Source organism: uncultured Psychroserpens sp., from assembly GCF_947492715.1.
Classification (GTDB): domain Bacteria; phylum Bacteroidota; class Bacteroidia; order Flavobacteriales; family Flavobacteriaceae; genus Psychroserpens.
Genome location: NZ_CANLNS010000003.1, coordinates 57672 through 173014, shown reverse-complemented (window position 1 = coordinate 173014; position 115343 = coordinate 57672). Strand labels below are relative to the sequence as shown.

General features: G+C 33.8%; 110 protein-coding genes and 2 tRNA genes (2 of these 112 cut by a window edge). 66 read left to right on the top strand and 46 right to left on the bottom strand.

Translation table 11 applies throughout. The annotated features are described in order from the left end of the window. On the bottom strand, positions 1-160 hold the 5' end (the start) of the coding sequence (locus Q0787_RS10135; RefSeq protein ID WP_298902465.1) for an efflux RND transporter periplasmic adaptor subunit. Its footprint begins 1091 nt before the window's first position; only the first 160 of its 1251 coding nucleotides appear in the window; its start codon is at positions 158-160; its stop codon lies off the left edge, out of view. 206 nt (positions 161-366) lie between these two features. Between Q0787_RS10135 and Q0787_RS10130 the strand changes: the two genes are divergently transcribed. Both Q0787_RS10130 and Q0787_RS10125 read left to right on the top strand, forming a co-directional pair. Then, on the top strand, positions 367-1713 hold the full coding sequence (locus Q0787_RS10130; RefSeq protein ID WP_298902464.1) for a sigma-54 dependent transcriptional regulator: 1347 nt from the start codon (positions 367-369) through the stop codon (positions 1711-1713). Next, positions 1703-3046, top strand: coding sequence for a PAS domain-containing sensor histidine kinase (locus tag Q0787_RS10125; protein WP_298902463.1), 1344 nt, complete (start codon positions 1703-1705; stop codon positions 3044-3046). Before Q0787_RS10130 ends, Q0787_RS10125 begins: the two co-directional genes overlap by 11 nt. A 584-nt stretch (positions 3047-3630) precedes the next feature. Here Q0787_RS10125 and Q0787_RS10120 read toward each other — a convergent pair. Both Q0787_RS10120 and Q0787_RS10115 read right to left on the bottom strand, forming a co-directional pair. After that, on the bottom strand, positions 3631-4020 hold the full coding sequence (locus tag Q0787_RS10120; protein ID WP_298902461.1) for a hypothetical protein: 390 nt from the start codon (positions 4018-4020) through the stop codon (positions 3631-3633). A gap of 178 nt (positions 4021-4198) precedes the next feature. Beyond that, positions 4199-5305: a hypothetical protein gene (locus Q0787_RS10115; protein ID WP_298902459.1), complete on the bottom strand. Its 1107-nt coding sequence runs from the start codon at positions 5303-5305 to the stop codon at positions 4199-4201. Between the two features lie 120 nt (positions 5306-5425). Between Q0787_RS10115 and Q0787_RS10110 the strand changes: the two genes are divergently transcribed. The 3 genes from Q0787_RS10110 to Q0787_RS10100 all read left to right on the top strand — a co-directional run bounded on the left by Q0787_RS10110 (position 5426) and on the right by Q0787_RS10100 (position 8930). After that, positions 5426-6688 (top strand): hypothetical protein, encoded by a 1263-nt coding sequence (locus Q0787_RS10110; protein WP_298902457.1) that lies wholly within the window; start codon positions 5426-5428, stop codon positions 6686-6688. Between the two features lie 364 nt (positions 6689-7052). After that, positions 7053-8369: a phage integrase SAM-like domain-containing protein gene (locus tag Q0787_RS10105; protein WP_298902455.1), complete on the top strand. Its 1317-nt coding sequence runs from the start codon at positions 7053-7055 to the stop codon at positions 8367-8369. 195 nt (positions 8370-8564) lie between these two features. Further along, positions 8565-8930 carry a hypothetical protein gene (locus tag Q0787_RS10100; protein ID WP_298902454.1) on the top strand — a complete coding sequence of 122 codons (366 nt, stop codon included), beginning with the start codon at positions 8565-8567 and terminating at the stop codon, positions 8928-8930. 527 nt (positions 8931-9457) lie between these two features. Here Q0787_RS10100 and Q0787_RS10095 read toward each other — a convergent pair. Next, entirely contained in the window at positions 9458-9850 is a 393-nt protein-coding gene (locus Q0787_RS10095) for a hypothetical protein (protein WP_298902452.1), read from the bottom strand. A gap of 75 nt (positions 9851-9925) precedes the next feature. On the opposite strand from Q0787_RS10095, the gene Q0787_RS10090 reads away from it, so the two are divergent. The 5 genes from Q0787_RS10090 (at position 9926) to Q0787_RS10070 (ending at position 16090) form a co-directional block, all read left to right on the top strand. After that, positions 9926-10195 carry a helix-turn-helix transcriptional regulator gene (locus Q0787_RS10090; protein ID WP_298902451.1) on the top strand — a complete coding sequence of 90 codons (270 nt, stop codon included), beginning with the start codon at positions 9926-9928 and terminating at the stop codon, positions 10193-10195. 185 nt (positions 10196-10380) lie between these two features. Further along, positions 10381-11685, top strand: a complete 1305-nt coding sequence (locus tag Q0787_RS10085) for a hypothetical protein (protein ID WP_298902450.1) — start codon at positions 10381-10383, stop codon at positions 11683-11685. 7 nt (positions 11686-11692) lie between these two features. Further along, a complete protein-coding gene (locus Q0787_RS10080) occupies positions 11693-14164 on the top strand; it encodes an ATP-binding protein (RefSeq protein ID WP_298902449.1) in 2472 nt (823 codons plus the stop codon). A 2-nt stretch (positions 14165-14166) separates the two neighbouring features. Continuing rightward, the gene (locus Q0787_RS10075) at positions 14167-15915 is read left to right on the top strand and encodes a hypothetical protein (RefSeq protein WP_298902448.1); all 1749 of its coding nucleotides are present in this window, start codon (positions 14167-14169) and stop codon (positions 15913-15915) included. Positions 15916-15925: 10 nt separating this feature from the next. After that, the gene (locus tag Q0787_RS10070; RefSeq protein WP_298902447.1) at positions 15926-16090 is read left to right on the top strand and encodes a hypothetical protein; all 165 of its coding nucleotides are present in this window, start codon (positions 15926-15928) and stop codon (positions 16088-16090) included. Positions 16091-16300: 210 nt separating this feature from the next. Here the strand turns inward: Q0787_RS10070 and Q0787_RS10065 are convergent. From Q0787_RS10065 to Q0787_RS10050, 4 genes are all read right to left on the bottom strand, one after another. Continuing rightward, a tRNA-Met gene (locus Q0787_RS10065) sits at positions 16301-16373 on the bottom strand. Positions 16374-16487: 114 nt separating this feature from the next. Beyond that, positions 16488-17402 (bottom strand): Two component regulator three Y domain protein, encoded by a 915-nt coding sequence (locus Q0787_RS10060; protein ID WP_298902446.1) that lies wholly within the window; start codon positions 17400-17402, stop codon positions 16488-16490. Between the two features lie 141 nt (positions 17403-17543). Further along, entirely contained in the window at positions 17544-17726 is a 183-nt protein-coding gene (locus tag Q0787_RS10055) for a CPXCG motif-containing cysteine-rich protein (protein WP_298902445.1), read from the bottom strand. Between the two features lie 9 nt (positions 17727-17735). Next, positions 17736-19643: an ABC-F family ATP-binding cassette domain-containing protein gene (locus Q0787_RS10050; protein ID WP_298902444.1), complete on the bottom strand. Its 1908-nt coding sequence runs from the start codon at positions 19641-19643 to the stop codon at positions 17736-17738. A gap of 112 nt (positions 19644-19755) precedes the next feature. On the opposite strand from Q0787_RS10050, the gene Q0787_RS10045 reads away from it, so the two are divergent. Beyond that, entirely contained in the window at positions 19756-20136 is a 381-nt protein-coding gene (locus tag Q0787_RS10045) for a DUF983 domain-containing protein (RefSeq protein ID WP_298902443.1), read from the top strand. Here Q0787_RS10045 and Q0787_RS10040 read toward each other — a convergent pair whose 3' ends face one another. From Q0787_RS10040 to Q0787_RS09995, 10 genes are all read right to left on the bottom strand, one after another. Continuing rightward, positions 20137-21183 (bottom strand): FAD-binding oxidoreductase, encoded by a 1047-nt coding sequence (locus Q0787_RS10040; RefSeq protein ID WP_298902442.1) that lies wholly within the window; start codon positions 21181-21183, stop codon positions 20137-20139. It abuts the gene before it with no gap. A 74-nt stretch (positions 21184-21257) separates the two neighbouring features. Then, positions 21258-22157, bottom strand: a complete 900-nt coding sequence (gldN, locus tag Q0787_RS10035; protein ID WP_298902441.1) for a gliding motility protein GldN — start codon at positions 22155-22157, stop codon at positions 21258-21260. Between the two features lie 40 nt (positions 22158-22197). After that, positions 22198-23763: a gliding motility protein GldM gene (gene gldM, locus Q0787_RS10030; RefSeq protein WP_298902439.1), complete on the bottom strand. Its 1566-nt coding sequence runs from the start codon at positions 23761-23763 to the stop codon at positions 22198-22200. A gap of 53 nt (positions 23764-23816) precedes the next feature. Next, on the bottom strand, positions 23817-24452 hold the full coding sequence (gene gldL / locus Q0787_RS10025; protein ID WP_298902437.1) for a gliding motility protein GldL: 636 nt from the start codon (positions 24450-24452) through the stop codon (positions 23817-23819). A gap of 82 nt (positions 24453-24534) precedes the next feature. Beyond that, positions 24535-25908 (bottom strand): gliding motility lipoprotein GldK, encoded by a 1374-nt coding sequence (gldK, locus tag Q0787_RS10020; protein ID WP_298902436.1) that lies wholly within the window; start codon positions 25906-25908, stop codon positions 24535-24537. Positions 25909-26094: 186 nt separating this feature from the next. Continuing rightward, complete coding sequence (locus tag Q0787_RS10015; protein WP_298902434.1) at positions 26095-27261, bottom strand: formimidoylglutamase; 1167 nt, start codon at positions 27259-27261, stop codon at positions 26095-26097. A gap of 5 nt (positions 27262-27266) precedes the next feature. Beyond that, positions 27267-29768, bottom strand: coding sequence for a type I DNA topoisomerase (topA, locus tag Q0787_RS10010; protein ID WP_298902432.1), 2502 nt, complete (start codon positions 29766-29768; stop codon positions 27267-27269). Between the two features lie 163 nt (positions 29769-29931). Further along, on the bottom strand, positions 29932-31152 hold the full coding sequence (locus Q0787_RS10005) for a hypothetical protein (RefSeq protein WP_298902431.1): 1221 nt from the start codon (positions 31150-31152) through the stop codon (positions 29932-29934). 22 nt (positions 31153-31174) lie between these two features. Continuing rightward, positions 31175-31561 (bottom strand): hypothetical protein, encoded by a 387-nt coding sequence (locus tag Q0787_RS10000; RefSeq protein ID WP_298902429.1) that lies wholly within the window; start codon positions 31559-31561, stop codon positions 31175-31177. A gap of 96 nt (positions 31562-31657) precedes the next feature. Beyond that, complete coding sequence (locus Q0787_RS09995) at positions 31658-32431, bottom strand: hypothetical protein (RefSeq protein WP_298902427.1); 774 nt, start codon at positions 32429-32431, stop codon at positions 31658-31660. A gap of 142 nt (positions 32432-32573) precedes the next feature. Between Q0787_RS09995 and miaB the strand changes: the two genes are divergently transcribed. The 8 genes from miaB (at position 32574) to groL (ending at position 39488) form a co-directional block, all read left to right on the top strand. After that, the gene (miaB, locus tag Q0787_RS09990) at positions 32574-34019 is read left to right on the top strand and encodes a tRNA (N6-isopentenyl adenosine(37)-C2)-methylthiotransferase MiaB (RefSeq protein WP_298902426.1); all 1446 of its coding nucleotides are present in this window, start codon (positions 32574-32576) and stop codon (positions 34017-34019) included. Between the two features lie 16 nt (positions 34020-34035). Further along, positions 34036-35292, top strand: coding sequence for a sigma-54-dependent Fis family transcriptional regulator (locus tag Q0787_RS09985; protein WP_298902424.1), 1257 nt, complete (start codon positions 34036-34038; stop codon positions 35290-35292). Between the two features lie 99 nt (positions 35293-35391). After that, on the top strand, positions 35392-35589 hold the full coding sequence (locus tag Q0787_RS09980; protein WP_298902422.1) for a hypothetical protein: 198 nt from the start codon (positions 35392-35394) through the stop codon (positions 35587-35589). Between the two features lie 3 nt (positions 35590-35592). Beyond that, the gene (locus tag Q0787_RS09975; RefSeq protein WP_298902420.1) at positions 35593-36093 is read left to right on the top strand and encodes an LptE family protein; all 501 of its coding nucleotides are present in this window, start codon (positions 35593-35595) and stop codon (positions 36091-36093) included. Next, complete coding sequence (locus Q0787_RS09970) at positions 36094-37044, top strand: hypothetical protein (RefSeq protein ID WP_298902419.1); 951 nt, start codon at positions 36094-36096, stop codon at positions 37042-37044. A 5-nt stretch (positions 37045-37049) separates the two neighbouring features. Next, a complete protein-coding gene (secG, locus tag Q0787_RS09965) occupies positions 37050-37403 on the top strand; it encodes a preprotein translocase subunit SecG (protein WP_298902417.1) in 354 nt (117 codons plus the stop codon). Between the two features lie 145 nt (positions 37404-37548). Next, positions 37549-37824, top strand: a complete 276-nt coding sequence (locus tag Q0787_RS09960) for a co-chaperone GroES (protein WP_298902416.1) — start codon at positions 37549-37551, stop codon at positions 37822-37824. 26 nt (positions 37825-37850) lie between these two features. After that, complete coding sequence (groL, locus tag Q0787_RS09955; RefSeq protein WP_298902415.1) at positions 37851-39488, top strand: chaperonin GroEL; 1638 nt, start codon at positions 37851-37853, stop codon at positions 39486-39488. Between the two features lie 92 nt (positions 39489-39580). On the opposite strand, the gene Q0787_RS09950 is transcribed toward groL, so the two are convergent. Further along, positions 39581-43183 carry a T9SS type A sorting domain-containing protein gene (locus Q0787_RS09950; RefSeq protein ID WP_298902414.1) on the bottom strand — a complete coding sequence of 1201 codons (3603 nt, stop codon included), beginning with the start codon at positions 43181-43183 and terminating at the stop codon, positions 39581-39583. Between the two features lie 144 nt (positions 43184-43327). On the opposite strand from Q0787_RS09950, the gene Q0787_RS09945 reads away from it, so the two are divergent. Further along, complete coding sequence (locus Q0787_RS09945) at positions 43328-43966, top strand: DUF6090 family protein (RefSeq protein ID WP_298902413.1); 639 nt, start codon at positions 43328-43330, stop codon at positions 43964-43966. Positions 43967-44002: 36 nt separating this feature from the next. Here Q0787_RS09945 and Q0787_RS09940 read toward each other — a convergent pair whose 3' ends face one another. The 6 genes from Q0787_RS09940 to xrtF all read right to left on the bottom strand — a co-directional run bounded on the left by Q0787_RS09940 (position 44003) and on the right by xrtF (position 48872). Continuing rightward, on the bottom strand, positions 44003-44356 hold the full coding sequence (locus tag Q0787_RS09940) for a heavy-metal-associated domain-containing protein (RefSeq protein ID WP_298902412.1): 354 nt from the start codon (positions 44354-44356) through the stop codon (positions 44003-44005). Positions 44357-44364: 8 nt separating this feature from the next. Further along, a complete protein-coding gene (locus Q0787_RS09935; RefSeq protein ID WP_298902411.1) occupies positions 44365-46608 on the bottom strand; it encodes a TonB-dependent receptor in 2244 nt (747 codons plus the stop codon). 1 nt (position 46609) lies between these two features. Next, positions 46610-47341 (bottom strand): MauE/DoxX family redox-associated membrane protein, encoded by a 732-nt coding sequence (locus tag Q0787_RS09930; RefSeq protein ID WP_298902410.1) that lies wholly within the window; start codon positions 47339-47341, stop codon positions 46610-46612. A gap of 80 nt (positions 47342-47421) precedes the next feature. Further along, positions 47422-47835: a hypothetical protein gene (locus Q0787_RS09925; RefSeq protein WP_298902409.1), complete on the bottom strand. Its 414-nt coding sequence runs from the start codon at positions 47833-47835 to the stop codon at positions 47422-47424. A 58-nt stretch (positions 47836-47893) separates the two neighbouring features. Continuing rightward, a complete protein-coding gene (locus Q0787_RS09920; protein WP_298902407.1) occupies positions 47894-48322 on the bottom strand; it encodes an exosortase F system-associated protein in 429 nt (142 codons plus the stop codon). Continuing rightward, positions 48315-48872, bottom strand: coding sequence for an exosortase family protein XrtF (gene xrtF, locus Q0787_RS09915; protein ID WP_298902406.1), 558 nt, complete (start codon positions 48870-48872; stop codon positions 48315-48317). Before xrtF ends, Q0787_RS09920 begins: the two co-directional genes overlap by 8 nt. A gap of 74 nt (positions 48873-48946) precedes the next feature. On the opposite strand from xrtF, the gene Q0787_RS09910 reads away from it, so the two are divergent. Next, positions 48947-49402 carry a GAF domain-containing protein gene (locus Q0787_RS09910; RefSeq protein ID WP_298902404.1) on the top strand — a complete coding sequence of 152 codons (456 nt, stop codon included), beginning with the start codon at positions 48947-48949 and terminating at the stop codon, positions 49400-49402. Here Q0787_RS09910 and Q0787_RS09905 read toward each other — a convergent pair whose 3' ends face one another. Then, positions 49403-49666: a hypothetical protein gene (locus Q0787_RS09905; RefSeq protein ID WP_298902402.1), complete on the bottom strand. Its 264-nt coding sequence runs from the start codon at positions 49664-49666 to the stop codon at positions 49403-49405. Between the two features lie 18 nt (positions 49667-49684). Next, positions 49685-50932 (bottom strand): ABC transporter permease, encoded by a 1248-nt coding sequence (locus tag Q0787_RS09900; protein ID WP_298902401.1) that lies wholly within the window; start codon positions 50930-50932, stop codon positions 49685-49687. A 178-nt stretch (positions 50933-51110) separates the two neighbouring features. Here Q0787_RS09900 and purH point away from each other — a divergent pair, with 178 nt between their 5' ends. From purH to mreC, 3 genes are all read left to right on the top strand, one after another. Then, the gene (gene purH / locus Q0787_RS09895) at positions 51111-52643 is read left to right on the top strand and encodes a bifunctional phosphoribosylaminoimidazolecarboxamide formyltransferase/IMP cyclohydrolase (protein ID WP_298902400.1); all 1533 of its coding nucleotides are present in this window, start codon (positions 51111-51113) and stop codon (positions 52641-52643) included. Positions 52644-52855: 212 nt separating this feature from the next. Beyond that, entirely contained in the window at positions 52856-53884 is a 1029-nt protein-coding gene (locus tag Q0787_RS09890; protein ID WP_091423306.1) for a rod shape-determining protein, read from the top strand. Positions 53885-53903: 19 nt separating this feature from the next. Then, positions 53904-54725 carry a rod shape-determining protein MreC gene (gene mreC / locus Q0787_RS09885; RefSeq protein ID WP_298902392.1) on the top strand — a complete coding sequence of 274 codons (822 nt, stop codon included), beginning with the start codon at positions 53904-53906 and terminating at the stop codon, positions 54723-54725. An 81-nt stretch (positions 54726-54806) separates the two neighbouring features. On the opposite strand, the gene Q0787_RS19355 is transcribed toward mreC, so the two are convergent. After that, positions 54807-55031 carry a hypothetical protein gene (locus Q0787_RS19355; RefSeq protein WP_366915885.1) on the bottom strand — a complete coding sequence of 75 codons (225 nt, stop codon included), beginning with the start codon at positions 55029-55031 and terminating at the stop codon, positions 54807-54809. A gap of 189 nt (positions 55032-55220) precedes the next feature. Between Q0787_RS19355 and mrdA the strand changes: the two genes are divergently transcribed. Further along, positions 55221-57176 carry a penicillin-binding protein 2 gene (mrdA, locus tag Q0787_RS09875; RefSeq protein ID WP_298902387.1) on the top strand — a complete coding sequence of 652 codons (1956 nt, stop codon included), beginning with the start codon at positions 55221-55223 and terminating at the stop codon, positions 57174-57176. After that, entirely contained in the window at positions 57176-58456 is a 1281-nt protein-coding gene (rodA, locus tag Q0787_RS09870) for a rod shape-determining protein RodA (protein WP_298902385.1), read from the top strand. The genes mrdA and rodA overlap by 1 nt, the downstream gene beginning before the upstream one ends. Before the next feature lie 56 nt (positions 58457-58512). Here rodA and Q0787_RS09865 read toward each other — a convergent pair whose 3' ends face one another. Further along, positions 58513-61146, bottom strand: coding sequence for a valine--tRNA ligase (locus Q0787_RS09865; protein ID WP_298902384.1), 2634 nt, complete (start codon positions 61144-61146; stop codon positions 58513-58515). A gap of 186 nt (positions 61147-61332) precedes the next feature. On the opposite strand from Q0787_RS09865, the gene Q0787_RS09860 reads away from it, so the two are divergent. After that, entirely contained in the window at positions 61333-61758 is a 426-nt protein-coding gene (locus Q0787_RS09860; protein WP_298902726.1) for a DUF1573 domain-containing protein, read from the top strand. A 33-nt stretch (positions 61759-61791) separates the two neighbouring features. On the opposite strand, the gene Q0787_RS09855 is transcribed toward Q0787_RS09860, so the two are convergent. Further along, on the bottom strand, positions 61792-63102 hold the full coding sequence (locus Q0787_RS09855) for an aspartyl protease family protein (RefSeq protein ID WP_298902382.1): 1311 nt from the start codon (positions 63100-63102) through the stop codon (positions 61792-61794). Positions 63103-63256: 154 nt separating this feature from the next. On the opposite strand from Q0787_RS09855, the gene Q0787_RS09850 reads away from it, so the two are divergent. The 4 genes from Q0787_RS09850 to Q0787_RS09835 all read left to right on the top strand — a co-directional run bounded on the left by Q0787_RS09850 (position 63257) and on the right by Q0787_RS09835 (position 67021). Then, on the top strand, positions 63257-64447 hold the full coding sequence (locus Q0787_RS09850) for a pyridoxal phosphate-dependent aminotransferase (RefSeq protein WP_298902381.1): 1191 nt from the start codon (positions 63257-63259) through the stop codon (positions 64445-64447). After that, positions 64447-65460: a UDP-N-acetylmuramate dehydrogenase gene (gene murB, locus Q0787_RS09845; RefSeq protein ID WP_298902380.1), complete on the top strand. Its 1014-nt coding sequence runs from the start codon at positions 64447-64449 to the stop codon at positions 65458-65460. Before Q0787_RS09850 ends, murB begins: the two co-directional genes overlap by 1 nt. Before the next feature lie 220 nt (positions 65461-65680). After that, complete coding sequence (locus Q0787_RS09840; protein WP_298902379.1) at positions 65681-66220, top strand: RNA polymerase sigma factor; 540 nt, start codon at positions 65681-65683, stop codon at positions 66218-66220. 3 nt (positions 66221-66223) lie between these two features. Then, positions 66224-67021 carry an anti-sigma factor gene (locus tag Q0787_RS09835; protein WP_298902378.1) on the top strand — a complete coding sequence of 266 codons (798 nt, stop codon included), beginning with the start codon at positions 66224-66226 and terminating at the stop codon, positions 67019-67021. 69 nt (positions 67022-67090) lie between these two features. On the opposite strand, the gene aqpZ is transcribed toward Q0787_RS09835, so the two are convergent. Continuing rightward, positions 67091-67789, bottom strand: coding sequence for an aquaporin Z (aqpZ, locus tag Q0787_RS09830; RefSeq protein WP_298902376.1), 699 nt, complete (start codon positions 67787-67789; stop codon positions 67091-67093). 169 nt (positions 67790-67958) lie between these two features. Between aqpZ and Q0787_RS09825 the strand changes: the two genes are divergently transcribed. The 7 genes from Q0787_RS09825 to Q0787_RS09795 are packed head-to-tail and all read left to right on the top strand — an operon-like array spanning position 67959 to position 75284. Beyond that, positions 67959-68162, top strand: coding sequence for a membrane or secreted protein (locus Q0787_RS09825; RefSeq protein ID WP_298902375.1), 204 nt, complete (start codon positions 67959-67961; stop codon positions 68160-68162). 6 nt (positions 68163-68168) lie between these two features. Beyond that, a complete protein-coding gene (locus Q0787_RS09820; protein ID WP_298902374.1) occupies positions 68169-69281 on the top strand; it encodes a glycosyltransferase in 1113 nt (370 codons plus the stop codon). Next, positions 69272-69820: a sigma-70 family RNA polymerase sigma factor gene (locus Q0787_RS09815; protein WP_298902372.1), complete on the top strand. Its 549-nt coding sequence runs from the start codon at positions 69272-69274 to the stop codon at positions 69818-69820. The genes Q0787_RS09820 and Q0787_RS09815 overlap by 10 nt, the downstream gene beginning before the upstream one ends. Next, positions 69820-71076 (top strand): Nramp family divalent metal transporter, encoded by a 1257-nt coding sequence (locus tag Q0787_RS09810; protein WP_298902371.1) that lies wholly within the window; start codon positions 69820-69822, stop codon positions 71074-71076. Before Q0787_RS09815 ends, Q0787_RS09810 begins: the two co-directional genes overlap by 1 nt. A 51-nt stretch (positions 71077-71127) precedes the next feature. Beyond that, positions 71128-72006, top strand: a complete 879-nt coding sequence (gene lipA, locus Q0787_RS09805) for a lipoyl synthase (RefSeq protein ID WP_298902370.1) — start codon at positions 71128-71130, stop codon at positions 72004-72006. Continuing rightward, on the top strand, positions 72006-73001 hold the full coding sequence (gene gap, locus Q0787_RS09800) for a type I glyceraldehyde-3-phosphate dehydrogenase (protein WP_298902368.1): 996 nt from the start codon (positions 72006-72008) through the stop codon (positions 72999-73001). The genes lipA and gap overlap by 1 nt, the downstream gene beginning before the upstream one ends. A 51-nt stretch (positions 73002-73052) precedes the next feature. Then, positions 73053-75284, top strand: a complete 2232-nt coding sequence (locus Q0787_RS09795; protein WP_298902367.1) for an ATP-binding protein — start codon at positions 73053-73055, stop codon at positions 75282-75284. Here Q0787_RS09795 and lpxK read toward each other — a convergent pair. Further along, a complete protein-coding gene (gene lpxK, locus Q0787_RS09790; RefSeq protein ID WP_298902366.1) occupies positions 75281-76291 on the bottom strand; it encodes a tetraacyldisaccharide 4'-kinase in 1011 nt (336 codons plus the stop codon). The two genes, Q0787_RS09795 and lpxK, sit on opposite strands and share 4 nt — an antisense overlap. A 53-nt stretch (positions 76292-76344) precedes the next feature. Between lpxK and Q0787_RS09785 the strand changes: the two genes are divergently transcribed. The 4 genes from Q0787_RS09785 to Q0787_RS09770 all read left to right on the top strand — a co-directional run bounded on the left by Q0787_RS09785 (position 76345) and on the right by Q0787_RS09770 (position 80756). After that, positions 76345-77439 carry a Nif3-like dinuclear metal center hexameric protein gene (locus Q0787_RS09785; RefSeq protein ID WP_298902365.1) on the top strand — a complete coding sequence of 365 codons (1095 nt, stop codon included), beginning with the start codon at positions 76345-76347 and terminating at the stop codon, positions 77437-77439. Positions 77440-77441: 2 nt separating this feature from the next. Further along, on the top strand, positions 77442-78221 hold the full coding sequence (locus tag Q0787_RS09780) for a C4-type zinc ribbon domain-containing protein (RefSeq protein WP_298902364.1): 780 nt from the start codon (positions 77442-77444) through the stop codon (positions 78219-78221). 196 nt (positions 78222-78417) lie between these two features. Beyond that, positions 78418-79074, top strand: coding sequence for a peptide-methionine (S)-S-oxide reductase MsrA (gene msrA, locus Q0787_RS09775; protein ID WP_298902362.1), 657 nt, complete (start codon positions 78418-78420; stop codon positions 79072-79074). A gap of 98 nt (positions 79075-79172) precedes the next feature. Continuing rightward, positions 79173-80756: a T9SS type A sorting domain-containing protein gene (locus tag Q0787_RS09770; protein ID WP_298902359.1), complete on the top strand. Its 1584-nt coding sequence runs from the start codon at positions 79173-79175 to the stop codon at positions 80754-80756. Here the strand turns inward: Q0787_RS09770 and Q0787_RS09765 are convergent. Then, a complete protein-coding gene (locus Q0787_RS09765; protein WP_298902358.1) occupies positions 80753-81547 on the bottom strand; it encodes a class I SAM-dependent methyltransferase in 795 nt (264 codons plus the stop codon). The two genes, Q0787_RS09770 and Q0787_RS09765, sit on opposite strands and share 4 nt — an antisense overlap. Before the next feature lie 75 nt (positions 81548-81622). Here Q0787_RS09765 and Q0787_RS09760 point away from each other — a divergent pair, with 75 nt between their 5' ends. Continuing rightward, a complete protein-coding gene (locus tag Q0787_RS09760) occupies positions 81623-82312 on the top strand; it encodes a hypothetical protein (protein WP_298902357.1) in 690 nt (229 codons plus the stop codon). Positions 82313-82467: 155 nt separating this feature from the next. On the opposite strand, the gene Q0787_RS09755 is transcribed toward Q0787_RS09760, so the two are convergent. Beyond that, the gene (locus Q0787_RS09755) at positions 82468-82887 is read right to left on the bottom strand and encodes a (4Fe-4S)-binding protein (RefSeq protein WP_298902356.1); all 420 of its coding nucleotides are present in this window, start codon (positions 82885-82887) and stop codon (positions 82468-82470) included. Positions 82888-83013: 126 nt separating this feature from the next. On the opposite strand from Q0787_RS09755, the gene kynU reads away from it, so the two are divergent. The 15 genes from kynU (at position 83014) to Q0787_RS09680 (ending at position 96560) form a co-directional block, all read left to right on the top strand. Beyond that, complete coding sequence (kynU, locus tag Q0787_RS09750) at positions 83014-84282, top strand: kynureninase (RefSeq protein WP_298902355.1); 1269 nt, start codon at positions 83014-83016, stop codon at positions 84280-84282. A gap of 1 nt (position 84283) precedes the next feature. Continuing rightward, complete coding sequence (locus Q0787_RS09745; protein WP_298902353.1) at positions 84284-85678, top strand: NAD(P)/FAD-dependent oxidoreductase; 1395 nt, start codon at positions 84284-84286, stop codon at positions 85676-85678. Positions 85679-85682: 4 nt separating this feature from the next. After that, the gene (locus Q0787_RS09740) at positions 85683-86087 is read left to right on the top strand and encodes a RidA family protein (RefSeq protein WP_298902352.1); all 405 of its coding nucleotides are present in this window, start codon (positions 85683-85685) and stop codon (positions 86085-86087) included. A gap of 8 nt (positions 86088-86095) precedes the next feature. Further along, positions 86096-86728 (top strand): hypothetical protein, encoded by a 633-nt coding sequence (locus tag Q0787_RS09735; RefSeq protein WP_298902350.1) that lies wholly within the window; start codon positions 86096-86098, stop codon positions 86726-86728. A 228-nt stretch (positions 86729-86956) separates the two neighbouring features. Beyond that, on the top strand, positions 86957-88396 hold the full coding sequence (locus Q0787_RS09730) for an aldehyde dehydrogenase (protein ID WP_298902347.1): 1440 nt from the start codon (positions 86957-86959) through the stop codon (positions 88394-88396). 33 nt (positions 88397-88429) lie between these two features. Further along, entirely contained in the window at positions 88430-89266 is an 837-nt protein-coding gene (locus Q0787_RS09725; RefSeq protein WP_298902346.1) for a hypothetical protein, read from the top strand. 51 nt (positions 89267-89317) lie between these two features. Beyond that, positions 89318-89815, top strand: a complete 498-nt coding sequence (locus Q0787_RS09720; protein ID WP_298902343.1) for a hypothetical protein — start codon at positions 89318-89320, stop codon at positions 89813-89815. Next, positions 89816-90598: an SDR family oxidoreductase gene (locus tag Q0787_RS09715; protein WP_298902340.1), complete on the top strand. Its 783-nt coding sequence runs from the start codon at positions 89816-89818 to the stop codon at positions 90596-90598. A gap of 140 nt (positions 90599-90738) precedes the next feature. Further along, a complete protein-coding gene (locus Q0787_RS09710) occupies positions 90739-91275 on the top strand; it encodes a 3-hydroxyanthranilate 3,4-dioxygenase (protein WP_298902339.1) in 537 nt (178 codons plus the stop codon). Positions 91276-91320: 45 nt separating this feature from the next. Further along, positions 91321-91686 carry a PaaI family thioesterase gene (locus Q0787_RS09705; protein ID WP_298902338.1) on the top strand — a complete coding sequence of 122 codons (366 nt, stop codon included), beginning with the start codon at positions 91321-91323 and terminating at the stop codon, positions 91684-91686. Then, on the top strand, positions 91687-92772 hold the full coding sequence (locus Q0787_RS09700; protein WP_298902337.1) for an amidohydrolase family protein: 1086 nt from the start codon (positions 91687-91689) through the stop codon (positions 92770-92772). It begins immediately after the preceding gene. Between the two features lie 2 nt (positions 92773-92774). Continuing rightward, entirely contained in the window at positions 92775-93911 is a 1137-nt protein-coding gene (locus Q0787_RS09695; RefSeq protein ID WP_298902335.1) for a hypothetical protein, read from the top strand. Positions 93912-94025: 114 nt separating this feature from the next. Further along, positions 94026-95570, top strand: a complete 1545-nt coding sequence (locus tag Q0787_RS09690) for a peptide MFS transporter (RefSeq protein ID WP_298902333.1) — start codon at positions 94026-94028, stop codon at positions 95568-95570. 65 nt (positions 95571-95635) lie between these two features. Then, entirely contained in the window at positions 95636-95851 is a 216-nt protein-coding gene (locus Q0787_RS09685) for a hypothetical protein (protein WP_298902331.1), read from the top strand. Between the two features lie 67 nt (positions 95852-95918). Next, positions 95919-96560, top strand: coding sequence for an O-methyltransferase (locus Q0787_RS09680; RefSeq protein ID WP_298902329.1), 642 nt, complete (start codon positions 95919-95921; stop codon positions 96558-96560). Between the two features lies 1 nt (position 96561). Here Q0787_RS09680 and Q0787_RS09675 read toward each other — a convergent pair whose 3' ends face one another. The 8 genes from Q0787_RS09675 to Q0787_RS09640 form a co-directional block, all read right to left on the bottom strand. Next, positions 96562-98850 carry an ATP-binding protein gene (locus Q0787_RS09675; protein WP_298902328.1) on the bottom strand — a complete coding sequence of 763 codons (2289 nt, stop codon included), beginning with the start codon at positions 98848-98850 and terminating at the stop codon, positions 96562-96564. Positions 98851-99075: 225 nt separating this feature from the next. After that, on the bottom strand, positions 99076-100584 hold the full coding sequence (locus Q0787_RS09670) for a S8 family serine peptidase (RefSeq protein ID WP_298902327.1): 1509 nt from the start codon (positions 100582-100584) through the stop codon (positions 99076-99078). 115 nt (positions 100585-100699) lie between these two features. Next, the gene (locus Q0787_RS09665) at positions 100700-100987 is read right to left on the bottom strand and encodes a twin-arginine translocase TatA/TatE family subunit (protein WP_298902326.1); all 288 of its coding nucleotides are present in this window, start codon (positions 100985-100987) and stop codon (positions 100700-100702) included. A 114-nt stretch (positions 100988-101101) separates the two neighbouring features. After that, entirely contained in the window at positions 101102-103399 is a 2298-nt protein-coding gene (locus Q0787_RS09660) for a M1 family metallopeptidase (protein WP_298902325.1), read from the bottom strand. Positions 103400-103421: 22 nt separating this feature from the next. Then, the gene (locus Q0787_RS09655; protein WP_298902324.1) at positions 103422-103922 is read right to left on the bottom strand and encodes a DUF6702 family protein; all 501 of its coding nucleotides are present in this window, start codon (positions 103920-103922) and stop codon (positions 103422-103424) included. A gap of 85 nt (positions 103923-104007) precedes the next feature. Then, the gene (locus tag Q0787_RS09650; protein ID WP_298902323.1) at positions 104008-104808 is read right to left on the bottom strand and encodes a carboxypeptidase-like regulatory domain-containing protein; all 801 of its coding nucleotides are present in this window, start codon (positions 104806-104808) and stop codon (positions 104008-104010) included. Next, a complete protein-coding gene (locus Q0787_RS09645) occupies positions 104795-105562 on the bottom strand; it encodes a carboxypeptidase-like regulatory domain-containing protein (RefSeq protein ID WP_298902322.1) in 768 nt (255 codons plus the stop codon). The genes Q0787_RS09650 and Q0787_RS09645 overlap by 14 nt, the downstream gene beginning before the upstream one ends. After that, the gene (locus tag Q0787_RS09640; protein ID WP_298902320.1) at positions 105549-106361 is read right to left on the bottom strand and encodes a carboxypeptidase-like regulatory domain-containing protein; all 813 of its coding nucleotides are present in this window, start codon (positions 106359-106361) and stop codon (positions 105549-105551) included. Before Q0787_RS09640 ends, Q0787_RS09645 begins: the two co-directional genes overlap by 14 nt. 115 nt (positions 106362-106476) lie before the next feature. Here Q0787_RS09640 and pepE point away from each other — a divergent pair, with 115 nt between their 5' ends. After that, on the top strand, positions 106477-107184 hold the full coding sequence (pepE, locus tag Q0787_RS09635) for a dipeptidase PepE (protein ID WP_298902319.1): 708 nt from the start codon (positions 106477-106479) through the stop codon (positions 107182-107184). Positions 107185-107215: 31 nt separating this feature from the next. Here the strand turns inward: pepE and Q0787_RS09630 are convergent. Next, a tRNA-Gly gene (locus Q0787_RS09630) sits at positions 107216-107288 on the bottom strand. A gap of 48 nt (positions 107289-107336) precedes the next feature. Beyond that, the gene (locus Q0787_RS09625) at positions 107337-107762 is read right to left on the bottom strand and encodes a GNAT family N-acetyltransferase (RefSeq protein WP_298902317.1); all 426 of its coding nucleotides are present in this window, start codon (positions 107760-107762) and stop codon (positions 107337-107339) included. Positions 107763-107903: 141 nt separating this feature from the next. Between Q0787_RS09625 and Q0787_RS09620 the strand changes: the two genes are divergently transcribed. Together Q0787_RS09620 and Q0787_RS09615 are read left to right on the top strand one after the other, a co-directional pair. Beyond that, positions 107904-108638, top strand: a complete 735-nt coding sequence (locus Q0787_RS09620; protein WP_298902315.1) for a M15 family metallopeptidase — start codon at positions 107904-107906, stop codon at positions 108636-108638. Positions 108639-108664: 26 nt separating this feature from the next. Next, entirely contained in the window at positions 108665-109435 is a 771-nt protein-coding gene (locus Q0787_RS09615; protein WP_298902313.1) for a M48 family metalloprotease, read from the top strand. Between the two features lie 64 nt (positions 109436-109499). Here Q0787_RS09615 and Q0787_RS09610 read toward each other — a convergent pair whose 3' ends face one another. Further along, a complete protein-coding gene (locus tag Q0787_RS09610) occupies positions 109500-109886 on the bottom strand; it encodes an ankyrin repeat domain-containing protein (RefSeq protein ID WP_298902311.1) in 387 nt (128 codons plus the stop codon). A 264-nt stretch (positions 109887-110150) separates the two neighbouring features. Here Q0787_RS09610 and gpmI point away from each other — a divergent pair, with 264 nt between their 5' ends. Both gpmI and Q0787_RS09600 read left to right on the top strand, forming a co-directional pair. Further along, positions 110151-111668 (top strand): 2,3-bisphosphoglycerate-independent phosphoglycerate mutase, encoded by a 1518-nt coding sequence (gpmI, locus tag Q0787_RS09605; protein ID WP_298902310.1) that lies wholly within the window; start codon positions 110151-110153, stop codon positions 111666-111668. A 46-nt stretch (positions 111669-111714) separates the two neighbouring features. Next, complete coding sequence (locus Q0787_RS09600) at positions 111715-112128, top strand: BT0820 family HAD-type phosphatase (protein ID WP_298902308.1); 414 nt, start codon at positions 111715-111717, stop codon at positions 112126-112128. On the opposite strand, the gene Q0787_RS09595 is transcribed toward Q0787_RS09600, so the two are convergent. Beyond that, positions 112117-113403, bottom strand: coding sequence for an acetyl-CoA hydrolase/transferase C-terminal domain-containing protein (locus Q0787_RS09595; RefSeq protein ID WP_298902306.1), 1287 nt, complete (start codon positions 113401-113403; stop codon positions 112117-112119). The genes Q0787_RS09600 and Q0787_RS09595 overlap by 12 nt on opposite strands. A 126-nt stretch (positions 113404-113529) precedes the next feature. On the opposite strand from Q0787_RS09595, the gene map reads away from it, so the two are divergent. The 3 genes in view from map to Q0787_RS09580 are tightly spaced (each overlapping or abutting the next) and all read left to right on the top strand, a layout consistent with a single transcriptional unit that may run on beyond the window. After that, positions 113530-114348 (top strand): type I methionyl aminopeptidase, encoded by an 819-nt coding sequence (map, locus tag Q0787_RS09590; protein WP_298902305.1) that lies wholly within the window; start codon positions 113530-113532, stop codon positions 114346-114348. Then, on the top strand, positions 114348-114665 hold the full coding sequence (locus Q0787_RS09585; RefSeq protein WP_298902304.1) for a cupin domain-containing protein: 318 nt from the start codon (positions 114348-114350) through the stop codon (positions 114663-114665). The genes map and Q0787_RS09585 overlap by 1 nt, the downstream gene beginning before the upstream one ends. Then, positions 114665-115343: the 5' portion of a class I SAM-dependent methyltransferase gene (locus tag Q0787_RS09580; protein ID WP_298902303.1), read on the top strand. The gene runs 86 nt beyond the window's last position; only the first 679 of its 765 coding nucleotides appear in the window; it begins with the start codon at positions 114665-114667; the stop codon falls past the right edge of the window. The genes Q0787_RS09585 and Q0787_RS09580 overlap by 1 nt, the downstream gene beginning before the upstream one ends.

Here is a 115343-nt window from a genome sequence, read left to right as displayed (position 1 = left end):
TAACTGTATTAATTGAAATACGTTCTTTTTCGACATTCAACTTAGAACCTCCTGAAGTTTGCATAATGACATAAGCGATTAACACCAATATGCCTATTACGCCTCCTATGAGTCCGAGTTTTTTTGTTGAGAATTTTTTCTTCTGAATTGGAACGTCCATGTTTTGTTTTTTTATATGATTAATATATAGTGAAGATAATGCCAAACATCTACAGCTTTGATTATCAATATTTTACTATTTTAAAGAATTATTAAAGTGTTCGGTTTTGATACACTTTATGTTCGGAAATGAACATATTTTTACTTCGGAATATTTTTGGTTTTTGAGCCTTTCGAAGCTGAATATAATATTGTAATATTGTATACATGGTATTAAAAGAAGCTACAATATTAGTTATTGATGACGATGCAGATGTCTTAACAGCATTGCGCCTTTTATTAAAACCGCTTGTAAAAAGTGTTGTCACCGAAAAAAACCCAAGCAATATTAATGCGCAAATAGAGCGTACAGGTTTTGATGTAATAATCTTAGACATGAACTTCAATGGCTTGGTAAACACAGGTAACGAGGGCATTTTTTGGTTGAATGAAATCCGAAATGAAAGACCAGAAACAGCTGTTATACTTATGACAGCCTACGCAGATATAGACTTAGCTATAAGAGGGCTTAAAGAAGGTGCTTCAGATTTTTTAATGAAGCCATGGAAGAATGAAAAAGTCATTGAAACCATAACAACCATTCTTGAAAAGAAAAAATCTAAAACTACACAAAAGAAACACCTTAACTCTAGCTTAGATATTATTGGAGAAAGTGATGTTATGGAGGATGTTTTTGTTAAGTTAAAAAAAGTAGCACCAACCGATGCGAATGTGTTAGTGTTAGGCGAAAACGGAACAGGTAAAGACTTGATTGCAAGGGCACTTCATGATAATTCTAAAAGGAAAAATAAACCCTTTGTAAAAGTAGATGTTGGAGCACTCACATCTACACTTTTTGAAAGTGAATTATTTGGCTATAAGAAAGGTGCTTTCACAGATGCTAGGGAAGATAGAAAAGGACGTTTTGAAGCTGCAAATGGTGGCACTTTATTCTTAGATGAAATTGGCAATATTAGCTTAGGGCAACAAGTTAGACTCTTAACTGTTCTACAAAACAGACAAGTTACACCATTAGGTTCTAATGAGTCGATTCCTGTTGATATTAGGTTAATTTGTGCTACAAACATAGATCCCTCAGTATTGGCAGATGAAAAAAAATTCAGGAAGGATTTAATCTATAGAATAAACACTGTTGATATTATTGTTCCTCCACTGAGAGAACGTGGTAAAGACATTACCGAATTGTCACGTCATTTTGTTTCATTATATGCCGAAAAGTATAATAAAACACCTTTTACTTTTGATCCTGGTTTTATTTCAAAACTAAAAAAGCATGACTTCCCAGGTAATGTGAGAGAACTTCAATATGTGCTTGAACGCGCTGTTATTATGACAGATGGCAGCGTACTAAAACCAGAAGATTTGGTATTTTCATCTATTGAACGCTCTGCAACCAAAAGTAAATCAGCAACTAGCTTAAACTTAGATGATATAGAAAAAAATGCCATTCTCACGGTGTTGGAGAAAAACAAAGGAAACGTTTCTAAATCTGCAAAAGAACTTGGTATTACAAGAGCCGCTTTATATAGACGACTAGACAAGTATGAACTTTAAAGGTTATATTCTCAGATTATTTTTTAGAATACTAATTCTTGTTAGTGGAATTCTTGCTTTGGGCTATGTTATCTATAAAGACAAAACAACCTATGCTGTAATTATAGGTATTGTACTGCTCTATTTTATCATTAACACTTATACATTCGTAAAACGACGATTTGTAGTGATGGATGATTTTTTTGAAGCCGTTAAGTATCGCGATTTTTCGAGATGGTTTCCAGAAGATAGAGGACCAAAAGACATTCGGTTTTTATATACAGGGTTTAACGAAATTAATAGAACCATAAAAGAAATCAACTCTAAAAATCAAGCGCAATACGTTTATCTGCAAAAGATTTTAGAAATGGTAGACATAGGTATTATAGCCTATAATTTGGAGACGGGCGATGTACTTTGGAGTAATGAGTCATTTGGAGAAATTCTTGATGTTCCTTCTTTTAAAAACATTCGTTTCGTAGAAAACAGAAAACCCAAATTATACAATACCATTTTTGAAACCTATCATAAGGAATCGAGCTCTATTTCTATTGCATTACAAAACGAGCATATTAAAATTTTGATTTCAGATACTGTTTTTCAGGTAGATGATGATGCTTTTAAGTTAGTTGTTATTCAAAATATAGATCGTACTTTAAACAAGAATGAATCAGAATCTTGGAAAAAATTATTGAGTGTAATGACGCATGAAATCATGAATTCTATTGCGCCTATTTCATCTCTTGCCGATACACTTCAAAGAAATTTACAACTGGCTATTGAGAATCCGCAAACATCTCATTTAGAATTAGAAGATCTTAATGCTGGTATAAAAACCATAAAAAACCGAAGTGAAGGCCTTTTGAAATTCGCTAAAACCTATAGAAGCTTAAGTAAAGTGACGAAGCTCAACTTACAAAAAGTTAAAATTAAAGAGTTATTTGACAATATTGAGTTACTAATGGCGCCTTCTATTCAAGCAAAGGATATTGACGTTGAATTTAAAATCTCAGGCCCAAAACTATCATTAGATATTGATACGCATCTCATCGAACAAGTATTAATTAATCTCATATTGAACGCTGTTGATGCATGTAAAAACAAGAAAGACGCTAAAATCAAAATCCTAGCCGAACAAAATCAAAACAGAGAGATTGTTATTAAAGTCTACGACAACGGTTCTGGAATACCATCGGATATTTTAGAAAATATATTTGTTCCCTTTTTTACTAGCAAAACTACAGGTAGTGGCATTGGACTAAGCCTTTGTAAGCAAATAATGCTACTACATAACGGAAGAATTGTGGTAAAGAGCGTAGAAGGCGAAGGTTCTGTATTTAGCTTAGTGTTTTAGTTATATATTATAAAATAAGAACTCCCAGTAGTTAAAAAACCATATGTGACTTAACATCAATAGCATAAAAAAGACAGCATAAATGTTCTTTATGCTTATTTGTTTTTCACTTTTAATGAACTTAAAAACATAATATGGAAATATTAGTGCTAAAAGGGCGGAAACATGCGGCAATAGCAGGGCAAAATTCAAAGATAGAGGAACCTTATAGTGGGTTGTAACGTCAATAATATCTAGTAGAATGAATAGTAATAAGAAAAAGACAACAATAGTTGAAGCTAGATAGAATGCTATTTTTCTCAATTTCGTTTCTTCCTTAGAAGCCTTCTCTTTTCTCTTTAAGACATAATATATTATGGTCACTAATGACATCAAACTAATTAAACAAAATAGACCTAAATGCAAGTATTCATGGTCTAAACCTTTCATTTTCAGAAAAGCTCTTTCACCTATTAACACATATTTTGGACTTTGTTTCTTATTGGTTTTGAAAGCAATGACATCACCAGATTCACTTCGAAATATCTCATCTTTATAATGGTAATAGGTAGCCCCATTTTCCAATACCAAAGCGTTCTTATTCGTTACTGAAATCCTAATGCCTTCTCCAGGAAATTATCTATTTTTTCAATATTTTTAAAAGCACTGCGCGTGTTTAAATACCGACCAGCATACTTCGATAAATCAATATCTGGTTGTTTATCGTTTTGCTTAACAGGTAGCACATTTTCATATTCTAGATGTAATATGTTTTTATTGACTACATCAATAACAGACTGCGTTGGTCCGTATCCATAATTACCATTAAACGTAAATAAAAAACCAAGGTTTAATTCTGGGTACAGGTAAAGAGCACTGTAAAATCCTTTGAAATGACCATTACTAAAAAGTACTTTGGGGTTAGTATCATATACCGAAAAGCCAAAACTTCTCCCCATCATAACTGGATGGTTTCTAACCTGTGTTGTTAGCATTTTTTGCAATAAGGATGGTGTTACAATAACATTTCCTTTATAGTTTCCGTGGTTCAACAGCATCAATAAAAAATGCACAGTATCTTGATAGTTCTTATCATTCTAGTCTAAAATGTAATATGACAACCTGCCTTGATATTAGCCATAACTGCATCATGAAATCTGTTTCATTTCGGTATTATTTAATGATTTTAATCCCCTTTTTATTCTTAAAACGACCCGTAATTAGCCATCCTCCAAAATCTTCGGATACAGCCATTAAAAGTTCATTTTCTCCTTTCTTAAGAGGCAAATAGATAGCATCAAACAAGCCAATAGTTCCTAAGTAGCGATAATCACGAGATCTATATTTATTTGTGCCCTTATAAATAGGGATTCCATTTAAAATAGCAACCACGCGATCACTATATCCGAACTCAAATAACTTTAATTGGTCGCTGTCGGAATGGATAATCACTCTTGCCAAGACTGTGTTCCCAGGTGTTCCATCATAAAGATGTACTTTTCTGGCAATATTCGCTGCAATACCTTCTTCAATTTGAATTGTTCCGATCCATGTTCTTGATGCCAGTGCCGATTTCAAAAGGGATAGATCATTAACACTTTTTTCTTCAAACATGTCTGATATTTCCCATTCTGGAATTAAATCCTCAACTGTTTTTTCTTTGATAGGCTTGAAATCTACAATTTCAATGGCATTCGGATCTATTTTAACATTAGCAATATGTTGAGCTCCTTCGCGTCCACCCGCTTGAATTCTAATTCCTCCGGTTTTAGGCTCATGATACAAGTACCATGAGTGATGCGGCGTTTCAGAATGATCTAGATACACTTGAGCTCTGTTATCATTTATTACCAATTTAACATGAGTCCAGTCATCAAATTTATAAGTATATGGAAACGAATACTTTGGTCCGAAATAAAGTTGAAAAGAGGTAATATTATTAGTTGTTGGAGCCGCTTGGTTAGCATCTTCCTTTCCTGATAAGTGTGGTCTTAATAAAAACTTCTCGGAGTCGCGTTCTTGTGTTCTAAAACTAATTCCGGGAAATGATTGAAAACGCTTAAGATGAACATCAAACTCTATCGTACCATTTAAAAATTTGATATCATTTAATGTCATACTACCTTGTAAATAAATGGCATCATCACCTAGATTTTTCTCAAAAAGATGTTTACCTCTTATGGTCCAAGTTGTCGTATCTAAGGGAATGTTATTCTGTGCTACACTAATGTTTACTGCAACAATTAGTATCATGCCTGTAATGATATGTTTGATTTTCATAGTTTAAAAATTTAAATTTCATTAAAGCTCTAACATTCTAATCTTAAGCCTAAAACAAGTTGGTTCAAAACCGTTCAATGTTGTACAACTCGTAATTTTTTGTGACTTTTGTCTTATATCATGAGTACTTATAAAAACCACGCGCTTGTTAAAAAATGCCTACTTCGAATAGAAGAAAAACTAGGTTGGGGAGATGCTACCGAATGGCACAGTGATGTATTTATAGAACTAAGTGAAGTTATTCAGGAAAAAACAAATGTATTGTTGAGTCCTACAACCCTTAAACGTGTTTGGGGAAAAGTAAACTACACGAATGCTCCCAGCATTAGTACCCTTAATACCTTATCTCAATTTGCAGGATATTTAAATTGGAGAGACTTTAAAAATAAGGTTGAAGATCAACAAACTTCGAAGACGTACAAATTTGAAAAAGACCAAAAAAAGATTTTCGCTTATGCGGCTATTATTGCATTGGTATTTATTTCTCTCTTTTCGGTTATAAACGGTGTTAGTGATAAACTGGAGGATTTTGATTTTTCTGCACTAGAATTTGAAAGCCGACCTATTGTTAAAGGTTTACCGAACTCGGTTGTTTTTGACTTCAATTTAAAAGGATTAGATTCTGATAGTATTTATATTCAGCAGTATTGGGATGTTACCAAAACCATAAAACTTGAGCCTAATCAGTCTCAGGCCACAGGGCAATATTACTATCCTGGATATTTTAGGGCAAAGTTGTTGGTTGAAGGCGACATTAAAAAAGAGCACGACCTGTTTATAAAAAGTGAAGGTTGGTTAGGTACTATTGATTACGAACCGATTCCAAAATATTTTAAAACATCTGAAATTATTGGTACACATTTGAAACTTCCAGATTTTGCCTTGCTTGATATACAAAACATGGAAAACCCTGTCCAATCTTCTTTTCATCTCGTTGATGATTTCGGAGAAATTTCTGGTGATAATTTCCTATTAGAAACTGCATTTAGAAATAGTTACAAAGACAAATGGGCTGTTTGTCAAACCACTAAAATTGTCATTTTAGGAACCAAAGGCGCTATGATAATTCCATTTTCGATTCCCGGTTGCGTCTCAGATATAAACGTTCTTTTAAATGATGTTTATCTTAATGGCAAACAGCATGATCTCTCTGCTTTTGGTACAGATTTATCGGATTTTAAAGACATCCAAATACAAACAGAAAACAAAACAGTAAAAGTGATCATTGATGGCGAAACCCGATTTATGAAGCGCTATAACGTTTCCATTGGTCATCTTGTTGGTATACGCTTTAGGTTTTTAGGTGCAGGTGAAGTGGATTATTTAAAGCTCACAGACAGTTCAAATAAGATTTTAGTTGATACTGATTTTAAGTCTAAATAACATCCAAGTCAGTTTACATTCTAAATATTATACACCTTTTTGATATTTCAATTTTATAAAGTAAACTTTATAAAATCTCATTTACAAAACAAGCCAAATACTTTCGTATTTGGCTTGTTGTAGCGGGAACTGGTCTACAAAAACTGAAACACTACAAAACTTAATAAAACTAACAATTGTTTTAAAACACCTTTAAAAATAACACTTAACATAACATTTATCCAATTTACGACACCAATTAAAACATAAAAGTTTCAATCTGTTTTCGTATTTTTGGGAAGATTTTGGGAAGATTTTGAAGAACTTCGGCACACTACTTGCTTCAAATTATCTAAAGAAATTACTAATTAAACCCTTTAAGATTATGGCAAGTATTGCAATTTTATCAAAAACAAAAAAAGACCCTGTTAACCTTTACATTAGATTCAATGTGAAAATCAACAACGAAAGGAAAGACCTTTTCACAAAGACTAATATCCTAATTAACAATAAATGGTGGTCAAACAAAAAACAACGATTCAATTCTGTTGCAGAAAAATTCCCAATGAAAGAATTGAGAACAAGGATTACCAATCTCAAAGACTTCGTAAGAGAAGAATTTAATCAATCATATTCAGAAGGAGAAACCATAGACAAAATATGGTTAGATGAGACCGTTAAAAAATTCAACAAACAACTCAATGAAGGAGAAGCCAAATATAAAGTCTACTTTGTAGAGTTTGTAAGAAAGTTTATTGAAGATTCCAAAAACAGAATTAATAACGACACTGGTAGAGTTATTAGCCACAAGACTATTCAAAAGTATGGCACAACTTTGACAAGATTAGAAGAGTTTGAAGAGAAACAAGGAAGAAGACTGCGACATAAAGATATAAATCTTGACTTTCATTCTGCATTTGTCAGCTTTTTAAAAATAGATGGTCTTTACGGCAATACTACCATCGAAAAATATATCGCCCAAATCAAAACATTTTGCAGAAGTGCCGAAGCCAAAGGATACCCAGTTAATCCAGAATACAAAAGCAAAAACTTTACGTTTAAGAGAAGAAAGCCACTAGACCCATATTTAAACGAAAAGGAAATTGATGCTATTTACAATTTAAAAATCCCAGATGAAGAACTAGATAAGATAAGAGACCTATTTATTATTGGTTTGCACACAGGATTACGAATTAGTGATTTAAGAGATTCTAAGCGTTTTAAAATAGTTGGTGATAACATTGTAATAACTAGTACTCAAAAAACAACTAAACCTGCTATAATACCTATTCATCCTTATGTAAAGAAAACATTAGAGAAAAGAGATGGACAACCTCCTTTATTTAGCATCACACCACAGTCATTAGAAATTAAATTCAATGAAAAAATAAAAGAGATTTGTTTTAAGGCAGGTATTACTCAAATAATCTTAGGCGACAAAAAAGACAAAGAAACTAAAAGAGATATTAGAGGATTATACCCCAAATATCAATTAGTAAGTTCACATATTTGCAGAAGGTCTTTTGTTACTAATCACTATGGAAGAATACCCAATCAAACTATAATTGCTATCACAACTCACGCCTCAGAAAAACAGCTACTTGATTACGTAAAGATTTCAAATGACAGTCACATAGAAGCTGTAAGAGAATTATGGAAACAGGAAGAACTTCAAAAGTCTTCAATGAAAATAGTTTCTTAACTATACTATGTGTTTTGGCACAAAAATTGTTACTTACTTAATTGAAATCTGCATACTTATTTATTGGTATATTATGGCTTTAAAGTCAATCTAAGATTTCATACAGCAACAAATTCAGATTTAATTAGACAGCTTATCAAAAAACTTGATAAGCTTAATTTATTAATGGTGTTTACACCCTAAATTTTATACTGTATGGAAGCATTACCTGCAAAACTATTTATTGAAGAGTCAAAAATAGACTTAAATCAAATTGCCAACCTAGTAATTAATCACATTACCGAGAGCGTATCAAAAAACATAATCTATAGTGTTAAAGAGTTATTAGAAAACCATTTCCCTAAACAAGAAGAAAAAATCGAGTATTACACTCAAAAAGAAGCGATGGATAGATTAAAAATTAGTCGAAGCACTTTTTTTCAAAGAGAAAGAAGAGGAATTATCGAGAGAGATGGATGGAATGGAAGAAGACCACTATACTCGATAAAACAGATAGAAAATCTTCTTAATGACCCAGAGTACATAGGGACATACAATTTTAATAAACCCTTAAATGAATAACTATAAAATTTAATAGTCATTATTATTGATTATTCCACGTACATCATAGATTTTGACCAATTCAACTAATGCTATTGAGTAGTTAATCTTTGTATTCAGTAAAATCTTGAAAAAAAAAGCCTATAGTAGTTCTTTATAACTGTCTCTTAGTTAATCTTCGTTTAATTCTTTATAACCTGAATTTGATTGACCACCTAATCATTGTCTATAGCTTAAAAGGGTTTAAGTAAAAATAAATATTTGATTTGACTTTTCCAAAAACATAAAATTCTATATTATTTGTTTTTTACAAACTACTGATTAACAGATGCTTATTTGATAATAAAATTTATTATAATTCTTTAAAATCTATAAACGAATAACTAATTACGTTTTTTTGAAAATCTTTTGTACATCATAAACAAAGGGTCAGAGTACTTAGTTCTTTTTGACAAGACTTGCGTTTTCGAAATAAACACTCCTGTCTTTTGATTTTCTTCTTTATTGTCTGATTTCATTTTAATGGATTTAGCTAAGAGATTTACTATTTAAGAGGTTAGTTTAATCTTATACTTTTTATTTAGAAAGAACAATACTATCAATATCAAGCTAAAGACTAAAGGATAAATAACATCTGAGGCAAGTCCTCTTAGATAATAAGGTAGTTTATTATTATAGGAATGAAACTTACCTCCTTTAAATACTGTATCAGTATAAGTATAACCACTACCATCTCTCCATATTGTATTCCCAAAAGGAGTGTGAAAATTAATTGTCAATATATCAATCTGATTTACAGGAAGGTTTTTCCCATTAGTATTAGCGTGATATTTAAAATCTCCGAAATGCTCAATTATGAAAGTTAGGAGAAATGGAATAAATATCAGGATTACCATTGACTTTACATCTAGCTTCTTAATTCTAATTTCTTTTTGTCCCATAATAAGTAAGAGTTTAAACAGGGTTGACATTTATGTTTACCCTTGATGCTAATATAACAAGTATCATTGACATAAATGTCAAGTTCACAAAAGAAAAATATTACACTAAGTCAAAAGGAATTAAAATATTTCCAAAAGCAATTCGGCTCTAAAGTAAAAGAAACTAGAGAAGGTTTGGAGTTATCTCAATTAGATATTGCCTCTCGCCTTAATGTAGAAAAAACAAGTATCTCCAGAATAGAGAATGGAAGAGTTAATTTCACCCTTTCTACTGCTGCAAAATTGGCTAAAGTTCTTGAAGTTGAATTAAGCTCACTTTTCGACTTTCCTTCTAAATATGAATAAAGAGACCCCTCTCTAAAACACGGCTTTTTTTAACTCTTCCTAGCTTGATTTAGAAACGAGCAAAACCACTCATATAAACATATAAGGAAAATGCAAAAAAACGAAACCTGCTTTATAAATATATTTTTGGTTCACATCATTGCATTTTGTACCTTTAGAGGTTAAATCATCATACTTTAAAATGAATGAATGAAACTATTCTAAATTCTCTATCTAATATACATAGCGATGTTCTTAACGGCACATATTACAACAATAGAGATTTTGCTAGAAAAATTTTAAACTATCCTGCAATGATGGTTCCCTCAGTTCAAGAATCCATCATTAAAACTTTGATAAATGATATGCCAGAAGGTGTATCAATGATTGACCCATTTATGGGTGCGTCCAACGCCTTAACAACGGGTATGAGATATGGCGCAAGTGTTTTTGGTCAAGATATTAATCCTCTATCAGTACTAATTAGTCAAGTCAAAACAAGTGTTTATGAATATTCCCTAAAAAATAGTTTTTTAGAATTAAAAGGAAGAATAAATAGAAGTCGCTCATCAAAAATAGATGTAAGCTTTAAGAACATTGATAAGTGGTTTAAAAAAGAAGTTCAAGTTCAGTTATCGCAGATTAGAAGAGCCATTTTAAGGGAAGAGAATTTGAAGTTTCGAAAATTCTTTTGGGTTGCACTAGCAGAAGCAATTAGATTAAATAGTAATGACCGAACTTCTACCTTTAAAATGCACATTCGAACTCAGGAGGAAATACAAAAACGAAAATTAAATCCTATTGAATCTTTTTTTAAAATTTGTGAAAGAAGTGTAGAAGATATTTTAAATGTTAGACAAGAGTTAGAAAATAAGGACTTGGTTATTAATAATAGCTATAAGCACACTGCTTCTGTGAAATGGGGAGATTCAAAAAAATCTATCAACTCTGATGACCAGTTTAGACTACTTATAACCTCACCTCCTTATGGTGATAATCAAACAACCGTTACCTATGGTCAGTTCTCATACCTTCCTCTACAATGGATTCCAATAAAAGAAATTAGTGACGAAATCTCAATTGATTATTTGTCAGTTATACAGCAAATAGACACTCAAAGTTTAGGGGGGAATCTTCCAAAAGATTTTAAGAAAATAGAGGAAAAGATGTTTAACAAATCTAATTCCTTAAAAAGATTTTTTGATGGTTTTTCAATTGATGAAAGGAAAAAGGCTAAAAAAGTTATTTCTTTTATCAATGATTTAGATATAACACTTGACAATATATTACCCAAAATGGGTGAAAATTCATATCAAGCTTGGACTATCGGAAATAGAAATGTCAATAATAAAGTAGTTCAAAATGATAAAATACTCATTGAATTACTTGAATCTAAGGGAATTGATTTATTTATTGACTTAGAGCGTGATATATTAAGTAAAAGAATGCCTGGTCGAAATAATTTCTCAAATACAATGGATAAAGAGAAAATATTAATCTTTAAGACGTAATTGAGGAATGAGTAATGAATATAAATTTGACATAACTCCGCATATTGTTAAACAACTTGGAGAAGAGTTAGTTCCAGATGAAGTGACAGCTCTTATGGAATTGATTAAAAATTCTTATGATGCTGACTCATCTTATGTTTCGATTGAAATAAACTCTACCGATGAATATTCATCTGACGAATTATTTTACTCAGGAAAAAAAGGTTACATAGTTGTAGAGGATGATGGGGATGGTATGGATGAATCAACCATAATTAATTCCTGGCTTGTGATTTCTGCATCCACTAAAAGAAGCTTTAAAAAATTAGGTAAAAAAACAAAAAAGAAACGCACTCCACTCGGAGATAAAGGATTAGGTAGATTAAGCACCCAAAGACTTGCAGATGTTTGTGAATTATACACAAAAAAAGAAAATAATAACGGAATACACGTAGGTTTTAATTGGAAGGATTTTGAAACAACGTCCACCCTAAGTAAAGTTACAGTTCAGAATGAGTCTTTCAAAATTAACAATAAAGGAACAAAAATTGTCCTTTCAGGTTTAAGAGATAATTCAGTATGGAAAGGTACAAATCTTGAAAGATTCAAAGCTCAAATAATACAATTGATTTCTCCATATAAGGAGAATAATAAGCACCCTTTCAATGTTTATTTAAAGTTGAATAATGAAAATATTGACCTAGAAAAAACTCAATTAGCTTTAAATGAATTAGCCATAGCGAGTTATTCGTTCGAATTTAAAGAAAGTAAACTAACTATAAAGGGAGATACCAAACTTGAAAAGTTTCTTGGTCAAAATTTAAAAAGGGAAGACTACTACGAATATCTCTTACCAGATAATGGAGCAAAATTTGCAGAGTATCTTTTATCGAAAAAGGGTAGAGAATACATTAAAAAATCTAAAAATGAAAAGTTTATTTTTTCATTTGAGAAATCTTTTCATCTGAATGAAATACCAGAACTACACTATTTAGATGGAGATATTGCCAACCCAGGCAACTTCAAAGGGAAATTGAATGACTATTTATTAGACAAATGGCTAGAAGGAGACGAAAGTATAAAAAATGTTTTTGATGGAATAAAGAATTACAAAGCATTTGCTCTCAACCAATTAGGAGTTAAAATATATAGGAATGGATTTGCTGTTTTACCTTATGGCTTTGAAAATAGTCGAGATTGGTTAAAATTGGGAGATGACAAAACTACTGGCAAGTCATTTTATTCGTTAAGACCAGGAAATGTGATTGGCTATTTCTTAATTGATGAAGGAGTAAATAAAAATTTAACTGACAAAACTGATAGACAGGGATTCATTACGAATCCTTATTCTGACAATTTTGTACTACTTGCTTATTTTATAAGAGATAGGATAAACTCTTACTTAAACGATGTTCGAAGAGACTATAATTCATTTATAAGAGAGTTTAAAACTGAAAAGAGTTCTATAAAGACACAATCACAGGCTGTTCAAACAGGAAAATCAATTGCTCAGGAAGCAAAAGAAAATATTGAAGAGAGCAAAAAAGCAGAAAAAGGTCTTAGCAATACAAAAAGTGAATTAACAAAAATACACAAGGAAAATTCTTCCTCTAGCCTTTTATCCACTCCAGAAACAGCTAAAATTGCTAAATCAATTGAGTTAATACTCGCTGATATAGATAAAGCAGAATCTGCATTAAAAAAGGCAAATTCGATAATTAGCAAAACAGAAAAAATAGAGGATGTGATAAACATTCTTGAACCGAAAATTGAAATCTTAGAAGAACAATTAGAAAATTTTGCTGAATTAGCAAGTTTAGGTTTAACAGCAGAGGCTGTTAGTCACGAGTTTGCAACTATTGCAGAACGACTTAATGAAAGGTCGATGTTTTACAGTAAAAAACTTAAAAACAACAACCTAACTGACTCTGATATTTTTGTATTAATTGAATACATTAATTCAACTGTAAATGGCTTAAAGGTTCAACTAAAACATTTAGACCCATCATTAAAATACAACAAAGAAAAAAGAGATTCATTTAAATTGAGTCAGTATTTTAAGGAAGAAGAAGAATATTACAATAATCGCTTCTCAACAAAAAACATAAAATTTAGTGTTGAAGTGATAGAAGATTTCTTAATAAGAATTAATAAAGGTAAACTAACACAAGTCATAGATAATTTATTAAACAATTCTGAATACTGGCTAAATGAAAAGCAATTAAAAGAATCTCAATTTAAGGCTGAAATCCGAATCAAGATAAGTAAGCCCTGGGTTTCAATAAGTGACAACGGATATGGAGTTTCAAATTCAATTGAAAACCAAGTATTTGAACCTTTCGCTACTATGAAACCAAAAGCTAAAGGAAGAGGGTTAGGTCTTTTTATTACTCAACAATTGTTAGACTCATCAGGTTGTTCGATTGTATTGGAACCGAAAAGAAATGAATTTAGTAATAAGTATATCTTTTCCCTTAACCTTAATAACGTTAGTGAATAAATATGGAGGAAACAGAAAAAGCTATTAACTCTATTAAAAGCCTGCTTAAAAAAGAAAATATAAAGAAAATACTTTATGTTGATGATAAATTTGACACCAATGAGCAAAAGCAGTTTTTCATAGGTCAAATGAAAGCTGTTAAGTTTAGTGGTAATCCTCCTAGTGCAACAGATTATCCTGAATTTTCTAATATAAAGTGGACTTCTCCTGACCCAGTATTCGAAACGCAAATAAATGAATATTGGAAAAATAATGACCAGACTATTTCATTGCAAAGAATATGCTCATATATAGATAATGATATTAGTTCCAATATAATACCTGCTTTGGAAATTAAACAAGTTTTAGGTGATATTGTAGAACTATTTACACCTGACGAATGGGTTGCTAAACATAAAGATGAATTAGAAAGTTTAGAGGATGGTGAAAAGCATTTATGTTTATTTGACTTTGAGTTTGAAAATTGGTCTGGTAAAAATGGTGAATCTAACGGAGTTCATTTGGCAAAACTAATAATAGAGAGCGATTTTAATGAGAAGGTTTGCTGTGGCATCTTCTCACATAAATATAGTATAGAAGATGAAGACGAAACTAGATTTACTTATTCTTCAACTTACGATGTTGATGCTAAATTATTTTATACTATTTCAAAGAAGAGATTTGCATTTGACCCACAACTTGCAGCTTTTGCCGAAGGGATAAAGAATATTATATCACTTAAATACATTGAAGACCTAAAAGACAAATCAATATCAATTTTAGAAAATAGCTTTACAGAAGCAATTGAAGAACTGAAATCACTATCGCCAAAGACTTTTAATCTAATAGTTCAGAAAGCATCAGTACACGAAGGTATTTGGGAAGCTAATTCATTGTTTAGATTGCATAAGATTCTTCAAAATTATTCCAATTACAAGCTTTTTACAGATGATGCAACTAAAAGTTCTTTTGAAACTTCAATGTCTAAAATTAGAGATTTAGACTTTGAGGAAACTGGTTATCAATTCCCTCACAAAGACCAGAATGCAATAGCTATACACAAAAGAGAGGTATATTATGAAAAAGACATCATAAACAAATTATATTTTCCAATTTCAAACGGAGATATATTTCAGATTGGTCAAAAAAAATATATTCTACTTTCTCAACCCTGTAATCTTGCTATTAGAAAAAGTGGAAAAAGAAATTATGATTACAATAAAGCCTTTATAGTTCCTCTAGTAGATAAATCAAGAGAAGATAAAGAATTATCTACTGTAAGATATTGCAAGCTAAGAAGTATATCTCCAGAAACAAGAACTTATGCCGATTTCCCTAATTTTAAAACAGTTTCCTTAGATATTATGGACTTATGTGTATTTAATGATGATGGGATAGCTAAAATGGATTTAAGCATTACTGAGATAAGTAATCCTTTAATACATTTTCCCTTAATTAAAAGATATACCAAAATTCATTCGGTTTTCAAAAAGCAGGGTAATGCTTATGTAGCTTTTAATGATATTAAAGCGCAATTACCAACGGAATTAAAAGGAAGTGTTGATAAATTGACCCCGTTTTTCAAAACACCTGAATGTATTAAGGAACTAAAATTAGGAGGGAGAAACATTTTTAACACTCAAAATAAGTCATTTGATTTCGGTATTCAGAGAATCAAAAACTACAAAGAACCTTATTCGACAGATTTACTTCAAAATTTTATGCAATACTTATCTAGGAATGACTTTGACGTAGATTTCTCACAATTTTAATTTTGCTACTATGGAATTAACAGGAAAAGACATAAGTGATATACTAGAAGCTCTCAGCTACAGAAAAAGAGCATTTGAGGAGTACGAGGACTATCCTTCTAAAGAATTTCAAAAAGAAAGAATTGCAGAAGTAGATGTTCTAATCCAAAAAGTGCGTAATCTTAGAAATAGATAAATCGAATAACCTCCCATTTGCAAAGCCCCTACCCAACTATCTTTTTATAGGTGCACCCCCATTAAAATTTAGGAATGAATTTTCTCTGACACCTAATAAAAAACTTTATTAGAAAACTCTAACATTCCTGTTTTGGGAAGATTTTGGGAAGATTTTAGAATCAAAAAACCCTAACTACTTTAATTATAAGTAATTAGGGTGTTTTAGTAGTAGCGGGAACTGGACTCGAACCAGTGACCTTCGGGTTATGAGCCCGACGAGCTACCTACTGCTCTATCCCGCGATATTGGACTGCAAATATACAACCCTTTTTTATTCCTACAATAATAATCTTAAAAAAATAACTCCCAACATATAAATGTTGAGAGCTACTTACTAATTTAAAACTCTATGTTAATTAATTATCGTCTTCATCTTCATCTAAGGTTACAATAACACCATCTGATTTCATACTTACAAAATCAAATTGTTGAAGATTTGGTAGTTGCTTTTTCAATTGCACTAGCTCTCCTTTAAAATCATTATTTCCTATTAATAATACTTTTAAATTCGTTAAACTAGCCATGTCTGTTGGCAAGTTGCCGTAAAATGCATTGTCTGATAAAACTAACTCTTCTAAACTAGCTAGGCTGCAAATTGATTTAGGCAACATTCCGAAGAAATTATTATCAAATACACTTAATATTTTTAAATCTTTAGCATTAGAAATGCTAGATGGTAATTTACCAGATAACTTATTACTACTTAGCATCATTTTCTTTAAGCTCACCAAACCACCAATTGTACTTGGTAATTCTCCACTCAATTGATTACTATACAACTCTAAGGTACTTAAGTTTGATAATTGTCCGATACTAGCAGGAATTTCCCCATCAATAGTATTCATAAACAATTTTAATTTTCTCAAAGATTCTAAATCACCAATTTCATTTGGTAATGGTGCATTAAGCATATTAAATGCAATATTTAAAGTCTCAAGAGATTTTAAGTTTTTAATAGATACTGGAATTGCTCCTGTAAGTTTATTTCTAAAAAAATTGATATGTTTTAGGTGAATTAGGTCACCAAGTGATTCTGGAAGTTTTCCTCTTAATCCATTAAATTCTAGATTTAGGGCGATCACTTTGTCGTCTTTAACAACAACACCATGCCAAGTTTTAACTGGGGCATCAAGGTTCCAAGTGGTTCTCCAAAGAGGTCCGTTTGTTGAGGCATATAAATCTTTTAAAGCCTCTTTTTCTTTTGTTGAAATGCTACCAAAGGACAATAAGGTAACAAGACACATTAACAATGTTATTCTAGCGGTTTTCATAATAGTAGATTTGTTTTGGGCAACAATTTCTACTACGAAAGTAACCGAATATCGGTTGAAATACAATTATTTTCGATGAAATACACTTTTCTTTAACAATGCATTTGTTAAGTCTTTGTATATCAGTGATTTACAAAACAGCTATTGCTCTATGTTTTGTGCTTCAAAACCCGTTATTTCCTGATTTTCAGTAGTTATTTGTACTTGAATTGGATTACAACATACTTCACAATCTTCTATATATCGCTGTTGAGATTGCGACACATCAATAAGCATTGAGATGGATTCCCAACAATATGGACATTGAAAAAACTGCTCTACCATATTTAGAGTTTATGATAATTTTTCTAGATCATATTGGAGCGCTTCCCAATCGGTCATCAATTGCGCCAGCTTCTCCTTTTTAGCTTGGTAACGATCAAAAAAGGTGTCATCTGCAACCGTAGCATCATAATTAGTAGCCAATTCTACATCATCTTCTTTTATGTCTTTTTCTAACTGACTAATTTTTGATTCTATATTACTTAGCTTATTATTTAGAGATTTCAATTTTTTTTGCTCTTCGTAAGATTGCTTATTGGATGTTTTGGGTGCTTCCTTAATAACCGTTCTCTTTTCTACTTCACGAAGATTTTCAACATTTCGTTGCTCTAAATAATAGTCTATATCTCCCAAATACTCTTTTATTTTTTGGTCTTTAAATTCATAAACTATATTCGCTAAGCCTTGAAGGAAATCTCTATCATGCGATACCAAAATTAGTGTGCCTTCAAATTTTTTGAGCGCTTCTTTAAGCACATTTTTCGATTTAATATCCAAATGATTTGTTGGCTCATCCATTACTAAAACATTTAATGGTTGCAACATTAATTTTGCTAAGGCGAGCCTATTTCGTTCACCTCCAGATAATACTCTCACATATTTCTCTACTTCATCTCCTCTAAATAAGAACGACCCTAAAATATCACGAACTTTAGTTCTGTTGGTTTCATTTGCCGCATCAATCATCGTATCTAAAACCGTTTTACTTCCATCGAGATACTCTGCTTGGTTCTGGGCAAAATAACCTATCTGAACATTATGCCCCAATTTGAGGTGTCCCTTATGTTTAATTTCTCCAACGATAATTTTAGCTAGGGTTGATTTCCCTTGGCCATTTTGCCCAACAAAAGCTGTTTTACTATCGCGTTCAACCATTAAATTGATATGAGATAGCACATGATTGTCATCATAACTTTTAGACACTTGCTCTGCTTCTATAACCACTTTTCCTGGTGTTACTGAAATAGGAAAATTCAAGGTCATTACACTATTATCATCTTCATCAACTTCAATGCGCTCCATTCGATCTAACTTCTTAATCAGCGATTGCGCCATTGTAGCCTTACTTGCTTTGGCTCTAAACTTCTCAATAAGTTTTTCTGTTTGTTCTATTTGCTTCTGCTGATTTTTTTGAGATGCCAATTGCTGCGCTTTAATCTCATTTCTTAAGATTAAAAATTTAGAATAGGGTTTAGGGTAGTCATATATTCTTCCTAAAGAAATCTCTATCGTTCGGTTAGTAACATTGTCTAGAAACATCTTATCATGGGATACAATTACTACAGCTCCCGAATAACTCTTTAAAAAACTTTCTAACCAAATAATCGATTCGATATCTAAATGATTGGTGGGCTCATCTAGTAATAAAATATCGTTATTTTGAAGTAATAACTTAGCCAACTCAATACGCATGCGCCAACCTCCAGAAAATGTATCGGTAAGTTTATTAAAGTCTTCACGTTTAAAACCAAGGCCTTGTAAAATCTTTTCTGTTTCGCCTTGATAGTTATAGCCACCTACTATTTCGTATTGATGCTGAATATCATTAAGATCTATCATTAATTGATTGTAGCCTTCACTTTCATAATCTGTACGTTCAGCAAGTTGCGCATTAACGTCTTCCATTTTGGCTTCTAATGCTTTTATCTCTTCAAATGCTTCATAGGACTCTTCTAAAACTGTCCTTCCAAATACGAAATCGATATCTTGTTTTAAGAAACCAAAGCTCAAATTTTTATCTGCTGCAATTTGCCCAGAGTCTGGTTCTAGTTCCTTCGATAAGATTTTTAACATTGTTGATTTCCCTGCACCATTTTTCCCAATAAGACCAATACGATCGCCTGGACTCAGTTTAAATGTAATGTCTTCAAACAAATATTCGCCTTGAAAAGAAATAGAAAGATTATGAATGTTAAGCATAGTTTTTTCAAATAATACAATTACAATAAACATTATAATTGTTGATCATTATACCAGCAAATAAACTAATTTTGTAGCCAGTAAAGACAACAAAAGTAAACAAATTTAAGTCATGTTAAAAGACACAAAAATATATAGCATTTTTACCGGAGCTTGCCCTAAATGTCATCAAGAATCTATGTATCAAAGAAAAAACCCTTATCTATTAAATGATGTCTTAAAAATTAATGATAATTGCTCACATTGTGGTTTTAAATACAGATTAGAGCCTTCATTTTTCTATGGTTCTATGTATGTGAGTTATGGTGTAGGTATTGCTTTTGCAGTAGCCGCTTTTTTGATTAGCTATCTCGTGTTAGAGACAAGTTTACTTACCGCTTTTCTAGCCATAGTAGGAACGCTTATAATATTGGGTCCCATTATTATGCGATTATCACGTAACATTTGGATTAACTTATTTGTTAGTTACGATAAAACGTTAACTAAAAAGTAATTATTTATCAAGTCGTTTGATATCAATTTCTTTATCTAAAGGTTCACCATTTTCAATATAATTATAGAGTTGATTCGCCACATAAGGCGACATCATAACACCACGTGATCCTAATCCGTTAAGCACGAACATGCGGTTATATTCCGAATGAGAGCCAACCAGAGGTCTGCGATCTTTCGTTGTAGGTCTAATTCCTGCTACTTGATTTACAACTTCGAACTCGCAGTTAATAATTTGTTTGAGTTTATCAACGAGTGCGACTTTGGCTTCGTTTGTAGTATCATGTGTTTTATCTTCCCATTCATAAGTAGATCCTACCCAATATAAACCTTCACCAAGAGGAACTATAAACACCGACGATTTCAAAATAAAATCCATCTTCAATTTAGGTGCGCTTATGGTGAGCATTTCTCCTTTAGTTCCGTTTAATGGTAGCGCATTAAAGAACGGGTTTTTGGATATCCCAAAGCCTTCAGCAAACACAATATACTTAGCCCTTAAATCTTTGTAATGAACATAATCGCTTTGGATATCTAGTAAATCATACTGAAATGCATCTTGTTCAATTTGACCATTATTTAGGAGGTAACTGCTATAAGAGGAGATTAATTGTGATGTATTTATTCTTCCAGAATGCAAGACTTCACCAAAGCCATATTTTGCATTAATTGAGACATTAGAATTATGTATTAAATCGACTGATAAAAACTGATTTAAAACAGGCTTATCTGAAGCTACAAACCATTCGTTTTGTTCTTCAATTGAAGCAAATTTCCTATATATAGGTAGTTTATGGTTTAGTTTAATCGCTAAGAGTTGCTCTAATGTTTTGTATTTTGGAAGCGCCAATTCTAATTGCTCTTTTGCCCGCCACACTTTCGTAAAGCGTTTTAAAATTACGGGATTATATAATCCTGCAGCTACTCGAGAAGACTGTTGCGATTTATTATCAAACACTACATAATCTTTTCCTGTCGCTCTCAACTGCTCACAAAACGCAATACCAGCCAAGCCACAACCCACAATGATATAATCTACAATTTTCATTAGTACAAAAGTAAGCCAAATAAAAAACGCTCACTAAAATTTAGTGAGCGTTTTCATATAATTTATTTTCTTACTTAGTAAGACCACATATCCTGTTCAAAGTTACGAATCTTGTCTTTTATACGATCGGATTCTAATAATTGCATCAAAGCATTATCTGCAATGTATTCTTTAACTTCTCTATCACCATATACATTTTCTTCTTTGTACATGTAACCATTAAAGCGTCTTGAATTCAGCAAATGATCAAAAGTGATTGGCATTGCGCTATTTTTGTTATTAAACGCTTTTCCTTCGTGTAATACTTCTCTAGCTTCTGGGAAGAACACCCAAAATAAGGCATTAGGTATCTTATTTGTTTCGTCTTCAGAATCGATAAAGTTAATATCTGGTGCAGCCGGAGCAATACCAAGAACTCTATACTTTAATTCTCCATGACGCTTATCAAAATACCAAAGTCCTTTAATTAAATAAGCACTAATATCGAATGCTTCAATATTTCTGGTTCTGATATATTCTGGATCTACGTAACCATCAGCATTTAATTGGTCATAACCAATATCTAAAGTATCAGTTTTAGTTGTGATGTCACCTAGTTCCTTCATTGATCTCTTTTCAGTAAAATAAGAATCATTATAAACATTCTTGATTTTTCCGTCTTTCACAGCAGCAATCAACGTATGATATAAAGACCTACGTTCTTTACCAATATTATTAGTATCTACTGGGAAATACAATGGAAAGTTCACACGTTCATCCAAAACAACTTTTTCCCAAGTCATTTTAGAAAACAGTATGTCTCTATCATCAACATAACCATATTCTAAAGGCTTGTCATTATCTAATGCCAACTGTGCTTCAGTCTTAACACCAATTTCTTGTGGTGTTTTAGCATTTAAAAGGTTTGCCTGAGCACACATACTTGATGTGAATCCTACTGCGGCAACAATTGATAATAAAAATTTATAATTCATCTTTTTAATTTTAATTTGGGTTAATCAATAAATAGGTTGATTAGTTTGATAATTCAATAACAGCTGGCGTTGCTGGTTTAATTACTGGTCCATTACTTCTTGATTTGATATCAAAAATCTGAACAGTAGCACCACGCTTCGCTTTACGTAAAGCTGATTTTGCAGCTCCATTAAGTCTATTACCAGAACATACAACAGATGGCTGTCCAGGTACTTTAAATTTAAAACTTGTTACTGTTAAAGGTAAATCGAAATCGAAATCTTCCAACTCAGCAGACACCTTACCAATTTCAACATTGTTTCTTGGTAATTTACCTTGACTCGTTCCAACAATTTTACCTGTTGGTTTTGGAATATCTTTAATTCTAAATGTTTTTCTATCACTTACTTTAGATCCATCATCTAGAGTTGCTGTTACGTTAATTGTAACCTCTCTTCCTGATGAAGGTACCATGTTGTATTTACCTTGTCCAGAACCTCTTGTAAGTCCAGAACCAGTTGCAACAACTTTGTTATCTGGTACTCCAGCAAAAGAAATTGTCATTGGGTTAGTTACACCACGATATACAACATTCATTTTGTCTGCAGAAATTGTAGCAGAGTTTGGTCTTGGTACAACCACATAGTTCCCAGCAAACTCGATAGGTAATTCTTCACCTTTTTCCATAAAAGTAAATGTACCTTTAACTTCATTTTCACCAACACTTCCTGTTGTGAAATTTAATCGAGCATTACCAAGAGAATCAATTGCTCCTTCTTCTGTCAAAGTAACTTCGCTACCGTTAACATTAAGTTTAACAGGTGTAACACTTGCGTACTTACCTAGAACAACTTTACCTTGAAATTTCTCTCCAGCAAAAAATGCATTTTTATCTGGAATTACAATGGCTTGATAGTTTTTAAGTGTAACTGCTTGATCTAAAGAGTTTCCTAAAAATAGGTTATACAAGTTAGCTTCTGTAGTACGAACATCACTTTGAATCGCCGTTAATTTAGCAAAAGATGCAATTGCTGGAAATCCTTTAAAGTTATAATCTAAGTAGCTAAGTGGAGCTCCCTCTTGAGGTTTAATATCTCCTAAATCAAATCGTTTATCAAAATTAGTGATTGCTTCACCATAAGATACTTCTTCTCCAAGCACACCTTTAATATCAGATTTATATTTTTCAAAAGTAGCCATGATTTCTTGACCTGTTTTAGTTAACTTGTCTCCAGTAAACCATTTTTCGTCAAGGTAATCACCTTTGTCCATTTCTTCGAATGGCAAAGTACCATCTTCTTCTAGCTCATATCCTCCACCTTTTACGATATCATTTTTCAATGTTTCGATATAGGCAGCAAACTTATCAGAAATTGCTCTAATTTGTGTTGCTTTATTTGCAGCTACTCTAAATTCTTTAGGCTTTTCTTCAGCTTTTAAAGCTAAACCTTTAAGTAAGTTCTCGTTTGATGCATTGGTTAATGCATTTGTAGATTCGAACTTGGCATCCATAGAACCGAATGCAGACAATACCTCTTTTGTCATTGTCATTGCGATCATCGCAATAAACACGAGGTACATCAAGTTAATCATTTTCTGTCTTGCAGATAATTTTCCTCCTGCCATGTTAAATTAGTTTTTTAGTTGTTAATTAAATTAATTATAGTTCAAAAAACTAATTAGTTTTTGTTCATCGCAGATAACATTCCACCGTAAACACCATTTAATGATGATAAGTTAGATGCCAAAGATTGCATTTGCTCTTTTAATTTCTCAGCGTTAGCAACAGATTCTTCATTAATTTGTGCCTGACGATTAGCGCTTTCCATTTGTACTTTGTAAAGGCTATTTAATGATTCCATTTGAGCAGCAGCTAAAGACATTTCTTCGCTGTATTTCTTTTGAGCAGCCATAGCATCAACCGTAGGGCTAATTCCTTTTGCTGCACCTTCGAAGTTTTTAATACTAGACCCTAAGCTCGCCATTAACTCTCCGTCAATTTTAGCTTCTTTTAATAAGCTGTCTAATTTTTTAGATAATAATCCTTCAGCATCTTTAGGCTCTTCTTTCTTTGCTTTTTTAGCAGAAGAAGCTCCTCCAGCCAATTCTGGATATACTAAAGACCAGTCTAAATCTGACTGTTGTCTTTCAAAAGCTGAATATGTAAATACCAAGGCTTCTACAACCATACCAATCGTTAAGATTAGTGAACCATAAGGCCAGTGCTGAATTTTAAATAAAGCTCCAACAATTACGATTGCTGCTCCTAGTCCGTAGACCATGTTTGTGATTGTGATGTTTCCTTTCTGTGCCATAATTTTGTTTTTTTTTTAGTTTTAAGTCGATAGTTAACTTAAGTAGATTAATAAATATTTAGTTGAGTTAATTATTTTAAATTTAGTTAGTTGCGGCATTTTTAGTAACCTCTGTTCCCATATAGTCCTGAACAGTTCTGAAACCAATATAGCTTCTTGCAGAATCTGCATATTCATAATCTCTAGAGCTTACTTGTAGGAAGTAGGCAACATCTTTCCAAGATCCTCCACGAACAACTTTACGTTCGTTATCTGGGTCATTTACGGTTGGATTAAAAGATGCCATGTATTCGTACGAAGCTGCGTCATAAGATCCTTGTACCCATTCGGCAATATTTCCAGCCATGTTATATAAACCAAAATCATTTGGCTCGTAGGCATCTGCTTCTACAGTGTATAATGCTTGATCAGCTGCGTAATCACCTCTTAAAGGTTTGAAATTCGCCATAAAACAACCTCTGTCATTTTTAGCATAAGGTCCTCCCCAAGGATAAGTTGCTCCTTGTAAACCACCTCTTGCGGCATATTCCCATTCTGCTTCAGAAGGTAATCTATATTTATTTACGAAATGTCTTCCTTTAGATTTTCTATAACTATTGTGATATAACGTTCTCCACTGACAAAAAGCATTTGCTTGTTTCCACGACACACCAACTACAGGATAATCTCCATATGCATCATGCCAGAAATAGTCATTGTGCATTGGCTCATTATATGAGTAAGAAAAATCTCTAATCCATGCAGTTGTATCTGGATATACTTCTACCTCATCAGTAACGATAACATCCTTACGTCTTAAATTTCTGTCTTTAGCCGCTTTTTCGATATCCATGTACTTGTATTGAAATTTGAATTTCTTCACATCCCAAGTGCGTTGACCATTGTATGATTCTTCAATTGGTAAATACATTGTATCCATTACCTCAGCATAGTATTCATCTGGATAATCGGCTGTATCAAATATTAAATCAACGTCGCTATTTAATTTTCTACCTTCGTAACCAGTTGGCCCTAAACCACTGTAATTGTTATACATATACTTTTCATAAACTGACATGTTATCTGGATCTGCATCTTTAAATGCAAACTCACCAATACCTCCATTTCCAGGAGTTTCGCCAATCTCATCGGCTAGAATTGCCAATTTTGTTCTAAGAGTTGAATCTCTTACCCATTCTACAAACTGACGATACTCACTATTAGTGATTTCTGTTTCGTCCATGTAAAAGGCTCTCACTGTGACTGTTCTTGTAGGAGCGTCCTCCACTCCAGCTAAATCGTCATCTGACTTACCCATTATAAATGCTCCTCCTGGAACAAGTACCATACCATAAGGTTTTTCTGGGTGCCATTTCTTTCCTTTAACGCCTACAAGTTGTCCTCTGTCACCAGAGTTACAACTACTAACCATTAGGGCTAAAACGGCAGTTAATAAAGCAAACTTCTTAATATTCATAGAAACTCGAGGTTAAATTATTTAGTTGTAATTATGTGTTAAATAGTGTCCTTAATTATTTTAAGGCAGTAAACATATTTATATATTTTGTAAAAACCAATTTTTTTTCAATATTTTTTGCACTTAATCCCGAAAAGTTAACATTTCGTCGATTAAAAAAATGTTAATTAACAAATGATAAATATACTAAAAACTGTTCTTTTTATACGCTTTATACCATCTTTCTGGTATTTTACCGTGACTTGCCTCCAAATAATCCTCATGTGTGCAAGGTAATAACGTATGCTTTTTTAATTTATTATTAACATTTGGTAAAAAAGGTATTTCTATCCACCAACGTCCAGTTTTAATACTTTTATAAAATATTAATTCTTCGTCTTCAATCAATACATTGTATTTCTGATAGTTATCTTCGTTACCAAAATCATCATCATTTATTCTGCAATTTATACCTTCGACGAAATACCAAATCATTTGAGCAATTAACATAGGTGTCGCATCGAGTTCATTCGTCGATTTAAATTCATAAATACCAAATGATGACACCTTATTACTTATACCTGCATATCTCGCAATTGCGCATATTTCTTTTCCATTAAATCCATTTGGAGAGTATTTTTGCTTTGCACCTACTTCAGCAGCTCTAACAGATTTCAAGTCCATTGTTACAATATGAGCGTCACGCATCACAGGTTCTACCATATTTATATTATGGGTAATATCGCCTAATCGATACGCTTCAAAATAAAGCTTTTCCATGAGGTCAATTTCCTCCTGAGAATTAAAATAAGTTTGATAACCTACCACAGAGTAATTGAACAAATTATATGGTTGTTCTAAAATAACTTTACCAAGAAAGCTATTATTCTTCATTTCAACAGATGCATCACCTAAGTCAAAGTTGCTGTCAACATTTACAATATTCACCATTGGTGACATGGTATCGTAAGCACGATAGTTTGCATAAGTAAGATCTTGACTACCACCTATAATAATAGGTATTACTTTTTTCTCAATTAAAACCGATATTATTGTACGTACGGCGTAATAAGTGTCTTCTATAGTATCACCTGCAGGAATATCTCCTAAATCGGCTATAGTTGTATGCCAATTACCCGGAAACAGTGAATATAACGATGTTCTTATGGTGTCAAAATTCAATGTTTCACCCATGAAATTGACATCATTACGATTTTCTTTTACGCCTATAATAGCCAAACGAACTCCTGTTAAATCAGGAATGCCCAGCTGCGTAGAATGTACCTTAATTTTTCTGCCAAGCGCTTGTTCAGATAATAACTCATTATGAGCTAATACTGTATCTGAAACAGGTGACAAAAAATTAAAATTCATTGGTGCTATTTTTTAGAGGTCGTTTTTTTCTTTGTGGTTTTCTTTTTAGCAGCCTTTTTCTTAGGTGCCTTTTTTTCAATATGCGCCTGCGCTTCTTCTAAAGTCATTTCAGAAACATCAACTGTCTTAGGTAATTCAACTTTTATTTTACCTTTAATAACATTATGTCTTCCCCATCTGGCTTTCTCTACTCGAATACCTTCATCTTCCCAATGGTGGATTAGCTTATCTTTCTCTTTCTGTATTTTATCTTCAATCAATTCTACAATATCACTGTCGGATAAATTGTCCCAGTCATATTTTTTATTGACATTAATAAACATATTGTTCCATTTAATAAATGGTCCAAAACGTCCTTTACCTTTTTGCACTGGTAAATCTTGATACGTATATATAGGTGCGTCTGCCTTTTGTTTTTCTTTTATAAGTTCGATGGCCTCCTCCATTTCAACATCTAAAGGATTTATACCTTTTGGAAGGGATACAAACTTTTTACCAAACTTCACATAAGGTCCAAAACGTCCATTATTAACTTCAATATTTTCACCTTCATAAGTTCCTAATTGTTTAGGTAACTTAAAAAGTTCCATAGCTTCTTCGTACGTGATTGTAGTTAATTGTTGGTCTGGAGATAAACTTGCAAACTGTGGTTTCTCTTCGTCATCTACAGTTCCAATTTGTACCATTGGTCCAAATTTACCTAAGCGAACACTAACTTGTTTTCCAGAGTTTGGATCTGTTCCTAAAATGCGTTCTCCAGATTCGCGATCGGCATTTGCTGCAACATCTTCAACTTTAGGATGGAAGCTCTTATAAAAATCTTTCATCATTTTAGTCCAATCTTCCTTACCCTCTGCAATCTCATCAAAATCGGCTTCCACTTTCGCAGTAAAATTATAATCTAAAATACTTCCAAAGTGATTTACTAAAAAGTCGGTAACAATCATACCTATATCGGTTGGCACTAATTTACCCTTATCGCTATTAACTTTTTCTGTTAAGCTTTTATCTTTAATAGATCCTTGTTGCAGTAATAGTTGAGAGTATTGACGTGAAACCCCTTCATTTGATCCTTTCTCTACATAGTTTCTATTTTGAATTGTAGAAATAGTAGGCGCATAAGTAGATGGTCTACCAATACCGAGTTCTTCCAACTGTTTTACTAAAGATGCTTCTGTATATCGATATGGCGCTCTCGAAAAACGCTCTGTTGCTGTAATAAAACTATTTAGCAAGGTATCGTTTACCCTCATTGCAGGTAACATTCCTTCCTGTTCTATATCTTCATCATCAGTACCTTCAAGATACACTTTAAGAAAACCTTCAAATGTAATAACCTCTCCGTTAGCTGAAAATAAATCGCTATGTGTAGAGGCTTCAATTTTCACGTTGGTACGTTCTAATTGTGCATCACTCATTTGGGATGCAATGGCACGTTTCCAAATTAAGTCATAAAGCCTTGCTTGATCTCTTTCAACATCTGCCGAATGTCTCTTAAAATCTGTTGGCCTAATCGCTTCGTGAGCTTCTTGAGCACCTTTAGATTTCCCTTTATAATTTCTTGGTTTACTAAATTGAGAGCCATAAGCATCTTCAATTTCTGCTTGCGCTCCTTTTCTGGCCTCATCAGAAAGATTAACACTATCGGTTCTCATATAAGTAATCAAACCTGCCTCATATAGGCGTTGCGCGTTGCTCATTGTCCTGCTTACAGAAAACCCTAGTTTTCTAGACGCTTCCTGTTGTAAGGTTGATGTTGTAAATGGCGCAGCAGGTGATTTTTTTGCTGGTTTCTTTTCTAAATTAGAAACCTTAAAATTAGCATTAGCATTAGATTCTAAAAATGCATAAGCATCTTCCTTTGAAGAAAAATTCTTAGGAAGTTTTGCTTTAAAAGTTTGCCCATCTTCATTTGAAAATTCGGCATCAATTCTATATGATGCTTCTGGCGTAAAATTGGTGATTTCGCGTTCTCTTTCAACAATTAATCTCACAGATACAGATTGTACTCTACCTGCAGATAAACCACCTTTTACTTTCCTCCATAACACTGGAGACAATTCATAACCAACAATTCTATCTAATACTCGACGTGCTTGTTGAGCATCTACCAAATCGTAATCAATACCTCTTGGATTCTCTATTGCTTTCTTAATTGCCGACTTTGTAATTTCATGAAAAACGATACGTTTCGTTTTCGCTTTGTCTAAACCTAACGTTTCTGCTAAATGCCATGCAATAGCTTCTCCTTCACGATCCTCATCACTCGCTAGCCATACCATATCGGCTTTTTTAGCTAAATCCTTAAGTTTTTTGACAACGTCTTTTTTATCTTTTGAAACTTGATATTTTGGTTTAAAATCCCCATCAACATCGACTCCTAATTCTTTTGAAGGTAAGTCTGCTATATGACCAAAACTAGATTCTACCTTGAAATCTTTTCCAAGAAATTTCTCTATGGTTTTGGCCTTTGCAGGTGACTCTACAATAACTAAATTCTTCGGCATATATGATTTTTTGAGGCTACAAATGTATATGAAAAATAAGTTATCTTCCTAATTTTCCTGAATTTCGATTGTATTTTATCCAAAAAAAGTGATTTTCATCTATTGAATTTCTACAAAAAAAGCCCGATAATTTCGGGCTTGTTTATGTTTATTCTATCTTTTTTTAATTCAAAATGAATGTACTAATTAGCTCAATAGAATCTTCAGAACTATACTCATATTGATATAGTGCATTTTCAGAAATCATAAGTAATCTGTCCTCCAATGGAATCACATCTGTAGCTTGCACGTTATTAAATAAATTAACCATTTGTAAATTTAAAGGATCTATTTTATCGAATACCTTTAAACCAGATGTCCCATCACACACAAATAAGTTAGTGTCTTTAAATCCTAAACCATAAGGGTTGTCCAAAAGATATTGACCAACAAGGGTTGGATTATATTTATCACTCACATCAATAACCTCTAATACACTCTCTTCCTGACCACAATCATTACCTCCTCTTAAAGTTAAGTAGGCATAATCACCATCAACAACAACAGGATCACACCCTATCCAATGTGTAAATTCAGAAATATATTCGGGTAGCGCTGGATTTTCAATACTATGGATAAACATACCATTTGTTCCTCCTAAATATAAATAGCCATCAGCATGAAACATTGTTTCTATATTCCAACCAGCGTAATAAGAATGCACCAAATTAGGCTGAGTAAGACTAGTAATATTAAACACATTCATTGTGAAACGCTCTACAGTATAAAGGTAATCATTAACAATTTGAAATCGTGCCAATGAACCACCAGTGCCTACATCGCTAAATGTTTCTGCACCATCAAACGTAATAATAGCTTCATCATTTACGCGCTCTCTTCGTTCTTGAATTAAATCCCAGCCAACGATGATTTCAGTTTCCGAATTAAAGTTACTATAATCGGCATATTCAACATCGTTCGGGATTTGATAATCGTAAGCATTAAAAACATCTTCCAAGCGTTCAATTTCAACAATTGAGTTTAAATTGGAAATATTAAAGACAACTAAATCTACAGCACTATCGGCATATAGATGGTCATTCTTAATTGAAATATCTTCATTTCCAGGAATATTAATAAAGGCCAACATCTGAGGAGATAGCGGATTGCTATTATCAATAACATGAACGCCTTTAAACTTTTCATTTATAAAAATATAATCTTGATAAGCATAAATTTTTCCAACGTCTAAAATGGGTTTTGGTGCTTCAACAACCACCGAAGATCTTAATTCCATTTTGCTTATCGTCTGCGGAATCGCAATCGTTATAACATCATATTGTGTGTCGTCGTCATGACATGACCAGCACAAAATAACGGCTAGTATAAGAGCTATCTTTTTCATCTGATAATTATTTTGTTAGTTATTAATACTGGTAGGTTATTGGCTCTGGAAAATCTTCAATATTTAAAATCACTTCATTACTTCCTTCAACTTGTAATGGTCTAAGGTCAAAAGAACGTTCTTGACTAAAAACAGCTAAACAAGTTTCAGTATTAGAGAATATAAATTTTAATGAGCGCTGTTCTGGTAACGATTCTGAAACCTCTCCAGAATCAACTAAAACCATGCTCCAAGAATTACCATCACACCCACTTGCCGATAAAGAAATTAATAAACAATCTCCGTTTAAATCAACACCATTTAATGTATATAAATTTGATTCTGCCGTTTGAAAAAAACCGTTGTCAATTACCGCAACTTGGTCACAAGGTTCAGGGATAAAATCGTCTTCATCACACGTGGTATTCATTAAAAGTAACGTAACGCAAATGCACAGCATTAGGAATTTTGGTAGTCTCATAAAAAGATGTTTCTTTTTAGATGCAAATACTTTAAAAAGGTTGCGTCAAAACTCTATATTTTCACCAATTCTTTTTAAACTACCTTCATCGTCTGCATCAAAACCGACAACTTTTTTATATATAAAGTACAACGGAATTGCAGCAAATGACGCCGTGAAAAACACACCTATCATACACATCATCATTCCAACTATTTGCGCTAAGAAACCTGCCACAAAGGTCAATCCAAATGCAATTAACCACTTTCTATTTCCTAAATCAAAACTCAACCTGATAAGATCTGAGTTTGACAAATCTGGATTAAACGCATAGATAACAATCAATAAATTTAAAGGTACCATGACATATATGACTGGAAAAAAACATAAAAGTGTAGCAAGTAAGCTAATACCGAAATAAGCCAAAGAGAGATTTATAGTTTTCCCAAGATATGGTCTTCTTAAAAAATAAAAATAATCATCATTCCCAATGATATCCTGATCTTTTTGACGCATAATCCTATAGAGACCTGCTTTAAGTCCGAAAGAAATAATAATCATTATAAACGTAAAAAGTAAATAAGCTACAAACACGAACAACATAGCAATTGGCGCCAACCCATCATAAGCTCCTGGGCTTGTTGCATCTGCAATTCCAAATACAAACAGAGGTATATAGACAATAAACATAAACGGAATCATTATTCCTATCATAATGAGCAGCATAAGAAAGCCTTGAAGCCACACTTTTTTAAATAGTTCGATACTCTCATTAAGAATTTGCCCAAAATCAAGCGTTTGTGCTCGCTGTATTTTTTGTTGGATTTCTGCTAAACGCATATGTAGTTGATTAAAATTAAATTTCAAATTACGTGAAATAAAACACATCTACAAATCAAATTGAACTATGACACTTTGTCATATTACTTAAAATTATACTATCTTTGCATGCTTATTGACTGTACAATACTTTCAAAGATTTATGGAGAAAACAATAGACGAAAGCAAACAAGGCGAACATCTAATTTTAGAACAAAAAGATGGCAATACACGCAAACTTTTTATTGAAAGTTATGGTTGTGCTATGAACTTTAGCGATAGTGAAATCGTTGCATCTATCCTTTCTGAACAAGGGTTTAATACCACTCAAAGTTTAGAGGATGCCGACCTTGTTTTAGTAAACACTTGCTCTATTAGAGACAAGGCAGAGCAAACCGTTAGAAAACGTCTTGAAAAATACAACGCTGTAAAGCGTATTAATCCCAAAATGAAAGTTGGTGTTCTAGGTTGTATGGCAGAACGCCTCAAAACAAAGTTCTTAGAAGAAGAAAAAATTGTCGATCTCGTTGTAGGTCCAGATGCATATAAAGATTTGCCAAACCTCTTAGCCGAAGTTGATGAAGGTAGAGATGCAATTAATGTGATTCTTTCCAAAGAAGAAACCTATGGAGACATTGCTCCTGTAAGACTCAATACCAATGGTGTAACAGCATTTGTATCTATTACAAGAGGTTGCGATAATATGTGCACCTTTTGTGTAGTTCCTTTTACACGTGGTCGTGAGCGTAGTCGCGACCCTCAAAGTATCATTGAAGAAGTGAATGATTTATGGAGCAAAGGCTACAAAGAAATGACACTTCTTGGACAAAATGTAGATAGTTATTTATGGTATGGTGGCGGACTTAAAAAAGACTTTGTAAAGGCCAGCGATATGCAAAAGGCTACTGCCGTAAATTTTGCTCAACTCTTAGAATTATGTGCTAAAGCGCAACCTAAAATGCGTATTCGTTTCTCTACTTCTAATCCCCAAGATTTAACGCTAGATGTTATCGAAACCATGGCAAAGTTTGATAATATTTGTAAGCATATCCATTTACCTGTTCAAAGTGGAAGTAATCGTATTCTTAAAGAAATGAATCGTTTACATACGCGTGAAGAATATTTCGAACTCATCGATAATATTAGACGCATCCTTCCTAATTGTGCTATAAGTCAAGATTTAATTGCTGGTTTTCCTACGGAAACGGAACAAGACCATCAAGATACGTTAAGTCTCATGGACTATGTAAAGTATAATTTTGGTTATATGTTCACCTATTCGGAACGACCAGGAACCATGGCCGAACGTAAAATGGAAGATGATATTCCAGAGGAAACAAAAAAGCGTCGATTAGCAGAAATTGTGCAACGCCAAAGAGAACATAGTGAGATTAGAACTAAAGAATATTTAAATACAGTTGTTGAAGTATTAGTAGAAAGAGAATCAAAAAAATCAGATCAACAATGGTCTGGAAGAACCTCTCAGAATATTGTTGCGGTGTTTCCAAAGGAACACTATAATATAGGTGATTTAGTAAAAATGCAGGTAACAGATTGTACCAGTGCGACACTTATTGGTGAAGCTATCGCGTATTCAATGGAGAATTAAAAAGCATTATAAATAAATGGAATCCATTCAAGCTATAAAACAACGTTTCGGCATCATAGGAAACGACCCAAAACTCAACCGGGCTATCGAAAAAGCGATACAGGTTGCACCAACAGATATTTCAGTATTGGTTACTGGAGAAAGTGGTGTTGGTAAAGAAAGTATTCCTAAAATCATACATCAATTATCGCATCGAAAGCATGGTAAATATATTGCCGTAAACTGTGGTGCAATTCCTGAAGGCACAATTGATAGTGAACTGTTTGGTCATGAAAAAGGCGCTTTTACAGGTGCTACCTCAACACGTTCTGGTTATTTTGAAGTTGCCGATGGTGGTACTATTTTTTTAGATGAAGTTGGTGAATTACCCTTGACCACTCAAGTGCGTTTATTGCGTGTTTTGGAAAACGGTGAATTTATTAAAGTGGGATCGAGTAAGGTTCAAAAAACAAATGTTAGAATCGTTGCTGCCACAAACGTTAATATGTTCGAGGCCATAAAAAAAGAGAAGTTTCGTGAAGATCTATATTACAGATTAAGCACTGTAGATATTAATATTCCGCCACTTCGAGAACGCAAAGAAGACATCCATTTATTGTTTAGAAAATTTGCGAGTGATTTTGCTCTAAAATATAAAATGCCTACGATCAAATTAACTGATGATGCCGTTATTGCCCTTCAAAAGCATAGATGGAACGGAAATATTCGTCAGTTACGAAATGTAGCCGAACAAATTTCAGTATTAGAACAAAATCGAACCATTAGCTTTGCCACGCTGCAAGGGTATTTACCTAGTGGAAGCAATAATCTTCCTGCTGTTATTAACACCTCTAAATCCGAAAGTGATTTTAGCAATGAGCGTGAAATTCTTTATAAAGTGCTTTTCGACATGAAAAGTGATTTAAATGACCTGAAGAAGCTCACTATGGAACTCATGAAAAATGGCAATGCTTCCGAGGTTCAAAAAGACAATGAAGGTTTAATTCAAAAAATATATGGTGAGCCTCAAAAAGAAACGCATACTGAAGACCTGGAGATTCTAGCTATTCCTGAGCAAACCGATGATCATTATGATCCTGATGATAAAAATCAGGACAAGTACCATTTTGCTGAAGAAATTGAAGAGGAAGAAACGCTATCTTTACAAGACAAAGAGTTGGAACTTATTAAAAAATCACTCGAACGTCATCAAGGCAAGCGTAAGTTAGCCGCTGCGGAATTGGGCATTAGTGAGCGTACCCTCTACAGGAAAATTAAACAGTATGATCTTTAGGATAAATTTATGACATCATATACACTAAAGTTGTAGCATAGATGTTCTTTTTAAATTAGAGATGATTACATTTGATATTAAATAAATAGACATACTTCAATGAAAGCCATAGAAATATTTATGATTCGAAAATCGTTTGCTAGAAATAGCTCTGAAGCGATTAGAAAAGAAGCCGAAGATCTTGTTAACGAAAAGCACTATCAAGGTTACAGACTCATTAATGTCGATTTTGATGTTGCCGATAATGCTGGTTACATCTATGCATTTATTACAATGAAACGTCCTAACACGTATTAGTAGATGAAAACATATAAATACATAATAGCATTAATATCTGTATTACTTTTTAGTTGCGGCCCTTACTCATTTACAGGAGTACAAAAGCTAAATGCCGAAACGTTTCAGGTTAATTACTTTGTAAATAATGCTAGCCAAATTGAACCAGGTTTTGACCGAGACTTTACCTTGGCATTGCAAGATTTAATCGCCAATCAAACCAATTTAAATCTCACCACTACAAATGGTGATTTGGTTTATGAGGGGGAAATTGTAGAATACCGTATTTCTCCAACAACTGCTCAAGCCAACAGTACTGCCGCTCAAAACAGATTAACTGTAGCCGTGCAAGTACGATTTTATGATAAAGATGAGCCCGACGAAGAGTTTGAACAACGTTTTTCCTTTTTTTATGACTATGATGGAAGCTCTTTGCTACAAGGCGCTTTAAGAGAAACGGCTCACGAAGAAATATTTGAACGCTTAACCCAAGACATTTTTAATGCAACCTTAGCCAAATGGTAAATGAATACTAAAGATTTTACATACATACTTCAAAATCCGCAGCACATTACTAATGAGCAAACCGATGCATTATTAACACTTAGCAATGCACACCCTTATTTTCAAGCCGCACGAGCATTATATCTTAAAGGTTTAAAAAACAAAGAGAGTTATAAGTACAATCAAGAATTAAAAACTACAGCTGCATATACAACAGACCGAAGTATTTTATTTGATTATATCACGTCTCAAGCATTTAATCAAAATGAAATATCTCAAATTATCAAGCAAAATTCTGAGCATCTTAAAGGAATTAAGGTTAATGAAATTGATGATATTTCAGTAGATAAAAGTGTTACTATTGACGACGCCTTAAAAGAGCATATCAAAAACACTGAAGGTGTGCTAGACCCTAACCTGTTCGAACAAAAAGTAAAACCAGAAGAGGTTGCTCATTTCTTATCACTTCAAGATAATACTCCAGAACGTGTCATTCTAGATATAGATGCCAAACACATTGAAGAAACGCCTGAAGAAAAATTGCAAATTGGTAAGCCTTTAGATTTTGATAAAACCGAAACACATTCATTTGCAGAATGGCTAAAAATTACAAGTTTCAAACCTATTGAACGCAATGAAACAGATGCCGTTCCAGAAGATAAAGAACAAGAGGTTGAAGCAACTAAAGACGCTTCAGTAAGCAAAAAATTTGAACTCATCGATAAATTTTTAGAAAGTAAGCCTAAAATCATCCCTTCTAAAGAGGCTCCAAAAGTGAATATAGACACCAGCGACAAAGTGACTCACGATGGTCTAATGACAGAGACTTTAGCCAGAATATACCTCGAACAACACAATTATGAAAAGGCGATTCAATCTTATAAAATTTTAAGTTTGAAATATCCAGAAAAAAGTGGTTTCTTTGCAGACCAAATTAAAGCAGTAAAAGAATTACAAGAAAATAATACATAGAACTAATGAATACGTTTACTATATTTTTAATCCTAATCGTTATCGTGTCATTTTTACTCGTAGTAGTAGTAATGGTACAAAACCCTAAAGGAGGAGGATTATCATCATCTTTTGGTGGAGGTGGTACTCAACAATTAGGCGGTGTTAAAAAAACAACCGACTTTTTAGACAAGAGTACTTGGGCTTTAGCCACTTTATTATTAGCGCTTATTTTAACCTCTAATTTTGCCATTCCTGGTGCAGGAGGTGCACAAGACTCTAAAGTAAATACCGATGGAACGCAAACAACAACGCCAGCAACTACTCCAGACACGTCTGCTGATGATATCGCAAATCCTTTAGATTCTATTGGAGGCTAATCATTAGACAAACCATATATCAATGCCAACTTCTCAGTTGGCATTTTTTATTTCTGCAACTTTGTCAGGAAACTTGCATTGGCACATTTTTAGCATAACGCTTTAGCGTTAATCATAAATTAATAATTAAAAAACTTACATAACAATGAGCTTAAACATTAAACCATTGGCAGATAGAGTTCTTATAGAACCTATGCAAGCTGAAACTAAAACAGCTTCAGGAATTATCATTCCAGATAATGCAAAAGAAAAACCACAAAAAGGAAAAGTTGTGGCTGTTGGTAAAGGCACAAAAGATGAGCCTATGACTGTAGCTTCTGGCGATACTGTTCTCTACGGAAAATATGCTGGAACAGAATTAAAGTTAGAAGGTAAAGATTATATCATCATGCGCGAAAGTGACATACTAGCAATTGTTTAATTAAGACTTAAAAACACAAAAATAAAATGGCAAAAGACATAAAATTTGATATTGAAGCACGTGACGGATTAAAACGTGGCGTAGACGCATTAGCTAATGCAGTAAAAGTAACCTTAGGCCCTAAAGGTCGTAATGTTATTATTAGTAGATCTTTTGGAGCACCTCAAGTAACCAAGGATGGTGTTTCTGTTGCTAAAGAAATTGAACTAGAAAACGAGCTTGAAAATATGGGAGCTCAAATGGTAAAAGAAGTAGCATCTAAAACCAACGATTTGGCAGGTGATGGAACAACAACAGCTACTGTTTTGGCTCAAGCTATTGTAAAAGAAGGTTTAAAAAACGTTGCTGCAGGTGCAAATCCAATGGATTTAAAACGCGGTATAGACAAAGCTGTTGAAGCCATAGTAAAAGATCTTGATAAGCAATCTAAGAAAGTTGGAAACTCTTCTGAAATGATAAAGCAAGTTGCTTCTATCTCTGCAAATAACGATAACACTATTGGTGATTTAATTGCTAAAGCATTTGACAAAGTAGGTAAAGAAGGTGTTATCACTGTTGAAGAAGCAAAAGGAACAGATACTTATGTAGATGTTGTTGAAGGAATGCAATTTGATAGAGGTTACCTCTCTCCTTACTTCGTGACAGATTCTGATAAAATGATTGCCGATTTAGAAAATCCATACATTTTATTATTCGATAAGAAAATTTCAAACCTACAGGAGATTCTTCCTATATTAGAACCTGTAGCGCAATCTGGTAGACCATTATTAATTATTGCAGAAGATGTAGAAGGTCAAGCCTTAGCTACATTAGTAGTGAATAAATTACGTGGCGGATTAAAAATTGCTGCGGTTAAAGCGCCTGGTTTTGGTGATCGTCGCAAAGCAATGCTCGAAGATATTGCCATCTTAACTGGTGGAACCGTGATTTCTGAAGAACGTGGATTTTCTTTAGAAAACGCCGATTTAAGTATGCTAGGTACTGCTGAATCTGTAATGATTGACAAAGACAATACTACCATTGTAAATGGATCAGGGAAATCTGGAGATATCAAAGCAAGAGTAAACCAAATTAAAGCTCAAATAGAAACAACGACTAGCGATTACGATAAAGAAAAACTACAAGAACGTTTGGCTAAGTTAGCTGGAGGTGTTGCTGTACTCTATGTTGGAGCTGCGTCTGAAGTAGAGATGAAAGAGAAAAAAGATAGAGTTGATGATGCATTACATGCTACAAGAGCTGCTGTTGAAGAAGGTATCGTTGCCGGTGGAGGTGTTGCATTGGTAAGAGCTATCAAAGTCTTAGAGAAAATCACTACTGAAAATCTAGATGAAACAACAGGTATTCAAATTGTTGCTAGAGCCATAGAATCACCATTAAGAACTATCGTTTCTAATGCTGGTGGAGAAGGTTCTGTAGTTATCAATAAAGTATTAGAAGGCAAGAAAGATTTTGGTTTTGATGCTAAAACTGAAACTTACGTTGACATGCTTAAAGCTGGGATTATAGATCCTAAAAAAGTAACGCGTATCGCCTTAGAAAATGCGGCATCTGTTTCTGGAATGATTTTAACTACCGAATGTGCTTTGGTAGATATTAAAGAAGATGCTCCTGCTGGTGGCGGAATGCCTCCAATGGGCGGCGGAATGCCAGGAATGATGTAATAATGAGCCGTTACAGGTGAGTTATTCACTCAAACACACCATATATTGATTTGAAAAGCCTTTGATAATTATCAAAGGCTTTTCTATTTCTATTAGTGCTTTAAAAGTTTCTTTACAACCGATTTGCTTCCCATATCAATTTTTATAAAATAAATACCTGTTGTTAAATCAAGAACTGAAAAGACATCTGTATTTTTATAATGTTTGATATTTCTTCCGTTTATATCAGTTACCGTTATGGTTTTAACTGGCACATTAGATCTTATGCTAACGATATCTACCGCTGGGTTTGGAAACATATCTACGTCCTGTATTTCAATGTCATCAACAGAAAGCGCATCAACGACTTCAGTTGACACGGTATTCGTCACTATTGCTGGGTTAAAATCAAAAAATATAGAGGCGTCATTGTAAAAAATATCACCTAAGCTGGCATCTTGCTTTGGTTTAATTTTATAGGCAATATAGCCGTTGGATTCGGCTTCATTCTGACTTGAACTAGGCAATAATATATTGTCAAAAGTAAAAACAGCTTGGATACCATCTTCTACTATCAAATGACCATTATGACTCATACTTTCAATCTGAAGCGTAAACCACTCTAACTTTGGATCAATAATATTCGTAATTCTCACGTTAATTGCTTCTGCGGTTCCCGTATTTTGGAATCGTATAACATAATGCAGATAATCATCTGTTTGTTCTAATAAAATTTGCTCACCCTCAAGTACTGTTATGTCATTTGGATCATAAGACCCAACAACTGTTTGAGACAAATTGTATGTGTTATCATTTTCAGTATTATCACCAGCAATAGGATTCACACTTACAACTGTATTTATAACATCATTAATATTAGTTGTTGGTGGCGTAAAAACATTGAACTCGACAATTATAGATCGATTTTCGAAAGGAGCGATATTAGAAAAGTCAAAACTAAGCAGATCACCAGATTGGGAACTGGGAGCCTGAGAAGCCGTTAAATATTGCATCTTAGTCACATCAAAAACCATTTCTACTGTCCCGCTTAACACAGTCGTTCCTATATTAGTATATACTATTTCATATGAAGTATCAAATCCAGGACGTGGTTCACTTATAGGATAAATGCTAATCGTTAAATCATTAGCAGTCCCAGTAGATGTTACACAGAAATTGGCCGCGTTATCTATTTCATTATCTCCTTCAAAATTGGTAGTGTGAATAGGTGGAGACACTGTGAAATAACTTGGTAAACTAGGAGTCAATAATGTTGTGAAATCACCTTGACCCACATCTATGGCAAAAGTACCGTCGTCATTTGTAAATGTTGAAAATGCAGCAAAACTACTACCAGAACCTATCCAAACATTTGATATTCCTGCATCACTCCCATCACAACCGTCGCCATCACTATCGTAGGTTACTGTTCCGCTAATGAGGTTACTCAAAACACCTAAATTTTTGAACCAAGACACTTTACCTGCATCAGAGTTACTGAGTGATTCTGCAGTTATGTATAAAACATCATTATTATTATCACCATTTAAGTCTGCAATATGAAAATCTGACAGCCCTTGGTTCGTATCTCCTAAAGTTATAGGGTTATTACCAAAAACACCATTGTAATTTTTAAAATATATAATTCTATCACTGTTTACTCCGGTAAATAAGCTCATAACAACATCAGGATCTCCGTCATTGTCGATATCGGTAAACTCTAAGAAATCATTAGGAAAGACATTGTCGCCACCATAAACCACCTGAAACGCGCCAAACGTTCCTTGTCCATCCTCGTTCTCATACCAACCAATAGGATCACTCGTAAAAATATCTAAATCGCCATCGCCATCAATATCAGATAGTTTTATAGCGTCTTCATTAGATGATGGGATAACCTGAGGTGCACTAAAATTTCCACTACCATCGTTGGCTAACCAAGAAAAAGGCTGATTAATAACTAAATCAAAATCGCCATCAGCATCAATATCCCCATAATCAAATGGTTTTATGTTATCTATGGTATCAATAATAACTTGTTCTGAGCCAAAATTTCCTAGCCCATCTGTATTCTCATACCAAACCACGCGATCTCCTAGATTATCCAAACAAACAACATCGTTGTCATCATCTCCATCAACATCGAAAACACTTACAAATTGGGGGTTTACAGTAATATCAGATATGACACTTCCAACAGAAAATTGTCCTGAACCGTCATTTTCATACCATAGTAATTTATCTCCATCTTGGGTAGCAACCACTAAATCTATATCGTCATCATCATCGAGGTCTTTGGCAACTACTGAATTAAATCTGAAAGCACTTGATGAAATCAACTGTTGAGGGCCAAAATTCCCCAATGCATCCAAGTTTTCATACCAACTGAGTTTACTGTCTGAAGACCCATAAATAATATCTTGGTCACCATCATTATCAAGATCTGCTGAAATCACATCTCTCAATTCTCTTAGGTCAATAATTATTTCCTGAGAATCTTCAAAAAAAGCAGATCCAGATTGATTTTTATTCCAACTCAGTTCATAGCCATCAACGTTATTCACCACTAAATCAATCAAATCATCACCATCCATATCGGCTACAGCTAATCTTGAACTAAACGTTCTAAAATTTATATTTCTAATAAATTGCTCGTCACTATAGGTACCTTGACCATCGGTATTTTCAAACCAAACCATACCTGCTTCATTTGTACTGATGTCAAAATCGTCGTTTCTACCAAAACCAAACATATCTAAATCGCCATCACCATCAACATCAAACCATTGCGCAAACCCAATAAAAAGATCATAACTTGAAGAAAAGGAATTCATAAATGAAAAATTCCCTGAGCCATCATTAGCGAAAGAAATTAAGCCATCAAAAACATTTTGTCCATAAGCATCAAGATCGCCATCATTATCTAAATCACCCAAACTTACAGTATACATGCCTCCAAATACATCAAAAGCCTGCTGAGGACTCCCAAAATTACCTTGACCATCTGTATTCTCAACCCAATATACAATTTGGTCTGGACTCCCCTTTGATGCAAACATGATATCATTATCATCGTCGTCGTCGAGATCTCCCGCTACAATTTCAATATATTGAGTCGTACTCGAAAAAGATGCGGTTGTAATTATCTGTTGCGGCCCAAAAGCAGCTTGTCCATCAGTGTTTTCATACCAAGCAATAATTCCGTCACCTCTTGATGAGGATAAAATATCTAAATCTGTATCACCATCAATATCAGAAATATAAATCATCGCTGGATTATCAACTTGAGTTGTGATAACCTGTTTTGCACTAAATGTTCCAGCACCATCGGTATTTTCATACCACGCAATGATATGCATAGGTGAAGCATTTTCTGCAATCATAATATCAATATCTCCATCAGAGTCAATATCGGCGGTTTTAATAGCATTAACTCCATTGACATTATCATCTACAATGTGCTGTATAGATAATGTACCTTGTCCATTGGTGTTTTCAATCCACATTAATGGGTTCGATTTAGGAATCAAGTCGGCATCACCATCACCATCCATATCTGCCAATTGTACGGCATCGCGCGAATAAGTTCCTGTAGGAGAACTAACACCTAATTGAAATGTATTTGTAGTATCTATGACTGTTTCCTGAAAAACAATCTGCCCAAAAACTATTGAAGATGTAAATAAAAGTGAAAGCGAAAGTAATTTTTTTATCATGGTCTGAAAGGTTTGTTTAAATGTAAGAATTTTATAGCATATATCCTGTCACAAAAAGCGTTCCAATATTATGTTACTATTTGAAGTGATTTGTTAGTCTCTTTTTTTGATTAATTTTCTTAGTTTTAAGAAAATCAATCTGTTATGAAAAAACAACTCACATATGCCTTTGGCGAAATACTTATTGTTATTATAGGCATTTCTCTGGCTTTTGCCATGAACAAATGGGGAGAGACCAGTGCCAATAATGCTCAAAAAGAGCAATACATAAACAATCTTAAAAAAGACATAGAAACCGACAAATTACAATTAGAAGCGAATCTTACTGAGATTGATGAAAAAATAAAAATTTCCAGCGGACTTATTTCCGTTCTTGGAACAAACCAAGCTCAAAAAAGGGAGGTATTGCAAGGCGTTTATAAAGTTGCTAACCTCAGCAATTTTTCTCCAAAAGATTATACGCATCAAACATTGATTAACTCTGGTGATTTAAAATTAATGAACGACTTCAAATTAAAATCTGATATTTTAAAACATTATGCCATATATAAAGATATTCTAAAGGCTTATCAACGACAAGAAGCTATCAATAAAGATTATTTGGGACGCTATTTCATATACAATACAGATTACGATTTGGTACGCGAAGGTAAATCACCATTTACTGATGAAAAACTTCTTAAAAACATCATGCAAAGTATTCGTGGTTCTTTTATGATAAAGAAAGCAGCGACACAACGTGGTATTTCAAGCTGTGATAGTATCTTGAAAATTTTAAACTAAAAAACAAAGCCCGAATCTTCATTCGGGCTTTTTTTTTTAATTATCGTGATCATCAACGATTTCTTTATCTCTATATTTACAACAAGGATGAACTGAAGCGTAAGCCTCATCTGTTGCTTTCAAATCTTTAGTATCATGTCCAACAGCAGCAATTTTTTTGCTTATTGTTTCTAAGTTGGTTTTTCGTTCATCAAAAATCAACTTAAGCTCATGAGTTTTTACATTCCAAATGGCAGATTTAACGCCCTTTGTTCTAATAGCTGCCTTTTCAATACGATCTTTACACATCATACATACACCATCTACTTCAAGAGAAGCCTTTGCATTTTTATTTTGTGCAAATGTTACTGTTGTTACAAGCACAGCACATATCATTAATATTTTTTTCATTTTAATTGTTATTTAATTTTAAATCGTAATCCTGCGTAATACATACTTCCAAAAATTGGACCATATACAAAAGTAGTATCAAAATTTGGTCCAAAAGGGTCGTCGGCACCTAAAATAGGATTACTCTGTCTTACATTCGTGATATTTTCACCCCCTAAATATACTTCAAATTTTGGAGAAAACACTTTGGTTACTTGTGCATTTAGCGTTCCTATTGTAGGTGATTCTTCTGGCAGTCTATATGCTTCGGGGTTTGATGCTGTAGACGCAAAGCGCTGTTCACTTAGCCAATTATAAGTTACATCAAATTTCCAACGTGCCGATTCACCTTCCTCTAGAGGTGTTTCGTAAGATGCATTTGCAAAAAAGCGATGCTTAGGAATTAACGGTTTTGATAATTTCCCTGATAAATAATCTGTTTTAACATCATAGTACTTATAAGCAGTTCTTAAATCGACATGCTCAAATATATTATAGTTCAATTCAATCTGAAGGCTATTGGCATAACTATCACCTTCAAGGTTATAGAAATTTACTTGTTGCGGATTTTCCCAATCAATTACTACTTGATTTTTAAAATCAGTTCTGTAGAAATCTAAGGTCACATCGGCTTTTCTTCCAAAGAGATTAAAGCCTTGTAGGTATGAAATTCCATAATTCCAAGCTATTTCAGGGTCTAACCCATAAATGCTTCCTCCAGTATCCAAAATACCAATGGTTCGAGACGTTGCAAAGATGTTTTGATTTTCAGCAAAGATATTAGCGCTACGTTTTCCTCTTCCAATTGATGCTCTTAAAGCCGATTTTTCCCAAGGTGTGTAACGTGCATGTAAACGCGGTGTGATAAATTCACCCAATAAATTATGCGTATCGAAACGTAATCCTACTGTTAAAGTTAGCTTATCTAGGTCATCATAAGCATATTCAAAAAAAGCACCTGCCGAACGCTCACTGCGTTCAAAATTAGTATTTAAAGCAAACTCATCATAATGGTCATAAGTAAATCCAAGTCCGGTTTTTATTTTATGGCGTGAATCACTAATAATAGAGTTATAGATGACATTAGAATAGATGCTATTATGATTAATGTCATATCTATTCAATCCGAAATACGAGCCTTGATTATGCGAACTAAATGCAAACTGGACACCTAAACTTTGCCAAGGAACTTCTGGATTAACATATCCTAACTTAGCAGACATTTCAATACGTTCAGTATCAATCTCACTTCCCCAAGCATTCGTGGTTAATTTATCAGTATCTGGATTGAAGTCTAGCTGACCGGCTTGATTATTATCATTTAAGTAACGTAAGTTAATAAAACTTACTAATCCTTTTTCAGGGTTAGTATATTGCCAACGGTTCATGACATTGATTTGTTTTTTTAACGGAACATCCAAAAAGCCGTCGTTATTTTTATCAAATCTTTTGTCTCTTAAATTGCCATGTACATATAAGCCTGTACTCCACTTATCATCTACTTTTGTATTAATATGGGTATTTAACTCTAATCTACCGTTTACAGAACCATAAAGATTAACAAAAAGTTTATCATCTGTAGATGGCTTTTGAAGCTCGGCATTAATTTGACCAGCAATACTCTCAAAACCATTAACAACACTTCCCGCTCCTTTGGTAATTTGAATACTTTCAACCCATGTACCTGGGATAAAACTTAATCCAAAGGCTTGCGAAGCTCCACGAATAGACGGAATATTCTCAGTAGTAATTAAAATGTATTTACTTGTTAATCCTAACATTTTAATTTGTCTTGTTCCTGTTACGGCATCAGAGAAGTTCACATCAATAGATGGGTTGGTTTCGAAACTTTCAGATAGATTACAACAGGCCGCTTTAAGCAGTTCATCACTACTCACTGTTGTTATATTTTGTGCACTCAAATACGATTTTGTGGTCGACTGTTTTCGTGCTATCAAGGTAATTTCATCCAAATCACTCGTAGCTTCTAGTAAATGCTCAATATACCTAGGCTTAGTAATGGTTAACGTATCTGTCTTAAAACCAACATAACTAATTACAAGTTTTTTATAACTTGGTTGATACGGGATACTAAATTTTCCTTCAATATCGGTTACTGCGCCAACAGATGTATTGAGCCAAAACACATTTGCTCCAGCTAAAGGAAACGTTTCATTTCCCGATGATGCTTCAGTTATAATACCTTCTATTTTTTCCTGAGAAAAGGAAACCAATGGAAGTATTAATAGTATAATTATTAATTTCTTTTTCATTTTAATTATAGATTTTTAAAAGCATAATGATTGCCATAACAATCATAATACTATTTTCAATAAATGTTGCTTTTGTCATAGGGAGTTTTAAAGCTGTTCCAAGACAAGCGCATTGAATTGACTTCTTATCTAATAGGGTTTTAGTAACGCCAATGGTTGTTATTCCTAAAACAACTAAAGTAAGCACTAGTGCCGCAGTAGTTTGAAATCGCATTAAAAGCATTAATCCCAAAGCCGTTTCAATAAATGGATAGATCCAGGCATAGACTGGAACAGCCTTTGCTAACGGGTCGTACATTCTAAAGCTATCAGGAAAACCTTTTAAATCCAGTAGTTTAAAAAAACTGAAAACGATATAGAATAACCCCATAAAATCAAACATAAATCCTTCCAAATCCCATGGTTTATTATTTAGAAGAAATGAGGCTACCATGATGTAACCAAAAATTAAAAATAATGGAAGTAACTGTCTTAACTCGCTCTTCTCTCCAATACTCTCTTGGGAAACTGAATGAAAAGCGTTTTTGATTTCTTTTTCTGAAATCGAATATTTTTTTGGTAAAGTTCGGCTTAAAGTATCTAAAGCAATGTGCTTTGACATTACAATGTTAACTTCAGACGTTTCTAAATCCACAGAAACATCAGTGACGTTTTCTATGCCTCTTAAAGTCTTTTCAACCGAAGTTTTACATCCGTTACAGGTCATACCTGTAACTATATATGTATGTGTCATCGTATTTTGTATTTGATATAATGAATAATCGACTAAACGAAAATTTTAGTCATTAAGAAGTTTAAAACTATGTGATTATATCAAATTAAGAATACCTGATCGAGAATCTGTACATCTACAATCAAGTTAGGAGGTCGATAATGATTATGAGGTATAATCTGTTTTGGCAATACTTCAAACAGACTATTAAAACTATAAGTATAAGCTGTTAAGAACTGTTGTTGGTTAACATCTAAATCATCAAATGTTTTAACGGTTAATTCGTCTTGACCTTCAACAATTTCAAGCGTGTCTTTGCAACAAGATTTCTTAACAACATTAGTTTGCTGCGAATCGTCAAGTTCTAAACCACATTTATGAACATCACTAAAAACAGCAACATCTATTAAAACATCTCCACAAAAATGCTTTTCCACCGTAAAAGATACTGTAGAAAACAATAACAGCATTGCCATTATTACTGAGCTTATTCTATGCAAAACTTGCTTTAACATATCGCAAAGTTATAAAAAAAGAACTAAGACCTAAACAGATTAAGTATTGATTAACAAATTATTGTTTGAGTTTATAGTAATAAAATGCAGGTACTAACAGCAATAAGAGTATAGGTTGAATTAAGAACCGTCTAAAATTAAAGAACAAGTAATAATCTTCTTGTCTAGGGTTAATTACAAAATAAAGAAAGAAAATCATTAAAATGAGATACGCCACTCCATAGACTAGAACCGAAAACTTTACAATAGATTTATCTCTAAAAAATAAAAATATAATTCCTAATGAAATCACCGTATTTAAAACAAACCTTAAGGTGGTAAAGAGTGATAATTTTAAAACTTCTCGTCGAGGATAGTCCATATGTAAATAATCACTTTTAAAAAACAACAAATAAGGATCATAAAACAGCTCATTTTCAAATAGACGGATAAGAACCAACAACCCAAAAAGTACTATGAGTGCTATGTACGTTAGAGGTTTACGCATTTAATTCCTTTTTTTTAATTTTTGAAAAACGCTTGACCCAAAACATCCAAAGCAAAAAGACCATACCATAAATAATCAACGGAAAAATTACATGATGCAAAAAATCTTCCCGCCAGGGATAATTATACAACCCAATAGAGAGGATGGCTATTCGAAATAAATTCACAGAATAGATTAATGCGCTTCCCGCCAGAATATAAATGAATGTTGACTTAAACGTTCCTGCAAACGCAATTATAAACGAAATAAACATAATGACCACACTTATTGAATTACAACCTTCTACAACTCTAGCTACAAATTTTCCTCTTACTATCAATTTCATTGAAAGCTCATTTTCATGTGGTTTAAGAACCGTTTCATAGCCAAACGTATTGAGAAGAGATTCACTTTGTTGAGCTACTAGATTGGTCATATAATCTGGATAGTATTTCGAACCATCAGAGAAATCTAAATAATATTTATAGGCTAATGTGAGCACAAAATATACCGAAAGAAAGGTCAGTATAAATTTGACGACCGACTTATATTTTACAAGAAGTGCTTTCATTGAGAGTTAAAATTATACAAAATGAATCTAGAAATAGCACTTTTTAAATACTTTTACCAAAATTTTTGAAACCTATGACATTTGAAACCCTAAAACCTCAAGTTGAAACTATACTTTCTAACACTACACAAACTGTTGACGAAAGACTATTAAGTGTATGCGAACTTCTTGAAAATCACATAGATTATTATAACTGGGTTGGTTTTTATTTTAAAAATGGAGATAAAAACGAATTAAAGTTAGGTCCCTATGTTGGTGAACCTACAGATCATATCATTATTCCTTTCGGAAAAGGGATTTGTGGTCAAGTTGCTGTTTCAAATGAAAACTTTGTTGTACCAGATGTTGCAGCACAAGACAATTATATTGCTTGTAGTATCACTGTTAAAGCTGAAATCGTTATTCCTATTTTTGTAAATGGCGAAAACATAGGACAAATAGATATCGATTCTAATACACCAGACCCTTTTACTGAAAAGGATGAACGTTTTTTAGAGTTTGTTTGTAAGAAAGTTTCAGCAATTTTGTAATTAAGCCTGCTCGTTAAACCTAGCTATTTTCATAACTAATGCAGTTATTAAAGACAGAAAACCAACGGCAGCTGCAAGATATAAAAACACACCTATCCAAAATTTATAGTTAGACATATCCCATGCCCAACCTACAGTTTTGTTAATACCATAGTTAAAATCACTTAATAACATAACCGCTATAAAAAAAGCTATTGTTAAAAGTGTCACTCTAAGAAAATACCACCAAAATCCTTTTCGAGAATAACTGCGAGACATAGACATATTATTAATTGGTTTAAGTTACATTCCTGTTCTAATAGCTTCAACTGGATCTAATCTTGAAGCTGTAATTGCAGGTATTACACCAGAGATTAAGCCAATAAATGTAGACAGAGAAAACCCTAAGAATATATTAGAAAACGACAGCACAAAATCAAAATCTAAGGCTGCTGTAGCTATTAAAGAAATTAACCACACCATTATAATGCCTATTAAACCTCCTAAAACAGATAAGATAACTGCCTCAAATAAAAACTGAAACATTATAAATTTGTTTTTGGCACCTAATGACTTCTGAATTCCAATCAGGTTTGTACGTTCGCGAACGCTAACAAACATAATATTAGCAATACCAAAACCTCCAACTAAGAGTGAGAAGCCACTTATAATCCATCCGATCATATTTAAGGTGGCAATGATACCATCAATAAATGCAGTAAATCCAGATATTTTATTAATAAAAAAATTATCTGGCTCATCAGCTTTTAAACCTCTATATGCGCGATACTTTTGTTTTAAAACAGCTTCGAAAGCTCCCATATCAACACCTTTAACAGGTTTAATAATAACAGCTCCTGGAAGACCGCTGGCACCTCCATTTTTAAATCGTCGTACAAAATTAGCAGGCACATAAGCTTTTTCATCAGGAGAGTCTCCCAATCCTGTTCCAACTTTCTTCAATACACCAATCACAGTCATCTTTCGTCCATAAGCACGAACCGTTTTTCCAATAGGATTTGTAGTTCCAAAAAGATTTTCAGCTGTAGCACTACCAACAACCATTACATTAGCTCCAGAATTAGATTCGGCTTCAGAATAAAAACGACCTTCAGATATCTTCAAATTCTCAATTTCATAAATCCCATCAGATATTGGTGTAACATCTACTCCTGTAACTGTTGTTCCTTCATATTTTATATTTTCAGAACTCCCAAAAATCACATACGCAATAGCATCAATATCTGGCACATTTCGCTCTATAAATTGATAATCATCATGTTCGGTTTGCGGGAAATTCTCTCTTTGCCATCTTGGTACTTCCGTAGGTCCAAAAGAATATTTGGTAAGGTACATTGTGTTTTTATCTAAACCACTAAGTTGATCTTTAATACTCTTATCTAAAGAATCTACAGCTGCAAGTACAGCTATAATTGAAAAAATCCCTATCGTAATACCTAAAAGGGATAAAAATGTACGTAGCTTATTATTGCGCAATGCATTAATTGCAAACGAAAAACTTTCTTTGAATAACCTTAAATAAACGAGCATGAGATTGGTTTAGTTTTCAACGATTATAAAGATAGGACGTTTTCAACAATTTATTGTTACAAAAAACTTAAATAAACTGTGATTTCAATTTACATTAACTCGTGATATTACGTATTTTTGGGCTTTAATTTTTCACAACTTCGAGAAATTCTCGAAACACAACGACAACAACACAGCAATGAGCAACAACAAAACCATTAAATCGGCTTTAATTTCGGTTTTTAGTAAAGACGGATTAGAACCTATTGTCAAACAACTTGACCAACAAAATGTAACTATTTATTCTACAGGAGGCACAGAAAAATTCATAAAGGATTTAGGTATCGATGTCGTTCCTGTTGAAGACATTACCTCTTATCCTTCTATTCTTGGCGGGCGAGTAAAAACACTTCACCCTAAGGTATTCGGAGGCATTTTAAACAGACAAAATAACGAAAGTGATGTTGCAGAATTAGTTGATTTTGATATTCCTCAAATCGATTTGGTGATTGTTGATTTATATCCTTTTGAAAAGACCGTAGCTTCTGGCGCATCTAATCAAGACATTATTGAAAAAATTGATATTGGTGGGATTTCTCTTATTAGGGCTGCAGCAAAAAATTACGCCGACGTGATTTGCGTCTCTTCAGTAGATGATTATGCCGAATTTTTAACATTGCTAAAATCGCAAAATGGAGATACTTCTGAAGCAGACAGAAAACAATTTGCAGCAAAAGCCTTCAATGTGTCGTCTCATTATGACGCTGCAATTTTCAATTATTTTAATGCAGATCATAGCATCGCTTCTCTTAAAATAAGTGAAACAAATGGTAAAGTATTGCGTTATGGGGAAAACCCGCATCAACGTGGTTTTTTCTTCGGAAATTTTGATGATATATTTACTAAACTCCACGGAAAAGAGCTGAGCTATAACAATCTTTTAGATGTTGACGCTGCTGTTAACCTCATGAACGAATTTAAAAACGAAGCGCCAACATTTGCCATTCTTAAACATAACAACGCTTGCGGCTTTGCACAACGTGACTCAATTCATCAAGCTTATGTTGATGCATTAGCGGGCGACCCTGTATCTGCATTTGGAGGTATTTTGATTGCCAACACAGAAATTGACAAATCAACTGCAGAAGCTATACATTCTCTATTTTGCGAAGTGGTTATTGCGCCTTCATTTTCAGACGAAGCCTTAGATATCTTAAAAGGAAAGAAGAATCGAATTTTATTAATCTTACATGATGTTGGTTTTTCAGAAATGACAGTAAGAACTTGCTTAAATGGTGTTTTGGTACAAGACAAAGACAACAAAACGGATAATGTTGCCGATTTATCTCATGCTACTAACACGCAACCGTCTCAAAGTGAGTTGGACGATTTAATATTTGCTTCAAAAATTTGCAAGCACACCAAATCTAATACCATTGTCTTGGTGAAAGATAAGCAGCTATGTGCTAGTGGAACAGGACAAACTAGCCGTGTTGATGCTCTTAATCAAGCCATTCATAAGGCACAGTCATTTAATTTTGATTTAAAAGGTGCGGTTATGGCAAGTGATGCATTTTTCCCATTTCCTGATTGCGTAGAAATTGCCGATAATGCAGGCATCACTGCTGTGATACAACCTGGAGGTTCTATTAAAGATCAATTAACTATCGATTATTGCAATGAACACGATGTTGCCATGGTGATGACTGGCACACGACATTTTAAACATTAAAGTGTCTTTTTAGGAGGACGTTTAATTCAATATTTTTTTTCAATTTGAAAAGTCCAAAAGTTAAAACCAAACGTTTAACTATAAAAAGTAAAGCGCTTAACTTTCATATAAATTGAAATTGAAATAAACAACAAATATTTCGTAAGTTTTATTACATTTACAACACGCCAAAAAATTAGTACAATAACGACCTCATAATATTAGAATAACGAATGGGATTTTTTGATTTCTTAACCGAAGAAATAGCCATAGATTTAGGTACCGCAAACACACTTATCATCCACAACGACAAAGTTGTAGTTGATAGTCCGTCAATTGTTGCTAGAGACCGAATTTCAGGCAAAATCATTGCCGTTGGTAAAGAAGCCAACATGATGCAAGGTAAAACACACGAAAACATCAAAACAATTAGACCACTCAAGGATGGGGTGATTGCCGATTTTGATGCATCAGAGCAAATGATAAGTATGTTTATTAAAAATATTCCTGCTTTAAAAAAGAAATTATTTACACCTGCCCTTCGTATGGTAGTATGTATTCCATCAGGTATTACAGAAGTAGAAATGCGTGCTGTAAAAGAATCTTGTGAGCGTGTAAATGGTAAAGAAGTGTATTTAATTCATGAACCAATGGCTGCTGCTATTGGTATTGGTATTGATATTATGCAACCAAAAGGAAACATGATTGTTGATATTGGAGGTGGTACTACTGAAATTGCTGTTATTGCTTTAGGTGGTATTGTTTGTGACAAATCTGTAAAAGTTGCTGGTGATGTGTTTACCAATGATATTATTTACTACATGCGCACGCAACACAACCTTTACGTAGGTGATCGCACTGCTGAAAAAATTAAAATTCAAATTGGTGCTGCTACAGAAGATCTTGACCTTCCGCCAGAAGAAATGAGCGTTCAAGGACGTGATCTACTAACAGGAAAGCCAAAACAAGTTCAAATTTCATATCGTGAAATTGCAAAAGCTTTAGACAAATCCATCTTAAGAATTGAAGATTCTGTGATGGAAACCCTCTCACAAACACCACCAGAATTAGCTGCCGATATTTACAATACGGGTATCTATTTAGCGGGAGGTGGATCCATGCTAAGAGGCTTAGACAAACGATTATCGCAAAAGACTGACTTACCTGTATATATTGCTGAAGACCCGCTAAGAGCGGTTGTAAGAGGCACGGGAATCACACTTAAGAATCTTGCTAAATTTAAAAGTGTATTGATAAAATAACTTAGAATACCTACATCGCATGCAACAAATTATCAACTTTGTCATTAGAAACAAAACCTCCCTTTTGTTTCTATTGTTGTTCGGTATTTCTTTGGCTCTCACCATTCAATCACATTCTTATCACAAAAGTAAATTCATTAATTCTGCCAACTTTATAACGGGTGGTATTTATGACAAAGCAAACGGTATTTCAAGTTACTTTAACCTTAAAAAACAGAACGACATACTCATTGAAGAAAACAACAGACTTCGTTCTCAGGTTTTTAACGATGGTGATTCTACAACCAAATCAATTATTGACAGCACGTCATATGCTGGTAGATATAAATTACAGTCGGCAAGAATAATTAATAATAATTATGCATCGTCAAAGAATTATCTCACTATAAACAAAGGAGAACAAGATAGCATAAGTGAAGACCTTGGTGTGGTGACTTCAAGAGGAATTGTAGGAATCATAGACAACACATCTAACGGTTATGCACGTGTACTATCTATATTAAATACGAAAAGCCGTATTAATGCTCAACTCAAAACTTCAAATCATTTTGGGTCTTTAAAATGGGATGGTAAACTAGCATCCATAGTTCAATTAACAGATATTTCAAAGTTTGCTCCAGTTAGAGAGGGCGACACCATCGTTACGGGAGGAAAATCGTCTATATTTCCAAAGGGCATTCCAATAGGCACTATAGACGGATTTGACTTAGATATTAGCGGAGACACCTATACCATAAATGTGAAATTATTCAATGACATGACCAATCTTTCTCATGTTTATATTATTGAAAATTTAGATGCGGAAGAAATCAATCGTTTAGAAAACCCAATTGATGAATAGTCTAAATTTTAATAGCATCGTTAGATTTGTTGTGCTCATCTTAGCACAAGTATTAATATTCAGCAATATTAATTTTATGGGTTACATCAATCCATATCCATACGTACTTTTCATTTTATTATTCCCAGTTAACAATAATCGGCTACTTTTTATTTTTATGAGCTTTATGCTGGGATTATTTGTTGACATTTTTTCAGATTCTGGAGGGGTTAATGCAGCTGCATGCGTTACTATTGCTTTTATAAGACCTGCTGTATTGAAATTTGCATTTGGAATGATATACGAACACCAAAGTATCAAATTCAACAATACCGAATTTGGTAACCGATTAATTTACTTTTCTATTTTAATCGTCATACATCATTTTATTATGTTCTCATTGGAGATTTTTAACATTTCGAACATAATTTTAATATTAGAGAAGACGTTATTTTCAAGTATCTTTACGATTATCCTTTGTGTATTAATTTCTGTACTTTTTAGTAGCAAACAACGATGAGAAAACTTCTACTTTTATTAACAGTAGTTACTGTTGGACTAGTTTTTATTGCACGCTTGTTTTATTTACAAGTATACAATAACAAAAGCTATAGTCTATTAGACGACAATGCTATTAGAAAAGTATACGACTACCCTAAACGTGGTTACGTTTATGACAGGAATGGAAAACTTTTAGTTGCTAATCAGCCCTCTTATGATGTCATGATTATCCCAAGGGAAGTAGAACCTTTAGACACTTTAGAATTTTGCAGTTTACTAAAAATCACCAAGGAAGATTTTAAAAAAACTTTCGCTAAATCAAAAAATTACTCTCCAAGATTACCTTCGGTATTTGTACCTCAACTCTCCAAAACAGATTATGCTGTCCTTCAAGAAAAGATGCGAAAATTTAAAGGCTTCTATATTCAAAAACGTTTTTTACGTGACTATAGAACTTCAATTGGAGCAAATGTTCTAGGCGACATTGGAGAGGTTAATCGTCGTATTATTGAGAAACAACCCTATTATAAAATGGGTGACCTTATTGGTAAACAAGGCATTGAACTATCTTATGAGAATACTTTGAGAGGCGTAAAGGGAACAAAGTTCATTCAAAAAGATCGATTCAACAAAAATATAGGTCCGTTTAAAGAGGGGCGTTACGATACCTTGCCTAAGCCAGGAAAAGACATTACAATCACCATTGACTCGGCGTTACAGGAATATGGCGAGTTATTAATGACCAATAAACGTGGTGGAATTGTTGCTATTGACCCGAGTAATGGTGAAATTTTAGCTATGGTTACAGGCCCTAGTTATAACCCAAATTTACTTGTAGGTCGTGAGCGAAATAAAAATTTCTCGAAATTGTTTTTAGATTCTATTTCTAAACCAACTTTTGATAGAGGCTTACAAGCACAATATCCTCCAGGCTCTCCTTTTAAAGTCATTAATGCACTCATCGCCTTACAAGAGGGCGTCGTTGACACAAACGATAAGGTGTCCTGCAGAATGGGCTATTACTATGGAAATAGAAGGCTCACAGGTTGCCATCACCATAAAAGTCCTGTAGACATGAACGATGGAATTGCACAGTCTTGCAACGCCTATTTTGTGAATGTATACCGAAGGATTATAGATAATTATGATGACGCTGGAAACGCCATGAATATTTGGGCAAATCACGCCAAAAGCTTTGGTTTAGGTGATTTTTTAAACAACGATTTGTCAGTTGGTAGACCAGGTAGAATTCCAGACGGAGACTATTATGACCGCGCTTATGGTGACAATCGTTGGGGTTCAACCTATATTGTATCTAACGCCATTGGTCAAGGTGAAGTAGAAGCAACTCCTATTCAATTAGCAAATATGGCTGCTGCTATTGGCAATCGTGGATACTATTACACACCACATATTATTAAAAAAATTGAAGGAGAAACGATTGATTCTAAATATACAACTCCAAAATACACTACCATTGACAAGAGACATTTCGAGCCTGTTGTGCAAGGTATGTTTGATGTGTATAACAAAGGAACTGCAGCAACTCTCAGAATTCCTGGCATTGACATCTGCGGGAAGACGGGAACTGCTGAAAATTTTGTGAAAATTGATAGTGTTAAAACGCAATTGACCGATCATTCAATTTTTGTGGCGTTTGCTCCTAAAGACAATCCAAAAATTGCTATAGCCGTATTTGTTGAAAATGGGTATTGGGGAAGTCGTTTTGCTGGAAGAATGGCTAGTTTAATGATTGAAAAATATATTAAAGGTGAAATTACTAGAACCGATATGGAAAACTGGATTCTCACCCATAGTTTGGAAAATGAATATGCAAAACCTTATTCTGGGGAGCCCTTTAAGATTAATGGAGAAACCACCCTACAGGTCATAGACAAGGTTGAAAAACCGCAAAATGATGACCTCAACAATTCTATTAAGATACATGCAAACCGTCCAAATCCAAACTAATGTATAGAGAAAATCACAGAGGTTTTAGATTTGACTGGATTACCATTGTTTTATTTTTACTACTGGTTGGTTTTGGATGGCTAAACATCTTATCAGCATCACATGAAGGTGAAATCGTTAGCTATTTCGACATGAGCCAACTTTACGGAAAACATCTTGTTTTTATTGGTCTTACTTTAGTTTTAATTGTCATAATACTCTCTTTAGAAGCTAAATTTTATGAGCGTTTTGCAAGTATCATTTACATAACAGCCATGCTCGCGCTAGTGGGACTTTTTATTTTCGGAAAAGATGTTAATGGAGCACGATCTTGGTACGGTATAGGTAGCATGACTATTCAGCCCAGTGAGTTTGCAAAATTTGCAACTGCCTTAGCATTGGCTAAATATATGAGTGATCTTCAAACCAATATGAACACCTTAAAAGATCAACTTAGAGCGGTTGCCATCATAATAGTTCCAGCAGTTTTAATTTTACTACAAAATGATGCGGGAAGCACACTAGTTTATGCATCGTTCTTTTTTGTGTTTTATAGAGAAGGCTTGCAACAAATCTATTTAATCATCGCCCTATCAACCATTATTTTGGCGGTTTTAGCTTTAAAATTCGGATTGATTGCAACAACTATAGTAGCTGCTATTGTTCTCGTTGCTATTTACTTTTTCAGAAGAAAAAAACGTGTTTCTATCGTACAATCTGTCATTATTCTTTTGGTGTGTGTTTCGTTTTCGGCTGGTGTAAAACTATTCTATAACCACGTGTTACAACCACATCAGCAAAACAGAATTAGTCTATGGTTACGATTGGAAAAAGATCCTGTCTTGCTTGAAAAAATGAAAAAAGAAGAGGCTTATAACCTCATTCAGTCTGAGGAAGCTATCAGTTCTGGTGGTGTATTTGGTAAAGGCTTTTTACAAGGTACCAGAACGAAGGGAAAGTTTGTGCCAGAGCAAGAAACAGATTATATTTTCAGTACTGTTGGTGAAGAATGGGGGTTTTTAGGTAGTACAATGGTGGTTATATTATTTATGGCTTTAATTATAAGAATACTATACTTAGCCGAATCGCAAAAGTCACAATTTAGCCGCGTATATGGCTATGGTGTAGCATCTGTATTCTTTATTCATTTTACAATTAACACAGGAATGGTTATGGGACTAATTCCTACTGTTGGAATTCCCTTGCCTTTTTTTAGTTATGGTGGCTCCGGACTTTGGGGCTTCACTATCCTGCTATTCATTTTTGTAAAGTTAGATAGTAATAAAATCAACGAATGGTAAAAAAAAAGACCATTAAACTAATGGTCTTCTTTCTCTTTTATAAAATATCTATTTTCTTATTGTAAACTAGCTAAACTACCTTTAATAGTTTCAATTTTAGCTAAAGCATCTGCTTCTTTTTTCTTTTCTGAAGCAACTACTTGTTCTGGAGCATTATTTACAAAACGCTCATTCGATAATTTTTTCTGAACTGATATTAAGAATCCTTCAGTGTAATTTAATTCCTCGGTAAGTTTCTTTATCTCTGCCTCAACATCAATACTGCCTTCCATTGGAATAAAATATTCGTTAGATTTTACTCTAAAGGTTAAAGCGCCCTCAATAGAATCTTCTACATAATTAAAACTTTCTAGGTTACCCATTTTAAAGATAACCTCATCAAAAGTCGATGTCGCATTTTCATTGTTCACTACTGAAAACTTAATAGCATCTTTAGACGCAATATTCTTTTGTTTTCTAATATTTCTGATACCAGAGATCACTTCAGAAGCAAATTCAAATTCAGAAATTAGAGCTTCATCAATTGACTTAGTTTCTGGCCATTTAGCAACAATTAGTGCTTCTTCTGGTGAACGCTCCTTGATAAAATGCCATAACTCTTCTGTTAGGAATGGCATAAATGGGTGTACTATTTTCAATACCTCCTCAAAAATCGTATTAACCTTTTCTAATGTTTGGGCATCAATTGGTTTCTGGTAGGATGGCTTTACCATTTCTAAAAACGATCCACAAAAATCGTCCCATACCAATTTATAAATAGTCATTAACGCGTCACTTAAACGGTATTTACTAAAATGATCTTCTATTTCTACTAAATCCTTTTGAAATTTCGACTCAAACCATTCTATAGCTATTCTATTAGAATTGGGTTGACTTATGCTATTGTCTACTTCCCAACCTTTAACTAATCTTAATGCATTCCATATTTTATTGGCAAACTGCTTCCCTTGTTGGCAAAGTGCTTCATCAAACATCAAGTCATTTCCAGCTGCAGAACTTAGCAATAGCCCTACTCTCACGCCTCCTGCACCATAATCATCAATTAACTTTAGAGCATCTGGTGAATTACCCAAAGATTTAGACATTTTTCTGCGTTGCTTATCTCTAACTAAACCTGTTAGATACACATTTTCAAATGGTCTAGAATCTTTATATTCATATCCTGCAACAATCATCCTTGCGACCCAGAAAAATAAAATGTCTGGCCCTGTCACTAGGTCATTGGTTGGATAATAGTATTTAATCTCTTCGTTTTCTGGGTTACGAATACCATCAAAAACATTCATTGGCCATAACCAAGCCGAAAACCATGTATCAACAACGTCGGATTCTTGAGTTAAATCAGACGCTTTTAACTCTGAGTTAGATGTTTTTTCACGAGCAAGTTCAACGGCTTCTGTGAGGTTTTGAGCCACAACAAAATCTTCTTTTCCGTCTCCATAATAATAGGCTGGAATTTGTTGTCCCCATCTTAACTGACGTGAAATATTCCAATCACGAATATTTTCCATCCAATGACGATATGTATTTTCAAATTTCTTTGGAAATAGTTTAACCTCTCCATTAGTTAGTACCGCATCTAAAGCAGGTTTTGCTAAATCTTCCATTTTTAAAAACCATTGATCACTTAGACGAGGTTCTATAACCGCTTTCGTACGTTCAGATGTACCTACATTATGTACAATGCTCTCAGTTTTCACCAACAATCCCATGTCTTCAAGTTCCTTGGCAACATCTTTTCTTGCTATTACGCGATCTTTGCCTTCATGATGCAACCCAAAACTATTCATGGAACCATCAGGATTTAGGACATCTATAACGTCTAGATTATGTCTATCTCCAATGTCTTTATCATTAACATCATGGGCTGGTGTTACTTTTAAGCATCCTGTTCCAAACTCTATATCAACATAATCATCTTCTATAATTGGAATTACTCTATCACATAAAGGAACAATTACCTTTTTCCCTTTTAGGTGCGTAAAACGTTCATCGTCTGGATTAATACACACGGCCGTATCACCTAAAATGGTTTCTGGTCTCGTTGTGGCAATTGTCACATACGCATTCTCGCCTTCAATTTTATACTTCACATAGTATAATTTATCTGTACGTTCTTCATGTATCACTTCTTCATCAGACAATGTCGTTTGCGCTTCAGGGTCCCAATTAACCATACGATACCCTCTATAAATTAAGCCCTTGTTAAATAAATCTACAAATACCTTAATTACGGCTTCACTCATATCCTCATCCATTGTGAACTTAGTACGATCCCAATCACATGAGCATCCTAATTTCTTTAGTTGCTCAAGAATTACGCCGCCATATTCTTCTGTCCATTCCCATGCGTGCTTCAAAAACTCTTCTCTAGATAAATCATTTTTATCTATTCCTTGAGCCTTCAACTTTGCCACCACTTTTGCTTCAGTAGCAATAGAGGCATGATCTGTTCCTGGCACCCAGCAAGCATTTTTTCCTTTAAGTCGTGCCCTACGAATTAATACATCTTGGATAGTATTATTAAGCATATGTCCCATATGTAAGACCCCAGTCACATTTGGTGGCGGAATTACAATGGTATAGGGTTCTCTATCATCTGGTGTTGAATGAAAGTAATTATGTGTCATCCAGTAGTCGTACCATTTACTTTCTACTGTTTGCGCTGAATATTTTGATGGAATGTCCATGCTTTGGTATTGTTTTTGCTTTATGACTGACAAAAGTACTTATATTTCTTTTTTTGCGAAATGATTAAAAGAAATAATGATCAACTAAATTGTAATTAATGTTAATTATAAGGTCATACGGCTAATTTATTTTGCAGAATCGTAAAAAGTAAGTAGTTTTGATAGTATCAATTTAAAATTAAAATGATGAAAAATTTAGTAGTAATTTTATGTGTAGCGTTCTTAAGCATAGGTGTTTATGCTCAAGAAAAAGTAGCGAAAATTGAATTTAAAACAGATGTAATTGATTATGGAACCATAGAAAAAGGTTCTGATGGTGTAAGAGTATTTGAATTTACTAACACTGGAAATGCACCACTTATTATTTCTAATGTAAAGTCAACTTGTGGTTGCACTGTACCTAAAAAACCTAAAGGGCCTATTATGCCTGGTGAAACTGGACAAATTGAAGTAAAGTATGATACTAATAGAGTAAATCCTATTAGAAAAACTATAACTGTGACTTCTAATGCCGACACGCCTACTGTAGCCTTAAAAATAAAAGGTTTAGTAGTTGACCCTAGTAAAACGAGTGTTTTAGAGAAGAAAAATAAAAGTGTAATGGAACAGTAATCCAGTTATATTAAATAAAACTTATAGAACTCTCTATTTACTTAGGGGGTTCTTTTTTTTAAAAACATCTTCAAGTTTAAAATCGAAATTCATAATTTGTTTGTTTCGCTCAATTTTAAGTCTTATCGACTTACCTGGACGTTCTCTAAAATATGCTATAACTTCCTGAAGTTTTAGTAGATGTGCTTCTTTTCCGTTAATTCTTAAGACAATATCATCTATTTGCAAGCCTGCGCGTTCGGCAGGAGACCCTTTCCTTATGTCAACAATGGTAAATGCAGGCTTTAGTTTGAATTGGTATGACTGTACCAGATCAATTGCAACGCCTTCCCTATTTTGTCCATAGGAATCCAACACAGCATTTTTAGTGAGTTCTCTTACTACTCTAACACCATTTTGTTCTAATACAATGCCACTTCGATTATACTGAAATCCAGCCTTAAAATTAGAGTTTTTCTTTAACGTGATCTTAGAGTTTCCGTAATCAATAATGAGATTAAAGCGTCTTAACATTTCAGCACCAATACTTCCATTTCGCTCTTTATGACGTCGTGCATAGCTTATTGCTAACGAGTCTGGGAAAGCGACATTAACATCATTTAATTCAAAATTATTTAGGCTTAACGACTTAACAATCGATCGCAAGCCATAAACATTTCCACTTAATCCTCTACCCAAAAAGTCACGAAAATAGTTATGATGGGTTCTAGAAATTCCATGCTTCTCATCTTCAAACAACCACAAAGCATCACTACTACCTGTATCTATCAATAGTTTCACCGGAACGTCTTTATCGCCAAACTTGGTTTTCAAATCTATATAAGGCTTATTATTGTAAAAAGACAAATTAAAAGTTTCACATTTCTTACAGGATTTATATTCGTAAGAACCTTTCCTATGAAGTTTTAGATATTTCGATCTGTAATTTATTTCAACCACAAAGTTTTTAAATAAATCATAACCTATAATGCCATGAACTGGAACACCAAGACGTGGCGTAAAATTAATGTTCTGATCAAAAACAACATATACATCCTGATTGATATTAACAGCATTACCAATTTTAAAAAAGTTGTTATTAGACTTCAGAGCTTTTACAGACTCACCATCACCAAGACCACGTATAAAAATAGTCTCTACATTGTTAATCTGAAGAGAATCGGTATTTGTAATGTTAAACAACAAAGGTTTACTTACCCCTGTATCAAGTAAAAATGACAACTTAACCCCATTTATTTCTACAGGAATAATCATAAGATTATTAATAAGTTGAAACCTTATCTTGTCTGTTTTGCGTTTTGGCAAATTAAAATCACCTTGACCAAATGAAAAGGTAAAACTCATTACAAACAACAGAATAAACGCGTATGTTTTTTTTGAAAAAATCATAAGTATAAATAACAAGTTACAAATCTTTAGTTCATGATTAGTTTTTACCTCAATTTTTTAAATAAAATTTAAGATAATTTTCAGAACTTTACCATCTAAATAAATAAACATGCCAACGATTTCCAAAAAGGGAGGTGCGATGCCAGAATCTCCAATACGTAAACTAGTCCCGTTTGCTGAGAATGCAGAGAAAAATGGGAAAGATATTTATTATTTAAACATTGGTCAGCCAGATATTCATACACCTAAAGCTGCTATAGATGCCGTTAAAAATAGTTCCATAGATATTTTAGCTTATAGTCGTTCAGAAGGGTCGGAAGTTTATCGTCAAAAAATTGCGAACTATTACGCAAATAACGATATTCATGTAAATCACGATGACATTATTGTAACTACTGGTGGTAGCGAAGCTCTATTATTTGCTTTTGGAAGCATCATGGATGTTGATGACGAGGTAATTATCCCTGAGCCTTTTTATGCTAATTACAATGGTTTCTCTACAGCCTCAGGCGTAACTGTTGTTCCTGTAATTTCAAAAATTGAAAACAATTTTGCACTACCTCCGATAGAAGAGTTTGAAAAGTTAATTACACCTAAAACCAAAGCAATACTTATTTGCAACCCTGGAAACCCAACTGGGTACCTCTATTCAAAAGAAGAAATACAAAAGTTAGCAAGTATTGTAAAAAAGCATGATCTGTTTTTAATTGCAGATGAAGTATATAGAGAATTCGCTTATGATGGAGCTAAACACTACTCCATATTACAAGAAGGAGGCTTAGAAGATTATGCTATAGTCATAGATTCTGTCTCAAAACGATACAGCATGTGTGGCGCTCGAATTGGATGCCTTGTTTCAAAAAATAAAGCCGTTATAAAAACAGCATTAAAATTTGCACAAGCCCGCTTAAGCCCACCTACACTAGCACAAATAGCGAGTGAGGCCGCCTTAGATACACCACCGAGTTATTTTGACGATGTCATTGAAGAGTATGTTGAACGCAGAAATGTATTAATTGAAGAACTTAGCAAGATTGATGGTGTTAAGGTTGCAAATCCGAAAGGTGCGTTTTATTGTATCGCGGAACTTCCAATTAAAAATTCTGATGCGTTTGCACAATGGTTGTTAGAATCTTTTGATGTTGATAGGGAAACCGTTATGGTAGCTCCAGCGGCTGGATTCTATAGTACTCCAGGTGTTGGTTTAAACCAAATACGAATTGCTTACGTTCTTAATACTGATAAACTAAAAAAAGCTGTAAACATTATAAAAGAGGCTCTTAAAGTATATAAAGATTAGTGCAAATTCAAAATAACATATCGCTAAAACCGTACAACACTTTTGGAATTGATGTTAAAGCCAAACAATTTGTTTCGGTTAATTCTGTTGAAGATCTAAAAGCAATTTATGCGTTGGAACATACTCCTAATAAATTTATTTTGGGAGGCGGAAGCAATATGTTGCTTACTAAAGACGTAGACAGTCTTGTTATCCATTTAAACATTAAAGGCAAAGACATTATAGCTAAATCTGATTCTGAAGTATTAGTTCAAGCAATGGCTGGCGAAAATTGGCATGAGTTCGTTTTATGGACACTTGAAAAAGACTTCGGTGGATTAGAAAACCTGTCGCTTATTCCTGGAAATGTTGGTACCAGTCCAATTCAAAATATTGGCGCTTATGGTGTAGAATTAAAAGATGTTTTTCACTCTTGTGATGCCTTAAATTTAGACACACTTAATATTGAGACATTTACAAAAGAAGATTGTGGTTTTGATTATCGAAATTCTATTTTCAAACAACAGGCTAAGGGTAAATATATTATTGTAAGTGTTGTTTTTAATCTAAGTGTCAACGTTCACAGTTTACACACTAATTATGGTGCTATTCAATCTGAGTTAGAACGCATGCAGGTTAGCAAACCAACGATTAAAGATGTATCAAAGGCTGTAATTGCCATAAGAGAAAGTAAGCTACCTAACCCAAAAGAAATCGGAAACTCTGGAAGTTTCTTTAAAAACCCTATTATTTCCTCTAAAGACTTCTTGAAACTGAAGGAGAACTTCCCAGATGTGCCACATTATATTGTCTCAAAGGATGACGTTAAAATTCCTGCAGGTTGGCTTATTGAATATGCTGGATTTAAAGGTAAAACCTTTGGCACCTATGGTGTTCATAAAAAACAAGCCTTAGTTCTAGTAAATTATGGTGGTTCAAATGGTTCTGATATTTTAAAACTATCCGCTTTAATTCAGGATACAGTAGCCCGTATTTTCGATATTAACATAGAAGCAGAAGTTAATATTATCTAACAAAAAAGCCCCATAACATGAGGCTTATTGTTCACTACAGAATAGTTTTTGAAAATGCTATTAATCAATTTTCTTTTAGGAAGAAAAAATTCTATTCCACAGAAATTATATGTTAAATGGATTAAATTCCGTTCTAGTATTATTTTACTAATTTTACCACCTTAATCTATATACGTACGAAATTTAATTTTGGACGTTTAAAACAAATATTTTTTACTTTTTGAGTACTTCATTAGAACAACAAATAGTAGATCTTCTCGCCAAAGGAGACAAAAAAGCTCTTAATCTTCTCTATGAAAATTATGCAGACAGCCTATATGGTGTGATTTTAAAGGTAACTATTAATGAAGAACTTGCTCAAGACGCACTTCAAGAAACGTTTGTTAAGGTTTGGAAAAACTCCAAAAAATACGATTCGAAAAAAGCCAAATTGTTTACTTGGCTCTTTAGAATTGCCAAAAATACGGCCATAGATAAACTGCGTAGTTTTAACAATAGATTTGAAAAAGAAGTCCAAATTGACAAATCAAACGTATATATCTTACCAACAGCGAGTTTAAACCAAGATGTTTTGGATTTAAAAGAGCACGTTGCGCGATTAGACGAAAAGTACCAAATAGTCTTGAAAGCCTTGTTTTTTGAGGGTATGACCCAGCAAGAGGCAAGTGAAGAACTTGATATTCCGTTAGGTACAATAAAGTCTAGATTAAAAATTGGATTACGAGAGCTCAAAAAGGTCTATGATCCAGAAATAAATTAAGAAATGGAAAAAAAATTACATACTTTTTTTCAATCTGGTTTACTTGACAAGTATATACTAGATGAAACATCTGCTTCAGAAAGTCTGAAAGTAGAACATTACATAGAAACGTATCCAGAAGTGGAGAGCGAATACTTAAGGTTACAGGATAATCTTGAGATTTTAGCTAAAGCTGGTGCTGTAGAAGCGCCCAAATTCATTTTAGATACTGTTAAGACCGAATTACAGGAAGAGGCAACTCCAGTGGTTACACTGAACTCTCCAAATCGTAGAAGAACACCATGGTATGGTATTGCGGCTAGTATAGTTGCTTTACTTTTTGCTGGTGGTTATTATATGAAGCATCAACAAAATCAGGAGTTACTAAAAGAAAATCAAGTTGTGGTTGACGAAATTTTTGATTTACGCAGTGATATTGAGGACAATAACAAAAAGTTAGATAACTTAATGCGTCAGTTTTTGAAACTTAACAACCCTGAAACTGAAAAATATGTCCTAAGAGGAAATGCACGTGCAAAGGATTTAAAAACAGTAGCTTATATTAACGCTGTTGAAAAAACATCTATGATTGACGTTGTGTCCCTACCTCAGCTTTCTGAAGATCAATTCATTCACCTTTGGGCAGAAATGGAAGATCATTTTGTAAGTCTTGGTATTCTTGATCCTTCAGAAAAAAACATGCAGTCTGTACCTTATATGGAAGACGCTCTTGGATTAAGCATTACCATTGGACCTAAGGAAAATGCCAATAAATCTGATAATGCGGTTGCAGAAATAGAATTAAAGAACAGAAACAACTAAGTTATTTCTTATAAATACAAAAGCCACTTTAAATTTAAAGTGGCTTTTTTTTTGTTAAAAACAGATCAACTATTCTTTATCAAAAAATGCTTTATGAATTAAGCCTGCAATTATAGCTCCTGCTATTGGTGCTGCCCAAAATAACCATAGTTGCGGAACAAAGTCGCCTCCAGCTATTACGGCCTGACTTGTTGAACGTGCAGGGTTTACCGATGTATTTGTAATAGGAATACTAATTAAATGAATTAGTGTTAATCCAAGACCAATTGCAATAGGAGCAAATCCTTTAGGAGCTCTTACATTTGTACTTCCTAAAATAATAAGTAAGAAGAACATTGTCAATACAAACTCAGCAATTAAAGCTGCAATCATAGAGTAGCCTCCTGGAGACAAATCACCATACCCATTCGCAGCAAAAGCTCCTGCCTGTGTATTATCAATAACAAAGCCTTCCTTACCAGTCGCAATCATATATAAAACACCTGCGGCAACAAAGGCGCCAACGAGTTGAGCAATGATATAACCAATTAAATCTTTAGCCGGAAATTTCCCTCCTGCCCAAAGTCCGAATGATACTGCAGGATTAAAATGTCCCCCAGAAATGTGACCAACCGCAAAAGCCATGGTTAATACTGTTAAACCAAACGCTAATGCTACTCCAGCAAAGCCAATACCTAATTCTGGAAATGCCGCAGCAAATAATGCGCTACCACAACCTCCAAAAACAAGCCAAAACGTACCGAAGAATTCAGCAAATAATTTTTTCATAATAATTAATATTAGTTAGTTAAAAGTTTAATTTATTAATTATAAGACACTTAAACAAATCTCGAAGTCACAATTAAAGGCTAATTGCCTCGAATAGAGTACATAATTATGATTAAATGATATACAAAATCTATATCTTTGCACAAACAAAAACAATAATTAGAAGCAGATGAAACTCGTTCTTATTACTTTGGTACTTTTAGGTTTAGGGGTTGCGGGAATAGCAATTAAAATATGGGCTAAAAAAGATGGAAAATTCGCTGGTACTTGCGCTAGTCAAAACCCAATGCTTAATCAAGAAGGTGAAGCATGCGGTTTTTGCGGAAAAACGCCAGACCAGTTTGAGAATTGTAACGAACCTCAACACTCATAACCATTGTTGCTTCTTTTTGACGTATTCTTCTACGTTTTTATTGGCATTGTTGTCATTCAAGTCATTTACTACGGAATTATCTTCGGTAGGTTTGCTACGCTGAAACGAAAAAAGACATCGCCTAAAAACTTACCTATTTCAGTAATCATATGTGCAAAGAATGAAGCTGAAAATTTAGAAACCAATCTACCTTCTATTCTTTCTCAATCCTATCCTAATTTTGAAGTGGTTCTTATTAATGATTATTCTTCAGACAATACTTTGGTTGTAATGCAAAGTTTTGCGCAAAATCATGACAATATTAAAATTGTAGATGTAAAACCTATTGAAGCGTTTTGGGGCAATAAAAAATATGCCCTAACATTAGGGATTAAAGCAGCCAAATACAATACACTTTTATTTACAGATGCAGACTGCAAGCCTATATCTAAACATTGGATTAGCAAAATGACCGAACATTTTGATTCTAAAAAAGCACTCGTCTTAGGCTATGGTCCTTATCAAAAAATTAAAGGGTCATTTCTAAACGCACTGATTAGGTTCGAAACCTTTATGACAGCCGTTCAGTACTTTTCATACACGCTTATTGGGCAGACGTATATGGCTGTGGGAAGAAATCTCGCCTATAAAAGAGAACTATTTTACGAGGCCAACGGTTTTATGAATCATATGAATATACGATCGGGAGATGATGATTTATTTGTAAATCAAGTCGCAACATTATCAAACACTGCCATTTGTATAACCAAAGAAAGTTTTACAGAGTCTGTTCCTAAAAAGACATTTTCATCTTGGTTTCTTCAAAAAAGACGACATATAAGCACTGCCACTCATTATAAACTAAAGCATAAAATACTTTTAACTTGTTTTTACTGTTCGCAATTTTTGTTTTGGGCTCTAGCCATTACCCTAATCGTCGCCATGCATCAATGGCAACTTGTTATAGCGTTAGTATCTCTAAGGTTTATTATCCAGTATACAACACTTTACTCTGCTGCAGCAAAACTTAAAGAAAAAGACTTAATGCTATTTATTCCGTTTCTAGAATTGTTTTTAATTACTTTTCAATTCTTTATATTTATAAAAAATCTCTTATCAAAACCACACCATTGGAAGTAAAAGACGCTATAAAAAAAGCTAAAAAAAATGATCAAATTGCTTTCAATTTTCTACTAGACAAGTTCTGGAATATGGTATTTGGCTTTCAATTAAAACGTACTGAAAATGAGAATGATGCTGAAGACATTACCATTCAGACCTTTTCAAAGGCTTTTGATAAAATTAATACTTACAATGATAAATATGAATTCAAAACATGGCTAATAACCATTTCTAAAAACATTCATATTGATCTGGTTAGAAAACAAAAATCAACAATATCCAGTCGATCCAACAGTGATGAAGATGATGAATTCTATACAATAATTGATGAATCTCCTTCACCAGAAGACAAGTTAATAACCGAACAAAACTTAGCTAAACTGCTGCGAGATATCAAAAAGCTAAAACCGCATTATCAGGAAGTCATCAATTTGAGATATTTTCAAGAATTGAGTTATAAAGAAATTTCTCAATATTTAGATGAGCCTATTAATAATGTTAAGGTAAAGCTACTAAGAGCTAAAAAGTTACTTGCTGAGATTATCAAAAAAGAATAATGGCTTTTAATCTTAAAAAAATTGGCCCAGGTTTATTGTTTGCAGGAGCTGCAATTGGTGTGTCTCATCTTGTTCAATCTACAAGAGCAGGAGCCGATTTTGGTTTTGGGTTAATTTGGGCTTTGTTACTGGTGAACATTTTCAAATATCCTTTTTTCCAGTTTGGTCCACGTTACGCGATGGCCACTGGAGAAACACTTTTAGATGGCTATAGAAAACTAGGCAAAGGTGTCTTAATTACATATTTCATTCTAACATTTGCCACAATGTTTACAATTCAAACTGCAGTAACTATTGTTACGGCAGGCCTAGCTAAATCCATTTTTGGATTTTCAATATCTACTGAAATATGGACCGTTATTATACTTGGTATTTGTTTTGTGATATTATCTATTGGAAAGTATAGTTTTCTAGACAAATTGATGAAATTTATCATTATTACATTAACAATAAGCACTATAGTAGCGGTGTTCTTTGCTTTCAATAATTTAGAAAAATCAATAACTACTACTCAAATATTTCCAAACGCCATGGAATTTGGTTTTCTTATTGCCTTTATGGGCTGGATGCCAGCTCCTTTAGATATTTCAGTTTGGCACTCACTTTGGGCAATTGAGAAGAAAAAAGAAGACACAACATTCTCTGTTAAATCTTCGCTTTTCGACTTCAACGTAGGCTATTTTGCAACTATTATATTAGGGCTTGGATTTTTAACATTAGGCGCTTTAATTATGTTTAACAGTGGAGAGAACTTTAGTGGAAATGCCAAGGATTTTTCTAATCAGCTCATTTCAATGTATACCTCTAGTTTAGGAAATTGGTCTTATGTCATTATTGGAATTGCCGCTTTTACAACAATGTTTAGCACAACACTCACTACCTTAGATGCATCACCAAGAGCCATGGCCAAAACAACACAATTATTGGTTGGCAACCTTATAAAACGATCCTATTTATTATGGCTTTTAATCTTAATGTTAGGAACCATACTTATCTTCTTTTTCTTTCAGTCTGATATGGCATTACTTATTACAATAGCCACCGTTTTGTCGTTTATTACAGCTCCTCTGTATGCTATTGCTAATTACGTTCTTATTTCTAGCAAGCATACACCAAAAGAATGGCGCCCTTCAAAACGTATTCATGTTCTGAGTTGGCTGGGACTGCTATTTTTAGTTGGTTTTAGCCTATGGTATATCGTCCTAAATATAGATATGTTTACTCAATTTTATGATTGGCTAACTCAATTACTTTAAACGAATAATTAAGAGAATACTTCGTATCTTTGAGGTCTCTAATTAAAGTAGATGGATACAAATACCGAATCAAAACCAATAGTAGGACGTCAGCCCAAACCAAAATGGCTTCGTGTTAAACTTCCAACTGGAAAAAAATACACCGAATTAAGAGGTCTTGTTGACAAGTATAAACTCAATACAATTTGCACATCGGGAAGTTGCCCTAACATGGGTGAATGCTGGGGAGAAGGAACAGCTACTTTTATGATTTTAGGAAATGTATGCACGCGCTCCTGTGGTTTTTGTGGCGTAAAAACGGGAAGACCAGAAACTGTAGATTGGGATGAGCCTGAAAAAGTTGCCCGATCAATAAAAATAATGAGTATCAAACATGCAGTCTTAACTAGTGTTGATAGAGATGACTTAAAGGACATGGGAAGCATCATGTGGAGTGAAACCGTAAAAGCGGTAAGGCGCATGAATCCCGAAACCACCTTAGAAACACTTATTCCAGATTTTCAGGGCATTGAGCAACATATAGACAGAATTATTGACGTTGCGCCAGAAGTTGTATCACACAATATTGAAACAGTAAGACGTTTAACCCGTGAGGTTCGTATACAAGCTAAATATGATAGAAGTATGCATGTACTTAAATACCTAAAACAACAAGGCCAACGTAGAACAAAATCTGGTATTATGTTGGGCTTAGGTGAAACAAGAAAAGAAGTTATTGAAACGCTTCATGATTTAAGAGAGAATGATGTTGACGTAGTTACTATTGGACAATACCTACAACCAAGTAAAAAGCACTTACCAGTTAAGCAATTTATACAACCCGATCAATTTGATGAATATAAACAAATTGGTTTAGATCTAGGGTTTCGTCATGTTGAAAGTAGTGCTCTCGTGAGATCTTCATATAAAGCGCAAAAACATATTAATTAATGATTCGAGTTGCAATAAATGGATTTGGTCGTATTGGTCGGCGCGTGTTTAGACTCATTCAAGACCGAGATGATATTCTTGTTGTAGCCATTAATGATCTTGCAGATGCAAGAACCTTAGGTCATCTTTTAAAATATGATAGTATTCATGGTGTGTCTTCTCATGACATTTCAGCAACTCAAAATTGTATTGTTTTAAATGGTCGTGACATACCATTGCTTAACAATGAGCATCCAAAATATATTGATTGGACACCATTTGATGTAGATTTCGTTATTGAAGCTACTGGAAAATTTAAAACTTCAAAAGATTTAAATCATCATATTAATAACGGTGCTAAACGGGTGATTTTATCGGTTCCACCTATTGAAGATGATATAAAAACAGTAGTACTAGGTGTTAATGATGATGATATAAATGGTACAGAATTAATTTTATCTAATGCGTCCTGTACCACGAATAATGCAGCACCCATGATTAGCATAATTAATGAACTCTGCGGTGTTAAGCAGGCCTATATTACGACTGTGCATTCATACACTACAGATCAAAGTTTGCATGACCAACCTCATAGGGATTTAAGACGTGCAAGAGCAGCAGGCCAATCTATTGTTCCAACAACAACTGGTGCCGCTAAGGCCTTAACTAAAATATTTCCAGAATTATCAGATGTGATTGGAGGTTGTGGTATTAGAGTCCCTGTGGCTAATGGATCATTAACAGACATTACCTTTAATGTAGAAAAAACCGTTACCATTGAAGATATTAATAGTGCTTTTCAAAAAGCAGCTAACGCTCATTTTAAAGGTATTCTTCAATATACCGAAGACCCAATTGTGTCCATAGATATTGTTGGCAACACACATTCCTGCATATTTGATGCTCAAATGACATCGGTTATTGGTAATATGATAAAAATTGTAGGTTGGTACGATAATGAAACAGGCTATTCAAGTAGAATTTTAGATTTAATTTGCAATTTATCGATGAAATAGTGTCTTTTATCGAATAAATATTTATATTTGTCCAAATGAAAGTGGCCAAATATGTCCCAAGTTAAGTATTACATAGTTACTTTTTTAATAAGTTTTTCGTGCACTCTATTTGCTCAAACCAATAGCGATGAGGATAGTGAGGTGCTCAAATTACGCATTGAAAACACCATTACATTATCTGGATTTGATAGTGAGCGTGGTGATTATTTTAGTGCTATGGATAATTTAGAAAAGGCTTTAGAGCTAGCGATTAGTATAGACGATAAAAAAAGTCAAGGTATTATCCATACCAAAATTGGTGAACTCCAAATTGCGATTAAAGAATATGATAAGGCTCTTGCCTCTTTAATTAAGGCAACAGATATTCAAAGACAACTAAACGATTCACAAAACCTTGCCACAACCTACAGTGTCAAAGGTACGCTTCATGCTATAAAGGAAGAATATAAAGACGCTCTAGGATATTTAAAATCTGCCAAAACACTTTTTGAAGAAGCAGATTTAGAAAGTGAAATCCCTGAAATCACATTAACGCAAGCGAAAATTCATTTTAATTTAAAAGATTATAAAACCGCAAAATCGTTATTAGAAAACACCATTGTTTCCGCTAAAAAAAATAATCAAAATGACATTTTAGCCAATGCACTAATTTATAGTGGCAAGACATTAGATAAATTAGGAAATAATAAACAAGGTATTGCGCTAGCAAATGAAGGTCTTCAAATTGCAAAAGATGGTGAATTGGTTGATAACATAAATGAAGGTTATTTGACTTTAAGTGCCATTTATAAAAATGATAATAACTTCGAACAAGCCCATCACTACCTTCAAAAGCATGTGCAGTTTACAGATTCGATACTAAGTATAGAACGTGCAAATCTATCTCCAGAAAAAAGAGCAGAACACATAAACGCCTATAACGCTGAAGAGTTTAAAAAGTTAAAAAAGCAAGTTGAAGATCAAGAGTCTGATAGCAACCTAGCAAAAATCACCACTATATTAAGTATAGCACTTATCACAATCTTATCATTGTTAACGCTATCGCTTTATAAAAACAACAACATTAGATTAAAGTCTAATAACATGCTTCAAGAGAAAAATGATGACCTCATCGAAGCCATGAAAAGAGCAGAATTGGCATCAAAAACAAAAGCTAATTTCTTATCTACAGTAACCCACGAGTTAAGAACACCTCTTTATGCCGTTACAGGTTTGACCAACATGTTATTAGAAGAAGAACCTAGTGAAAAACAAATACCGCATTTAAAATCTTTAAAATTTTCAGGAGACTATCTATTGACATTTATTAATGATATTCTTCAAATTAATAAAATCGAGGCCAATAAAGTTGAGTTAGACCCAGTATTATTTAACCTTAAAACTAAGGTTGAGAATGTCTGTTCTGCGCTCAACAATTCGGCATTAGACAATAATGTAATCATGCATTATGATTACCAAAAAGATTTACCAGAAACCTTTATTGGTGATAATCTTAAAATTTCTCAGATCCTTATCAATCTTATTGGTAATTCTATCAAATTTACCAAAGATGGTGATATTTGGGTGAGAGTATATAGTATTTCTAATAAAGGAAATGACTATACTTTAAGATTTGAAATTGAAGATAATGGTATTGGTATTTCTAAGGAAAAACAAGACAATATGTTTGAGAGCTTCTCCCAAGGCTCAATACAAATCAATAGAAAATATGGCGGAACAGGTCTTGGTTTATCTATTGTAAAAGGTCTTATTGAAATATTAAAAGGAAAAATCTACCTAAAAAGTGAACTCGGAAAAGGAACAACATTCTTCTTCGAAATTCCATTAACCTACGCTCCAGAAACTGTTAAAATCGAAAAAGAAGATTATTCTAAAAACATTAGCAAATTGGACATTAGCAACATTAAAATCTTAATCGTCGAGGACAATAAGATTAACCAAATGATCACCAAGAAAATCCTTAACAAGATGAATCTTGAATGTGATATCGTAGACAATGGAGAAGCCGCTGTAGAGAAAGTCAAAGAGAACAACTACAATGTTGTCTTAATGGATATCCACATGCCAGGAATTAGCGGCTTAGAAGCCACAAAAATTATCAGAACCTTTGATAAAGAGTTAACCATCTTTGCACTTACAGCTGTAACACTAGAAGATAAAATGCATGAATTTGACGAAGCTGGCTTTGATGACATTATATCAAAACCATTTAAGCAAGAAGATTTTGAAAAGAAACTCTACGAAGTACTTGCATCTAATCAAAATACAGCCTCCTCTTTTTAAACAGACTTTATGTACGATAACAATTGAGCGTTAAACTCATCGCTATTGTCTATTTTAAAAGTGATTGGCAAATAATAAAGCTGCGTCGATTTAGCTTCAAAACTATCCTGTAATCGCATAAAATCTTTTTCGGTTGTTAAAATAACCTCCTTTTGTTTCAAGACTTCAATTTCAGAGGCACTAAACACATGATGATCACTGTAATTTAAATGTTCAAAATCTATATGTTTAGAGTTTAAATAACGAACCAATGGCTCAGGGTTTGCAATTCCAGTAACCAAGGATACTTTCTTTCCTTTTAAACGGGTAAATTCATAACACCCATCATTATTCCATATCGTTTCATCATATGAAATCCAACTAAAATACACCTTTTGATGTGCTAGCGGATTTATTTTTTTTAGAATTTGATTTTTTTCAGAAAGCGCTAACGACTCAGGACATTTAGTTACCACGATATTATCTGCACGTTTAGCCCCAGTTATAGGTTCCCTCAAATCACCAGTTGGCAACATCATATCATTATAATACAAGTTATCATAAGCCGTTAGCAAAATAGTATAGCCTGGCTTCACCTTTCTATGCTGAAAGGCATCATCCAACAAAATAACATCGGGTTGTTTTAGATGTATGAGTTGCGAAATACCACGCTGCCTATTCTCATCAACGCTAACAACAATAGTATCAAACTTTTTATAAAATTGAAAAGGTTCATCACCAATAGTGCGCGCTGATGCTTGCTTGTCTGCAATTATAAAACCTGATGTATCTCGCTTGTATCCACGACTTAAAGTAGCCACATTATAGTGGTCGTTTAACAATCTAATTAAATATTCTATTGTTGGTGTTTTACCTGTTCCACCTGTGCTTAGGTTTCCAACGCAAATAATTGGTAAATCGTAAGACTTTGAAGCCATCCACCCCAAATCATAAAACTTGTTTCGTAACCAAGTTATCACATAATAAACCGGAACAAATGGAAAAAGTATTTTTCTGAGTAGCTTCATTAGAACGAAGTTAATATTTTATATTTGTTTTTAAACTTAACACCGTAAATAATATGATTGTTCAAGATGTTATGAATTATCTAGAAGATTTGGCTCCTTTGGCATATGCAGAGGATTTTGATAATGTAGGTCTTCTTGTTGGCGACAAAAATGCCAAAGTATCCGGAGTTCTAGTAACCTTAGACACTCTCGAGACAGTTGTTGACGAAGCTATTAGAAACAATTGTAATCTTATTGTAAGTTTTCATCCCATTATTTTTAAAGGCTTAAAATCACTTACAGGAAAAAATTATGTAGAGCGTACTGTTTTAAAAGCCATTAAACATGATATTGCTATTTATGCTATTCATACAGCCTTAGACAATGCGCTTAAAGGAGTTAACGACATTATTTGTGACACACTTAATTTAGAAAATAAGTCCATACTAATTCCGCAGAAAGGAACGATAAAAAAATTAACCACTTATGTTCCCTTCGGAAATGCCAATGCCCTAAGGCATAAACTTTTTAGTGCTGGTGCTGGAAATATTGGCAACTACGATAACTGTAGTTTTAATAGCGAAGGAATTGGAACCTATAGAGGTAATGAAGCATCTAATCCAACATTAGGTAAAAAAGGAGAATTGCACGAAGAACAAGAAGTCCAAATCTCTGTGACCTTTAATAAACATATAGAATCTAAACTATTAAACACTTTGTTTGAACATCATCCATACGAAGAAGTCGCTTTTGAAGTGGCCACACTCGACAATTATGATCAAAATATTGGTATGGGTATGGTTGGAGAACTTAAAGAAGGGCAATCAACAGCATCTTTTTTAGAATTTGTAAAAGAAAAAATGAATGTCTCATGTATTAGACATTCAGAAATTACAACAAGCACGATTAAAAAAGTAGCGGTATTAGGTGGTTCTGGAAGTTTCGCTATTTCAGCAGCAAAGCGGGTTGGAGCCGACATTTTAATTACGGCAGATCTAAAATATCATGATTTCTTCTCTGCAGATGGCAACATAATTGTAGCCGATATTGGACATTATGAAAGCGAACAGTTCACAAAAAACTTTTTAGTAGACTATCTCTCAAAAAAAATTACTAATTTTGCAGTCGTTTTATCAACGACGAATACAAATCCGGTAAAGTATTTATAATTATGGCAAAAAAAGCTGAAGCATCTGTTGAAGATAGATTAAGAGCACTCTATGATTTACAATTAATCGACTCTAGAGTAGATGAAATAAGAAACGTTAGAGGTGAATTACCTCTTGAGGTTCAAGATTTAGAAGATGAAGTTGAAGGTTTAAATACGAGACTTGAAAAGTTGGCAACTAATCTTGATTTAATTGACGACCAAATTAAATCAAAAAAGAACTTAATTGAAGAAGCCAAAGCGCTTATCAAAAAGTACACAGAGCAACAAAAGAATGTTAGAAATAACAGAGAATACAATTCTTTAACGAAAGAGGTTGAGTTTCAAGAATTAGAAATTCAGTTAGCTGAAAAGCACATTAAAGAATTTAAAGTTCAAATAGAACAGAAAAAAGAAGTGATTGATGAGACAAAAGATCGTCTTAAAGATCGTAAAACACATTTAAAGCATAAACGTGGTGAGCTAGACGCAATTTTAGCTGAAACACAAAAAGAAGAAGAAGCTCTAATTAAAAAATCTGAAGATTTTCAGAAAAAATTAGACGAGCGTCTTGTTAATGCTTATCTACGTATTAGAAACAATGTAAAAAATGGATTAGCTGTAGTACCAATTGAAAGAGGTGCTTCTGGAGGATCTTTCTTTACAATTCCACCTCAAATTCAAGTTGAAATAGCTTCTCGTAAAAAGGTTATTACAGATGAGCACAGTGGTAGAATATTAGTTGATGCACAACTCGCACAAGAAGAAAAAGAAAAAATGGAGAAAATGTTTTCTAAACTTTAATCCAAATAATAGTTCAAAATAAAAAAAGACCTCAATCAATTGATTGAGGTCTTTTTATGTTTAGTTCTTACCTTATGTAACCCATAGATAGGTTTCATATATAACAAACCGATTTTCATTTTAATAAAACTTTTACAAGCTTCATATTAAGGTTTCTTATCTTTAATCGACTGATTGCAAAAGAAAGTAAAACATTATGAAAAGATTATTCACAACATTAGCTATCGCGCTACTATTTAGTTGCCAACATAGTGCTCAGGTCAACGAGAAACAACAAGCCGTAATTGATGCCAAACCTATTGAAGTTCCTCTAAAAGAAGGTAAAGCTAAAGCCTATTTTGCCAGCGGATGCTTTTGGTGTGTTGAAGCGGTTTATGAAAGTGTAAAAGGTGTAGACGAAGCTATTAACGGTTACTCTGGCGGCTACACAAAAAACCCAACATACCAACTTAGTAACACCGGAAGAACTGGTCATGCTGAAGCTGTTGAAGTTATTTACGATCCTAAAGTGGTAAGTTTTGAAACTTTAGTAGATGTGTATTTTGCATCGCAAGATCCAACACAAGTTAATGGTCAAGGGCCAGACAAAGGGTCTCAGTATCGATCTATTATCTTCTATCAAAATGACGCTCAAAAGAAAATTATAGAAGAGAAGAAAGCTGCGCTTGCCAAAAAGTTAGGAAAAACTATCGCAGCGGAAGTTTATCCTTTTCAGAAATTTTGGGTTGGGGAGGACTATCACCAAAACTATGAAAGATTACACCCTAATCAAGGTTATATTAGAAATGTATCAATTCCTAGATTGAATAGATTTAAGGCCAAAATGCCAGATGTTTTGAAGGAAAAACACTAATGTTAGTGCATTTCATCGATAAAATTTGGTTGTTTATCGATAAAAAGTGTATTTTAGCGATTCAGTAATTAAAGATTGCCCAAATCTAAAATACACTTATGATGAAAAAAATTACGTACCTACTCTGTTTTGCTATGCTTACTAGTGTAGCTTATGCACAAACTCCAGGAGTACCTATGTACTCTAATCCAAATCAATACATAGAATATATTCCTGGAAATTTACCTATCATTATATCTGCACCTCATGGTGGTGTTCTTCAATCTGGACAAACTATTGGTGGTGTATTTTATCCCGATAATGACCCAAACTTACCAGATAGAACTTGTGGAACAAATGAAAGAGATGACAATACCGATGTACTAATTCGTCGTATTCAAGATGAGATTTATGCCCAAACTGGAGGTTATGCTCATATTATCATCAATAACTTGCATAGATCTAAAATGGACCCAAATCGTATGCCTAGTGAAGCGTCGTGTGGAAATAGTCATGCCGCATCTTATTGGAGTGACTTTCAATACTTTATTAATGATGCTAGTGCTAGTGTAGAAGCGAATTGGGGAAAAGGTCTATACATTGATTTACATGGTCAAAGTCATACAGTTCCGAGAATAGAAATTGGATACAACATTACGGCAACAGAACTCAATTCGAGCGACCTCAATGATGCATCAATCATTGACAAATCAACAATTAAAAACCTTGTTACGTCTAATTTAAATAGTCTATCACACAATGACTTGGTTAGAGGAGAACATAGTCTTGGACAATTATTTCAAGAAGCTCCAGGTACTTTTTATAACTCTATAGATCCATCAGGATCAGCAACAAGTTATCCTGGCTGTGGAGTGTCTTCTGGTTATAGAGCTGTACCAAGCAACTCAGATTACGGAAATACAAGTTGTGACGACACAATGCCTCATAGCAACTCCTATTTCGACGGAAATTTTTATAATAACCGAAGACATGGCTCTGGTGATGGAACAGGAGGTCCAGTTAGTACAGGTGGTGGTGGTAGCATAGATGGCATTATGACTGAAGTCAACAGACGTGTAAGAGATTTAGGAGCTCCTTATGACTCTAGACCTAATACATTAGAACCATTTGCCATAGACTATGCCAACGTAGTTTTAGAATATCTGAGCATTCATTATGATAATTTTTCTGAGTTCAACTATGATGCTATAACTTATGACGTTACCGATTCTGATCCCACACCAGCATTAACAAATGGTGTTGCAGGAGGAATTTACATTAGTACTCCAGCAGGATTAGTTATTGATCAAGATACTGGTATCATTGATGTATCGGCTTCAACGGTTGGAAATTACACGGTAACGTATTCGGTTGGACCAACATCTGCAATGAGTTCACCAAATAGATTTTATAGTACATCTAGAAGTATTGAAATAACAGATGACGCCTTAAGTGTTTCTGATGAAAACTTAATAACTGTAAAGTTATACCCTAATCCAACCAAAGGATTATTAAATTTCGAATCTAATATTCAAATTACAGAAATTAAAGTATATAGTATTCTTGGTCAACGTGTTAAAACAATAGAAATCAATAATGACCAATCATCCATAGATATTTCTAATTTAAGAACAGGATCTTACCTAGCAACGTTTTACACCAACGAACTATCTTTAGGATCAAAGCTTATTGTTAAAAATTAAAGCTTTGTTGCCTTTATTTCAAATATAAGAGGGTATAGTTTATCCTTGGTTTCATAATTGCCAGATTTAGTTTTTACTAGGTCTGGCAATACATTATAAGGGCTTTCGTCATGTTCATTTAAATAGTCAATTTTTAAACCACCTTCTATAAGCGCATTTACAATTTCACTAAACCCATGATTCCAACCATATTCTTTGCTTATCATTTTTGAGTTTTGGTCGGCATAAGTACCTTCATATTCTTCATAAATAGCTTCGTCTTGCATATAACCATAGCGCATTACCGATTTACCATCTAAATAATCAAACATCCAAACAATAGGATGAAACTCTACCATGTAGAATGTTCCTCCTTTTTTTAGTCGTTCTCCAATCATTTTTCCCCAAGGTTTTAAGTCTGGTAACCAACCTATAACGCCATAAGAGGTATACACAATATCAAAAGTATCTTCGATATGCTTTGAAGTATCCAAAACATTACAACATTCAAATTGCGCATCTAATCCAAGCTCTTTATTTAAAGACTTAGCCAAGGTAATGCCTTCATCACTCAAATCTACACCAACACACTTAGCCCCAAGTCTGCTCCAACTTAAAGTATCTTGACCAAAGTGACATTGCAAATGCAATAATGATTGTCCGCTAACATCTCCTAAAGCATTTAATTCATAAGACATTAATGAGGATTTTCCTTTTTTAAAAGCATCTAGATCATACATCTCACTTTTAGAATGTATTTTTACCTTTTCGTTCCAAGTTGCCTTATTTACTTCAAAATGATCTTCGCTCATAATTTTTAAAATTTGTGGCTCTAAAGTAATAAAACTTCTGAAATATAAAGATTCCATACCTTTACAAAAAAACAAATGAAGCAACTCCTTACCTTATTGTGTCTTTGTTCAATTTTAGCATCTTGCAAAACTGAAACTAAAGAACAAAGCAATCAAACCGAGACTATTTCCGAAGTAAAACAAGAATTAACAATAGCCGAAAAAATAGCTAAAGCTCATGGCTATGACCATTGGAACGCTATTGGACGTATCGATTTCACTTTCAATGTGGACAGAGGCGAGAATCATTTTGAAAGAAAATGGATCTGGGAACCTAAAAAAAATCAAGTCGCTTTTTCAACAGGCGGCGATTCTATTGTAGTTTTTAATCGAAATAAGATAGATTCTACAACTATTGAACTAGACCAAAAATTCATTAACGACAAATATTGGTTATTAGTCCCTTTTCAATTAATTTGGGATAAAGGCACAACCATTTCAAATCCTGTAAAGGACCTTGCTCCTATATCAAAAAAAGAGTTACATAAAATTGTACTCACTTATGGAAATGAAGGTGGTTATACGCCTGGTGATGCTTATGATATTTTTTATGATGATGATTTTATAATTAGAGAATGGGTGTTTAGAGAGGGAAATCGCAAAGAACCATCAATGGCAACTACTTTTGAAAACTACCAAGATTTTAATGGTCTCAAAATTGCGAAAGATCATAAAATGACAGATGGAAATTTCAACCTTTACTTTTCAAACGTAAATGTGCAATAACATAGCAAATCTTAAAAAAATATTAAAGTTTGAAAAATCTTGTAAAGAAGACATCTAACTTACGACTTAAGGACGTATATAAAGTATAATATTCCGCGTTAGCGTCCATATATATTCAAAGCGCTTCATCTAAGTTTAGACGAAGCGCTTTTTACTTATCCTTTAAAACCATCTTTTACATGCGCTCCGTCGCAATATGGTTTGTTGTTTGAGGCTCCACATCTGCAAAAAGCAGTAGTTCTATTTTTCGTTTCTTGGCTTCCATCTTTACGAGTTACCTTTAAGGTACCATAAACTAAAAGAGGCCCATCTTCCAGCACCTCTACCTTGGTTTCTAAAGTTTCTGCTTCTTCGTTCTCCTCATCGTTCATGTAATACCCCAAGGCACCTGATGGACAAGCCTTAACCTGTTTAATCAACGCTTCTGTAGATGCTGCATCCATTTTTATCCAAGGACGTTCTTTAGGTTTAAAGACCTCACCTAACCCCTTTACACATATGGCCGAATGGATACAAGCCTCTGGTTTCCATACTATCGTAACCTCTTCATTACTATACTCTTTTGTCTTTCCCATATCATTATACTTTCTTTAAAGATACTAAAAAAAGTATTTCTTTTCCATACAGAAAATGCCGCTTTCATCGCTTTATTTCTTGATATATAATCCTTATTTTTGTTAGACAACATAAAACTAAACATCTTGTCTAATTATCAATTAGGTCTTGAATTTGCTAAACAACAAGACCAGAATGACCAACTATCATCATTTAGAAATAAGTTCCACCTACCAAAAGATCATAACGGAAATGAACTTGTTTATATGACCGGAAATTCTTTGGGATTACAACCTAAAATCACAAAAGACTATATCAATCAAGAATTAGAAGACTGGGCAAATCTTGGCGTAGAAGGACATACAGAAGGCAAGAACCCTTGGTTACACTACCACGAATTCTTAACCAAAACCATGGCAAACATAGTTGGTGCAAAACCTTTAGAAGTTGTGGTAATGAATTCCTTAACGGCTAATCTTCATTTTATGATGGTAAGTTTTTATAAACCTACCTCTAAACGTTACAAGATATTAATTGAAGCAGATGCTTTTCCAAGTGACAAATATGCAGTAGAATCGCAATTGCGTCACCATGGTTATGACCATGAAGAGGGTCTCATTCTATGGAAAGCTCGTGAAGGCGAAGAACTAGCCAATTATGAAGACTTAGAAACTATCTTAAAAAATCAAGGTGACGACATCGCGCTTATTATGATTGGAGGTGTGAACTACTATACAGGTCAGTTTTTTGACCTTAAACGTATTACAGATCTCGGTCACTCTTATGGTTGTATAGTAGGTTTTGATTGTGCACATGGTGCAGGAAATGTTAAACTCAATCTTCATGATTCTGGTGCTGATTTTGCGGTGTGGTGTAGCTATAAGTATTTAAACTCTGGTCCTGGAAGTTTATCTGGTGCTTTTGTTCATGAACGTCATGCTTATAGAAAAGATCTAAATCGATTTACAGGTTGGTGGTCGCACAACAAGCAAACGCGTTTTAGAATGCGCGATGAGTTTGATCAATTACCAGGCGCAGAAGGCTGGCAACTTAGCAACCCTCCTATACTTTCTATGGCAGCTATTAGAGCTTCATTAGATGTTTTTGCCGAAGCCAACTTTGACAAGCTTTGTGAAAAATCAAAACAATTAACTGGTTATTTCGAGTTTTTATTGCTTGAACTTAATAATTCAGATATAAAAATCATAACGCCAAGCCATCCAAATGAACGTGGTTGCCAACTATCAATACAGGTTTTAAATGCTGATAAAAGTTTACATAATAAACTCACTGAAGCTGGTATTATCACAGATTGGAGAGAACCAGATGTGATTAGATGTGCTCCTGTACCACTATATAATTCGTTCATGGATATTTATGAGTTTGTAGAACGTTTGAAAACTATTTTGAATTAAAATGAAACAACAAAATATACTTATTATAGGCGCAGGACTTTGTGGAAGTCTTCTCGCTTTAAGACTTGCTCAACGTGGATATAATGTCACTGTATATGAAAGTAGACCAGATTTGCGTACTACAGACATTTCAGCTGGACGATCAATTAACCTAGCACTTTCAGACAGAGGCTTTAAGGCCTTGAGATTAGCTGGCGTGGAAGACAAGGCCAGAGACATATGTATTCCGATGATAGGCAGACTAATGCACGATAAAGAGGGGAACACCTTTCCTTCAAATTATTCGGGTCGAAAAGGAGAACATATTAATTCTATTTCTCGTGGTGACTTAAATGGTCTATTATTGACTGAAGCCGATGCTTATGACAACCTAACAATTCACTTTAACATGGAATGTACAAGGGTTGATTTAGATACGAATACCGCGTTTTTTATAAATCATGTCACCAAAAAAGGATTCAATGTTGAAGCCGATGTTATTTTTGGAACTGATGGCGCAGGCTCTGAATTACGAAAAAGTTATTATTTAGAACGAAAATTTCTATTTAGTTATTCCCAACAGTTTCTTACCCACGGATATAAAGAACTAGAAATCCCGGCCTCAAAAGACGGGAAACATCAAATTAGCAAAGATTATTTACATATTTGGCCTCGTGGAGATTACATGTTAATCGCCTTGGCTAATTTAGACGGTAGCTTCACCGTAACGCTCTTTTTAAGTCATGAAGAAGGTGAACATAATTTTAAAGATTTATCTTCAGATGAAAAAATTAACGATTTCTTCTTACAGCAATTCCCTGATGCCCTGCGTTTAATTCCAAATATCGCTGAAGAATTTGCTAATAATCCTACTGGAGCTCTCGGTACTGTGAAATGCTCGCCTTGGTATTATAAGGGAAAAACGCTCTTAATGGGTGATGCGGCACATGCTGTAGTTCCTTTTTACGGACAAGGAATGAACGCATCCTTCGAGGATGTTACGGTTTTAGATGGTTTTATAGAAACCTACGAAAATGACTGGGAAACCATATTTATATCGTATCAAAAAGCACGAAAGGCCGATGCCGATGCCATTGGCGAATTAGCCGAAGAGAATTATTATGAAATGCGCGACCATGTTGCTAACCCATTATTTAAAGAAAAACGAAAAATAGAAATGACTTTGGAACAACAGTTTCCAAACGATTATTTTTCTAAATATTCTTTGGTGACATTTAACGAAAATATTGGCTATCATGAAGCTATGACTAGAGGCCGAGCCCAAGATAAGGCCATTTTGAATATGTTAGATGATGGTACCATTTCTCCAAATGACAGCCCAAAAGATCTACTAGAAAAAGTAAAAAAAGAAACCCTAGCGATTTTACAAGACGACAAAGTCGCTGGATTACATTAGAATTATGAGTAAAAATATAGTAACCCCAAGAGGCGCTTATCCACATGTAAAACAAGTTGGTGATTTTATTTTCGTGTCAGGAACGAGTTCTCGAAGACCAGACAACTCTATTGCAGGTGTTGATATTATTGATGAGATGGGAACCAAACGTCTCAATATTGAAACCCAAACGCGCGAGGTATTAAAAAATATTGAGGATAATTTAGCAAAGGTTGGAGCTTCTCTTAAGGACGTTGTAGATGTCACGTCTTTTCTAGTTAATATGAATGATTTTGCAGGTTACAATAAAGCCTATGCAGAGTTTTTTGATAAAGCTACAGGTCCTACACGTACTACAGTGGCAGTGCATCAATTACCACACCCCGACTTGGTGGTTGAAATTAAAGTTATGGCTTATAAAAAACAATAGACCTTTCTTTGAGTAAAATTTACACATATATTATAATACTATTACTACTTTATTCATGTAATAATACACATCGAGATCAGTTAGATTTTGACGAATACAGAAAACCCATTGTCTCAAATAATTTTAAACTAGATTTCTTAAAAGAAGTCTTAGAAGATACGTCGCAAGTAAAACCGAAATGGTATAAAGACCCATATATTTTTATATCAAATATTGAAAAAAAAGATGATCCAACAAAAATAGATACGACGTTGAAATTTTTAAATGAAGTCGAATATCTATCCTTTCATTTAAGAACAGAAGACACGTCATTTATTAAACATCAATTAAATAATAAAATAGTTACAGAAGACCTTATAGATTATGGCTTTAAAACTGTGAATTGGACCAACCTAGTAGACTACCATTTTGAAAACACCGATTTAGACACAGAGTATTTTGTTTCAAAAGATTCTATTGAAACAATTGAAAATTTATTGAAAGAAAATGGTATTCTGTATTTGAGCTCACCCGTATTCAACAACAAATTAAATCTTGCTTATATAGAAACTAGCCACGGGATTACAGGAGAGCATATTCTTTTTGAGAAGAAGAATGACAAATGGATAACGAAACTTGTAATTAGTCAATGGATTAAATAAATCATCCTATAGTTCAGAACGATTAGCTTATTCATAAAAATCTGGCAGAATTTATCGCAACGATAAAATAACACATACTGTTTACGAATCACTTAATCAAATGGTTTACAAAATCTAAAGAGGCCTTCACAAAATTAACCTCAGGCCTAAAAGAAGACGTTCAAAATTAATTTTTCATCAAAATTTTAACGATATTGAACACATAATTTTTTGAAGAGAAAATAAAAAATGGACATTCAAAACTACATCAACGGAAAATTTATGGCACCTGTTGCCAATGAATGGATTGACAACTATAATCCATCAAATGGAGAAATTTATGGGCAAATCCCAAATTCATCAAAAGACGATGTAGAGAACGCATATATTGCCGCAAAATCTGCTTTTCCTAATTGGTCGCAAACCACTTTAGAGGAGCGCAGCCGAATTCTTATTAAAATTTCAGAGTTGCTAGAACTCAATTTAGATCGTTTTGCTCAAGCCGAAAGTAAAGACAATGGAAAACCTATTTCTTTGGCCAAAGCTGTTGACATACCAAGAGCAGCTAGCAATTTTAGATTCTTCGGAAATGCTATAACACAATTTGCTAGTGAAAGCCATGAAAGTGTTGGGCAACAAGCTATCAATTATACGCTTCGCCAGCCTATTGGTGTTGTAGGTTGTATTTCACCTTGGAATCTCCCACTATACCTATTTACTTGGAAGATTGCACCTGCATTAGCTACTGGAAATTGCGTTGTAGCCAAACCTAGTGAAGTGACACCTATGACAGCTTATCTTCTTGGTGAAATATGTAACGAAGCTGGTTTACCTAAGGGTGTGCTAAATATTGTTCATGGTCTTGGAGGCTCTACTGGTCAGGCGATTATAGAACACCCAGATATTAAGGCCATTTCATTTACTGGAGGAACTGCTACAGGAGCGCACATTGCTAAAGTGGCCGCACCAATGTTTAAAAAATTATCGCTCGAACTTGGAGGTAAAAACCCAAATATCATCTTTGCAGATTGTGATTATGAAGATATGATTAACACAACTGTTCGTTCTTCATTCGCCAATCAAGGTCAAATTTGTCTCTGCGGAAGTAGAATTTTTGTAGAAGCATCGATTTATGATCAATTCAAAAGTGATTTCGTTTCTAAAGTAAAACAGCTTAAAGTAGGACATCCATCGCATGCCAATACAAATATTGGTGCTTTAGTATCCAAACCACATTTAGAAAAAGTGAAAGATTACATCCAAATTGCTCAGGATGAAAATGGCATTGTACTATGTGGTGGAAATGAAGTTCATGTTGAAGGCTCTGATAATGGATACTATTTAGAACCTACTGTTATTGAGGTGCCAAACGATGAATGCAGAGTAAATCAAGAAGAAATATTTGGTCCTGTGGTTACTATTATGCCGTTTCAAACTGAAGATGAAGTTTTACAAATGGCCAACAAAGTGAAATATGGTTTATCTGCAACACTTTGGACTAACGATTTAAAACGTACCATGCGAATGAGCAACCAATTGCAAGCAGGTATTGTCTGGGTTAATACTTGGATGATGCGTGATTTACGTACGCCTTTTGGTGGTGTAAAAGCATCTGGCGTAGGGCGTGAAGGAGGTTTTGAAGCACTTCGTTTCTTTACCGAAGCTAAAAATGTTTGTATAAAGTATTAGTTTCTTTACTAATACAAATTCTGTAAATGTACCGTGAAACAGGAAGTTTCAGTTGATAAGGCTATAAAAAGAGGACATTTAATGATTAATGTCCCTGTAATGATTTGCTTGATTGGCAGCCCTGCCGCTGGTATCTATTTATCTGCTCACGATTATATTCCCAACTGGGGACTAGCCATTGCCATAGTGTTAGGTATAGGTTTAGGATGGCTCTTTTGGAGTATTATGATTACCAAATGGCGCATTTGGGCCTTTGAACATGTGAGAAATGTGCATGAACTCAAAGAAAGAGCTATACATGAAAAACTAATTTGGGGTGACGGACATATATTTGAACGGACAGAAATTAGATCCAAAAAAGAGCAGCGAAAATTAGACGAGCTCAATTTAAAATTTAGGGCAGATGATCTTTTTGAAGAGGACCCCTCTATTTCCTCAGTTACAGAAATCTATTTCTCTAAAGGGCATGGTTTATTTTTACTGATTTTTGGAATCGTAACACTAATAGTTAGTATTACTCTTCTTTTAAACGAAAGCCTCAGAAGTTATATACTCGGAAGCATTTTATTAGCAGGTGGTGGATATTTTGTGTTTTCTGCTATTAAAAAATTAGTTAATAATGCCGTTCAAATTACTATAGACAATAATGGTATAAAACTAGGATCTGAACCTAAAAGGAGTTGGTTCGAAATTTTTGAAGAGACCGTTACTTACGAGGGAATTGGAAAATCATCAACAGCTCATCTTACTTTTTATGATGCCGATGATAGGTTTTATAAAATTCTCCTTGAAGATTTAAGAATAAAACCTGCCCAACTAGAAATCATATTAAGAACCTATAGAATTCGCCACGCAAAAAATAACACCTAAGAACATATATCATTGAATAATTTATGTACTTTGACTAAAAATACACAAGAGATGAAAAAACTAACTTTACTTATCTTCCTATTATCAATTAATGTTACGTTTTGTCAAGAAAAATGGACGAACTTCGAAAATGCGACTTATGCTATTGAGTATCCAGAAAGTTGGACATTTGATGATTCTGGTCAAATGCAGACCACATTCTTTATCAATTCCCCTCTTACCGAAGACGATACTTTTAAAGAGAATATTAATCTCATTATTCAGAACTTGAAAGGACAAAACATCAACATGAAAGATTATGTTGAATTAACACAAAAACAAACAAAAGGAATGTTAGATGACGGTAAGATCCTCGAAAGTAATGGTGATGATAAACAGCATGTTATGGTATTAACAGGAAAGGTTTCAGGTAATGCATTGAAATTCAAACAGGTTCTTATTTTTCATCAGGAAGTGATGTATATTCTAACCTTTTCTGCACTCGAAAAATCCTATGACGACTATATCAAAACAGGAAATACAATTTTAAATAGTTTTAAACTAAAATAAATGAACTTAGAATTAAACAATAAATACGCATTAGTTTGTGGAAGCACTGCTGGAATAGGTAAAGCAACAGCATTTGCATTAGCCGAAGAAGGCGTTCAAATTACTTTAATTGCAAGAAACGAAGACAAGTTACAAGCTACCCTCTCACAATTACCTCAGCATAGAGACCATGATTATATTGTTGCCGATTTTTCAAATCCGAAAGCATTAAAGGAAAAGGTTGAAACTTACATTAACAACAATCATGGCTTTCATGTATTGGTCAATAATACGGGTGGTCCCAAAGGAGGCCCAGTATTTTTGGCAGAAGTAGATGAATTTGAAAATGCATTCACACAACATTTAAAGTGCAATCATGTTTTAGCTCAAGCTGTGGTTCCTTTTATGAAAAGTGAAAACTATGGTCGTATTATCAATGTGATTTCAACCTCTGTAAAACAGCCTTTAGATGGATTGGGTGTGAGTAACACCATTCGTGGTGCCGTTGCTAATTGGAGTAAGACCTTGGCTAATGAACTTGGTCAATTTGGCATTACTGTAAACAATGTACTTCCTGGAGCAACTGGAACAGAACGACTAACAGAGATCATAAAAAACAAATCGGCTAAAACTGGAAACACAGAGCAAGAAGCTGCAAATGCCATGAAAAATGCAGTTCCTGCAAAACGCTTTGCAAAACCAGAGGAATTGGCAGATGCTATTACATTTTTAGCAAGCGAACGCGCTGCCTACATTAATGGAATTAACCTTCCTGTTGATGGAGGACGAACAAAGTCGTTATAAGGGCATAATTTCGTTTTTTATTATTAATTTTATTGAATTGATGAATTTGCGTTAAGGATTGAAAGGTTTGTTTGAGCTCATCTCTGATAGCGAGCCTTGAAAGCCTGACCTCATAAGGGAACGCCAAAAAAATATATACCATGAGTACATTAGTTTCGCCTATAAACTTTAAAGAATGGATTGAAGAAAATCGTCATTTATTAAAACCGCCAGTAGGCAACAAAGTGGTTTGGAAAAATGGAGATTTTATTGTTATGGTTGTTGGTGGACCAAACAGCAGGAAAGATTATCATTATAACGAAACGCCAGAATTTTTCTATCAGGTTGAAGGTGATATTACACTTAAAGTCATAGATAAGGGTACACCTAAAGATATTCATATTAAAGAGGGCGAAATGTTTTTATTGCCTCCTAAAGTGCCTCACTCACCTCAACGTGGCGCTAATACAGTTGGATTAGTCATTGAATATCCAAGAGACGAAGGTGTTCAAGATGCGCTGTTATGGTTTTGTGAAAATTGCACAACCAAATTATATGAAGAAGATTTTACATTGGATAATATTGAAACTGATATGCCAAAAATTTTCGATAAATATTATGGAGACAAAGACAAGCGTTCATGCCCTAATTGTGGTGAAGTGATGCAACCTCCAAAAAAAGTACAACTTGACGGCTAGTATATGATAGAAGTCGCAAAACAAAGCTTTTACAAACAAGGGTTTATGAAAACCCTTGGAGCTCAGCTGATTTCTATTACAAAGGGCGAAGTTGTTATTTCATGTACTTTAAATGACACACTCACGCAACAACATGGTTACTTCCATGCTGGAGTAATAACTAGTATTGCAGATGTGGCCTGCGGATATGCCGCATTAAGTACCATGCCTGATGGATCTGATGTGCTGACTGTAGAATTTAAAACAAATTTTATTAGAGCAGCAGAAACCGATACCATCGTTGCAAAAGGGTCTGTTATAAAATCTGGTAGGACGCTCACCTTTTGCGAAGGTGTTGTGACCAACAAAGCAGAAGATGTGATCTATGCAACAATGCAAGCCACAATGATATGTTTAAAACCTAAATTATAAATGAAAAGAAAACTTCGAATAAACGGCCATTCTCACCTGCTTCCTTATCCTGAGGAAATTCCTCAGTTTATGAAAGACAAAGGTATTTTTTGGGTTGACAAAGACCGAAAATTCATGCTACAAAAAGATTGGAATCGCCCTATTACGGATTCTAGTTTCTTTTTAAATGAAAAACTAGCATGGATGGAACGCTTCAATATTGATCATGCAGTTGTTCTAAACTTATCACAACTCTACGGAAATGGTTTACGTGTGGAAGAAATGAAGCAGGCCTTGCGTTTTCAGAACGATTTTAATGCAAAGATTCAGCATGAAAACCCAAGTAAGTTTACGTGTGGATTTGTAGTACATCCCGGATTTGTAAGAGGCGCTTGTTGGGAAATTGAACGTTGCGTTGAAGAGTTAGGCATGCAACTTCTTTGCTTACCTACGCACTATATGGACACTATTGGAACATGGCGTTGTATTTTTGATGAAGAGAACGAGCCTATTTTTGAACTGGCCAACAAATACAATTTGGCTGTTGAAATTCATCCTTATGACGGAGAAAAATTTATTAAGCTAGAAAACACGTCTTGGCGTTTTCATCTTATTTGGATGTTAGCGCAATGTGCCGATGCCTATCATTTTTTAACCTTAAATGGTTATCAGGATAAATATCCAAATATGCGAACTTGCTTTGCGCATGGTGGTCAATTAGCTCAAATAAATTTAGGTCGTCGTATTCAAGGCTTTGATGGTCGTCCTGATTTGTTTGAAGGGAAAAGCCACCCAAGAAAAGCCGTAGGCCATCCAAATATCTTTTTTGACACCTTGGTGCATGATACTGGCGGCTTACAACTATTAATTAAAAATCAAACTTCGAAACAAGTACTAATGGGACTTGATGATCCTTATCCGCTTGGTGAAATGGAAAGTGAAAAGCAGTCTTCTTATCCAGGAAAAATTTTAGACCTTGCTATAGAACGTGATATTATTACTGAAACAGAACGTGATGCCATCTGGGAGGACAACGTGATTCAATGGTTATGTGGTGACGACCTAAACGCCAAAGAGAAACTGGTAAATAGAATTTTAGGCAACTAACCATGACTGATGTTTCTGAATTTTATATTCTTTCACATATATTTATTTCATTAGTTGGAGCTACTTTACTTTTAGCCATTTGGTCTAACATTAGACAGCGTTTTAAACAAATATTAGAAGAAAATGACACTCAAAAACGCGTAGACAAAGGTCTTCTATACTTGAGTTTAGCTATGTTTGTTTGGGTTGTTTCGGGTATTTGGTCATATGCAGGGCATTACTTTTCGTTTAAAGAAACCACTTTTTTTCAGTTTGGAATTCATTTGCTTTCAATAGTGAACAATATGTTCTTATTGTTAGCTTTGTTTTACTTCTATTATGCTCCGCGCTTTATTTATAATAACAAAAAGAATATCAGGATTATTCTGTTTGTCATTATCTTAACAGCCTTAGTGACTATAGGACTCTCCATGTTTCCTAAGGTAAACGCTTACAAAAGTATTAATGTAAGCGCCATACCAGATCTCATTCTTTCCGCATTTTTATGCGCTCTTCTAGGCATCTCTCTCTTTAGAACATTTGCGTATCGCGGATTAAAAATAGTTGGTGTCATCTCTACTTTAGTCATACTGTTAGTATTTTCATCTCAATTGTCTGAAGTCTTTGTGAATTACGCCAATGACTTTAGTAACAACCTCATTAAAATAATTGCTAAGACCTCCTTAATTTCAATATTTCTGGTGTTAGCTACTACTTGGGTTATTAGGTTAGCAAATATGCCCAAGCCTAACGAGATGACGATTAGCTTTCTAGATTGGAGCTTGGTAAAAATTAGTATTCCAACAAAAGGCGTTTTTGACGAAACTATTGATTTTGGTTCTAAAACTACACAGTATAAAAATTTACTGAAATTTGCTATTAGACGCAAATATGGTGAAGGCGATGCCCAGAGTTTAATTGTAAGTTTAGGCGGTGAAATCAAAAACCAAACGTATCTCACTAGAATAATAGATAACATAAACTCTATCTTAGAATTAGACCAAACACAACTTCTTGAACGACGAGATCTTTTTACTTTTATTGGAGAAGGACGCTATAGATTACGAATGATTCCAAACCACATTTCCATAGATGCGACTCTTTTAGAAGAGTTTTGCAAAACACCAGAAAATGATACTTATAACGCACTTTTAAGCTAACAATTTGTGAGTTACAATTAAGCACAATTGATTATAATTTGATATAATTAGTTACAAGGTTCGCTATTGAGACATGTTGTAAATACATTGTCCTCAAATCAAAAAATCGAACAAATGTCTATCACAAATTCTAATGAAGTCTTCGGACATCCAAAAGGTTTAATCTATTTATTTTTTGCGGAGTTATGGGAACGTTTTTCTTTCTACGGAATGCGCGCTCTTCTCGTACTCTATATGACCAAACAATTATTATTTACTGATGATATGGCTTTTGGTGTATACGCCGCTTATATGTCTTTAGTCTATGTAACACCTTTAATTGGTGGTATTTTAGCCGATAAAATACTAGGATTTAGAAAAGCCATACTTCTTGGAGGGGTTTTGATGGCACTTGGGCATTTTTTTCTCACTTTTGAGCAGCCTATATTTTTTTATGGATCATTAGGGTTAATCATTGTAGGAAACGGTTTTTTTAAGCCTAATATTTCTTCCTTCGTTGGAGATTTATACCATGAAGGAGATGCAAGGCGTGATTCTGGATTCACTATATTTTATTTAGGCATCAATCTAGGAGCTGCAATTGCTCCTCTGGCCTGTGCATGGTTCGCAGAAACTTATGGCTGGCATTATGGGTTTGTGCTTGCTGGAATTGGAATGGTTTTAGGTCTACTTGTTTTTAACAGAGGGCTTAAAGCCAACATATTTGGCAATAAAGGTTTGGTTCCAAATCTCCCTGTTTACCAAAAAAAATCATTTGGAATAAATCAAGGGCAACTCATCTCTATAATTGCCTTTTTATCTGTTCCTATTTTCGCACTCATTGTTAAATTCCATGAGTTTGAACATTTTCTAGTTTGGATTATTTCGGCCTTTCTAATTGCTTATATTATATACATCCTGACTACTGTTAATCTTAAAGAAAAAAAGCGATTAATTGTTGCTGTATACTTTACTGTACTTTATACGCTTTTCTCTGCTATTTTTGAACAGGCAGGAAGTTCATTGACTTTGTTTGCCGATAGAAATGTAAATCTTGTGGGTATGGATGCGGCAGGAACCAATAGTATTAATGCTGGTTTTATTATTTTATTGGCTATTCCTTTCTCATTATTATGGACGTTTCTAAGTAAGAGAAAAAAGAACCCAAATTCTGCCATAAAGTTTGGCTTAGGATTGGTGTTTCTGGGGTTAGGTTTTGTAGTATTTGCTTTGTCGGCACATAGTATTGACGCTTTTGCCAGAACTTCCATGACGTATTTAGTTTTGGGTTATTTAGTACTTACAATCGGAGAATTATTCTTATCTCCAATAGGGTTATCTAAAATGACTGAGCTATCTCCACTAAAATATGTTGCCTTTATCATGGGCGTTTGGTTTTCGGCGAATTTTTATGGCCATTTCTTTGCTGGTAAAATTGCCAAGCTTACCACTGTTACCGAAGGAGAAACCAATGTCTTTACTCAAGGCATATTTGGAGACATTGTAGAATTCATTACTGGTATTACGCCTGAAATGGCTATGCAAAATAGTGAGAGTTACCAACAACTCTACTCCTATCTTTCTGTATATGCCAGTTTTGGTGTGATTAGTATATTGGTTGGACTAATAGCCATTTTAATTTCACCAAAGATTAAAAAAATGATGGTTGGTGTACATTGATTGCTTAACAGCTTTATTGGTTTTGGAATTATTTCATATATTGAGGTCTAACCAAAACTTATAACATGAAAAAAATTGGAATGTACATCGCTCTTTTTGGAGTATTAGCTATTGTTTTACCCTTTTTTGAATTACAACTCAGACTTTTAAGTTGGATAGATAATTGGGGAGAAACGACATCATGGATAATTAAAATTGGACTCATTGTCGTTGGTGGAATTCTCTTTTTTATGGCTTCAAAGAATGAAACCAACGTTACAAACGAAAATCAAGGCGAATAATTCCATTCTTAATACAATTACAAACCTCATGACATCTGTTTTTCATGAGGTTTAATTATTTTTATCTATGCACTTTTTACCAGAAAAATTAGATGATTACATTGTGGCACATTCTGAAGAAGAACCAGAATTATTGCAACAACTTACTAGAGAAACTTATCAAAAAATATTACAACCCATTATGCTAAGCGGACCTTATCAAGGTCGCGTTTTAAGTATGATTTCTAAACTAATTCGTCCTTCCACAATTTTAGAACTGGGTACGTTTACTGGTTACGCAACATTGTGTTTAGCAGAAGGCCTATCAAGCAATGGAGAGATTCATACAATAGATATTAATGAGGAGCTCGTTGATTTTCAAAGACGTTATTTTGATAAATCTGAATTCGGCGCTCAAATTCATCAACATTTGGGAAGTGCTTTAGATATTATTCCAACACTAGACATGACTTTTGATCTGGTCTTTGTTGATGCTGACAAGCCCAATTATGTTAATTATTTTCATTTAATAGTCGATAAATTAAATGCTGGTGGCATTATCATTTCAGACAATGTTTTATGGCATGGAAAAGTAACCGAGCCTTTAAATAATAAAGACCTTTCAACTAAAGCTGTTTTAGAATACAATACTCTTTTAAAAAATGACGAACGTATCGAAACCGTTTTGCTACCAATTAGAGACGGACTTACAATAAGCAGAAAAAAATAAATTAAGATACTTTGACTAATTTAAAATCTGATTTCACACCTATTGATTTTGTTTTTTGAATTTGCTCAGAAATAGTTTGAAAAAATTCATAATTATCAAAAGGTTTGGTAATGATACCATCAAATCCAATTAGTTTATAGTCTTCTTTAACTTGTTCAATATCGGCTGCAGTTAATGCAATAATAGGTGTTTCAGGATCGAACTCACGGATAGCTTTAGTAGACTCATTTCCATTCATTACAGGCATATTAATATCCATTAAAATTAAATCGAAAGCGGTTTGTTTATGAGCCTCTAAAGCCTCTAATCCGTTTTTAGCAACAACGCACTCATAGTTTTCGCGTTGCAACAAGTTTTGAGTTACAATCTGATTGATTTTATTGTCTTCGGCAACCAGAATCTTATACTTATGTGTATCGGTAATAGCTTCTCCTTTTGCTTGTTTTGTTTTTACTTTTTTGACCTTTGCTTTTTTGTCTATTTCAAAGGTAAGATCAAAACTAAAGGTAGTACCCAAATCTATTGCGCTATCTATATCTAATGTGCTTCCAAATAATTCAATAATGTTTTTTGTAATTGGTAACCCAAGTCCTGTTCCTTGATAATTTGTATTGCTATTTTTATCCAGCTGAGAGAAGTTCTCAAATATCATTTTTTGCTTTTCTTTTGGAATCCCAGGACCATTATCTTCAACTTCAAAACGCAGAGATACTTTATCTTCTAAAGTGTTTAACAGTTTTAACCTTACTTCTATTTTTCCATTTTCAGTAAACTTGATACTATTACCAATTAGGTTGATTAGAACCTGAGACAACCTTACATTGTCGCATTTAATGAACTCTGGTATGTTCTTGTCAATTGAAATTTGTATCTGATTATTAGTTTCTTCCAATCTATAATCAAACGAATTCACTAGATTTTCTATGAGTACTCTCAAATTAACTGTAACGTTTTTAAGTTCAATTTTTTGAGATTCAATTTTTCCTATTTGTAAAATATCATTGACAAGATTGAGGAGATAATCGCCAGAATACTTTAACGATTTTAAAAACTTAGTGTCTTTAGAGCTTAAGTCGTTATTTTTTAAAAGTAATGATGTTAACCCAACCACACCATACAAAGGTGTTCTTAATTCGTGAGTGACATTGGAAATGAAATTACTCTTTAATTCGGAAGACTTTTCTGCCTTATTTTTTGCAATTTCTAATTGGTTGTTTTTAGTTTTCAAAATATTACTTAATCGTCTTTTAGATATGTAACTTCGATACATGGTTAACAACGATATAAACAATAGAAATCCGGTAATTGTAATAATAATATTTACATTTTTTATTTTATTACTGGCGGCTAACTGCTCAATTCTTTCATTATTAGCAAGCTGTGCTACGTTTTTATAACTTTCGATTGAAAACTTAGACTGTACAATAATATCTTGCCTTATTTTCTCTTCATTAAGTAGTTTATCTCTGTAGTTATTATGCTTTAACAATGCTTGATAGGCTTCTTCACTATTCTCTAACGCAGCATAAGTTAATGACAGTTCTTTATAGACATCATTTAAAAGCGCATTCTTATCTTTTACATTAATTTCACTGTGATTTTCTAAAATATTTATGGCTTCGATAAATTTAACATTGGCATTATTGTAAAATTCTTTTTTACTAAAATATTGTCCTTGGATAAAGTTCCATTGTGCTGTGAAATAGCCATGATCTTCTATGCGTTTTAAATTATCCTCAGCTCTAGATAAATAAATGAGCACTTTAGCGTAATTATTAGTTTCTAAATAAAGCTGTGATAAGTTCAATCTTATTCGAAATAAGATCTCATCCCTTCTATCTACATTATCATGATCTCTAACATTATATTTACTACCAAACTGTATTGCTTTTTCAAAGAACGGAATAGCATCAGTAGGAGGCACTTTGTTCATATAAATTTGACCCAATTTCAAATATGAACTTGCCAACAAAAAATTATCACCTTCTTTTTTTGCGGCATGAATAACTTGATTATAGCTTTTTTCAGCTTTATCATAATCATGCATGAAATCGTAAATCTTACCAATGGTAAAATTTGCGACTGCGTTGCCATAATTATCATTGATAGAATCAGATAATTTAATGGCTTTATTAAATAAATTGAAGGACTTTGCAATATCATTACTTATGTAATGCTGTAATGCGAGGTCGTTAATACTATCAATTTTATTGATAAGTGTTCTTTCGGTCTGACCAAAAGACAATAACGAACAACATAGAAAACAGTATAGTAGGTTTGCTTTCATCATGGATTTAGGTTAATTTGGGATGGTTAAAGTATCTCTAAGTGAGTGACATATCAGAATATAATCGTTGAACACGCTTTTTTATCGGACAAACTTCACAAATTAAAAATGAAAATCGACGAAATGCATACTAAATTTCAGGGATTTAAGTTCAAAATCACCTCATCATTATAAAAAAACCTCTTCAAATATTGAAGAGGTTTTGTATATCATTCTATGTTAGAACTATCATTGAACAGCTTGTAATGCATCAATATTTCCATATCCATAGTTACTACTTTTACTAGGGTAAAAATCGGCAGATTGTTTCAGTCTATTAAGTACTTGAGTTCTACTCCAATTAGGATACCTAGCCCACACCAACGCTGCTATTCCAGCCGTAGTTGCAGTAGCTACTGAGGAGCCACCAGTATAGCGACGATCTCCATTATAAAATCCTAAAACAGGAGGTGCTTTGCTGGTATTATTATCACCTTCCATAATGATTGTGAAGTCAATTTTACTCCCACTATGACAGGTATCGCAGCGATCATAATTACTACCATCATCAACGCCGGTAACTGCTACAGTTTCACTCATCGTTGCCGGAAAAATCACTCCAAAGCCATTTGTGAAACTCGTTGATGTTCCTCCTGCAGCAAATATTAATTTCCCTTTACTATAGGCATACCTTACGGCATCCTTTATATTACCAATAGACCATACATAACCTATAGACATCGAAATTATTTTCACATCACTTCTGTTTCCTAGTTGTGTTAAGGCCTTAGAAACCCCTTTTCGTTCGTGATAATCGTTAAGTAACACATCTTCAGTTGCTCTATAAGCTACTAAGTTCGCATTATAAGCAACACCAACAGGCATTCCATTATCATTACGTGGAGATGCCATTGTAGATCCCATTGCAGTACCATGACCGCATTTATCATGTGGCCCATCATAATTGCTAGACCACCACCATGCAGAGTCTATAAATGTGCCATATTTTTGTACGAATCGGCCATTAGAATAGCCATCATTAATTCCAGAAGAATTTAATAAAGGTTGAGATGCTGATACTCCCGTATCAATTAAACCAATAGTAACTCCTGAACCTGTTGATAGGTTCCAAGCCTGCTGAATATTATGTTCATTAAAATGCCATGACACCTGCGCATTATTTGGGCTTGTTGTTGTATAATGAGCTGGATTGATATAATCTCCATTTTTATCGCAGCCAGAACTAGAACGTTCTGCATTCTCATTATAAGTGAACAAATTATAGCCATTAGGCTCTAAGTAACGTACGTCTTTATGCTTTTTAAGCGCTATAATCGTTTGGATGTTTTCAACTCCAACATCAACAACAGTTAGAATATCTTGTTCGACAAGGACAAGGTCTGTTTTATCTATTTTTTCATTATCGGCAACAATATCTAAAAGCCCATTTTTTTTAGCTTCTAGTTCAACATCTCTTGTTTCACTAAAACTCTGACCTTCATTTCCATAACCAATGGTTAAAACTTTTTGACCATGCATAACCGCACTCCATAAAAAATGCGCATCCTCTTTACTCCAATCGAAATCTCCAGTTTCTCGAATGGTTTTACTAATACGATCGTTAATTTGGTCTACTGTAAGTGGGTCTTTGGGGAATTGAATATCCTGAGATTCGGTTTCAATAATAGTATCTTCTTTAGAACAAGACACCATGGTAATTGCTATAAGTAACAATACCTTTAAGTACATTTTTTTCATTTAATAGTATTTAGATGGTTAATGATGTTCTAAATATATTAAATAATCAAAATTTAATTACATAAATAAATGTGATTTTACTAAAAGAAATCAAAAAATAATATGAATTCAATAATTACTGGTTTCTTCGGACAGAACCTGTAAAATCTTCTAGATCGTCTTTTACTTTATTAATCTCCTGCGTGATTTCTTTTGTAACGTTAGAATCGATGCCTTGCTTTTCTGCACTTTTAGTGATTTCAGATTTAATATCACTCGAAGCATCTTTTAGCATTCGCATTCCTTTACCTAAACCTCGAGCAATTTCAGGTATTTTGTCTGCACCAAATACCATTACTACAATAAGGAGGATAAAAATCACCTCAGTAGTTCCAATGAATAATAATGTTGCTTGCTGTATCACGATGCAAATATAATGAGTTGTTTGCTATTAAAATATTATTTAAATAAATATAGAGTTAAAAAAAGCCGATAGTCTATATATCGGCTTTTTTATAATGTAAATTACAAGAACGCTTTATCCTTTTACTTTATTTTTGAAATTATCAAACTCACTCTCTTTTACCTCTTTTGGCCATGAGTTATTTGATGTATTGATATCTGCAGTTTCTTGTTTCGGGTCTATTTTTATAGACACAATTTCTTTCACAGAAGCAACAGCTTTACTTATTTCTGTATCGTTAAGCCTCCAAACCTGAGCAGGATAAGTTTCTGTTTTAGATGTACCATCTGCGTATGTAAACTCAACAATAATTGGCATTACTAATCCACCTGGTTTTTCAAAAGTAATATTGTAGAAATATTTAGGTTGTTTGATGTTTTTTCTCTCTTCAGGAGTGAAATTATCCATCATGTATTCTTTTAAAGTAGGTGAATTATCTGCTGATGTTCCTTTGCGTAGTTTCTCATCAAATTCTTCACTTCCTTCTTCAACTAAATAGACTAAATCTAGGTCCTCTAACTTTAAATTTCTACTTGATGCATAGTTTTTTGCATATTGATTAGGCTCTGACGATACATAATATTTTTTCACGTCTTTAAGTCCAATATCTACCCAATCTGTAGTATAGAACCATCCTCTCCAGTACCAATCTAAATCAAATGCAGAAGCATCTTCCATAGTACGGAAAAAGTCTTCAGGAGTTGGGTGTTTAAACTTCCATCTGTGTGTATATTCTTTAAACGCATAATCAAACAATTCGCGTCCCATAACAGTTTCTCTCAAGATATTTAATGCTGTAGCTGGCTTTCCGTAGGCATTATTTCCAAATTGATATGTATTTAAACCTTTAGTCATAATTGGAGCAATATAGTCTTGATTACCTTCCATATATCTTATGATATTTTTGGCTGGTCCTCTTCGAGAAGGGTAGTGTTTATCTCCTGGTGATAAAGCACTTGGATACCATTCTCCAAAATCTTGTTCGGCAACATATTGCATAAATGTATTTAAACCTTCATCCATCCATGTCCATTGACGTTCATCACTATTTACAATCATTGGAAAGAAGTTATGGCCTACCTCATGAATGATAACACTCATCATACCATATTTAGTTCTATCATCATACTTTCCGTTTTTATCAGGTCTTCCATAATTCCAACAAATCATAGGATATTCCATCCCTTGACGTCTAGCATGAACCGAAATTGCTTTATGGTAAGGGTAATCAAATGTCATACGAGAATACGTTTTTAATGTACTAGCCACTGCTCTTGTAGACCATTCTTCCCAAAGTGGGTTTCCTTCTTTAGAGTATAGCGAAACTGCCATAACATCCTTATTACCGATTTTCACGGCCATCATATCCCAAATGTATTTTCTAGATGTGGCAAATCCGAAGTCTCTTACATTCTCAGCATATAGTTTCCATGTTTTCTTTTTATTGGAATGTCCTTTTTCTCTAGCTTCAGCTTCGGCTTGAGTAGAAATAATTACGGGTTCGTCATATGATTTCTTAGCTTTTTCATAACGCTTCATCATATCTTTAGAGAACATTTCATCTCTATTGGTCAATTTTCCAGTACCATCTAATAAATGATCTGCAGGAACGGTAATATTTACTTCAAAATTTCCAAACGGTAATGCAAACTCATCACGACCCCAAAACTGTGAGTTCTGCCATCCTTCAACATCATTGTAAACAGCCATTCTTGGGTAAAATTGGGCAATCACATAGTTTCTATTTCCGTCAGGAAATAACTCATATCCTGAGCGCCCTCCATCGGTAACGTGATTATTAATTTGGTACCACCATTTTATTTTAAAAGAAAACTTATCTCCAGTTTTCATTGCTGCTGGTAATTCTACCCTCATCATTGTTTGGTTGATTATAAATGGTAAAGGCTTACCATCTGTTTTGGTAACACTTTCTATGTTAAACCCACCGTCAAAACGTTCAGACATATATGACGACGTAAACCTTGAAGCTGACATTGCAGGTGTTATTCTACTAGATCTAATGTCTTTTGATGGTGAATCTTTTTCACGAACATTTTGATCTAATTGAACCCACAAGTATGTTAATTCATCTGGAGAGTTATTGGTGTATGTAATGGTTTCATTACCACTTAACACGGCAGTATCATCGTTAATTTCGATGTCCATTTTGTAATCTGCCTGTTGCTGATAGTAAGCTGGGCCTGGAGCACCAGATCCTGTTCTAAACATGTTTGGCGTTGCAAACTCTTCATTGAGTTGCCTAAACTTATTATGGTTGGTATGACCAGGTTTGCGCTCTTGTTCTTGGTCTTGCGCTATCGCATTGAAAGATATAAATGCGATGGATAAACAAAGGTATTTTACTAATTTCATAGCTAGTATTAAAAAGGTTGATTTATTTAAAATTTAAGTATTGATTTCGGTCTTCTGAGGTAAATATCAAATTATTTACTTCAGAATTTATTTTCGTTTTAACAACATTTTTTTGCTTCGGAAACAAATCGAAAAGTACAGTATTACTAATTTCTATTGTTGCTATACTATCGACATTCTCTATTTCTAAGTAACACACAACAACGTCATTATCATATTCCTTTCCTATATATTCAAAGGCAACATCTTGGGTATTAATTTTAATCTCTATTTTTTGATTTAAGTACTTCTTGACATAGTCGTCAACCATAGGCTTTTCATCAATTGTGGTCATTTTGATATTTTTATCATACCGTTCTTGTAGCGTTAATTCTAAATCGGCAATATCAATTCTGGAAATAATTTGGACTGATTTTTTTTCTTTTACATAACTCATCTGTGTTACACTCACATAATATTTATGTGCAGTTAACATAACCACAGGAAAAATAACAGCCAGAAAAATGGCTTTAAAAAAGTTCATAACAATCAATAATTCGTAAAAATAGCCATTTTACTAATTAATTTTAGCTTAAAAATGTTAATAATATCTTTAAATTTCGGTGTAGTTAATCTTTAGATGTGTCATCGGTATCGTTAAAGGAATAGAGTTTCTGTATTAAAAACTCATAGGTTTTTAAACTATTATCTGCCTTACACAAATCTAAAAACTTAGGATCATCAGATACATAATAAAAGAAAGCCGTTTTTAAATGTGCTTCAATGTCATAGTTTTCAAATAACAAATCTGAAAACTCTTCTGTTACTTTCTTTAAGCATTTATCTTGTTTTTCTAGCGTTACTGCTCGTTTAAGTTTTTTCGTTCGGCCTGATATTTTATTTAAAATTTTATGAATATTTATGCCTATAAATAAAGGTGCTATTACAATAGATTTTCCAGCATCTGCTTCATATAATTTTCGTTCTCTTTGTGTTTTAGGTTTGCCAACATAGCCTGGTATTCCTACATCATAAAAGTTAATATCACGTTTAGCATCACTATTTTCGATGTCAGATAATAAATCTCCCGTTAAAATCTTGCCTACAACCACTTCATCTAGCTCATTCACTCTATCTGACAATGTAATTACAATAGACCTCATTTCAATGGTTGTTTTAGTTACAACAATATTTTGGGGTGTATATTGAACGCTTGATATAAGCAGAGTGTCATTGAGTTTAGCAGGGATTTCAAAATCTCCTTTATCATTAGTAACGGTAAATTTTTGTGCCGTTATATTAAGTACATGTATGCTTTCTAAATCTGAACTAGCAATGACTTTCCCTTTTAAAGTAATGGTCTGAGCATTTCCATTCACCAACGTAAATATGGAAACAATTATAACTAGTATGTAATCAATCTTCCTCAATTTGCAGTTTAAATGCTTTAAGTTTTTCCTTTAAAAACTCAAGCATTTTGAGTTCATCATTTGTTTTACTTAACGGTAAAAATTTAGGATCGTAACCACTAAAGTAGAAAAATTCTTTTCGTTTGGTTACATCTAAAGTGTCTGTTTCAAATAACAGTTCGGAGTAAAGTTCTTCGGTTTTGTCTATAGCTCGATTTAATTCCTCGCGTTTAATTTGTTCTTTTAATCGTTTTGTTCTTCCAGATATCCAATTAATTAACGGGTTTAAAGGTAAGAGACCGCCTCCACTATTGGCCTCATACAATCGACGCTCACTTTGCTTCATTCTTGGGCCAGTATATCCAGGTATTCCAACATCATAAAAATTAATCTCGCGTTTAACATCACTGTTTTCGATGTCAGACATCAAATCTCCAGTAAGTACTTTTCCAACAATTACCTGATCTAACTTATTAACGTTCTCCTCTAAATTTACCGTAACCGATTTCGTTTGTAGGATAATATCAGTAATAATAAATTCTTCAGGTTTGTATTGAATTCCTGAAACCATGATCGTATCATTCAACTTAGCAGGAATCACAAAACCTCCTTTATCATTACTTATGGTAAATTTACTTGCTGTTTTGTTAATAATATGAATGCCTTCTAAATCACCCTTAGCAACAATTTTTCCTGAAATATCTTTGGTTTGTGCTAGTAAATTTGAAGACAGTAAAACGGCAAACACAAAAAAACAGAGCTTATTCTTTATCACTATCTTTCTTTAAAAATTCTTTACTTTTTTTATTAAGAACTTCAAGAAATTCTAGTTCTCGCCCATAATTTAAAAGACTAAAATCAAAGGTTTTATCGTCTTCAACGAATTGAATAAATTCTTCAACACGATGCTCTGGTATTTTGAAATTATCCATTATAAATTCTGATCCAAAGTAGTATTTAATAGATGCTACAGGAACCTCAGGAATGCCTTTCTTTTTTTTATCCTTTACCTTACTTCTAAATAATGGTAATAACAATTGATCAACGACATTCACAACGTTCAGCCCATTTACCATTGTTTTTGATTGCGAATGCATAGCTTCATTTTTAATCTGAGAGCGCTCGTCATCAGAAAAATCATATTCATCACTCTTTTTTATCCCAAAATATAACGCATCTAGCTTAGGATTAAATGTTTTAACCGTTGACACATCTGTTTTTAAATCTCCCGAAAGCCCTTTAGTTAACACTAAAACCTCATCCAATTTATTGATTTCTTCAATTAAGAAAACGCGCATGCGTTTAGACTTGATAATTGCCTCTGTTATTTGTAAATCGAAGTTTTGATATTGCAAAGCTCTAAACTCTACAAAATCATTTAAAGCAACTTCAATCGTAAACTCTCCATTTTCATTAGTTATTACACCTTTATTTGAAGATGTATTAAACACCGTAATCCCAACCACATCATTACCTTCAACGATAATTTTCCCATCAACCTTTACACGTTTTATGTCCTGAGAAACCGCAACAAAAGAAGACAATGCAATGCAAAAAAGTAATAGTTTCTTCATAGTTGATATTTTTAGTTAAGTAAAGAAATGATTTGAAAACTTAATTTATTAATAAAGACTAACTAAACTTTTGTTAAATTAATCCTTTACCTAAATTTACAACAAATTACAACCAATGAAAAATATAATTATTGCTAGTACATCAACTGTTCATGGTGGAGAGCCTTTAGATTATTTACTAGAGGTATTAAGCGATTTCTTTGAGCATACTTCGGAAATTCTATTTATTCCATACGCAAGACCTGGCGGAATTACGCACGATGAATACACTTCTAACGTTAACAAGGCGTTTGAAAAAATCGACAAAAAAGTAGTAGGCATCCATGAATTTGATAACCCAAAAGAGGCGATTAGTAAAGCAAAAGGTATATTTACTGGTGGTGGAAACACCTTTGTATTGGTTAATCAACTTTACAAAAATGATCTTATTGATACCATAAAAACTACAGTTAAAAATGGGACGCCGTACTTAGGTACAAGTGCAGGCAGTAATATTTGCGGACTTACAGTTAACACTACCAATGACATGCCTATTGTGTATCCTCCAAGTTTTAAAACTTTCGGGTTTGTACCTTTTAATATTAATCCGCATTATCTTGATCCAGATCCAACAAGTAAGCATATGGGCGAAACTCGAGAAACAAGAATTAAAGAGTTTCACAAATTTAATACACAACCCGTAGTAGGTATTCGCGAAGGTAGTTGGTTAGAAGTCAATGGAGATTCAGTTGTTTTAAAAGGACCTCTTGATGCTAGAATATTTGAATACAACAAAGCTCCATATGAAGTGCAATCTGGTATTGAACTCAGTCATTTAAAATAAAAAAACTTCATCAGGTTTTGATGAAGTTTTGAGCGAGAGACCGGGTTCGAACCGGCGACATTCAGCTTGGAAGGCTGACGCTCTACCAACTGAGCTACTCTCGCATTCTGGCGGCAAATATAAACTATCTTTTCACTTTTTGATAAAGAATTTCAGAACTTTTTCAAAAAATGATATCCTAAAATTTCAAAGCCTTCATTATAGTAGAATTTATGTGATGGGTAATTTTGCACATAAGTATTTAGTTCTACCGTTGTGCACCCTTTTGTTTTAACATAATCATAGATCCAATTTAGAAATTGTTTTCCAAGTCCTTTTCCTCTATAGACACTTTCAATATAAACATGATCAATCTCCACAGTTTTTCCAGCATAATGACGTGTACAAAACCAAAGCCCCGAAACACCAATCAATTTGTCATTATCATAAATAACTGCACATTCATAATTCTGAGTTACCATCTCTGCAAAACGTTCTTTTAATATAGCTTCTGAGACTTTATGTGCACTAAGCTCTTGCACTAAAGGAATAACTTCATTTATTTGAGATTTATCTAAAATTTTAAAGCGAAATGACATGTATCAATATTTTAAGTGAAGATAATTATTTTTACTTAAGTTTGATGTAGAGCATCTTCAATATTAGCCAAGATATCACCTTAAATTAAAATGCTGGGCAAAGGAAATAAATTGGCACATATTATGCAATAGAAAAGTATAATGAATAGACGACATTTTTTTAAAACAACAACACTAGCAGGAATAGGTTTATCTATTTTTCCTCAACTTGCATTTCAAAATGCTACAAAAATTATATCCTACAAAGAGCTTATCGGAAAAGGTAATCCACAGTTATTTGGAGACGGTTTTAATCTAAGAAAAGATGCATATGATGCCTTTATAAAATTAACTTCTGAAGCACTAAAAAGTGACATTCGAATACAAGTTGTGTCTAGTTATAGAGGGTTTCAACACCAAAATAGAATTTGGGAGCGGAAGTATCAGCAAAATATTAATAATGGGTTATCACCTAAAGAAAGCATCAGAAAAATCATAGAATATTCAACAATTCCTGGAACATCTCGCCATCATTGGGGAACAGATTTAGACCTCATCGATGCTAACGTAAAACAGCCAAGGCATGTTTTAAATCCTAGTCATTTTGAGGGAGATGGTCCGTTTTCGAAATTTAAATCATGGATGGACGAACATGCAAATGATTTTGGGTTTTATTTGGTATACACCAATGAGAAAGATAGAAAAGGGTTTAAATATGAACCTTGGCATTACAGTTACAAACCATTGTCGAAACCATATTTAAAAGCATACCGTAAGCTCGATTTGAAAGACATTATAACTTCGGAAAAATTAATGGGTGGGACTCATTTTTCTGAAACATTTATCACTAATTACCTGAATCAAAATATTTTAGATATAAATCCAGAACTTTTGTAAATTTATAAACACTAATTATTACAGTCATGAGAGGAAAGAATTTTAAAGTAAGATTACTTATTGGCGTTGCCATAGCACTTTTTTTTGTTGTAAAACGATGTAGTCAAAGGGAAGAAAATCCATATACTGGACGTATGCAAACCATTTCGATGACGGCAGATAAGGAAATACAGATTGGATTAGCAAGTGCTCCTCAAATGGAAGCTCAACATGGCGGGATGCACCCTAACAGTCAATACCAAGCAGTTGTTGACAATGTAGGACGTAGTTTAGTTAATAGTAGTATCGCCAAAGACACACCCTATAATTATGAATTTCATTTATTGGCAGATCCTAATACAATTAATGCTTTTGCCTTACCTGGCGGACAAATATATATTACGTTTGCCTTGTTTTCTAAATTAGATAATGAATCACAATTGGCTGGAGTATTAGGCCATGAAATTGGACATGTACTAGGGCGTCATAGTGCCGAGCGAATTGCAGAAAGCGAATATTGGCAAGGTTTAGCCACAGCAGGATCTGTTGGTGGAGATATTGGAGGTTTAGTAAGCGGAATTGGTCAAAATACGTTGCTAACTAATGGTCGAGAGGATGAACTAGAAAGTGATGATCTGGGCGTAAGATTTATGATTAATGCTGGTTACGATCCAGAAGAGATGATTGGTGTAATGGAAATTCTTAAAGCAGCTGCTGGACCTAATCGTGTTCCTGAACGAATGAGCACCCATCCAGATCCAGAAAACAGGAAAGAAAAAATTAAAGAATCTATTGAAAAATATAAAAATGCACTTTAATCTCTTAAAGTGCATTTTCAACTAACTAACTCAAATAATTGTTTCTGCTTTAGAAACTTTTCGTTTACGATTCTAACCCTTTAATGTAAGCTAGAGCATCTTTCGCATTAGAAATTTCAGCATACTTCTTTGCCGTCATTCCTTTAGATGATTTTAAATTTAATTTCGCTCCTTCTTTTACAAGAAGTTTTAAAATATCTAATCTATTATACTTAGCTGCATACATTGCCGGGGTTAAACCGTTTGATTTTTTATTGACATCCTGACCTAAGTCAATTAATTTTTTTACCGTTTCGATATCTCCTTTAATAATAGAAACACAAAATGGGTCTACCACTCTTTTAGCTACCGTAGTTTCGTAAGTAGAAGGTGTTACAATGTCGTTTGTTGCATTTAAAGAGGTAAAAGAAAACCCCAATGCGATTGCGATAATTACTGCTGATTTTTTCATGATGAAAGATTTTAATTAATTGATTTTTGTTTTTTGATTATAATAAAGAGACGACATAAATTCTAAAGTGTTACACAAAAAAATCTTTAATAACATTTATTTAACTCTTTGTAAACAAATATGTTAAGACAATCACAATTAGCCTCGAATTTTTAACAAATCAAGTACTATCCTAATGCATTGATAATTAATGATATTTTGCAATCTTAAATAGAAATTAAATGTGTGAAACATCTATCTTTGATTCCATAATATTTTTTAACAATGAACAAAAAAGTAATTTTAATGATTTTGGATGGATGGGGAATGTCTCCAGATCCAAAAGTTTCCGCTATAGATCATGCCGAAACACCATTTATAGATTCTTTATACCATAACTATCCGCACGCCACCTTAAGAACTGACGGTTTGCATGTTGGTTTGCCAGAAGGCCAGATGGGAAATAGCGAGGTTGGACATATGAACTTGGGTGCAGGTAGAATTGTATATCAAGACTTGGTTAAAATTAACTTAGCTGTTAAAAATAACACCTTAAAAAATGAAAGTGTCCTTACAGATGCTTTTGAGTATGCAAAAACAAACAACAAACCTGTTCATTTTTTAGGCTTGGTGAGCGACGGAGGTGTACACTCTCACATTAATCACTTATTTGGACTAATAGATGCTGCCAATAATTGTGGTGTTCAGCATTCATATGTACATGCCTTCACCGATGGACGAGATGTTGATCCCAAATCTGGATTTGGTTTCATTACATCCTTAGAAACACACATAAAAAATACCAACACAAAGCTAGCTACAGTTACTGGGCGATATTATGCTATGGATAGAGATAAACGTTGGGAAAGGATAAAACTAGCATATGATGCTTTGGTTAATGGTTTAGGAGAGCATTCTCACTCAGCAACAGATGTTATTGAAAACAGCTACAATAAAGATGTAACCGATGAGTTTATAAAACCCATTGTCATGGTAGACAAGGACAATCTTCCAATAGCCCAAATAAAAGAAGGTGACGTAGTCGTTTTCTTTAACTTTAGAACAGATCGTGGTCGAGAACTAACCGAAGCCCTATCTCAAAAAGATTTCCATGAGCAAAACATGCATAAGCTCGATTTACATTATGTTACATTAACTAATTATGATGATTCTTTTCATGGTATCAACGTGGTCTTTAACAAAGACAATCTTACCGAGACCTTAGGTGAAGTCCTAGAAAAACACAATAAAACTCAAATTAGAATAGCTGAAACTGAAAAATATCCTCATGTCACATTTTTCTTTTCAGGTGGACAGGAAACGCCTTTCGAAGGGGAAACTAGAATATTAAGGAATTCTCCAAAGGTGGCAACTTATGATTTAAAACCCGAAATGAGCGCCTTTGAATTAAAGGATGCTCTAATTCCAGAAATTAACAAAGGCCATGTGGATTTTGTATGTCTCAATTTCGCAAATGGAGATATGGTAGGCCATACAGGTGTCATGGAAGCTGCTATTAAGGCGTGTGAGGCTGTTGATCAATGCGTCAAAGATGTCATTGTATCGGCTTTAGACAATAATTACACAACCATTTTAATCGCAGATCATGGTAATTGTGAAACAATGATTAACCCAGATGGCACTCCACACACGGCACATACAACCAATCCGGTACCTGTGATTTTAATAGATAACGAAAACCTAAAAATTAAAGATGGAATCTTGGGTGATATAGCTCCCACAATACTGAAATTAATGGGGATTTCTCAGCCCGAAACCATGACTCAAAAACCATTAGTTTAATTAATTATGAAAAATTGTATTTTTGTAACTGTACAAAAATTAGCAGATGAATTTCCAAGATAAACTAGTTATTGCCATTGATTTTGATGGTACTATCGTTGAAGATGCTTATCCAAAAGTAGGCAAAGCTCGTATTTTTGCATTTGAAACCATGAAGCGACTTCAAGCCGATGGACACCGCCTTATACTTTGGACCTATAGAAGTGGCTCAAAACTTAATGATGCCGTTGCATTTTGTAAAGAAAACGGTATTACATTCTATGCTGTAAATCAGAGTTTTCCTGAAGAAAAATATGACAATTCCGTAAGCCGAAAAATTTATGCCGATATTTACATTGATGACAGAAATATTGGTGGCATTTTAGGTTGGGGAGAAGTATACCAACTTATCACCAATGAAGAACCCAATATGAAAGCTGCTAAGCAAAGAAAAGGGCTTTTTTCATTTTTAAAACGCTAACTGCTTATCTCTAGTTAATTCAAAATAGGTTTTATCGATTTGCTCTCTATGACTAGGATGTGCAATATTTACAAGTGATTTTACACGCTCTTTAATCGTTTTTCCATATAAATTGGCAACACCATATTCTGTAACTACATAATGTACGTGTGACCTCGTTGTAACAACTCCTGCTCCCGCTTTTAATGATGGTACTATTCTACTAATTCCATTTTTTGTCATCGATGGCAATGCAATGATTGCTTTTCCTCCTTCACTCAACGAAGCACCTCTTATAAAATCCATTTGACCTCCTACTCCAGAATACATACTTGGTCCAATTGAATCTGCACATACTTGACCAGTAACGTCTACTTCAATTGCAGAGTTAATAGCAACCATTTTAGGGTTTTGCTTAATTATGGATACATCATTCGTGTAGTTGGAAGCTCGCATTTCTACAAAAGGATTGTCATCAACATAATCATACAATCGTTTAGATCCCATCAAAAATGTGGTAAGCGCCCTTCCTCTATTTATTTCTTTATAATTACCATTTATGACGTCGTTTAAAATTAAATCAATAACACCATCCGAGAACATTTCAGTATGCAACCCTAAATCTTTATGGTTATTTAAACGAGATAATACAGCATTAGGGATACTACCTATTCCCATTTGTAACGTACTTCTATCTTCAATTAAGTTGGCAACATAACTCCCTATTTTATTCTCAATTTCCGAAGGTTCCGCCATATGATGAATTGGCAATGGTTCATTAGACTCCACAAAATAATCCACTTCTGATACATGGATAATTCCTGCGCCATGTGTTCTTGGCATTTGATTATTCACTTGAGCAATTACGACAGAAGCACTATCTATTGCAGCCAATGTAGCCTCTACAGAAACGCCAAGAGAACAATAACCATGTCTATCTGGAATTGATACATGAATTAACGCCACATCTAAATCGATGCTATTTCTTTTAAATAACAAGGGTAACTCACTAAGAAATACAGGTGTATATGATCCATTTCCTGCCTTTAAAGTATGCCTCACATTTTTTCCGATGAAAAAGGAGTTCACATGAAAACTTTTCCTAAGTTCTGGGTTTGCATAAGGCGCCGCCCCTTCTGTATGTAGTTGGCAAATTTCTACGTTTTCTAGTTCCTCATGCCTCGCTGTCATGGCTTTTATAAGGGTTTGTGGAGCAGCAGCCGCTGCTTGAATATAGACTCTGTCGTTTGAATTAATGGCTTTCACAGCCTCTTCTGCTGTTACCGATTTGTACATGACTTTTACCTTTTATTTGACTACAAAATTAGCGTAGATTTTCAGCTTAAAACCTGTCAAATATCATATTTCAGTAAAAAAGAATTTCATTTTAATTTTAAGTATCTTTGCCCATATTTTTTAGACATGATTATAGTTAAAACAAAAGAGGAAATTGAATTAATGCGCCAAAGCGCATTAGTAGTTTCAAAAACGTTAGGAATGCTAGCTAAAGAAGTTAAAGCTGGCGTCACTACAATGGAATTAGATAAACTCGCGGAAGATTTTATTAGAGAACAAGGTGCTGTTCCTGGTTTCTTAGGTTTGTATGATTGTCCTTCAACATTACTATGTAGTGTCAATGAAGCCGTTGTTCATGGTTTACCAACTAATATTCCTTTAAAGGAAGGTGATATTGTTTCTATAGATTGTGGTGCTTTAATGAATGGTTTTTATGGTGATCATGCTTATACTTTTGAAATTGGAGAGGTGACACCAGAAACAAAAAAACTCGTACAAGTCACCAAAGAATCTCTTTATATTGGTATAGAACAACTAAAAGTGGGCAACCGAGTTGGAGATGTTGGCTACGCAATACAACAATATTGTGAGTCTCATGGTTATGGTGTTGTTCGAGAATTAGTAGGTCATGGAATTGGCCGTAAGATGCACGAAGACCCAGAAATGCCTAATTATGGACGAAGAGGTCGCGGTAAGAAATTTATTGAAGGTATGGTTGTAGCTATAGAACCAATGATTAATGGTGGAACACATAGAGTTAAACAACTAAAAGATGGTTGGACCATTGTTACTCTAGATGGTAAACCTAGCGTTCATTTTGAGCACGATATTGCTATTGTTGATGGAAAACCAGAAATATTGTCAACATTCGCCTATGTTCATGAAGCACTAGGAATTACATCTGATGAAGAAGATCGATTTAGAAAAGAAGCACTTGTATTATAATGGCTATTGAAATTGCAAATATTCCTCAAAAAGAGATTATTAAAGGCTTTAAAGCCCAGTTTGTTCATAGTGAGCATACCACAACCGCTTTTTGGGAGGTAGAAATTGGAGCAGAACTTCCATTGCACGCGCATGTTCACGAACAAATTTCGATGGTAACTGAAGGGCAATTTCAAATGACAATTGATGGTATTACTAAGATATATTCGCCAGGAATGATCGTTGTTATTCCTTCCAATGTAGAACACTCCGGAAAAGCATTAACCGCTTGTAAAATTACAGATGTGTTTTCTCCTGTAAGAGCGGATTATAAGTAATGAAGAAACTCTTTAAAATAATTTTAAATACAATACCAAGGCCTATTCTTATTAGGTTGAGCTATGTAGTGCGCCCTTTATTGGCTTTCTTTTTAAGAGGAGACACTTTTATAGATCCTATAGACGGAAAAGGATTTAGAAGTTTTTTACCATACGGTTATGGCGATCAACGCAATAATGTTCTATCACCTTCAACCTTAAGTTTAGAACGTCACAGATTATTATGGTTATACTTAAAAGAGGATACGTCATTTTTCACTGCTGAAAAAAAAGTACTTCATTTTGCCCCAGAACAATGTTTCTTAAAACGGTTTAAAAGATTGGCTAATCTCGATTACACTACGACCGACTTAGAATCTCCAATTGCCGATGTAAAAGCAGATATCTGCGATTTACCATTTGAAGATAATAGCTATGACGTTATATTATGCAATCATGTATTAGAACATATTCCTGATGACACCAAAGCTATGCAAGAACTGTATCGTGTTATGAAACCTGGAGGTTATGGCATATTTCAGATTCCACAAGATTTATCGAGAGCAAACACCTTTGAAGATAATAGTATAACCGATAAAAAAGAACGTGCTAAAATCTTTGGTCAATATGATCATGTTCGTGTCTATGGTCGCGATTATTTTGATAAACTTCGAGATATTGGCTTCACAGTTGAGGAGG

What these genes read in the sequence shown, in the direction of transcription:
- Q0787_RS10130 (WP_298902464.1), top strand. Translation starts at nt 367, where the DNA reads ATGGTATTAAAAGAAGCTACAATATTAGTTATTGATGACGATGCAGAT.
- Q0787_RS10125 (WP_298902463.1), top strand. Translation starts at nt 1,703, where the DNA reads ATGAACTTTAAAGGTTATATTCTCAGATTATTTTTTAGAATACTAATT.
- Q0787_RS10120 (WP_298902461.1), bottom strand. Translation starts at nt 4,020, where the DNA reads ATGCTAACAACACAGGTTAGAAACCATCCAGTTATGATGGGGAGAAGT.
- Q0787_RS10115 (WP_298902459.1), bottom strand. Translation starts at nt 5,305, where the DNA reads ATGAAAATCAAACATATCATTACAGGCATGATACTAATTGTTGCAGTA.
- Q0787_RS10110 (WP_298902457.1), top strand. Translation starts at nt 5,426, where the DNA reads ATGAGTACTTATAAAAACCACGCGCTTGTTAAAAAATGCCTACTTCGA.
- Q0787_RS10105 (WP_298902455.1), top strand. Translation starts at nt 7,053, where the DNA reads ATGGCAAGTATTGCAATTTTATCAAAAACAAAAAAAGACCCTGTTAAC.
- Q0787_RS10100 (WP_298902454.1), top strand. Translation starts at nt 8,565, where the DNA reads ATGGAAGCATTACCTGCAAAACTATTTATTGAAGAGTCAAAAATAGAC.
- Q0787_RS10095 (WP_298902452.1), bottom strand. Translation starts at nt 9,850, where the DNA reads ATGGGACAAAAAGAAATTAGAATTAAGAAGCTAGATGTAAAGTCAATG.
- Q0787_RS10090 (WP_298902451.1), top strand. Translation starts at nt 9,926, where the DNA reads ATGTCAAGTTCACAAAAGAAAAATATTACACTAAGTCAAAAGGAATTA.
- Q0787_RS10085 (WP_298902450.1), top strand. Translation starts at nt 10,381, where the DNA reads ATGAATGAAACTATTCTAAATTCTCTATCTAATATACATAGCGATGTT.
- Q0787_RS10080 (WP_298902449.1), top strand. Translation starts at nt 11,693, where the DNA reads ATGAGTAATGAATATAAATTTGACATAACTCCGCATATTGTTAAACAA.
- Q0787_RS10075 (WP_298902448.1), top strand. Translation starts at nt 14,167, where the DNA reads ATGGAGGAAACAGAAAAAGCTATTAACTCTATTAAAAGCCTGCTTAAA.
- Q0787_RS10070 (WP_298902447.1), top strand. Translation starts at nt 15,926, where the DNA reads ATGGAATTAACAGGAAAAGACATAAGTGATATACTAGAAGCTCTCAGC.
- Q0787_RS10060 (WP_298902446.1), bottom strand. Translation starts at nt 17,402, where the DNA reads ATGAAAACCGCTAGAATAACATTGTTAATGTGTCTTGTTACCTTATTG.
- Q0787_RS10055 (WP_298902445.1), bottom strand. Translation starts at nt 17,726, where the DNA reads ATGGTAGAGCAGTTTTTTCAATGTCCATATTGTTGGGAATCCATCTCA.
- Q0787_RS10050 (WP_298902444.1), bottom strand. Translation starts at nt 19,643, where the DNA reads ATGCTTAACATTCATAATCTTTCTATTTCTTTTCAAGGCGAATATTTG.
- Q0787_RS10045 (WP_298902443.1), top strand. Translation starts at nt 19,756, where the DNA reads ATGTTAAAAGACACAAAAATATATAGCATTTTTACCGGAGCTTGCCCT.
- Q0787_RS10040 (WP_298902442.1), bottom strand. Translation starts at nt 21,183, where the DNA reads ATGAAAATTGTAGATTATATCATTGTGGGTTGTGGCTTGGCTGGTATT.
- gldN (WP_298902441.1), bottom strand. Translation starts at nt 22,157, where the DNA reads ATGAATTATAAATTTTTATTATCAATTGTTGCCGCAGTAGGATTCACA.
- gldM (WP_298902439.1), bottom strand. Translation starts at nt 23,763, where the DNA reads ATGGCAGGAGGAAAATTATCTGCAAGACAGAAAATGATTAACTTGATG.
- gldL (WP_298902437.1), bottom strand. Translation starts at nt 24,452, where the DNA reads ATGGCACAGAAAGGAAACATCACAATCACAAACATGGTCTACGGACTA.
- gldK (WP_298902436.1), bottom strand. Translation starts at nt 25,908, where the DNA reads ATGAATATTAAGAAGTTTGCTTTATTAACTGCCGTTTTAGCCCTAATG.
- Q0787_RS10015 (WP_298902434.1), bottom strand. Translation starts at nt 27,261, where the DNA reads ATGAATTTTAATTTTTTGTCACCTGTTTCAGATACAGTATTAGCTCAT.
- topA (WP_298902432.1), bottom strand. Translation starts at nt 29,768, where the DNA reads ATGCCGAAGAATTTAGTTATTGTAGAGTCACCTGCAAAGGCCAAAACC.
- Q0787_RS10005 (WP_298902431.1), bottom strand. Translation starts at nt 31,152, where the DNA reads ATGAAAAAGATAGCTCTTATACTAGCCGTTATTTTGTGCTGGTCATGT.
- Q0787_RS10000 (WP_298902429.1), bottom strand. Translation starts at nt 31,561, where the DNA reads ATGAATACCACGTGTGATGAAGACGATTTTATCCCTGAACCTTGTGAC.
- Q0787_RS09995 (WP_298902427.1), bottom strand. Translation starts at nt 32,431, where the DNA reads ATGCGTTTAGCAGAAATCCAACAAAAAATACAGCGAGCACAAACGCTT.
- miaB (WP_298902426.1), top strand. Translation starts at nt 32,574, where the DNA reads ATGGAGAAAACAATAGACGAAAGCAAACAAGGCGAACATCTAATTTTA.
- Q0787_RS09985 (WP_298902424.1), top strand. Translation starts at nt 34,036, where the DNA reads ATGGAATCCATTCAAGCTATAAAACAACGTTTCGGCATCATAGGAAAC.
- Q0787_RS09980 (WP_298902422.1), top strand. Translation starts at nt 35,392, where the DNA reads ATGAAAGCCATAGAAATATTTATGATTCGAAAATCGTTTGCTAGAAAT.
- Q0787_RS09975 (WP_298902420.1), top strand. Translation starts at nt 35,593, where the DNA reads ATGAAAACATATAAATACATAATAGCATTAATATCTGTATTACTTTTT.
- Q0787_RS09970 (WP_298902419.1), top strand. Translation starts at nt 36,094, where the DNA reads ATGAATACTAAAGATTTTACATACATACTTCAAAATCCGCAGCACATT.
- secG (WP_298902417.1), top strand. Translation starts at nt 37,050, where the DNA reads ATGAATACGTTTACTATATTTTTAATCCTAATCGTTATCGTGTCATTT.
- Q0787_RS09960 (WP_298902416.1), top strand. Translation starts at nt 37,549, where the DNA reads ATGAGCTTAAACATTAAACCATTGGCAGATAGAGTTCTTATAGAACCT.
- groL (WP_298902415.1), top strand. Translation starts at nt 37,851, where the DNA reads ATGGCAAAAGACATAAAATTTGATATTGAAGCACGTGACGGATTAAAA.
- Q0787_RS09950 (WP_298902414.1), bottom strand. Translation starts at nt 43,183, where the DNA reads ATGATAAAAAAATTACTTTCGCTTTCACTTTTATTTACATCTTCAATA.
- Q0787_RS09945 (WP_298902413.1), top strand. Translation starts at nt 43,328, where the DNA reads ATGAAAAAACAACTCACATATGCCTTTGGCGAAATACTTATTGTTATT.
- Q0787_RS09940 (WP_298902412.1), bottom strand. Translation starts at nt 44,356, where the DNA reads ATGAAAAAAATATTAATGATATGTGCTGTGCTTGTAACAACAGTAACA.
- Q0787_RS09935 (WP_298902411.1), bottom strand. Translation starts at nt 46,608, where the DNA reads ATGAAAAAGAAATTAATAATTATACTATTAATACTTCCATTGGTTTCC.
- Q0787_RS09930 (WP_298902410.1), bottom strand. Translation starts at nt 47,341, where the DNA reads ATGACACATACATATATAGTTACAGGTATGACCTGTAACGGATGTAAA.
- Q0787_RS09925 (WP_298902409.1), bottom strand. Translation starts at nt 47,835, where the DNA reads ATGTTAAAGCAAGTTTTGCATAGAATAAGCTCAGTAATAATGGCAATG.
- Q0787_RS09920 (WP_298902407.1), bottom strand. Translation starts at nt 48,322, where the DNA reads ATGCGTAAACCTCTAACGTACATAGCACTCATAGTACTTTTTGGGTTG.
- xrtF (WP_298902406.1), bottom strand. Translation starts at nt 48,872, where the DNA reads ATGAAAGCACTTCTTGTAAAATATAAGTCGGTCGTCAAATTTATACTG.
- Q0787_RS09910 (WP_298902404.1), top strand. Translation starts at nt 48,947, where the DNA reads ATGACATTTGAAACCCTAAAACCTCAAGTTGAAACTATACTTTCTAAC.
- Q0787_RS09905 (WP_298902402.1), bottom strand. Translation starts at nt 49,666, where the DNA reads ATGTCTATGTCTCGCAGTTATTCTCGAAAAGGATTTTGGTGGTATTTT.
- Q0787_RS09900 (WP_298902401.1), bottom strand. Translation starts at nt 50,932, where the DNA reads ATGCTCGTTTATTTAAGGTTATTCAAAGAAAGTTTTTCGTTTGCAATT.
- purH (WP_298902400.1), top strand. Translation starts at nt 51,111, where the DNA reads ATGAGCAACAACAAAACCATTAAATCGGCTTTAATTTCGGTTTTTAGT.
- Q0787_RS09890 (WP_091423306.1), top strand. Translation starts at nt 52,856, where the DNA reads ATGGGATTTTTTGATTTCTTAACCGAAGAAATAGCCATAGATTTAGGT.
- mreC (WP_298902392.1), top strand. Translation starts at nt 53,904, where the DNA reads ATGCAACAAATTATCAACTTTGTCATTAGAAACAAAACCTCCCTTTTG.
- mrdA (WP_298902387.1), top strand. Translation starts at nt 55,221, where the DNA reads ATGAGAAAACTTCTACTTTTATTAACAGTAGTTACTGTTGGACTAGTT.
- rodA (WP_298902385.1), top strand. Translation starts at nt 57,176, where the DNA reads ATGTATAGAGAAAATCACAGAGGTTTTAGATTTGACTGGATTACCATT.
- Q0787_RS09865 (WP_298902384.1), bottom strand. Translation starts at nt 61,146, where the DNA reads ATGGACATTCCATCAAAATATTCAGCGCAAACAGTAGAAAGTAAATGG.
- Q0787_RS09860 (WP_298902726.1), top strand. Translation starts at nt 61,333, where the DNA reads ATGAAAAATTTAGTAGTAATTTTATGTGTAGCGTTCTTAAGCATAGGT.
- Q0787_RS09855 (WP_298902382.1), bottom strand. Translation starts at nt 63,102, where the DNA reads ATGAGTTTTACCTTTTCATTTGGTCAAGGTGATTTTAATTTGCCAAAA.
- Q0787_RS09850 (WP_298902381.1), top strand. Translation starts at nt 63,257, where the DNA reads ATGCCAACGATTTCCAAAAAGGGAGGTGCGATGCCAGAATCTCCAATA.
- Q0787_RS09835 (WP_298902378.1), top strand. Translation starts at nt 66,224, where the DNA reads ATGGAAAAAAAATTACATACTTTTTTTCAATCTGGTTTACTTGACAAG.
- aqpZ (WP_298902376.1), bottom strand. Translation starts at nt 67,789, where the DNA reads ATGAAAAAATTATTTGCTGAATTCTTCGGTACGTTTTGGCTTGTTTTT.
- Q0787_RS09825 (WP_298902375.1), top strand. Translation starts at nt 67,959, where the DNA reads ATGAAACTCGTTCTTATTACTTTGGTACTTTTAGGTTTAGGGGTTGCG.
- Q0787_RS09810 (WP_298902371.1), top strand. Translation starts at nt 69,820, where the DNA reads ATGGCTTTTAATCTTAAAAAAATTGGCCCAGGTTTATTGTTTGCAGGA.
- lipA (WP_298902370.1), top strand. Translation starts at nt 71,128, where the DNA reads ATGGATACAAATACCGAATCAAAACCAATAGTAGGACGTCAGCCCAAA.
- gap (WP_298902368.1), top strand. Translation starts at nt 72,006, where the DNA reads ATGATTCGAGTTGCAATAAATGGATTTGGTCGTATTGGTCGGCGCGTG.
- Q0787_RS09795 (WP_298902367.1), top strand. Translation starts at nt 73,053, where the DNA reads ATGTCCCAAGTTAAGTATTACATAGTTACTTTTTTAATAAGTTTTTCG.
- lpxK (WP_298902366.1), bottom strand. Translation starts at nt 76,291, where the DNA reads ATGAAGCTACTCAGAAAAATACTTTTTCCATTTGTTCCGGTTTATTAT.
- Q0787_RS09785 (WP_298902365.1), top strand. Translation starts at nt 76,345, where the DNA reads ATGATTGTTCAAGATGTTATGAATTATCTAGAAGATTTGGCTCCTTTG.
- Q0787_RS09780 (WP_298902364.1), top strand. Translation starts at nt 77,442, where the DNA reads ATGGCAAAAAAAGCTGAAGCATCTGTTGAAGATAGATTAAGAGCACTC.
- msrA (WP_298902362.1), top strand. Translation starts at nt 78,418, where the DNA reads ATGAAAAGATTATTCACAACATTAGCTATCGCGCTACTATTTAGTTGC.
- Q0787_RS09770 (WP_298902359.1), top strand. Translation starts at nt 79,173, where the DNA reads ATGATGAAAAAAATTACGTACCTACTCTGTTTTGCTATGCTTACTAGT.
- Q0787_RS09765 (WP_298902358.1), bottom strand. Translation starts at nt 81,547, where the DNA reads ATGAGCGAAGATCATTTTGAAGTAAATAAGGCAACTTGGAACGAAAAG.
- Q0787_RS09760 (WP_298902357.1), top strand. Translation starts at nt 81,623, where the DNA reads ATGAAGCAACTCCTTACCTTATTGTGTCTTTGTTCAATTTTAGCATCT.
- Q0787_RS09755 (WP_298902356.1), bottom strand. Translation starts at nt 82,887, where the DNA reads ATGGGAAAGACAAAAGAGTATAGTAATGAAGAGGTTACGATAGTATGG.
- Q0787_RS09745 (WP_298902353.1), top strand. Translation starts at nt 84,284, where the DNA reads ATGAAACAACAAAATATACTTATTATAGGCGCAGGACTTTGTGGAAGT.
- Q0787_RS09740 (WP_298902352.1), top strand. Translation starts at nt 85,683, where the DNA reads ATGAGTAAAAATATAGTAACCCCAAGAGGCGCTTATCCACATGTAAAA.
- Q0787_RS09730 (WP_298902347.1), top strand. Translation starts at nt 86,957, where the DNA reads ATGGACATTCAAAACTACATCAACGGAAAATTTATGGCACCTGTTGCC.
- Q0787_RS09720 (WP_298902343.1), top strand. Translation starts at nt 89,318, where the DNA reads ATGAAAAAACTAACTTTACTTATCTTCCTATTATCAATTAATGTTACG.
- Q0787_RS09715 (WP_298902340.1), top strand. Translation starts at nt 89,816, where the DNA reads ATGAACTTAGAATTAAACAATAAATACGCATTAGTTTGTGGAAGCACT.
- Q0787_RS09710 (WP_298902339.1), top strand. Translation starts at nt 90,739, where the DNA reads ATGAGTACATTAGTTTCGCCTATAAACTTTAAAGAATGGATTGAAGAA.
- Q0787_RS09705 (WP_298902338.1), top strand. Translation starts at nt 91,321, where the DNA reads ATGAAAACCCTTGGAGCTCAGCTGATTTCTATTACAAAGGGCGAAGTT.
- Q0787_RS09700 (WP_298902337.1), top strand. Translation starts at nt 91,687, where the DNA reads ATGAAAAGAAAACTTCGAATAAACGGCCATTCTCACCTGCTTCCTTAT.
- Q0787_RS09695 (WP_298902335.1), top strand. Translation starts at nt 92,775, where the DNA reads ATGACTGATGTTTCTGAATTTTATATTCTTTCACATATATTTATTTCA.
- Q0787_RS09690 (WP_298902333.1), top strand. Translation starts at nt 94,026, where the DNA reads ATGTCTATCACAAATTCTAATGAAGTCTTCGGACATCCAAAAGGTTTA.
- Q0787_RS09685 (WP_298902331.1), top strand. Translation starts at nt 95,636, where the DNA reads ATGAAAAAAATTGGAATGTACATCGCTCTTTTTGGAGTATTAGCTATT.
- Q0787_RS09680 (WP_298902329.1), top strand. Translation starts at nt 95,919, where the DNA reads ATGCACTTTTTACCAGAAAAATTAGATGATTACATTGTGGCACATTCT.
- Q0787_RS09675 (WP_298902328.1), bottom strand. Translation starts at nt 98,850, where the DNA reads ATGATGAAAGCAAACCTACTATACTGTTTTCTATGTTGTTCGTTATTG.
- Q0787_RS09670 (WP_298902327.1), bottom strand. Translation starts at nt 100,584, where the DNA reads ATGAAAAAAATGTACTTAAAGGTATTGTTACTTATAGCAATTACCATG.
- Q0787_RS09660 (WP_298902325.1), bottom strand. Translation starts at nt 103,399, where the DNA reads ATGAAATTAGTAAAATACCTTTGTTTATCCATCGCATTTATATCTTTC.
- Q0787_RS09655 (WP_298902324.1), bottom strand. Translation starts at nt 103,922, where the DNA reads ATGAACTTTTTTAAAGCCATTTTTCTGGCTGTTATTTTTCCTGTGGTT.
- Q0787_RS09640 (WP_298902320.1), bottom strand. Translation starts at nt 106,361, where the DNA reads ATGAAGAAACTATTACTTTTTTGCATTGCATTGTCTTCTTTTGTTGCG.
- pepE (WP_298902319.1), top strand. Translation starts at nt 106,477, where the DNA reads ATGAAAAATATAATTATTGCTAGTACATCAACTGTTCATGGTGGAGAG.
- Q0787_RS09625 (WP_298902317.1), bottom strand. Translation starts at nt 107,762, where the DNA reads ATGTCATTTCGCTTTAAAATTTTAGATAAATCTCAAATAAATGAAGTT.
- Q0787_RS09620 (WP_298902315.1), top strand. Translation starts at nt 107,904, where the DNA reads ATGAATAGACGACATTTTTTTAAAACAACAACACTAGCAGGAATAGGT.
- Q0787_RS09615 (WP_298902313.1), top strand. Translation starts at nt 108,665, where the DNA reads ATGAGAGGAAAGAATTTTAAAGTAAGATTACTTATTGGCGTTGCCATA.
- Q0787_RS09610 (WP_298902311.1), bottom strand. Translation starts at nt 109,886, where the DNA reads ATGAAAAAATCAGCAGTAATTATCGCAATCGCATTGGGGTTTTCTTTT.
- gpmI (WP_298902310.1), top strand. Translation starts at nt 110,151, where the DNA reads ATGAACAAAAAAGTAATTTTAATGATTTTGGATGGATGGGGAATGTCT.
- Q0787_RS09600 (WP_298902308.1), top strand. Translation starts at nt 111,715, where the DNA reads ATGAATTTCCAAGATAAACTAGTTATTGCCATTGATTTTGATGGTACT.
- Q0787_RS09595 (WP_298902306.1), bottom strand. Translation starts at nt 113,403, where the DNA reads ATGTACAAATCGGTAACAGCAGAAGAGGCTGTGAAAGCCATTAATTCA.
- map (WP_298902305.1), top strand. Translation starts at nt 113,530, where the DNA reads ATGATTATAGTTAAAACAAAAGAGGAAATTGAATTAATGCGCCAAAGC.
- Q0787_RS09585 (WP_298902304.1), top strand. Translation starts at nt 114,348, where the DNA reads ATGGCTATTGAAATTGCAAATATTCCTCAAAAAGAGATTATTAAAGGC.